We start from the raw sequence: 115,343 nt of genomic DNA, 5'->3' as shown, positions 1-115,343 counted from the left end.
GTGCAGGATGCCGCCGACGATGTCGCCGCCCGCGTGCGCCCCGAGATCCACCCCGGTGTGGGCCCCACCATCCCCGAACAACGAGGCATCCGCACCTGTGGTGGTATGCACGCCGCCCCCGAAGGCTTGCGAAACATCCACACCGGCCCAGGGATTCGCACCCGCACCGTGCAGTCCGGCATCGACCGCCGTCCCACCGTGCACCCCGGCATCCAGCCCGCTCCCCACTTGCACGCCCCCACCGGCCTGCGTGGCCCCGGAAACCCCGGCATCCAGCCCGCTGCCGACCCCCGCCACCGCGTTCCCGACACCGGTCAACCCGGTGTCCACACCGGCACCGACCCGAGTCCCCGCGTCCAGCGCCGAATGCACACCCGCATCCAGACCGCCTCCGGCCTGTGTCCCAAGGCCCGCACCGACATTCGCGGCACCGTTGAGCCCGGTCTCCAGTCCGGCCCCGACCTGAGTTCCCGCCCCGAGCGCGGAGTGCACGCCCGCATCCAGGCCACTGCCGACCTGTGCCCCCAGGCCCGCACCGACATTCGCGGCACCGTTGAGCCCGGTCTCCAGTCCGGCCCCAACCTGGGTCCCGGCCCCCACGGTCGTGTCGAGCCCGCTCTGCACGCCCGCGCCGAGGCCGACGGTCGCGTCACCAACGCCGGAAATGCCCGTTTCCAAACCACTTCCGACCTGTGCGCCCAGCCCGGTGCCCACATTCGCGGCACCGTTCAGCCCGGTCTGCAAACCCGCTTCGAGCTGGGTTCCGGCGCCGACCGCGGTATCGACGCCCGCGCCGAGCCCCCCGCCCAGCTGCGCACCCAGATCCGCGCCGGTGGTCAAGCCCGTGTGCAGGCCACCATCGAGGCCCGCGCCCAGCTGCGTGCCCCCGCCGATGAGCGTGTCGGCCGCACCTGACAATCCGGTCTCGATACCGCCTCCGACCTGTGTGCCGAGGCCCGCGCCGATATTCGCGGCACCGTTCAGCCCGGTCTGCAAACCCGCCCCGGCCTGGGTCCCGGTACCCGGCACGGTGCTGATTCCCGTGTCGAGACCCGTACCCACGCCCAGATTCGCGCCGGTGTTCAGGCCTGCGGAGAGCCCGGTGTCGAGTTCGCCGCCGAGCTGGCTGCCGACGCCGACCACGGTGTCGGCCGCGCCCGAAAGCCCGGTCTCCAGGCCGCTACCCAGCTGCGCGCCCGCGTTCGCCGCACCATTGAGACCGGTCTGCACGCCGAGCCCCGTAGCGAGTGCACTGTCGATTCCGGCGGAAAGTCCTGCGCCGAGGCCGGTTTCGAGCTGCCCGCCGAGATCGCCGGCCGTGTTCACCGCGCCGATGACGCCCGTCTGCACCCCGGCGCCCGCACCGAGGGCGGAATCCAGTGCGCCGACGACACCCGTCTGGAGGCCCGCGCCGACGCCCGTGGCCGAGTCGAGGGCGCCGGTCAGACCGGTCTGAAGGCCCGCGGTCGCGGAGTTGACGACGCCGGAGAGATTTGCGCCGAGGCCGGTTTCGAGGTCGCCGGCGGTGGTGACCGCGCCGGTCAGGCCCGCACCGACCTGGGTGACGGCGTCGAGAGCACCCTGGATGCCGGTCTGCAGGCCCGCGCCGGCAGCCAAGCCGCCGGTGAGGGCGGAGGTCAGGTCGGCGCCGGCCTGCGCGCCGACGACACCGCCCAGATCGGCTTCGACCCCGGTGGCGACTTCACCTGCCGCGCCGAGCGCGCCGCCGAGTCCGGCGGACAGGCCCGCCCCGATGTCGGTGGCCCCGCCGACGACCGCGCCGACGCCATCGGACAGTCCCAGTTCGAGACCGGTGCCGGCGTCGGCGCCCAGGACCACCTGGGTGGCGGTGGCGGTGCCGAGGTTCACGCCCGCGGTGTCGCCGATCGCGGCCGAGCCAGTGGTCCCCACCCCGCCGTTCGCCCCGGCGCCGACACCGAGGCCGGTGTCGGCGCTCAGGCCCGTGACCCCGCCCGCGGCAATGATGTCGGACAGCTGCGAACCTCCGGCAACCAGCGCGGATTCGGCCACCATGGGCGCCACGGCGGCAATGTCCTCCGGGGTGACAGTGGCGAGTCCGGCATCGGCCAGCGCCGCGCCCGGATTGTTGCAATAGCTGACCGCGGCCTCGTGGTCGCGCAGCAGATTGAGGATGAACTCGAGGATTGCGTTGGGGCTCATGGCGAATCGTCTCCCTGGATGGGCGGGCCCCACTGACCCGCGCTGCTCGAATTTCCTTTCACGTTAGGAACCCGTCCTGTTACGGGTAACGGGGTGAACTCCCCCAAGTTCCACATCCGTCGCCTACGGGGGTGGGCAAACATTAGGGGAATATCCCCATACGTTCCCGGGAATCGGTAACGGGTTCCCCTCAGCTGCCGACAGGCCGGGTGGGCCGCCCGGCCTAACCCGAGGTTTTCGTACATATCGGACCGAAGAACTTTCGGCACGCGATCCGCACGACGCGTGGTGGTAATGACAGGGGAACTCGAATGAGTCAGGGGCTGGCGCTCGGCATCACCGTCGGGTCGTCGAATACGGTTGCCGTGACGACTTCGGGGGGACAACAACGGCTGCATACCCGGCCCAGCATGCTGGGCACGGAGCCGGAAGTGCCGGACAGCTTCCTGTCCCGGGTCGGGGATCCCGTGGACATTCGCACCCGCGACGGCTCCGCTGTGCGTGCCGCTGACCTGGTGGCGGCGGCCATCGGCCGCGCACTGGACGATATGGGCCCGGCCGCCGCATCGGTCGCCTGCTACCCGGCTTGGTGGTCGCACCACAGCGTGGAGATGCAGCGGACCGCGCTGGACGCGGCCGGCCTGGACACGGTGGCCCTGGTCCCGGAGCCGACGGCGGCCATGCGCTGGCTGCAGGAGGTGCACGAGTCCAGCCATGACGGCGCGATGGTGGTGTACGACCTCGGGGCCACCGGCCTGACGGTTTCGGTGGTGCGCACCGGACCCATGTCGGGCCTGCTGGGCGAGCCGGTACGAACCACCGAGGTCGCGGGCTCGGAATTCGATCTGCTGACGATGCGCTTTGTGCTCGCACATGCGGTTGGCGGAAAGGATTTCGATCCTTTCGACCCTTTGGTGGAACAAGAATTGGCGGCACTCCGCGTTCGCTGCAAAATTGCGAAAGAAACTCTGTCCACAAATACCGCCACCATGGTGCCGGTGCGTTTGCCCGCCCTGGGTGGCATGGACGTACGACTGGTTCGCGACGATATCGAGGAACTGCTGCGGGGTCCGCTTCTCGATTCGACCGATCTGGTCCGTGAGGCCCTGCGCCGGGCCGGTCTCAGCGCGGCCGATCTGGATGGCTTCCTGCTCACCGGCGGCGGTGCCGGCATACCGCTGGTAACCGAGCTGCTGTCCACCGAATTCGGTATCCCGGTCGCGGCCGCCGCCGATCCGGCGCACCTGAGCGCGCACGGCGCGGCCCTGCTGGCCGCCGACCTGCTCGCCGACACCACCGAGACCGAGGCGCACCCGGCCATCGCGGTCGGCGGCGCGAGCCACGCCGGGGCCGACGACGACACCGCGCTCACCGCCTTGCGCACCGCCACCGGTCTCCCCCAGCGCATGCGGGCCGGCTTCATAGCCGAGCCCGCCGACGCCGAACCACCGGGTCGGGGCGGCGGCATCGAACAGCGGGCTGAATCCGCTGCGGCCAAGCGCCTTCCGCTGCTCCCCGACCTGCCGGAAGAGGAGCCCGCCGGCGGCTTCCGCCATTGGAAGCGGCTGGCGGTGATCGGCGCGGCCGCCGTCGCGGTGGCCGCGGTCGCCACCGGCACCCTGGCCATGGGCACCGGTTCCCAGCCGACGCCGGCGAATCCCGCCGGGACACAGTCCTCTTCGACCTCACCGGTCGCGCTGGACGCCCCCGCGCCCAGCGGTGCGGCCGCCTCCGGCACCCCGGCCCCCGTGGCGGGCAGCCCGGTCGGCTCCACCAAGCCCGCGCGGCAGCCGGGCGGCGCCAAGCCCGGCAGTCCCGCCACCACCGCGGCCGCGCCCCCGGCGCCGGGGACCGGCGATCCGAACACCCCGGCCGCGCAGGCGGATACCCCTTCCCCACAACAGAATCCGGCGAACACCCAGCCGCAGCAACAACAACCGGTCCAGGTGCCGCAGCTGCCGACATTCCAGCAGCCGACGGTGCAGGCGCCGAACATAACGCTCCCTACGGGCGCACTGAACAATACGGTCGATCAGCTCGGCAACGCCGTCCCACCGGTGCCGACGCAGATCATTCCGCATACCGGCGGCTGAGAGTTGGTTCTCCGTGACAGGCATTACCCCAGTCGCGCTGGATTCGCTTCCGTGCGCGCGAGAAATCTTCCGGGAACTGGATTCCGACGATTCAGCCTCGGTGCTGTACCTCATCCGGGGCCGCTCCGGCACCGGTAAATCCACCCTGCTGGGCGCGATCCGGGCGCGGCTGCGCGCCCGCGGCGTCCCGCATACCGACAATCCGGCGCATCTTCTGCGTCCGCCCGGCTCCGCGCGCACCGACCGCCACACCGGTCGCGTCGCCCTGATCGTCGACGACGCCCACGCGCTCGGCCCGGCCGAGTTCGACATGCTCTGCGCCGCCGCCGAATCCGGGGAGTACGCGGTGGTGATCGGGATGCGCCCGCGACCGCACGACGCGCGGCTGCGCGGGCTCGCCGATCTGGTGGCGCGCCGTGGCCGGGTGGTCGATCTGCGCGCCCTGGGCGCCACCGAGATCGCCCCGTTCGCCCGCGAACTGGGCATGATGGTGCCGCGCGGGCTGGCCCAGCACATCCACCGGCAGACCGGCGGCATCCACGGCGGTGTGGTGGCAGCCCTGACCGCCGCCTGCGCGACCCGACTGGACGCGGGCGTGGCCGCGGTCGATCAGGCGGTGACGGCGTGGGCGCGGGCCCGCCTCGACGACGCCGACCCGGACCTGCTGGACGCCCTGGTGGTAGCGGCCATCGGCGCGGGCCTGGACACCGATGAGCTCGCCGAGGTGCTCGATATCTCCCCGGCCGCCGCCCAGGATCTGGTGGACCGGTCCCGGGGCAGCGCCCTGGTCACCGATGCCGATCTGCTGCTCTCCCCGGCCGTCGCGCCGTTGCGGACCCTGGTCGGCGACCGACGCTTCCTGAGCGTCGCCCGCCGCCTGCTGCACGCGCGGCTGGACGCCGGGCTGCTGCGCGACCACACCGCGCTGCTGCTCGCCGAATCGGGTGTCCGCGACGAACGGCTGGCCGAATTCCTCTGTGCCGCGGCCGAGCGGGCCGGCGACGAGGCGGTCCGCCATTACGCGGCCGCGGCCGCCGCCGGCGCCGATCCGGAGGCGCTGGCCGTGCGTTGGGCCGACGCCGCCGCCCGGGCCGGGGACGGCGACACCGCCCTGCGCCTGGCCGAACCCACACTGGCCAATCCGTCGATTCCGCTGGCCGATCTGGCCGCCGCGGTCCGCATCTGCGCCGGCGTCTGGACCCGGCGCGGCCTCGCCACCCGGGCCGCCCAGCTCTACACCTGGCTGGGCGCCACCCGCGTGGGCCCGGACTGGGCGGTCGCCGCGACCGTGCTGTATCTGTCCGGCGATTCCCTGGGCGCACAGGCACTGTCGGTCAATGCCGCCCAGTGGCCGCCCACCGAGGCCACCTCGCGCGCGGCGTCGATCGCCAACGCCCTGTTCGACACCATCGGATCGACATGCGCCCCGGGCGATTTCGCCGTGGCGCGACGCGCCGATGGCGGCAACGGACACTCCGGGTCCCAATTCCCGTCACCGCCACAGACGTTCGGCGCGCCCGCCGCCCGGACCGGCGCGCCCCACGCGGCCGCGGCCAGACCCGCTCCCGCCGAACGACCGCGTGCCGAGTCGACCGGTTCACCGGTGAAATCGGCCGCGGGCGAACCGAATGCCTTCGGAGCCGTCTCGGCCCCGACCGGTTTCACCGCGGAGATGACGGCGATCGCGCCGACCACCCTCGCGGTGCAGCGCTTCACCAGCCCGGCACGGGCGCGGCGCGGCGCGGCCGTCGCGGCGGCGTCCGCGTTGATCCAGGCCGCGCACTCCGGACCGGCTCCCGCGGACGATGGCGGGGATCGCTTCCTGCCGTGTTCGGCGGTCTCCATCGCGGTGCTCCTATGCCTGAGCATGGGTGATCCGCGCCGGGCCGCGGACGCGCTGCGCGGGACGGGCCGCGATCCCCAGTGCCTGGTCCTGGGCGCGTGGGTGGCCATGCTGGGCGGCGACGAGCATTCGGCGGCCACCCTCGTGTCGGAAGTCCGGGTGGCGGAACTGGATCCGCGCGACCGCCTGCTCGCGCACGGCGTGATCGTCGGCCTGGCGCGGCGCAGCGGCGATCACGCGGCGCTGGCGCTGGCCTGGCAGCAGGCCTTCCCGCTCTTCGACGAGGTCAGCGCGGACCTGCTGGCGCTGCTGCCCATCGGCGAACTGTGGCTGGCGGGCATCCGCCTGCGGGACGAGACCCGGATGACCGCGCTGGTGACCGCCGCCGACGAACTGCTGCGCCAACTGGGCGAGCCGCCCGCCTGGTCGAATGCCTTCCACTGGTACGCGATTCAGGCCGCCATCGCCCAGGAGAGCCCGGAAGCCCTGCTGCCGCATGCCCATCGGCTGAAGACCTCCGCCGCGGCGGGCGACCCGCAGGCCGCCGCGCTGGCGGACGCGGGCCGCACCTGGGTGCTGGTGCTGCGTGGTCAGGTGGTACGCGACCAGGTGGAGGGCGCGGTGGCGCGTCTGGCCGGACTCGGCCTGCGCTGGGACGCGGCCCGCCTGGCCAGTGAGGCCGCGCTGGCGGCGGGCGACTCCGCCACTGCGACCGCGCTGCTCAAGCTGGCCCGCACGGTGCGCGCGCAGGCCCGGCCACCGGAGTCGCCGGTGCGCGCACCCGAGCCCACGGCCCCGCAGCCGCGTGCGGAACCGATCGCCGATACCGTGCTGAGCGAACGCGAGCGTGAGGTGGCCGAACTGGTACTGCTGGGCTTGACGTACCGGGAGATCGGGGCGCGGCTCTACATTTCGGCCAAAACCGTGGAACATCACGTGGCCAGGATGAGACGTCGAATCGGTGCCGGCTCGCGTTCGGAGCTATTGTCAATGCTTCGCGCCATGGGTCACGGTTCACTGCTCGTCTGACCTCCGCGCGAAGAGCACCCGGACGCACCGAGCGAGGTAACGAGGATGGCCACTGGGGTGGGCCTGCGTATCGCGGACGACGAATCCGTCGTTGCCGTGGTGACAGGCGATGACGCCACACTCCCGGTCCACTACACCGTGCGCGAGTCCGTACTGCACATGTCCGACGACGGCGACGCCGTGCTGGGCGGCGAGGCGCCGGAGGGCTATACCCATTCCATCCGCGGCTTCGTCGGCGCCGTCGGCGATCCGGCCGGGCTGCCGGTGGACGACGGCGAGGCGTATCGGGCCGAGGACCTGATGGCGACCGCGGTCTTCTGTCTCATCAGTCAGGCCGCCGAGCACCTCAACGGTCCGGCCGAGTTCTATTTGGCTCACCCGACCGGCTGGCCCGACGACCATGTGCGGTCCCTGCGCGAGGCTCTCGATTATCTGGGCCTGAAGTCGGTGGTGCTGGTCAGCGAGCGCGACCTGCCCCAGGCGGACGCGGAGACCGGGAAGACCCTCGCCTACCAGGCGGCCCGCGCCGCACTGGCGGCGGTGCTGTCCACCCCGGCGGGCCTCACCCCGCCCGATGCCACCACGGCGGCCGAGAACGCCGCCGACGTCACCGATGTGCTGCCTGCGCTCAAGTCGTCCGAGCCGCTGGCCCAGGCGTATTCGGCCGCGGTCCCGGCCGTCACGGCCGCCGAGCCGGCGGTCACCCGGGCGATAGCGGACGTTCGGGTCACGCACGCGCCGCGCGTCAATCGCGGCCCGTACATCATCGCGGCGGCGGCCGCGATGATCGGTTTGCTGCTCGGTGGCTTGGGGGTGGCGGCGGTGTTGCGCACCGACGACGATTCCACGCCCGGTCCGCCGCGCGGCGAGGTGCGCTCGGAGCCGGTCGCCACCGCGGGGGTGGCCCCGCCGCTGCTGCCACCCACCGGTTCGGACAATCCGACCGCGGCCGCGCCGCCCGCCGATGCCGCCGACGCCCCGGTGACCTCGGACCCGCCGACCACCACGCCGCCCCCGACCACCACGCCCGATCCGGCTACCACCACACCGAGCCCCACCCGCACGACGCCGTCCACCACGACACGCCCGTACCCGCCGATCTATCAGTACCCACCGGCGCCGACCTTCGAACTGCCGCAAGCTCCCGTGCTGCAGGACCCGTGGGGAATGAATCCGCGCTGATTTCGTAGAGACCTTCCGTGGTTTGTGCCCTAAAGTGGTGCGCTGACCGACCTTCCGGAAGGTAACCGGATCCTTGGTCTGCTGGTGCACTACGAAGGGACTCCATGCGCAAGTTCATGGCGCGCCGCGCCACGGTTCGAGCAGCCACCGTCGCTTTCGCCTCGACCGTCCTTATCGGCCCCTTGCTCAGCACCGCCACCGCGGACCCGGCATCCCCGGATCAGCTTGCCGCCGACAAGCTTCCGGCCGAGCTGGTGACCGCCATTCAGCGCGATCTGAAGATGACGCCCGCCGAATACCTGGACCGCGCGGCCAAGGCCCAGCAATTGCGGGACTACGCAACGGAATTCCGCAGCCAGCGGCCCGAGGACTTCGCCGGCGCCTGGCTGGGCACCGACGGCAAGCCGGTGCTGGCCGTCACCTCGCTGGACGCCGCCAAGGTCGCCGCCGCAGACGGCTACCAGACGCGGCTGGCCCCGATCAGCGCCGACAGCCTGGAGAATTCGGTCGATCAGCTCAACCAGTGGATCACCAGCCTGCCGCGCGAGATCTCCACCGCGATCAATTCGGTCGCCATCGACTTCCTCAACAGCCAGCTGGTGCTCAGCGTCGCGAACACCCCGGCCGGGCATTTGCTGAATCTGCCCACCCTGATCGCCAATATCAAGGTGATCCTGTCCCCGAACTCGGGCGGCCCGGTGGAACGGCGGCCGATGGGTGGCGACACCTACATCACCGCGCCGACCCCGCTGGCCGATTCGTCGCTGCACAGCGTGGATGTGTGCTCATTCGGATTCAACAGTGTCGATTCGTCCGGCAATGCGCTGAACATCAGTGCCGGGCATTGCAATCCGAATGTGGACAAGGGCACCTCCGCGGACGTGTACCTGCCGAATGTCAGAAACCTGTTGTCCAGCCCGAAGGTCGGCAGCTTCGTCTCCTCGAACCTGGGCGGGCGCAGCGCGCTGGACTATTCGGTCATCAAGCTCAATGACGACGCCGTGAAGTCGGGCATGGACCAGCCGTCGGTGCGCGGTGCCAACGGCACCACCCTGACCATCACCGGTGTGGCCGACCCGATCACCGGCGCGCCGGTCTGCAAGTCGGGTCAATCCTCCACGTTCACTTGTGGTTTCGTGGTGGCCGACCGGGTGGAGACCCAGCTGTTCACCGCGGAGGGCCAGTCGAAGACGGTGCGCGGCTTCGCCTCCAGCGCCTGCACCCTGGGCGGTGACAGCGGCGGCGCGATCGTGACCGGCACGCTGGCGCTGGGCATCACCAGTGGTTCGAATGCGGCCGACGCGCCGAACTGCAACGAGGCCAACACCGCGCTGGCGCAGTACGGTGGCACCGCGTCGCTGGGCATCCCGGTGCGCGCGATTCTGACCGATATCGACGCCAATTCCGGCGGCGGCATCGGCAGCGGAATTCAGGTCCGGACGCGTTCCAACGCCTGACCGATTCGCGCCGACCCGCGGCGTTTCGCGGTCCGTTACGGCGGACCGCGAAAATCGGACACCTTCTCACACGTGATTCCTGCGCGCCCGCTGTTTGCCGCGCGAATACCGAAAAGTCATCTCACAATAAGTAGGCATAACGAGCCCGACACCATATAGTCGGCTCATGCTCCTGCCACGTTTGCGCCTTTCCATGCCTGCCGTGGGCCGACGCCCACGCTCCCTTGTCCGTACTGCGGCGATCGCGGCCACCACTGTGCTCGTCGCTGGACCCCTGGCGGCGAGCGCGCACGCGGAGCCCGCGACACCCGCGACCCCGGATCTGCCCACCGAACTGGTGGCCGCCATCACCCGCGATCTCAAGATCTCCCCGCAGGACTACCTGCAGCGCGCCGACATCGCGCAGAAGGTGGCCACCTTCGCCACCACCGCGCAGCGGCAATTCCCGGGCGTCTTCGGTGGCGCCTGGCTGGATGAGACCGGGAAGGCCATCGTGGCGCTGGCCCCCGGCGACAATCTGGACCAGGCTCGCAAGGCGGTCCAGGACGCCGGCTTCACCGCCAAGGACGTCGCCAAGAGCGAGACCACGCTGCGCGGCGAGAAGAACGCCTTCCAGCAGTGGCTCAAGGATCAGCCGGAGTCGGTGTCCAAGGCCATCCGGGGCGTGGCCGTCGACACCCTGAACAACAGCATCGCGGTGCGGGTGGACAAGCCTGATCTGCCGCTGCCCGGTTTCGTGGACCCGGCCCGCGTCATCGTCATGACCGCACCGCCGGTCGGCGGCGAGGGCCAGGACGTGCCGAAGGCCGCCGAGATCGCCGGCGCCGGTCCGCGCACCATGGCCGCCGGTGAGGCCTACGCCTCGGTGGCCGGCCGCATGTCGCTGCGCTGCTCGCTCGGCTTCAACGGCACCGACGGCAACGGCAACGTGGTGAACATCACCGCGGGCCACTGCAACCCGAACATCTCGGCCACGCCCGGCGCCAACTCGCCCGGCGTCTACCAGCTGGTCGGCGACAGCCTGGGTCCGCAGGTGGGCGCCTTCCAGAAGTCGATCCTGGGGAACCAGGACTACTCGATCGTCGGCATCAACGACCAGTTCCGGGACAGCTTCTCCAACCCGGTGGTGAACGTCCCGGGCGCGGCCCCGGTCAACATCACCGGCGTGGCCGTGCCGGTGGTCGGCGCTCCGGTCTGCAAGTCGGGTGCGCGCACCGGCTTCAGCTGCGGCGTGGTGAACGCCGTCGACCAGACCGTCCAGGTCGGCGACCGCCTGCTCACCCAGTCCTTCTCCGCCAATATCTGCGCCCTGCCCGGTGATTCGGGCGGTCCGCTGGTGACCGGCACGCTGGCCCTGGGCATCTCCAGCGCCTCCTCGGTCGCCGACTACCCGGTCTGTGAGATCCCGAACCTGATCGGCCTCATCACCGGCAACACCCCGCAGCTGTTCGCGCAGCCGGTGAGCACCGTGCTCTCCGACAACCCGGGCCTGCGGGTCCGCACCATGTAATCTCGGCACCCTCGAAAAGGCCGGTAGCTCAACAGCTGCCGGCCTTTTCGGCGTTCGGCCAAGGGGCGGTACCCGCGAAGCCCTACCGATTGCGATGCGGCACTGGAAGTTCGCGTCCCGCCTCGGTCCGGACTGCGCTCCGACTCTCAGCGTTCGAAGCGGGCGAGCGAATGGCTCCATAGACCTGCGCCTCGACCGCGAACCCGCCGAAGCGAAGCGGAGGCAGACAATACAGTTATGTGTTTGGTGTTACTCGGATGGCGGGCACATCCGGAGTATCGATTGATCGTCGCAGCCAATCGGGACGAGTTCTTCACCCGCCCAACGGAATCGCTGCGGAACTGGGACGAGGTGCCCGGCCTGCTGGCGGGCCGGGATCTGGGTGCGGCGGGTCCGGTGCCGGGCACCTGGCTCGGCCTGCTGCCCGATCGGCGCCGTTTCGCGACGGTCACCAATGTGCGCCGGCCCGGCGACTTCCGTCCCGACGCCCGCTCCCGGGGCGCGCTGCTCATGGATTTCCTGCGCGGCGATCCGGCCCCGGAGAGATTCGTGCGCGGAGTCTCCGCCGCCCCTGACGATCACAACGGCTGCAACCTGGTGGTCTCGGATCTGGAAACGCTGTGGTGGCACAGCAATCGGAGCGATCGGACCCCGCGCGAACTGTCACCGGGCTTCCACGGCGTGTCCAACAGCGCGCTCATCGGCTCCCTGACGCTCGATGGCGATGTCGCGACGGGCACGGACGATCCGGCGTGGCCCAAGGTCCGCACGGGGGTGCGCGCCCTGGCCGCGGTGGTCGCGGCCGATCCGGGCGCTGTGGACGGCTATCTGGCGGTGCTCGCCGACCGCACCCCGGCCGCCGCCTCCGAGTTGCCGGACACCGGACTGGACCGACCCACCGAACGCGCCGCCTCGGCGCGCTTCGTCAACCATCCGGTCCACGGAACCCGATGCAGCACAGTCCTTCTGGTGCGCGAGGACGGCAGCTACGTGATGACCGAGCGCACCTTCGCGCGCTTCGGCCGCCACCGCGCCACGGTGTCGTTCGACGGCCGCCTCGACCTGCCGGCCTGACCATTTCCCGGAAAGCGTTCGGCCCGCCCCATGTACGGGGCGGGCCGAACGGTCCTGCGTACCGGGGCCGAAACCCCGGCGGTTACTCAGTTCTGCGTGACCGGAGCGGTCTTGGTGGTCTCGGCCCACTTGCTGGTGCCGTCCGGCGCCTGCAGGGTCTGCAGCAGCTCTATGCCCGCGCCGATCAGGGTCGGGCCACCCGCGGCGATGGTGCCGAGGATGCCGCCGATGCCGGCGCCCGCGACCAGGCCCGGGACACAGCCGGCGACGAAGGTCACCACGCAGCCGATAATCGCGCCGAGCGCGGTGCCCACGAAGCTGCCGATGCCGATGGCCAGACCGAACTGGGTGGAGAAGTTGCTCATCGCCTTCTGGTTCTCCGTCGCCGAGGCGATCGGCTTGGCGGCGAGCACGGTGGTGCCGGGCTGGAAGTCGGCCGGCTTCTCCGGGACGACCTCGAGCACCTTGCCGTCGTCCTTGACCTCCGACTTGACCGGGATGGTGGTCCCGTCGGCGTCGAACTTCAGCGGGAAGGAGATAGCGGTCGCGCCCTGCTGATCCTTGACGTTCACCACCGTGACCTTCGGGTCCTCGGGCGTGGCGCCGTCCTGCTGGGCGAGCTCGAAGGTGCCGTTCTTCAGGGTGGAAACGATGGTCTTGCCGTCGACCAGCTTGGTGGAGTAATTGATTCCAGCAGGCTGTGCGGGAGCGTCATCGGCGTGGGCGGTCGTCATCCCAATGGTCATTGCGCCGATGACCAGGGCAGCAGCCGCAGTGGTACTGCGAAGCTTCATTCGGTTGGTATCCAATCCGTCATCAGGTATATCCGCTGTGCGCCTCTTCGCCACGCGAGGCCCGGCTTCCCTCGGGCCATGCCAAGCGCTAGGACGAGTCCTCCCCGAGCATGTGAAGATGCGCACAGCTGTCGGACAGCGAGAGCCTAGTCGATCACCCTACGATTTGCGAGATTCGTTTCTTTCTGCTGGACACCGGGTTTCGAAGTAAGCCTGCCCTTGGTTACCGCATTGATTTGCCGGGATTTACGGTGTGGGAAACCCTGGACAGCTAAGTTACTGACGGGTAACTTACTGTCCATTAGGATACGGGCAACTCGAGGCTGAACCAGGCTGCCTCGCGAAACGCTCGTAGAACCGTAAGAGAGGTCGCGACATGAATGCCCTGACAGTGACTCTGGGCACGATTGGGGCGGTGTTCACAGTCTTCTGTTGGGCATCGTTCATCGGAGGCGTGCGGAACATCGCGCGCACCGTCATGGTCGGGCAGTCCGCGCCCGATCGGTGGCGGCCGTTCTTCCCACGCTTCAAGACCATGATCGTGGAATTCCTCGCGCACACGCGCATGAACAAATTCCGCACGGTCGGCTGGGCCCACTGGCTCGTCATGATCGGCTTCCTCGCCGGGTTCATCCTGTGGTTCGAGGCGTACGGTCAGATCTTCGACCCCGAATTCCACTGGCCCATCGTCGGATCCTGGGGCATCTACCACCTGGTGGACGAAATCCTGGGCATCGGAACGGTTGTCGGCATTCTGGTGCTGATCACCATCCGCCAGCTGAATCACCCGCGCGTGCCGGAGCGTGTATCCCGTTTCAGCGGTTCGAGGTTCGCGCCCGCGTACATCATCGAGGCCATCGTCCTCGTCGAGGGTCTGGGCATGACCTTCGTGAAGGCGGGCAAGATCGCCACCTACCACGAATCCCACACCTGGAGCGATTTCTTCACCGAGCAGGTGGCCAAGCTGCTGCCCGAGTCGGTGATCATGGTGTCGATCTTCGCGTTCATCAAGCTGATCTCCGGCGCTACCTTCCTGCTCCTGGTCGGTCGCAATGTCACCTGGGGTGTCGCGTGGCACCGCTTCGCCGCGTTCCCCAACATCTACTTCAAGCGTGAGGACGACGGCTCCGTCGCCCTCGGCGCGGCCAAGCCGATGATGTCGAACGGCAAGCCGATCGAGATGGAGACCGCGGACCCCGACAACGACACCTTCGGCGTCGGCAAGTTCGAGGACTTCTCCTGGAAGGACATCCTCGACGTCACGACCTGCACCGAGTGTGGCCGCTGCCAGTCGCAGTGCCCGGCCTGGAACACGGGTAAGCCGCTCTCGCCCAAGCTGCTGATCATGTCGCTGCGCGATCACGGTTACGCCAAGGCCCCATACCTGCTGGCCGGTGGCCGCAAGGACATGGGCGGTGACGAGATCGGCCTCGTGGACGCCGAGGGCAAGCCGAACGAGCGCGCGCTGGCGAAGATCTCGGAGGCCGCGCGGGCCGAGGCGGAGCGTCCGCTGGTCGGCGGCGAGGACGTGGGCGGCGTCATCGATCCCGAGGTGCTGTGGTCGTGCACCACCTGTGGCGCGTGCGTCGAGCAGTGCCCGGTGGACATCGAGCATGTCGACCACATCATCGACATGCGCCGCTACCAGGTCCTGATCGAGTCGGAGTTCCCCTCCGAGCTGGCCGGTCTGTTCAAGAACCTGGAGAACAAGGGCAACCCCTGGGGCCAGAACGCCAAGGACCGCCTCAACTGGATCTCCGAGCTGGACTTCGAGATTCCGGTGTTCGGCAAGGACGCCGACAGCTTCGACGGCTACGAGTATCTCTTCTGGGTCGGCTGCGCCGGCGCCTACGAGGACCGCGCCAAGAAGACCACCAAGGCCGTCGCCGAACTGCTCGCGACCGCGGGCGTGAAATTCATGGTGCTGGGCCAGGAGGAGACCTGCACCGGCGACTCGGCGCGCCGCGCGGGCAACGAATTCCTCTTCCAGCAGCTGGCCATGCAGAACATCGAGCTGCTGAACTCGGTGTTCGACGGTGTCGAGCAGTCGAAGAAGAAGATCGTCGTCACCTGTGCGCACTGCTTCAACGCGCTCAACAACGAGTACCCGCAGGTGGGCGGCACCTACGAGGTCGTGCACCACACCCAGTTGCTGAACCGCCTGGTGCGCGGCAAGCAGCTGATCCCGGTGTCACCGGTGGCGCAGAACGTGACCTACCACGACCCCTGCTACCTGGGCCGGCACAACAAGATCTACAACGCGCCGCGTGAGCTCATGGAGGCCTCGGGCTCGACCCTGGTCGAAATGCCGCGTCACGGCGAACGTTCCATGTGCTGTGGCGCCGGTGGCGCGCGCATGTGGATGGAAGAGCAGCTCGGCAAGCGCATCAATATCGACCGCGTGGACGAGGCGCTCGACACCTTGAAGGGCGGCAATGAGCCGTCCATGATCGCCACCGGCTGCCCGTTCTGCCGCGTCATGCTGACCGACGGCGTCACCGCCCGCAAGGACGGCGGCGAGGTCGGTCAGGGCGTCGAGGTGGTGGATGTCGCCCAGCTCATGCTGCAGGCCATCGACCGCGTCGAGCCGGCCCAGCTGACCAGGAACCTCGAGGTCATCCAGCAGCCCAAGCAGGCCGAGCCGGAACCGGCCGCGGCGAGCCGCGAATCGGATACCGCGAAGCCCGAGCCCGTCGAAGCCGCGGTCGCCGAGGCCGCGCCCAAGGCCGCTCCGGCCGGTGGCGGCCTGGGCATGAAGGGTACCGCCAAGGCGCCCGGCGGCAAGGGTCTGGCCATGAAGGGCGGGCTGAAGGCACCGGGCGCGAAAGCCGCCGCTCCGGCAGCTGAGGCGCCGGCGGCGTCCGAGGCCACGGAGACCTCGACTCCGGCCAAGGGTCTGGCCATGAAGGGCGCGGCCAAGGCGCCCGGCAAGGGTCTGCAGATGAAGGGCGGATCGAAGGCGCCGGGTGCGAAGGCCCCGGCCGCCGAATCCGCTTCCGCCGCTGCGGCTCCCGCCGAGGCTCCCGCGACGCCGGCCGCCAAGCCGGGCGGGCTCGCCATGAAGGGCGGCCTCCAGGCGCCCGGCGGCAAGGGTCTCCAGATGAAGGGCGCCGCCAAGGCTCCGGGCGCCAAGCCCGCCGCCGAGGCCGCTCCGGCGGAGACCGCCCAGGCTCCGGCCGCCGAGGCGTCGGCCGCATCGGCTCCGGCCGCCGAGGCCAAGCCGTCCATCCCGCCCAAGGGTCTGGCCATGAAGACCGGCCTGAAGCGCCCCGGTTCGAAGGCTCCGGGCGCCGCGGCCGCCGCTCCGGCTCCGGAAGCGCCTGCGGCTCCGGCCGATTCGGCTCCGGCAAAGGCCACTCCGGCCCCCGCCGCCGAACCCGCCCCGGCCGAACCGGCCGCGTCGGAGGCTCATGGCGCCTCCGAGGGCAATGGCGCTGCCAAGCCGCCGACCGCGAAGCCGGGTGGCCTCGGCTTCAAGTCGGGCATGAAGGCTCCGGGCCGAAAGAACTGACGCCCGAACCGAACTGACGAGGGCGGCGCCACCCACCGGGTGACGCCGCCCTCGCCGTTTCTCCATATTCGGCCCGACTGCCGATTTCATGCCCCCGACCAGGCGTTTCACTCCACGCTTCACCCGCCGTTCCAGCGTTATTGGCTAATCTCGGGCAACAAATCCGGCGCGGGTTCGCCATACTGCAAGGTATGACGGATGCGCGGGCGGTGCGGGTCGAGATCGGGGTCGAGTCTCTGAGCGGGGTCCGGATCGCCGAAAAGGCGGGGGTCGCACGGGTGGAGTTGTGTTCGGGGCTCACGGTCGGAGGACTCACGCCCGGGCCCGCGCTCATCGAGGCGGCCGTGGAGGCGGCCGGGCACACCCAAGTGCACGTGCTGATCCGGCCGCGCCCCGGAGATTTCCGCTATTCCGCCGACGAGGTGGCGCTCATGCGCGCCGATATCGAGCGGGTGCGCGATGCGGGAGCGCACGGGGTGGTGATCGGCGTCCTCGACGAGGACGGGCACGTCGATCCGGCCGCGAACACCGAACTGCTGGCCGCCGCGGACGAGCTGGAGGTCACCTTCCACCGCGCGTTCGACGTGTGCGCGGATCCCTACGCGGGCTTCGATCAATTGCTGGAGCTGGGCTTCACCCGGCTGCTCACCTCCGGCCGCCAGGTCTCGGTGCTGGACGGCGCGTCGCTGATCGCCCGACTGGTGACGCTGGCCGACGGCCGCATCGACGTGATGGCCTGCGGCGGCCTGCGCGCCGACAATGCCCGGCGGGTGATCGAGCTGACCGGGACCCGGGATCTGCATGCCGCCGTGCGCATTCCGGTGCCGGGCCGCCCACAACCCGATTCCGAGGTCTCCTTCGCCGAATTCGGGGCGCCCACCGGCTTCGACCATTTCGCCACGGATGCCGACGGCGTCGCGGCGCTCTGCGAGGCGGCTCGGTCGGCGCTCTGATCATCACCGCGAATATGGTTCCGCCGCTGGGATTTCCCGCTTCGTGGACCTCCCGAAGCGCGTTCGTGGTGAGGAAAGAGAGGCGTGCTTCCTCGGAAACACGCCCCTCGCGGTCTCTTTCGCTCAGGATCAGGGCCGGGAGTGCCGTCCGCCGCGCGGCGGCTCGGACGGCGGCCACCCTTGATCCTGCTGCCACCCCTGACCCGATGACCACCCCTGATCCCGCGGCTCCTGATCCGACCACGGCTCGCTCGGATTGAACCACGAGGAGGTCGTGTACTGCCTCTCCTCCGGCGGGTTGGGATTCGGCTGCACCACACCGGTTCTCGGCACCGTCGGCGGCTCGCCATCTCCTGGCGCGACCGGATGCGAGCCGGTGCGCGGCGCGACCCGCTGCTCACCGGTACGCGGCCCACTTCCCTGATCGACCGGCCCGCGCATCACCGGCTGCGATCCCGTGCGCGGGCCGTTCGGATCTCCGCCGTGACGCACCACCAGCTGCGGCCCCGTGCGTGGCGCCACGGATTGCTCTCCGGTGCGCGCCTGCCCGGCGCGGCGGGCCGCCGGTTGCGCACCGGGGCGCGGGGCGCCGGGCTGTCCGCCCGGACGGCGCTGCGGATTCCGTTGCGGTCCAGCGTTTCGCGGCCGTTTGCCGCGGGCACCGGCCGGTTCCGGTTTCGCGCCCAGCGGTCGGGCCAGCAGCACCGCGATGGCGGTGGTCAGCGGCACCGACAGGGCCAGCGCGATACCGCCGACCGCCGACCGCGCGATCTCGATGCCCACCGCATCGCCGGTCAGCACGTCACGCATGGGCCGTCCGGCGACGCTGAACAGCAGCAGCAAGGGCAGCGCGCCGCCGGCATAGGCGAGCACCAGGGTGTAGACGGTGCTGGCGATGTGATCGCGGCCGACCCGCATGGCGGCGGCGAAAATACTGCGGCGGTTGGCCTTTTCGTCCAGCGACGCCAACTCGAAGGCGGCCGAAGCCTGGGTGATGGTGACGTCGTTGAGCACACCCAACGAGCCGATGATGAATCCCGCCAGCAGCAATCCGGTAATGCTCACGTGCTGGATATAGGCGGCGACATTGGTGTTCTGCTCTTCGGACAGACCGGTCAGGTGGGTGACCTTCAGCGACGCCCAGGACAGCGCCGCCGCCAGCACCATCGAGGTCAGCGTGCCCAGCAGCGCCGAACTGGTGCGCAGATTCACCCCGTGCGCCAGATACAGCACGGAGTACAGGATCACCGCGCCCGCGACCAATGCCACCGGTATCGCGGGTTTTCCGTCCAGGAGCGCGGGCAGCAGGAACATCACCAGCACCCCGAACGCGATGACGAGTCCGATCAGCGCCCGCAGTCCCCGCCACCGCGCCACCGCGATGATGACCACCGCGAAGACGATCCCGATGATGCTCAATGGCAATCCGCGCGCGAAGTCGTCGAACGAGTAGATGGTGACGCCGTTCGGATCCTGCGGTGTTTTCGGCACCGTCTGCGGCACGATCCGAATCTTGTCGCCGACGTTCAAATTGGGCTGATCCGGAGTCGGCGAATTGACGAAGATCGTCCAGCTGCCCTTGTCCGCCCCGGAGTCGATCGCGACGACACTGCGCTCGCACTGCCGCTGTGCGGCGGGCAGCAGCTCCGGCTCAACGGTGAAGACCTTGCCGTTCGAGACGTCCCCGCACGGCCCGAGATCCTGTTTGACCACCGTCCCCGCCTCGGAGTGCACCGCACCCCCGCCGCCGTTCTGCATGGGGAGCGGAATGTCGATGTGCTGCGCACTCGGCCACAGCCAGATCATGCCCACGATCACCGCCACACCGATCACCGCCAACACTCCGACGACGACTCGGGCGGCATTCGCCCCGATGGCGATGGGTCCGGAGTGGTCGTGATGGTGGTGATGATGATGCTGGTGATCGCTCACGCGCCGAGCCTAAACGAAAACCATTTCTGACATCCTGAGAGGTTCTCGCACCCCGCCTCCCCGAGACTTCGGCGGACGACCCGAGATGCGTCGCGGGTTTCGTACCGGCGCCGACGTTTGGTTTCGAACCGATCCCGGGGGTACCCGGCGGCTTACCGAATCTCGCGAAATCAGTCGTCGCCCGCTCTATCGCTTCCGGATTCTGCGGCGAAAAGTGTGGGAGGGGCGGCGGAGAGCAGGGGGATGTCTCCGCCGCCCGGGGTCAGCGGCCCAGGGGGGGTAGGCCGGCTGAACCAGGGCCGGACGGCCCAGGGGGGGTAGGCGGTCCGGCCGGGCACTCTGAGTGCCGAGGACCACTGTACACAAAAGACGGTTCTTTGCGCTAGCTAAGTCTCTAAAAACCCAACTTTTTCGTACCAATGGTTTGTTTTAGCCAGGGCCTCACCCATGCCACGGCCCCCGAGAGTCCGTGTCCGCTACTGGACAAACGATATTGGCGCAGGTCAGCAGGGTTCACAGCAATCCCTATGAACCCTACCGCCAAATATTTCCGGCCGGAAGTTACTGCCGGTAACTTGCCAGGAAGTTGCCGAACCGTTCGATCGCGACCGCCAGATCACGCGCCCACGGCAGCGTGACGATGCGCAGATGGTCGTGATGCGGCCAGTTGAACCCGGTCCCCTGCACCATCAGGATCTTCTCCTGCAGCAGCAGATCCAGCACCAGCTTCGAATCATCGTGGATCTCGTGCACTTCCGGATCCAGCCGCGGGAACGCGTACAGCGCGCCGGTGGGCTTCACGCACGAGACGCCCGGAATCGTATTCAGCTTCTGCCAGGCCACATCCCGCTGCTCCAGCAGCCGCCCACCCGGCAGCACCAGATCCTCGATGCTCTGATGTCCGCCCAGCGCCACCTGAATCGCGTGCTGCGCGGGCACATTCGGGCACAGGCGAGTGGAGGCCAGCAGGTCGATGCCCTCGAGGAAGCCGCCCGCGTGGTCCTTGGGCCCGGTGATGACCACCCAGCCCGAGCGGTAGCCCGCCACCCGGTACGCCTTGGACAGGCCGTTGAAGGTGAGGCACAGCAGATCCGGCGCGAGCGTTGCCAGCGATACGTGCTTGGCGTCGTCGTAGAGGATCTTGTCGTAGATCTCGTCGGCCAGCAACAACAGCTGATGTTTGCGGGCGAGGTCCACCACCTGTTGCAGCACCTCGGCGGAGTACACCGCGCCGGTGGGGTTATTGGGGTTGATCACGACAATCGCCTTGGTCTTGTCGGTGATCTTGGATTCCATGTCGGCGATGTCCGGCTGCCAGCCGTTGGACTCGTCACACAGGTAGTGCACCGGGGTGCCGCCGGCCAGCGAGGTCATGGCCGTCCACAGCGGATAGTCCGGCGCGGGGATGAGCACCTCGTCGCCATTGTCGAGCAGCGCCTGCATGACGATGGTGATCAGCTCGGAGACGCCGTTGCCCAGGTAGACGTCGTCCACATCGAATTCCGGGAAGCCCGGCACTAGTTCGTACCGGGTGAAGATTGCCCGCCGCGCCGACAGGATGCCCTTCGATTCGCTGTAGCCCTGCGCGTACGGCAGCGCCGCGATCATGTCGCGCATGATGACGTCCGGCGCGTCGAATCCGAACGGCGCGGGATTGCCGATGTTCAGCTTCAGGATCCGATGCCCCTCGGCCTCCAACCGTGCCGCGTGTGCGTGTACCGGCCCCCGGATCTCGTAGAGAACGTTCTGGAGCTTGGTGGACTGTTCCAGAACGCGGGGGGACCGATGCGGTAGGTGACTCGAAGGGCTCACCCGAACAGTATCTAATCCGCCCTTCGCTTCGCGCCGGGCGGGTTCGCGGCCAAGGCGCAGGTCCATGGAGCCGGAGGTCTCGATTCTTCCCTCCCGCACTCCTGCGAGGCGCAGGTCCATGGAGGCGTTCGCTCCCCCGTGACAAGGCGGAGGTCTCTGCGAGCCGCAGTCCGGAATCGAGCGCTCCACCCTCGGGCTCGGCCGCGAACCTCAGCGCGGTGCATCGGGAGGTAACACGCTCCTCGCGGCGCTGGAGCCGCAGAAGTCCTCGATCCTTTCGTCCAGGTCATGCGCCTCGCCGGCGTCCCGGAACTCCGGGCTCGCCAGCCGTTGCCGGACGGCGCTGAGCCGTTCCTCGAGTTGCGCGATGCGCTTGTCCTCGGCAAGCTCCAGGACCGGTTCCAGCGCGGCGGCGGCGCCGTCGAGGCTGCCGTTGATCAGGTGCGCCGCGGCATTGTCGACGCGGGCCAGCGACTCCGCGCCGTAGGAGCGCTTGTCGGTGGGCCCGTTCACGTACAGGTCGATGGCCCGACTGGTGGCTTCCAGCGCGGGCTGGGCCTGGCCGAGGTGGATGTAGGTCGCGCCGGCGTAGTAGTGGCTCTTGGGCTGGTCGAACCCGAAGACCCCGCCGACGTCATCGTGCAGGGTGTCGCTGGATTCGCCGTCGCGGGCTTCGTCGGCGGCGCGGATGCAGCGCTCGGTCTCGGCGGTGCTGCCCAGCCGCGACCAGATGCGGGCCTCGATATTGAGCAGCCGCACCCGCGAGGTCGCGGATTCGGCGTAGCGCTGGCCCCCCTGGGCCAGCAGCACCGCGCGGCGCGGGCGCTCGGAACGGTATTCGATGAGCGCCTGCATGCCGCGGGTCCAGGCGCGCAACGGATCGTGCTCGCACAGTTCGGCGTAAGCCCAAGCGGCCCTTGCCTGTTCACCGGCCGCATCGAAATAGCCCAGATCCGTACTGGCATTCGCCAGCAGACCGGACAAAGCACCCGCCAAAAGGTAGAGATGCGCCGTATCCGACGGACGCTGATGTCCCTCCAGCAACCGGTACACCCGACGCCGCACCCGCAGCATCTCCACCATCATCGGCACCGGCGGCATGTGCACGTAATCGTTGGCGATGCGCGTGACATCGGCATCGAGCTGCTCCAGCAGGGTCGTACCCACATTGGTGCTCTCGGCCCTGCCGGCGTGCTCGCTTGCTTCGTGGGCAGCCGCCATGATCAGATCCCTCTCCGAAATCGCCGCTAACGCATCGCCTCTCATCGCACCCGTATCGACGAGTGCCAGCAGTTCCGCGTCGCTGGAATAACTGGCCTGCGCCGGCATCGCGTTCCACACCTCGGAACCGCCTTGGCGCACATCGAAACCGGGAACGGCGGGGCGGTCGATCAAGGGCTGGTCGATCAAGGCCGCGAACCGTGCCCGCACAACATCGTCGGACCTGGCAAGGGAAGTATCGAGGGCGGCCTGATTGATGGGCCGGGGATGCACCCGCTCACCCCCGGCCTCCCATTTCGAGACCAGTCGTTCGTGCACACCGAGATGCGCGGCGAATTCCCGGATACTCATGCGTTTGGCATCGCGCAGGGCCCGGGCCTCTTTGCCTGACCAGTGCCGGACCACGGTGCCATCCCTTCCGAACGAACTCCGAACTCCAGGGTACGAGCGGAAGGTGGTCGCGGCCACAGCCGAAACCTTCTCGGTACCAGGCGTTATACGTACCGGTAATAGTGGCGGTGGAAAGGCAGCGGAATGCGAGTGTGCGGGCGTTCTCACAGCGCCCCTCCACACGCGACCCTGGTGACAAGGGGAAGGAGGCGGGGATGTGAACGCGGACAGACTCACAACAGTCGGGGACTGGGTCTCCTACTACCGGCACGAGTTCGCGCTGCCGGTCACCGAACGAGGGGGATTCGTCATGCTTCCCGTCACCACGCAGATCGGGGTGGTGCACCTACCGGTCGGGACGGCCGAAAAGGTACGCGGCGCACTGCAACAGCAACGGCGCGGCGGACCCATACTGGCTCGGCATATCCGCTGGAGCTTTCTGGCCGAACCGGATTCACGGCCCGGCAAACAGATCATGGAGGCACTCAACCGGCTCGATATCGGCATTCCCGTCGTCGGCAGCGCTGTCATGCTTCCCACCGGCCTCGGGCGCTGGACGCGCGAGGGCTGCCACTGGGTGACGCCGCCCGCCCGCGACTCCAAACTCCCACCCCTGTCGGCAATCATCACGACAGCTCTGGCGGTGGGAACCGGAAGCGAGGACTGAACGCAGCCGATCCTCGCACCGGCGCCGCACGCGCCGGCCCCAGCCGAGTCCGCCCCCATCCTGGCAGTCGACGGGGCGGACTCGGTTCGACTCTCGAAACGGCCGGGGGCTGCGCCCCTTCGCGGAGGACTCGAGTCCGGCCGACCGCGCCCCGCTCGGGAGTGCCCGGCCTCGTTCGCGACCCGCTGCCGACTACTGTCGGGGCCACGCCCGCAACAACTTTCGGGCCATGGTCGGGTCAGCGAGCTTGCTGTGCCGGGGCGGGCGGGAAGAGCGGGGGCAGGGTGGGCACGACCACGGGCGGGAGGCCCGGGATGATCGTGATGGTGTTGGGGCCAGGGGTGGGCGCGGGGGCGGGAGTCTCGGTGGTGGTCGAATAGGCCTGCGGCGGGGGCGCGGCCAGGGATTCGTTGGTGGCGTCGGTGGTGGTCGGGGTCGCCGTCGCGGATTCGGCGGAAGCGCGGGTGGTGCTGACCGGAACCGAGCTGGTCACGGCGTCCTGCCGTTGCGAATCATGGGTCAGCACAAGGGGTCCCCAGCCCAGGGTGATGCCGATGGCGGCCACCACGACGAGCGCGCCGACCGCCACCCCGGCGAGGCTGACCTCGCGGCGGCGGCCGAACTTCTCCGCCGCGCTCGGAGTCGCCGGCCAGGACTGGGCGGGCTTCGGGGGTTGGGGTGCGGCGTCCTCGCGCGGGGCCGTGAGGAAGGGCGCGGGCGCGGGCCGGTGCATCACGGGGCGCGCCAGCATGGCCGCGCCCCGGGTGACCACGGTGTCCGGGGCGGCGGGCACGATCACCGGGACGCCGAGCCAGCGCCGCAAAACCCTTGCCACCAGCGGAATCTGGGCGCAGCCACCGAGCAGGGCGACCGCTTGCACGGGCTGCTCGGAACGCAGGATGACATCGCGGGTCATCCGCGCGGAGGATTCCACGGCCAGCATGATCAGCGCTTCGAAGTTCTCCTGCGACAGCAGCACCAGGCCCTCGGTCGAGGGCAGCGCCACCGCGCTGCTGCCCGACAGCTGCTCCTTGGCCTCGCGGCACAGTTTGTCGAGTGCGATGAGCCCGGTGTGGTCCGGCGGATGGGCGATTCGTCCGGATGCGATCTGCTGTTCACGGATCAGCGCGTCGAGGTAATCGCCGCTGATATCGCTGGTGCGTTCGCTGAAGCAGACCTGCCGGGTGCTGGTGTCGACCACGGTCACCGACAGTCCGGACGCACCCAGGTCATAGAGCGCGACCGTGCCGAAACCTTGCAGCTCACCGGAGTATTCGAGGAATTCCAGCGCCGCCACCACGTCGGGCACCAGCTCGTAATTGGTGAACTGCCGCCGCGCCAGCTCGGCCCGGATGGCCCGCGCGTGATTCTCGTCCCGGTAGGCGATGGCGGTGGCGCTGATCCGTGAGTCCGCGGCGAGCACCGCCCCGACGGCGTCGGCGACCAGTTCGTCGACCCGGCGCTCACCGACCGGCACCGCCTGCACGTCGAACGCGTCCGGCGAGCCGTCGAATCCGCTGCGTGCACGGCCGTATCGGGGCTGCGGCGGCACGCCGAAATTGCGGGCGCCCTGCTCGGCGGAATCACCGGTGAACGGGCGTGCGACGCGAACCGCACCCGTCCCCACCGAAACTCCCAGAACCGAACTCATTTGCAGCCCATCTCGTTCACACACACCGTCGCCGCCACCTTACGACGTACCGAGCCATCCGTACACCCGGCAGAACCGGCCAGCGGGCGGCGTATTCGCGCCACCGACCCGCGGTCAACTGTCCAGGCAGCGGCCGATTTCCGCCGGACGCACGATAGAAACCGCTACCCCGGAATACCACTCATTTGCGCACGGGAAAATTCAGATAGGCCCGCGATGGCGTCGGCCCGCGCTGACCCTGATATTTCGAGCCGGCGGCGGCACTCCCGTACGGGTGCTCCGCCGGACTGGTGAGCCGGAATAGGCACAGCTGCCCGATTTTCATGCCCGGCCACAGGGTGATCGGGAGATTCGCCACATTCGACAGTTCCAGCGTGATGTGCCCGCTGAATCCGGGATCGATGAAGCCCGCGGTGGAGTGCGTCAGCAGACCCAGCCGGCCCAGGCTGGACTTGCCCTCCAGACGTCCGGCCAGATCGTCGGGCAGCGAGCACACCTCGAGCGTGGAACCGAGCACGAATTCGCCCGGATGCAGCACGAACGGCTCCCCCTCCGCGGGCTCGACCAGCGTAGTCAGCTCGTCTTGCCGCTGCGCCGGGTCGATATGCGTGTAGCGGGTGTTGTTGAACACCCGGAACAGACTGTCCAGCCGCACATCGATACTCGACGGCTGCACCAGTTTCTCGTCGAACGGCTCGACCCCGAGACGACCATTGGCGATTTCCTTACGGATGTCGCGATCTGAAAGCAGCACGGTGACATTTTGCCCTCCGCTTCGCTCCGGGCGGTTCGCGGCCCCGAAGGTCTCGTTCTTCCCTCCCTCCGCTCAGACCAGAACGAGACGGGCCGCGAACTTTCGGTGCTGTTCGGTGCCTGCGCTTCGCTGCGGGTTTTCCGTGCTCTAGCTGGGGGTTTTATTCGCTGCCTCGGTGATCTGGTTGGGCTTGCGCAGTCCCCAGGTGACGTGGGCTTCGGCGCGCATGCGCGGCACCATGTGTGGGTAGTGCAGTTCGAAGGCCGGGCGCTCGGAACGGATGCGCGGCAGTTCGTAGAAGTTGTGCCGGGGCGGCGGGCAGCTGGTGGCCCATTCCAGGGAATTGCCGTAACCCCATGGGTCGTCGACGGTCACCACTTCGCCGTAGCGGTAGCTCTTGAAGACATTCCACACGAACGTGACCATCGAGAATCCGAGGATGAACGAGCCGATGGTGGAAACGGTGTTGAGCGTGGTGAATCCGTCGCTGGGCAGGTAATCCGCGTAGCGGCGCGGCATGCCCTGATCGCCCAGCCAGTGCTGCACCAGGAACGTGGTGTGAAAGCCGAGGAACGTGGTCCAGAAATGCAGTTTGCCGAGCCGTTCGTCCAGGAGTCGACCCGTCATCTTCGGGAACCAGAAGTAGATGCCGGCGAAGGTGGCGAACACGATGGTGCCGAACAACACGTAATGGAAGTGCGCCACAACGAAATACGTGTCCGACACATGGAAGTCCAGCGGCGGCGACGCCAGGATGACGCCCGAGAGTCCACCGAACAGGAAGGTCACCAAGAAGCCGATCGACCACAGCATCGGGGTTTCGAAAGTGAGCTGACCGCGCCACATGGTGCCGATCCAGTTGAAGAACTTCACCCCCGTGGGCACCGCGATGAGGAAGGTCATGAACGAGAAGAACGGCAGCAGAATGGCTCCCGTCGCATACATGTGGTGCGCCCACACCGCGACGGACAGCCCGGCTATGGCGAGCGTCGCGTACACCAGCGTGGTGTAGCCGAACAGCGGCTTGCGGCTGAACACCGGGAAGATCTCGGACACGATGCCGAAGAACGGCAGCGCGATGATGTACACCTCGGGATGGCCGAAATACCAGAACAGGTGCTGCCAGAGGATCGCGCCGCCGTTGGACGGGTCATAGATGTGCGCACCCAGGTGACGGTCGATCGCCAGCGCCATGAGCGCCGCGGTCAGAATCGGAAACACCAGCAGCACAAGGACGCTCGTCACCAGGATGTTCCAGGTGAAGATGGGCATCCGCCACATGGTCATACCCGGGCAGCGCAGGCAGACCACGGTGGTGACGAAATTGACGCCGCTGAGGATCGTGCCCACGCCGGAGACCGCCAGGCCCATGATCCACATGTCCGCACCCACACCTGGCGCGTGCGGCCCATCGGACAGCGGTACGTACGCGGTCCAGCCGAAGTCCGCCGCCCCGCCAGGGGTGATGAATCCGGCGGTAGCGATGCTCGCCCCGAACAGATACAGCCAGTAACTCAGCGCGTTCAAGCGGGGAAACGCCACATCCGGCGCGCCGATCTGCAAGGGCAGCACCGCATTCGCGAACCCGAACACGATCGGTGTCGCATAGAACAGCAGCATGATCGTGCCATGCATGGTGAACAGCTGATTGAACTGCTCGGGTGAGAGGAACTGCAGTCCGGGCCGCGCCAGCTCCGTCCGCATCAGCAGCGCCATCAGGCCGCCGACCAGGAAGAACGTAACGGCGGTGAACATGTACATGATCCCGAGCACCTTGGGATCGGTGGTCGTGAGCGCCTTCCACAGGAAGGAACCCTTGGGTCCCGTCCGCCGTGGATATGGCCGCACAGGCTCGAGCTCCGGGACTTCACGGGCGGGCACCGCGGTCATACGTCCTCCTCGACCGCCGAGCAGGAGCACCGAACCAGCGCCAGCAAAGATTCAGCGCATCCAAACTTCCTGTGGTGGACGGGTTTTCGACCCTGCGGGCCAGTCTACGACCACCCGTGGGCGGAACCAGCCGCTTCTGCGAAAGAGAGTCGCGGTCTTCGGCGCGTCGCCGCCGACACGTGTGGGGGCCAAGCCCCGCACCCCTCAGCCGCCGACACGACAACCTTGGGCGGCTACGCCCCCGGGCCCCCGAAGGAAATCAGGCTCGGGGACCCCGTCCCGAACATCCCGGGGATCTCACGGACCACGGCTCGGCCCTCGGCGGAAATCGTGGACCGCTATTCGGCCCCCGACTCGGCGACGCCACACGACGAGCGCGACCTGCGGGGAGATCAATGAAGTTGCACCGGAAGAGAAGGGGTCTGATAGAGTCGCGTGCACAAGCAGGACCGCGCCGGTGTGGTGTAGTGGCAACACGCTACCTTCCCAAGGTCGAATTGCGGGTTCGATTCCCGTCACCGGCTCCAGCCAGAAGCCCCGTCCGATAGACGGGGCTTTTCGCATGTCAGCGCGCTATTTCACGCATTCGGCGGCACTGCGCTCGATTGCCTTGCCGGCCTTGACCAGATCCTCGGCGCCGTGACCGACCTCGGCGGGGTCGGCGCCGTCCTCCCCGATGCCGGGCCGATCCCGGTCGATTCAGAGAATGCGCACCGGCACCTGGGAGTTGAGAAGTGCGGACCGAAAACCGCGGGCCGCCAAGGCCCGCTGGCCGCCACGACGCCGTCGCGGCGCAGCGGTCACTCCTGCTTGAGGCAGTCGGTCACGATCTTGTTGGTGGCCGCACGCGCCTTGTCGGCGTCGTCCTTGCTCATACCCAGCGACTCCGGATCGGTTGCGGCGGCGGTCTTGGCGTCGTTCTTGATCATGAGACGCAGTCCGGACTGCGAAATACCCTGGTCCACATAGATCTTGGCGGCGCAGTCGGCCAGCTTGGCGTCCTTGAGGCCACCGTCCTGCAGCGCCTTGGACACGTCCGCCTGGCTGATATCGGCGGGCTTGTCGCTGCTGCTGCCACACGCGGCGAGCAGGGGTAGCGCGACGAGCGCGGCGGCCAACAGGGAAATACGCACTGGTGCCTCGACTCTCATGATTCGACGGGAGATATGCCGCAGGCACCCTCTCACAGATCCATGGCGGCGCGCAGCGCTGTGTCGATTCGCTCGGCGGTCTCGCTGTCGACGGCGGCGACGCGCTCATCCAGCCAGCCGCGATAGATGCGGCCCAGATTGCCGGCGTGTACCCAGCCGTGGCCGGGAATGGGCACGGCCAGGATGTCCTGGGGATCCTCGGCCTCGACCTCGGCGGCGATCAGCCAGGGACGCGGCGACTCGTTGATGCCGTCGCTCGAGATGAGGATGATGGTGCGGGTTCGGGTGTTGCCGTGCGGGTGGTAGACCCAGAGTTCACCCCTGCGCACGCAGCTCCTTCTCGGCGGCCAGCATTTCCGCCTCGTCGGCCATGGCGAGTTCGACCGGATCCCGCACCGGGCGGCAACCGAGCCGCACGGCTTCGCGACGCGCGGCGCGAGATATCCACGCCGACGGCGACATGCCCGCGCGGGCAGCGGCGTCCTGCGCGTAGGACCAGGCCGCCTCGTCCAGCGAGAGTGTCACTTTTCGGGTTGCCATACCTTTTATCGTACCTCCGCAGCAGCATTTTCCATCCTGTTGGCGATACGTCAACGACTGTAGGGTGAGACGCGCAGAACCAGGCCAGGGGAGTCGAAGCATGACGAAGTTGAACCACCACCGGACCGGCGACGGCGATCCGCTCGTGCTCGTGCACGGCGTCGGCAGCCGCTGGCAGGTGTGGGAGCCGATCATCGGCCTCCTGGCCGAGTCCTTCGATGTGATCGCGGTGGACCTGCCCGGATTCGGCGACAGCGCGCCGCTCGCGCACACCACGGTCTCCACCCTCGCGGACGCACTCGTCGATTTCCTCGCCGCCGAGGGCATCGAGAATCCGCATCTGGCAGGCAATTCCATGGGCGGCGGCATCGTCCTGGACCTGGCGGCGCGCGGCCTCGCCCGGTCGGTCACCGCTTACTCCCCCATCGCGTTCTGGGACACCCCGGGCCGCGTCTGGTGCCAGCAGGCGCTGGGCCGCGCCAAACAGCTCACCACGGCGCTGCGCCCGGCCGTGCCCGCCCTGTTCGGCAATACCGTGGGCCGTTCCACCTTCCTCGGCCTGGTATTCGGCAAGCCGTGGGCGCTCGACGCCCAGGTGGCCGTGGACACCGTCGAGGGCCTGCTCGGCGCGCCGGGTTTCGACGCCGCGCTGGCCTCCTTCACCGACTTCCGGCTCCCCGACCGCACGGCCTACGGCGACATCCCGATAACCATCGCCTGGGGCAATCGTGACATTCTGCTCACGTACGCCACCCAGTCTCGCCGCGCCCGCGCGGCGGTGCCCGGCGCGCGGCACGTCACCCTGCGTGGAAGCGGCCATACCCCCTTCTACGACGATCCGGCCGGCTGCGCGCGCCTGCTCCTGGACCAGCTCGAATAAGGAAAGACCTTGAGCCACAACGTTTCCCTCACCTTCGACGGCGACCGGGCGTACGTGGCCCTGGACCGGCCGGACAAGCACAACGGCCTGACCATCGACATGCTGAACGAGCTGGTGCGGGTCGCGCGCGTCCTCGGGAGGCGCTCCGACATCCGCGCGGTCATCCTGTCCGGCAACGGGCCCAGCTTCAGCTCCGGACTGGATGTCGCCAAGGCCATGGGCAATCCGCTGGACGTGGTCCGCAATTTCGTCCCACTGCCGTGGCGCGGCACCAATACCTTCCAGGAGGCGTGCTGGGCGTGGCGGCGGCTGCCGCAGCCCGTGATCGCCGTGGTGCACGGCCGCTGCTACGGCGGCGGCCTGCAGATCGCGCTGGCCGCCGATTTCCGGTTCGTCACGCCGGATTCGGAGTTCTCGGTCATGGAGGCCAAGCACGGGCTGATCCCGGATATGACCGGCGCGGCCACTTTGTCCCGGCTCATCGGCATCGATCAGGCGCTGCTGCTGACGATGACCGCCGACCCGGTGGACGCGGCCTACGCCGAGCGCATCGGACTGGTCACCGAGGTGACCGCGGACCCGCGCGCGGCCGCCGAGAAACTGGCCGACCGGATCGCGACGCGCTCCCCGCACGCGGTGGCGAGCGCCAAGAGATTGTTCGACCGGACCTGGCAATCCTCGGTCCGCAGGACCCTGGCCGCGGAACGCGCCACCCAGCTGCCGCTCATTCTGAGGCAGGCGCTGGGCCATGGCAGGAATGGAAAGTAAGCCAATTCACGGCGAACAACCCGGTTCGCAAGCCGCATTTCGCGGATAACGCTGTTAGCATTTTCACACTTTGCCATCGAGTCGAACGCATTGTGCGACCCGTCACATACCGTGTGGGCGCGCATTATTCGGCGAGACCCGGAGGACGCACCGCATTGACCAAGACCGCCCCCCTCCTGCTGTCCGCGATAGCAGGCGCCACGGCCTTGCTCCTTACCGTGACCACGCCGGCTGCAGCCAACCCCAACGCGATCAACCCGATTCCGGTGCTCAACGGCACCAATGGTCTGCCGCAGCTGCCGGGCCGCACCCAGGCGGTCTTCCAGGTCACGGGCATGGCCAGCCCCAACAACACGCAGAACTACAACGTGCTGGGCACCGACCTCGGCATCATGTGGGACAACGGAAACGGTGAGATGCTCACCGCGTTCGGTGACACCGCCGGGTTGGGCCTGCCGAATCTGCTGGTCGGCAGCACCTGGGCGTGGCGATCGAACATCCTGCTGCGCTCACACACGCAGAACCCCGCCAACGGCATCTATTTCGACTCCGTGGTGCGGGACATCTTCGGCCAGGCGCGCGATCTGATCCCCAGCCCCAAGATTCCCTTCATCGAGATCAGCCGCATCCCCACCGCGGCCGTCTCGGTGGGCGGCACCCAGTTCATGAGCCTGATGTCGGTGAAGAGCTGGGACGACGTGGGCCAGTGGACCACCAACTACTCCAGCCTCGCGGTCTCCAACGACAACGGTGAGAACTGGGCCGAACTGCCCGCCACCCGCCGCCCCCACGACGGCGGCAACTCGAACTTCCAGATGAACGCCTTCGTCAAGCGCGACGGGTTCCTCTACGAGTTCGGCACCGACTCCGGCCGTAACCACCCGGCGTACATCGCGCGCGTCCCCGAGGCGAGCGTCACCGATATGGGCGCGTACGAGTACTGGGACGGCGACAGGTGGCAGAAGGATGTCAATGCCGCCAAGCCGGTGATCGGCGGTGGCGTGGCGGAGATGTCGGTCCAGTGGAACGACTATCTGGGCCAATACATCATGCTCACCACGGACCCCTGGAACTCAGTGGTCATGTACACCTCGCCGAGCCCCGAGGGGCCGTGGAGCGCACCGACGGTGCTCATCGACACGCGGGAACTGCCGACGGCCTACGCGCCGTACATCTTCCCGTACCAGACCGGTCGTGACCTGTACTTCCTCACCACGGTCCACAGCCAGTACAACGTGCTGCTGATGCACACCACGCTCTGATCGACCCAACTCTCGGCGGCTCTCGGGCCGACGTTCCTGAAACCCCAGCCGCCCGGTACCCACCTCGGCACCTCGCAGTCACTCGGCCGCGAACTCGCTTCGAGTTCGCGGTCGATCTGTCTCGCGGGACGGGCTCATAGACTCGTCCCCATGGATGCCGCCGCATGGGACGAGCACTACGCCAACACCGAATTGGTGTGGGGAGCACCTCCGAACGCCACGGTTGTCGAGCAGGTCTTCGGGCTGGAGCGGCGGATTCCGGTCGGCGGGCCGGGGATCGCGCCGCGCCCGGAGCTGCCGCGGGTGCTGGATCTGGGCTGCGGGGAGGGCCGGAACGCGCTGTGGCTCGCCACGCACGGCTGGCAGGTGGACGCGGTCGACTTCTCCCAGACCGGCATCGACAAGGGCCGGACCGTCGCCTCGCGGCTGTCCCGATCGGTGCGCGGGCGCATCCGATGGATCCACGCGGATGTCACCAGGCTGGACGCCGCCGGTATCACCGGCCCGTACGAGCTCGTGCTCATGGCCTTCCTGCACCTGCCCGTCGAGGACCGCCGCGCCCTGCTGCTGCACGCGGCCGAGATGCTCTCCCCCGAGGGCACGCTGCTGGTGATCGGCAATGACACCCTCAATCTCGTGGAAGGCTATGGCGGCGAACAGGATCCAGCCCTGACCTTCACCCCGGCCGACATCATCGCCGATCTCGCACCCGCCGAACCCGATATCCGCATCCGCATCGCCGACCGCGTACACCGCCCCACCGAGGACCGCGACGCCATCGACGCCCTGGTGGTGGCCACCAGATCCGCACCCGAGCACGAGCCGCGTGCCCTCGAGGCTCTGCAACCGCCGGTCGCGGACATCTCCTAGCGACATCGCCCGGTCGTTGCGGCGCTTTTGGCCGGAATCCAGAATGAACTGGATGGGTTCTCCCGGATTACCTGGGCCAGGCCCGCTGAACCCGCTCCAGGATGCGGCTCAACTCGCGGACCACCGGCGCAGCCACGGGGTGATCGCGGCGACTATCTCCTCGAAACCCGCCCGGTACGAATGCGCCTGGCCGGCGATGACATGCACCTCTGCGGCGTCGGCGGCCTCCGGGACACCGAACGGGTCGCGCGCGCCGTTCACCACGACGACCTCGATATCGCCCGGCGCGAGCAGTTCCTCGCGCCGCGACTTCTCCGGCTTTCCCGGCGGATGCAGCGGGAACGACAGCGCGACCACGCCCCGCGCACCGGCCGCCCGCGCGGTGCGGCAGGCCACCCGCGCGCCATTGCTGCGCCCGCCCTGGATCACGGGCACCCCGCGCACCTTCTTCCGCAGGGCCGCAATGATTTCCAGCCATGCCGCGTCCTGCACGTCGGCCTTGCCCGGGGCGCGCCGCCCCGCCACCCGGTACGGCTGCGTCACCAGCGCGACCGCGCCACCCATCTCCACGGCCGAATCACGCAGGGCCAGCACATCTTTCGCGTCGACGCCACCGCCGGAGCCATGGGTGAGCACCAGCAGGAACCGGGGCTTGTTCCGGCCCGCCCGGTGGATCTCCACCTCCGCCGGCCCGGCACTCGTCTCGATGCGCATGCAGGCACCGTAATCAGCCGCGCGGACCGGCCTCACGCGGCACACCGCGGACCTCAGCGCCTTCGCCGGAAATCGACCGGTCGGGCCGCCATCAGCCCGGCGAAGCCCGCGATCACGCCGAGAATCGGCAGGTCCGGGGTGATATGCCCGGTGTGCGCGGCGGTTGCCCGAACTGCCGCCGCACGCTGCGCCGAAGGACTCGCGGCCGGTCCACCCTGATCTCCCCCGCACGGGCTCTAGCTGCGACGACGGGAGCCGCACGGCGCCGATGCGACCCCGACTCCCGGCAACTCGCGTGCTTTCAGTCACATTCGGCGGCGATGACCTTGGCTCCCCCCTTACCGGCCGGTAACATGGCGCATAAGTTACCCGCCAGTAGCGCTGCTTTACGGTGTCTACCCGGTGGAGACCTAACGGGCGGGAACGGCACACACCGAACCGCACCCATCTCAATGGAGAGTGAGTACGACCATGGGTCACTACAAGAGCAACGTTCGCGACCTCGAGTTCAACCTCTTCGAGTTCCTGGGCATCCAGAAGCTGCTCGACGCGGGCGCCTACGGCGACCTCGACGCCGACACCGTCAAGGAGATGCTGAGCGAGGTCCGTCGCCTGGCCGAGGGCCCGCTGGCCGAGTCCTTCGCCGACGCCGACCGCAACCCGCCGGTCTTCGACCCGCAGACCCACACGGTCACTCTCCCCGAGTCCTTCAAGAAGTCCTACCGCGCCCTCGAGGACGGCGGCTGGTCCAAGGTGCCCGTCCGCGAGGAGCTGGGCGGCCTGGGCGCCCCCTCCGTCGTCGGCTGGGCCCTGGGCGAGATGATCCTCGGCGCCAACCCGCCGGCCCAGATGTACGCCGCCGGCGCGGGTTTCGCGCAGGTCTTCTACAACAACGGCACCGATGAGCAGAAGAAGTGGGCTCAGATCATCGCCGACCGCAACTGGGGCGCCACCATGGTGCTGACCGAGCCCGACGCGGGCTCCGACGTCGGCGCCGGCCGCACCAAGGCGATCAAGCAGGAAGACGGCTCCTGGCACATCGAGGGCGTCAAGCGCTTCATCACCTCGGGCGACTCCGACGACCTCTTCGAGAACATCATGCACCTGGTGCTGGCCCGCCCCGAGGGCGCCGGCCCGGGCACCAAGGGCCTGTCGCTGTTCTACGTGCCGAAGTTCCACTTCGACTTCGACACCCAGACCATGGGTGAGCGCAACGGCGTGTTCGTCACCAATGTCGAGCACAAGATGGGCATCAAGGTCTCGGCCACCTGTGAGGTCACCTTCGGCGGCCACGGCGTTCCCGCCAAGGGCTGGCTGGTCGGCGAGGTCCACAACGGCATCGCGCAGATGTTCGACGTCATCGAGAACGCGCGAATGATGGTGGGCACCAAGGCCATCGCCACCCTGTCGACCGGTTACCTGAACGCGCTGGAGTACGCCAAGACCCGCGTGCAGGGCGCCGACCTGACCCAGATGGCCGACAAGTCGGCTCCGCGCGTCACCATCACCCACCACCCGGACGTGCGTCGTTCGCTGGCCATGCAGAAGGCGTACGCCGAGGGCCTGCGCGCCGTCTACCTGTACACCGCCGCGCACCAGAACGAGGACATCGCCGAGCTGGTCTCGGGCGCCGACTCCGACACCGCGTTCCGCGTCAACGACCTGCTGCTGCCGATCGTCAAGGGTGTCGGTTCCGAGCGGGCCTACCAGTACCTGACCGAATCGCTGCAGACCTTCGGCGGCTCCGGCTTCCTGCAGGACTACCCGATCGAGCAGTACATCCGCGACGCCAAGATCGACTCCCTGTACGAGGGCACCACCGCCATCCAGGCGCAGGACTTCTTCTTCCGCAAGATCGCCCGCGACCGTGGCGTGGCGCTGGCCCACGTGGCCGGCCAGATCCAGAAGTTCATCGAGCGTGAGGGCGGCAACGGCCGCCTCAAGGCCGAGCGCAAGCTGCTGGCCACCGCCCTCGAGGACGTCCAGGGCATGGCCGCCACCCTGACCGGGCACCTGATGGCCGCCCAGCAGGACCCGAAGGAGCTCTACAAGGTCGGCCTGGGTTCGGTCCGCTTCCTGCTGGCCGTCGGCGACCTGCTCATCGGCTGGCTGCTGCTGGCCCAGGCCGAGGTCGCCATCAACGCCCTCGACAACGGCTCCACCGAGGCGTTCTACCAGGGCAAGGTCGCCACCGCGCAGTTCTTCGCCCGCAACGTCCTGCCGGAACTGACCTCGGTCCGCACGGTGCTGTCCAACCTGGACAACGACATCATGGAGCTGGACGAAGCCGCCTTCTGATACGACAGCGCGGGGGCTCGCACCCCGTGACAGCCGAACAGCACTGTGGCCCGGGACCCCCGGGCCACAGTGCTGTTCATGCTCCGGAACGCGGGTCAGCAATTGGCGTGCGTCGGCCTTCACCGGCTTCGAACCGCCCTACCCAGCCGTCAGCAAATCTTCTGCGACGATAATCGGAGGGCAAAGGAAAGCCCCGTGCGGTTGCCGGGTCGGGGGTCTGGCAACAGCACGGAGCCACCCCTTTTATCGACACCTACTCCAGGGCGTTACACGCCCTTCCATCCGATCGGAAAAAAATTCGACGGCCCTCGGCTGGGACAATCGGGACGGACCGGGGACCGTACGACTCGAGGAGATGAGCCCATGCAGCTCGGAATGATCGGACTCGGCCGGATGGGCGCCAATATCGTGCGCCGGATCGTGCGTGACGGACATACCGCGGTCGGCTATGAACGGCGCCCCGAGCACATCGACCAACTGTCCGCCGAGCTCGGCGACAGTTTCCAGGGCAGCACCGAACTCCCGAAATTCGTGGCCATGCTCACCTCACCGCGGGTGGTGTGGGTCATGATTCCCGCGGGCGCCACCGGCGCGGTGATCGAGAATCTGGCCGAGCTGCTGGAACCCGGCGACATCATCGTCGACGGCGGCAACAGCCGCTATCACGAGGACATCGAACGCGCGAAGGCGCTGCGGCCCAAGGGCATTCACTACGTGGACATCGGCACCTCGGGCGGCGTGTTCGGGCTCGATCGCGGCTTCTGCCTGATGATCGGCGGCGAGACCGATACCGTCGCCCACCTGGACCCGCTGCTGAAATCGATCGCGCCCGGCGTGGACGCCGCGCCACGCACTCCTGGTCGCACCGGTGAGCCCTCCACCGCCGAGCAGGGCTATCTACACTGCGGCCCCGCCGGCGCGGGGCATTTCGTGAAGATGGTGCACAACGGGATCGAATACGGCGCGATGGCCGCCTACGCGGAGGGCCTCAACATCCTGCACAGGGCCGATATCGGCAATCAGGCGGCCGACGAGCACTCGGCCGAGGTGACCCCGCTCGAGCATCCCGACTACTACCGATACGACATCGACGTCCCCGAGGTGACCGAGGTGTGGCGGCGCGGATCGGTCGTGGCCTCCTGGCTGCTCGACCTCACCGCCGCCGAGCTGTACGCCGATCCCACCCTCGACTCCTTCGGCGGCCGCGTCTCCGACTCCGGGGAGGGCCGCTGGACCCTCGACGCCGCGATCGACGAGGGCGTTCCCGCCCCCGTGCTGTCGGCGGCCCTGTTCCAGCGCTTCGCCTCCCGCGGCGAATCCCTCTACGCCGACAAGGTGCTCTCGGCCATGCGGCAGGCCTTCGGCGGGCATCACGAATTGCCGAACCAATGAGTGGGATATGAAGGGCGGCAACTGGTCTCGCGAGTTCGGGGTAACTCGCCGGGTGCGCCCGAAATCGGTGCGGAACCCAACCGCCGGCACAGGTGTGAAGGCGGCAACGGCTGTCAGCGGGCCGCTCGAGGCTCGGGGAGGCCGGGGAGCTACCGTCGGAGGCATGCGCCTTGTACCGGGGATCGTCATCGCGGTGACCGCCCTCGTGCTCTCCGGCTGTTCCAGCGGCCAGCACTCGTCCACCGAATCCGCGCCGCCGAGCAGCGGATCCCCGAGCAGCAGCACCGCCGCCGCGCCGTCGACAACGACTCCGGCGCAACAGGATTGCGCGGCCGGCTACCTCGCGCAGTTCACCCTGCGGCAGAAGCTGGCGCAGCTGCTCACCGTCGGGGTCACCGGCGAGGCCGACGCCGAGAACGTGGTGAACGCCGAGCAGATCGGCGGCATCTTCATCGGCAGCTGGACCGACAAGGCCATGCTGACCCAGCACCAGGTGGACGCGGTCCGGAAGGCATCGCGGATACCGCTCATGGTGACCATCGACGAGGAGGGCGGGCGGGTCTCGCGGGCCAAGGATCTGATCGGGGTCGCGCCCTCGGCTCGGGTGATCGCGCAGACCATGAGCCCGGACGAGTTCTACACGTTCAGCCTGGACCGCGCGCAGAAGCTGAAGGCGCTGGGCGTGACCGTGGATTTCGCGCCGGATGTGGACGTCAGCAGCCAGCCCGACGACTCGGTGATCGGCGACCGCTCCTTCTCCGACGACCCGGACGTGGTGGTGCAGTACGCGGACGCGTTCATCCGGGCCTTCAAGGACGCCGGGTTGGGCAGCGTCATGAAGCACTTTCCGGGCCACGGCTCCGGCTCCGGCGACTCGCACACCGGCGCGGTGCACACGCCGCCGCTGGATCAGATGCAGGACAAGGACCTGGTGCCGTTTCGGAAGCTGGTCGATTCGGGCGCGGCAGTCATGGTCGGGCACCTGGATGTACCCGGTCTCACCACTTCGAATGTGCCGGCCAGTATCAGTCCGCAGGCCATGGCACTGCTGCGGCAGGGTACCGGCTACGGCGCAGCACCCTTCGACGGCGTCATCTTCACCGACGATCTGGGCGGCATGGCGGCCATCACCAATCGCATGAGCATCGAGGACGCGGTGGAAGCGGCCCTGGTCGCGGGGGCCGACAACGCCCTGTGGATCACCACGGACGCGGTGCCGAAGGTGCTCGATCGGCTCGTCGCGGCGGTCAACAGTGGCCGCTTACCGGGAGCCCAGGTGGATGCCTCGGTATTGCGCATGGCAAGGTTCAAGGGCTCCGCGCCACGTTGCTAGCCCTCGGTCATCACGCTGCTGAGCAGTGGCGAATGACCGGCAATTCGCGCTCGCGGAACTTACCATAGAGTAAGATAAGGACGTCGGCACTCGTCGAGGGTGACGGCCGTCCGGTCTTAGGAGAGTGAATGGCAGGCGGAACGAAACGGCTTCCTCGCGCGGTGCGCGAGCAGCAGATGCTCGACGCCGCCGTGGAGGTCTTCTCGCGCAAGGGTTACCACGACACCTCCATGGACGCCATCGCCGCCGAGGCGAAGATCTCCAAGCCGATGCTGTACCTCTACTACGGATCCAAGGACGAGCTCTTCCGGGCCTGCATCCACCGCGAGAGCATGCGGTTCATCGAGGCGGTCGCGGTCGCCGGCAACCCCAAGCTCACCCCGCATGAGCAGCTGCGCGCGGGCCTCGAGGCCTTCCTGTCCTATGTGGATCAGAACCGGCTGTCCTGGCAGGTCCTCTACCGGCAGGCGCTGGGCCAGCAGCCCTTCGCCTCCGAGATCGCCAACAGCCGCGAACGGATCATCGAGCTCACCGCCAAGCTGCTCGAATCCAGCGCCAAGTACGCCGAACCGGGCACCAACTTCGAGGTGGTGTCGGTGGCCGTGATCGGCGCGGGCGAGGCCATCGCCGACCGGGTCGCCAGCGGGCAGATCGACCTGGCCGAGGCCGTCGACCTGCTCGACGATCTGGCCTGGCGTGGTCTGTCCGGCAACAAGAAGAAGGCCGAACAGGTCTGACTTGCCGCGACCGCGATCGCCTGCCACAGTTCGCTGCGATCGTGTTGCAGGACGGCCGGCATGGCCGGGGATGGGGACGAGAGTTGTTCGGCTTGCTGAAGCCGTGCGCGCACAGTGCGGCACGGCACGGTATCGACCCGTCGGCCTGGCAGACCCACCTGTGTGGTCTCTGCCTGGGTTTGCGTGACGGCCACGGCCAGCTCGCCCGCGCAGCGACCAATACCGATGCCATCGTCCTCGAAATACTCACCGAGGCACAGCAATCCGAGCCGTCCGCCCGCACCGGCGCGGGCCCCTGCCCGTTGCGCGGCATGCGCCGCGCCGAGGTGGTCGCCGCCGGCGCGCCCGGCGTGCGCCTCGCCGCGACCGCCTCACTGCTGCTGGGCGCGGCCAAGATTCGCGACCATGTCGACGACGGCGATGCCCACCACCTGGCGCGCCGCCCGCTCACCCGCGTCTCCACGCGGTGGCATACCCGGGCGCGCGCCGCCGCCGAGCCCCTCGGCCTCGACGTCGAACCGCTGATCGCCGCGATCGAATCGCAGCTGCGGCTGGAGAATTCACCTGAGAGCACCCTCACCGAGCTGACCGCGCCGACCCAGCTCTGCGCGGCGGAATTGTTCGCGCACACCGCGATTCTCGCGAACCGGCCCGAGAACGCCGACGCCCTGCGTGAGGTGGGATGGCATCTCGGCCGTATCGCGCATCTGGCCGACGCGATCGAAGACCTCGACGCGGACAACGCCCAGGGTCACTTCAACCCGCTGTCGGCCACCGGAACCACCCTGGAACAGGCACACGCCCTTGTCGCCGAATCGAATTCACTCCTGCGCGCGGCCCTCGCCCGCGTCGCCCTGGACCGCGCCGCCACGGTCCGCTGGATCCTGCTCGACCCGCTGGGAGGCGTGGTCCGCAAGCTGGGCCGGGCCGCGGGCATCGCGCACACCTGCACCATCCGCACCTGCCGCACCCACTCCGCGGCGGCGTCCGAGGTGGCACCGCGCGGCGAGCAGCCCTGGCAGCCGGGCGCGCCGTTCACGCCGCAGCCGGGACTCGTACCGCCCGGGCCGGGAGGACCGCCGATGCAGCGGCCGAACCTGCTCGAGGGGCTGGGGATCATCGGCACCCAGTACTGCACCGGCTACGCGTGTTTCAAGTGGCACACCCGTCCGTGCAGCGGGGATCGCAAGGCGCCGTGGATCGATCGCTGCGACTGCGACTGCTGCGATTGCTGTAGCAACTGCAACTGCGGCGGCGGCCATCACCACGCCGCGGGCGGCGGTGGCGGCTGCTGCGACGGCCACGGCTGCTGCGACTGCAATTGCGGTGGGTGTGATTGCGATTGCTGCGACGGCGACTGCTGCGACTGTGACTGCTGCGGATGCGATTGCAGTTGCTGAACGTCGCGAGCCGAGACCGGCACGGCCGCCCCTGTTGCGTCGTGTGATCGCCGTGCAAGGGGCGTGCAAGCGGTCGTGCCCACGCTGGGAGCATGACAACGGCACATGTTCCGGTCCTGGTGGCCGGCGGCGGTCTGGTTGGATTGTCCGCCGCACTGTTCCTCGAATACCACGGCGTCCCTTATGTTCTGGTGGAGCGATGGGCGACCGCCTCACCGCTGCCGCGTTCCCGGGGGCTGCACACCCGCACCGGTGAGATGTACCGGCAGGCCGGGGTCGAGGCGCAGATCCTGGCGGCGGCGAGCGCGTTGCGGGCGGGGAAGTTCGGCGGGGCGTGGACCGGCGAGTCGGTGCGGACCGCGGAGTCGCTGGATCTGTCAGGCCGGGACGTGGCGCACGGCCGCCGCACAGGCGCGGCGCGCCACCGGTATCGACCTGGCCGTGCACGCCCTGCCGGCGGCCGACTGCGCGACGCATGCCGGGCTGGCCGCCGGCGAGGCCCTGCTGGTCCGGCCGGATCACCACATCGCGGCCGGTCCCGATTCCGGGCTGACGCCGGACTGGCTCGGTGACGTGCTGACGCTGCTGGTGGACGGCAGCAGTGCGCCGATGCGCTCGCCCATCGCCTGACCCGCTCCGGAAATACAAGAGCCGCACACTGTTTCGGGCCGGATGTAGAAACCCCTGCGTGGCGACATCCGAATTCGAAACAGTGTGCGGCTCTTCACCCCCGTCGGGCGGACCGCCGGATGGCGGCCGCGCCCGAATCTTCGGGTGTCAGGCTCGACACTCCCTCGCACTGCGGGTTTTCGACCCTACCCGCGCGGCGAGGTTTCAGCGCAGCGTAGCGGTCAGGTGCGGATAGCCCTTCTTCGGGTGTTTCAAGGACAGGTCCCACCCACCGGACACCCGGTCCGCGTACAGGTTCACCGTGGACGGCAGGAAGATCGGCTTGCCGAACTTCACCGCGTAGGTGACCTGGTCGGGAATCCGGCCCTCGAGTGCGCCGAGCACGGTCGCCGCCGACCACATGCCGTGCGCGATCGGCTTCGGGAAGCCGAAGGCCTTGGCGCCCAGCGCCGAGGTGTGGATCGGATTGTGGTCGCCGGAGGCGGCGGCGTAGCGGTTGATCATCTTCTGATCGACCCGCAGCGCGCGCAGCGGCGGGGGCGGAACCTCTTCCGGCTTGGGCTCCGGCTTGGGCCCGCCCGACAGCGAGGTGCGCTGCTGGTGCAGGAAGGTGGTGACCTGGCGCCACACCAGCTCGCGGCCCACACTGACCTCGGTGACGGCGTCCACCAGCAGACCCTTGGGGTGCTCGCGCAGGTTCTCGATGTGGGTCTCGAAGTCCAGCGGCTCGGACACCGAGATCTCGCGCGTGCGCTGGATGACGTTCTCCGCGTGCACCGCGCCCACAGCCACGAACGGGAAGTCGCGGGCGACGACCAGCTGCATGGCCAGCGGGAAGCTGAGCACGAACGGGTAGGTCAACGGCAGCGCGTCACCGAAACGCAGGCCGGTGGCCCGGCAGTAGGCGGCGAGGTGCTCCGGATCGACCTTGAAGCCCTCGAGACGGACGCTGCGGTCCGGCAGGGTGGGCTTGCGGGCCGACAGACCCGGCACCGGCAGCGCGCCCAGTGCGGCCTTGACGAACAGGCCGCTGTTCTTGGGCACCTCGGTGAGGTTGACGGTCTGCCTCATCACGCTCCGATCAGGGCCTGGCCGCAGACGCGGATGATGTTGCCGGACACCGCGTTCGAGGCCGGGGAGGCGAAGTAGGCGATGGTCTCGGCGACGTCCACGGTCTGACCGCCCTGCAGCAGCGAGGACAGCAGCCGGCCGGCCTCGCGGGTGCCCAGCGGGATGGCGGCCGTCATGGCGGTCTCGATGAAGCCGGGGGCCACCGCGTTGATGGTGATGCCCTTCTCGGCCAGCTTCGGGGCCTCGGCGTTCACCATGCCGATGACGCCGGCCTTGGAGGCGCCGTAGTTGGTCTGCCCGCGGTTACCGGCGATACCGGCGATGGAGGACACGTCGATGACGCGGCCACCGGACTTCAGCGCACCCGCGGCGACCAAACCCTCCGTAATGCGGTGCGGCGCGGCCAGGTTCACGTTGATGACCGAGTTCCAGCGGCCCTCGTCCATATTGGCGAGCAGCTTGTCACGGGTGATGCCGGCGTTGTGGACGACGATGTCGATGCCGCCGAAGCGTTCGGTGGCGAAGGCGGCCAGCTTCTCGGCGGCGTCGGGGGCGGTGACGTCGAGGGCGAGGGCGGTGGCGCCGACCTTGTTGGCGGTCGCCGACAGGGCCTCACCGGCGGCCGGGATGTCGGCCACGATCACGGTGGCGCCGTCGCGGGCGAAGACCTCGGCGATGGTCGCGCCGATGCCGCGGGCGGCGCCGGTGACCACGGCGACCTTGCCGTCCAGCGGCTTGTCCCAGGAGGTCGGCGCGGTCGAGTCGTCCTTGCCGACCCGGAAGACCTGGCCGTCGACGAACGCCGACTTGCCGGACAGGATGAAGCGCAGGGTGGACTCCAGACCCGTTGCGGCAGCGGCGGCTTCGGGGTGCAGGTACACCAGGTTGCAGGTCGCGCCGCGCCGCAGCTCCTTGCCGACCGAGCGGGTGAAGCCCTCCAGCGCGCGCTGCGCGATCTGGGCGTCGACCGAATCGGTGAGCTCGGGGGTGGTGCCGACGACCAGCACGCGGCCCGAGGCGGCGATGCTGCGCATGGCGGGCTGGAAGAACTCGAACAGCTGCTGCAGCTCCTCGATGGTGCGGATGCCGGTGGCATCGAACACCAGCGCGCCGAACTTCACGCCCGGGGTGGCCGAATCCACGAAGGTGTAGTCGCCCAGCAGGTTTCGCACGGCGTCGGCGACGCGGCCCTTGCCGCCCAGCAGCACCGGACCGGGGAGCGCGGGCTCGCCCGCGCGGTAGCGACGCAGGTTCTCCGGCTGCGGCAGACCGAGCTTGCTGGCCAGGAACGCGCCGGGAGCGGAGTGAATGAAAGATCCGTAAAGGTTGGGAGCGCCCTTGCTCTTGCTGGCAGCCACGTTTCCTACCTTCTCCTTGTCTCGGCCCGCTGGAAGCGTTGTTGCGCACATATGCGGGGTACGGTGTCGACAAATGAACTTACTCCAGAGTAAGTTTAATGTAAACCGACTGACGTGCACCCCGCGGGGATGCGCGTGCCGGAATCCACCGACGAGACACTGGAGACTCGAGTGACCACCAAAGCCCGTTCGGCGAAGGCCGCGGCCAAGACCACCAAGCAGGCCCGCCCGGTTGCCATCCTCGGCGGTAACCGCATCCCGTTCGCTCGTTCCGACGGCAAGTACGCCCACGCCTCCAATCAGGACATGTTCACCGCGGCCCTGAACGGCCTGGTCGCCCGTTTCGGCCTGCAGGGCGAGCGCCTGGGCATGGTCGTCGGCGGCGCGGTCCTCAAGCGCGTCGGTGAGCACGGCATGATCCGCGAGAGCGTGCTCGGCTCCACCCTCTCGCCCTACACCCCGGCACACGACCTGCAGCTGGCCTGCGGCACCGGCCTGCAGTCCATCGTCACCGTGGCCGACGGCATCGCCCTGGGCCGCCTCGAGAACGGCATCGGCGGCGGCAGCGACACCACCTCCGACGCCCCGATCGGCGTGAGCGAGAGCATGCGCGAGTGGATGCTCGACGCCAACCGCGCCAAGAAGAACTCCGACTACGTGAAGCTGGTCGGCCGCCTGCGTCCCTCCATGGTCGGCATCGAGATCCCGCGCAATGCCGAACCTCGGACCGGTCTTTCGATGGGCGAACACGCCGCCATGACCGCCAAGGAGTTCGGCGTCTCCCGCGAGGCGCAGGACGAGCTGGCCTACCTGTCGCACAAGAACATGGCCGCCGCCTACGACCGCGGCTTCATGGACGACCTCGTCACCCCGTTCCTCGGCCTGACCCGTGACGACAATCTGCGTCCGGGCTCCACCATCGAGAAGCTGGCCACCCTGAAGCCGGTCTTCGGCACCAAGCTCGGCGACGCCACCATGACCGCCGGCAACTCCACCCCGCTCACCGACGGCGCGTCCGCGGTGCTGCTGGGCTCCGAGGAGTGGGCGGCCTCGCGCAACCTGTCGCCGCTGGCCTACCTGGTGGACTCCGAAGTCGCCGCGGTGGACTACATCCACGGCCCGGACGGCCTGCTCATGGCCCCGACCTACGCGGTGCCGCGGATGCTGGCCCGCAATGGCCTGACCCTGCAGGACTTCGACTACTACGAGATCCACGAGGCCTTCGCCTCCGTGGTGCTCGCCACCCTGCAGGCGTGGGAGTCGGACCAGTACTGCAAGGAGCGTCTGGGCCTGGACGGCGCGCTCGGCTCCATCGACCGCGCCAAGCTGAACGTGAACGGCTCCTCGCTGGCGGCGGGTCATCCGTTCGCCGCCACCGGCGGCCGCATCATCGCCCAGACCGCCAAGCAGCTGGCCGAGAAGGGCGGCGGCCGCGCGCTGGTCTCCATCTGCGCCGCGGGCGGCCAGGGCGTCGTCGCCATCGTCGAGCGGTAGTTCACAGGGGCCACGCCCCTGAAAACCGTTTACAGGATGTAACCCGAAAGCCCCATTTCTGTTCGAGGGCGGTGCCCGGTCCAGGACGACGGACCGGGCACCGCCTTCGTCGTACGGCACCACTGAAAGCACTGTGCGGGTGCTTTGATCCCGCCGGGACCCTGCCCGGTGGCCGCGAGTGGATCCGGTGCTGGATCACCTGGCGACGAGTAGCGGGTCGGGTTCGATTCCTCGCGGCCCTACACAAGGAGCCTCAGAGTGCGGCGGGCCAGGTCGGAGATGCGGGTGCGGTCATAGCCGGCGACGGAGCTGTGGACGGTGTCGTGGAACGGGGCGGTCCAGTGGGCGGGGACGGCGGCGGCTCCGGTGAGGATGCCCACGACGGAACCGGCCGTCGCGCCATTGGAGTCGGTGTCCCAGCCGCCCTGCACCGTGAGGGCGAGGGTGCGGGTGAAATCGGCGTCGCCCCAGAGTAATCCGGCCGCGATGAGACAGGCGTTACCGACGGCGTGGACCCAGTTGTAGTGGGCGTGGCGGGTGTGGATGGCGGTCACGGCCTGCTCCCAGGACAGTCCGCCGCGGTGGTCGTCCAGGACCTCCGACAGGGCCACGGCGAGGCGGGAGCGGGCGGGGAGCACCGACTGGGCGACGGTCAGCGCGGCGGCGGGGCCGGGGGCGGTGAAGGCGGCGGCGATCAGCGCGCCCGCCCACATGGCGGCCCATAAACCGTTGCCCACGTGGGAGATCGAGGCGTCGCGGGCGGCCGCGGCGGCCGCGCGGCGGGGTTGGCCGGGGTGGGTGTAGCCGTGGATATCGGCGCGGATCAGAGCGCCTATCCACTCGCGGTAGGGATTTCGGAAGATGGCCGTGTCGGGCGGGACGAAGCCGTCGATGAGGTTGCGGTAGGCGACGCGTTCAGCGGTATAGGTCTGCAGGAACGGCAGCCGTTCGAGCCAGAGCGCCGCGACGTCATCGGGGGCGAACGCCGCGCCGTGCTGTTCGAGCAGGTGCAGGCCGAGAATCGGGTAGTCGACGTCGTCATCGCGGGGACAGCCGTCGATGCGGCCGAGAGTAGCTGTGCCCCAGGCTCTTCGGCCGTTCGCCTCGGGCGGGAGCGGATCGTCGACGGGGACGTAGTCGCGCAGCGGATAGACCCCGTTCGATTCCAGATACTCGCGGATGCGCGCGGGCGTCCAGATGAAGCCGTTCTCCAGGGGTTTACCGAGCGTGCAGCCGACGCAGCGGCCGATCCAGCCGCCGTGAATGCGGTCCAGCAGCTCGAGCTCCGCCAGGCCGGGTACCGAATCCTGCTCGATGTCCGCCGGATTCACACTCCACGGCGCGTCCACCCATTCGGTGTAGGGCCAGTCCGGCAGCCGCGGCGCCTGTTCGACCCGATCCAACAGCCGCCAGCACGCCGCGGGGATCGTCCGGTCGGTGTGCGTCAGATCGCGCACCTCTTCCGCGAAATCCTCTACCGCGTACCCGGATTCGGCGCGCTGACACCATTCGTAGTACAGCAGGGCACGCGGATCGGCCTCATGATGGCCGAAGAAGGCCGACTCTATGGTCACAACACCGCCTGGGTGGCCGCGACCACCTCGGAGAGCAGGGGCAGGGATTCGTCGCGCCGAGGCGCGCGCGCCCACCATCGGCCCTCATGGGTGCGACGGCCGAATCCGGTGGGCAGGATGACATTACTGCGATGCGGGCCGATGTCGACGCTGTTGCGCTCCAGCAATTCCAGGCAGTCGTCGGATGGATAGCCGTCGAAGACCGCGAGGAAGGTGCGGCGCGGCGGCTTGTCGCGCACCAGCACCGGGCCGGGTACGTCGCGACCGACCAGTTCATCAAGAATCAAGGCCCCCAACGGTTCCGGGGTGTTCACAGCGGCGATGGTGTCGACCAGTGGTAGCACCACGAATCCCGGCGTGGTCACGTGCACGTGGGGAAGACCGAACAGCGAGCGGTACATACGTGCCCACTCCTGCGGGGTCGTCAGCTCGTCCAACCGCACACTCCACCCCTCGTTCGGCCTGCTCCAACGACGGCGATGTCGATCGTCGGCGAGAGCCGACAATTTCAGTGAAAACCCGTACCCCGCATCGCACCACCGGTTTGGGTGAATCGTTCGCAAACTGTGGAGAACGTGCGCTGTGTTCAATTTGCCCTCCGCTTCGCTCCGGGCGGGTTCGCGGCCCTGGAGGTCTCGTTCTTCCCTCCCTCCGCTCCTCCGCTACGCTCCCCCGCTCCACTCAGTCCAGAACGAGACGCGCCGCGAACCAACGGTGTCCAATCTGCCCTCCGCTCCGCTCCGGGCGGGCTCGCGGCCCTGGAGGTCTCGTTCTTCCCTCCCTCCGCTCCTCCCCTACGCTCCCCCGCTCCACACAGTCCAGAACGAGACGCGCCGCGAACCAACGGTGTCCAATCTGCCCTCCGCTCCGCTCCGGACGGGCTCACGGCCCTGGAGGTCTCGTTCTTCCCTCCCTCCACACAGTCCAGAACGAGACGCGCCGCGAACCACTGGGCTTGTGATACTGCGACGGCACTCGCCTTCGCCATATGGCGTGTTTTTGGCCCGGGATCCACCTCGAGCGATGGGGATTCCGGACAAAGGCGCGCCGGAACGACGTGGGTGCCGTTGCGGGGTCAAGGCTTGGCGGAAGGTACTCGGGGTAGCCTCTTGGATGGAGAAAGGACGTTCCTACCAGGAGGTTCGTCATGCCCTGCGATTTGATGCTGATCGCCTACGACGGTTCCGAGAACGCCCGGCGGGCCGTCGAATACGCGGGACGGTTCCTGGCCGCGAACAGAGCCGTGGTGCTGACGGCGTGGGAGCCGATGGTGCGCCAGGCCGCGCGGTTGTCGGGGCTGTCCGGGGTGGTGCAGCCGGAGTGGATGACCGACGACGAGATAGAGGACGTCGCACTCGTGGACGCCCGGAATATCAATGCCGAAGGCGTGCGGCTGGCCAAACTGGCCGGCCTGAACGCCGAGCCGCGCACCGCCGAGTGCACGACCACCATCTGGAACGCGATCGTCGAGGTCGCGGACGAGCTGAATGTGGACATCATCGTGGCGGGGACACGCGGGGCGACCGGCATCCGGGCCCTGCTGCATTCGAGCGTGGCCGACGCGGTGCTCAAGCACTGCCACCGGCCGGTGCTCATGGTCCCGCCGGGGCGCGAACCCGCCGCGAAACAGGCCTGACCCCTCGGCGGCGCACCCCGCCGGGGGAGCAGTGCGAACCGGCCGGCCCTCGATATTGCGGGAAAGATGCTGGGCCACACCGCGATACCGCGCACCGCCCGACCGTCCGGGTGAGATGCGTCGCTCCCTGAGCCTGCCCGCCCGGGTGCGGGGCTATGGTCGAACCATCATGGACGGATTTCTGCTGGCGACACCGGACGGCGTCGTACGCACCTCGGGAACCCGCGCCGCCCACGAGTCGGCGGCCGCCGCGAGCGCGGCGCTGCGGTCCGGAGCGGCCGAGCTGATCGTGGGCGCGCTGCCGTTCGATCCGCGCCGTCCCGCCGCGCTCGCGACCCCCGAGCAGGCCGTACACACCGCCGGACCGTGGCGTCCGGCGGCGCTTCCGGAGCTGCCCGAGGTCCGGGTTGTCTGCGAAATGCCCAGTGCCGCAGAGCATGTCGCACGCGTGACGAAGCTGGTGGAACAGCTGGGCGATCCGGCGCAACCGCTGCGCAAGGTGGTGGCGGCCCGCTCGCTGCTGGCCGAGGCGCAGGCTCCGCTGGAGGCGGAGGTGATCGCCGCGCACCTGGTGAGCCGGCATCCGCGGGCCGCCGTCTACGCCGTCGACCTGTCCCCCGCCGGTCGGCCGGGCGACACGCTGCTCGGCGCCACGCCCGAGATGCTGATCTCCCGGCACGGCCGCACCGTCACCCTTCGCCCGCTGGCCGGCACCCTGCCCCGGCTCGCCGATCCGGACGACGACGCCGCCCAGGCCCGGGATTTGCTGGCCAGTACCAAGAATCGCGAGGAGCACGCCTACGTCATCGACTGGATCCGTGAGCTGCTGGCCCCCGTCTGCGCCGAACTGTCCATCCCTGATAGCCCCGAACTGCTCTCCACCCCCGAGGTCTGGCACCTGGCCACCCCCATCCGCGGCATGCTCCGCGACTCGGCCACCACCGCCCTCGACCTGGCCGTCCTGCTGCACCCCACGCCCGCCGTCTGCGGCACCCCCACCGACCTGGCCCTGGAGGCGATCACCGACCTCGAGGGCGAGCGCGGCTTCTACGGCGGCGCGGTCGGCTGGTGCGACGCCGCCGGGGACGGCGACTGGTACGTCGCCATCCGCTGCGCCGAACTCGCCGCCGATACCCGTACCCTGCGCGCCTTCGGCGGCGGCGGCATCGTCGCCGCCTCCGACCCCCGCACCGAACTCCACGAAACGACCGCCAAGCTCCGCACCTTCCTCGGCGGATTGCACTGCGCGATTCCCGATTAGCGCGGTGTCGTCGTATGCCGAAGCGACGACCGTTTTCGCGACGGTCGGGATGACTCGCCGGGGATGTCCGCAATCGGTTCGGCTCCCAACCGCCGACACGAGTGCCCAACGCCAACGGCTCTCAGCCGCGCGCTGACGGCTCGGGATGGCGGGGGACCGCAGCCCCCATGCCAAAACCTGCTAGGTTGGCTCCCGTTACGCATGCGTCCGATGTTGGGAGACCGCGATGAAGTTTGCCGTTCCTGGTGCAGCGAGTGCTGTCGGTGGAGCCCTGGTCGGGCTGGCGGCGGTCCTGGTCATCACAATGGCGGCTTCGCAGGACAAGCGGCCCGAGATCGACCGCAGCGGCGAGGCGTCCTCGTCACTATTGAACAACGTTGAGTACGGCTCGCGCTGACCGGACGACCTCCGAACCAGGCCAACCCGAAGACTCACAGTCCGATGTGACCGGTCCGGGCGCGGACCGGTCGCCGAACACCGCGCCGCTGGGGCGCCGCTGGCTGCTCGGCAGCGTCATCGCCGCATTCCTGCTGACCTTTCTGCAGGTGCCCGGTCAGACCGTCGCGGACACCAAATACGATCTCACGCAGAATCCGCTCGGCTTCCTCACCCGCGCCTCCCATCTGTGGAGCAGTCAGGCCCCGATGGGCCAGGTGCAGAACCAGGCCTACGGCTATTTCTTCCCGCACGGCGCGTTCTTCTCGCTCGGGCACATTCTCGGCCTGCCGGGCTGGGTGACCCAGCGAATCTGGTGGGCCCTGCTGCTGTTCGCGGGGTTTTGGGGCATCATCCGGCTCTGCGAGACCCTCGGCATCGGCAGCCGCGGCTCACGGGTGATCGCGGCGGTCGCGTTCGCGCTGTCGCCGCGCGTGCTCACGACTCTCGGCTCGATCTCCTCGGAGACGCTGCCGATGATGCTCGCCCCCTGGGTGCTGCTGGCTCCCGCCGCCCTGGGCGTGGCGATGAAACACCCGACCGCGAATTCCACAACCGTCGACACGCATTCCGCCGTCGCCGAGAAGCCCGCGCGGCGCGGGATGGCGACACCCGCGGGCAGCGCTCTCGCGCTCGCGTTGATGGGTTCGGTGAACGCCGTGGCGACGGCCGCGGCTTTCCTGCCCGCTGCGCTGTGGTGGTTGTCGTACAAACCGAATCGGGCGTGGTGGCGATTCACCCGCGCCTGGATTCCGCTGCTGGTGCTGGGCACCTTCTGGTGGGTGGTACCACTGTTGCTGCTGGGGAAGGTGAGTCCACCGTTCCTGGATTACATCGAGTCCTCGGGCGTGACGACGCAGTGGGCCTCGCTCGGCGAGGTACTGCGGGGCACCGACAGCTGGACCCCGTTCGTCTCCCCGGAACGCATCGCGGGCACGGTGCTGGTGACCCAGCCCGCCGCGGTGCTGGCCACCGGCCTGCTGGCCGCGGCGGGGATGGCCGGTCTGGCCATGCGATCCATACCGAATCGCGGACGGCTCGTGTTGATCCTGATCGTCGGATTGGTCGGCATCTGCGCGGGTTACGCCGGTGAGCTGGGCGGCCCGTTCGCCGAGCAGGTGCGGGTGTTCCTGGACTCCGGCGGCGCGCCGCTGCGGAACGTGCACAAGCTGGAACCGCTCATCCGGCTGCCGCTGGCGCTCGGGCTCGCGCATCTGCTGAGCCGGGTGCCACTGCCGGGTTCGGTGCCGATGCCGGTGTGGCGCAGGGCCTTCGCGCATCCGGAACGCGACCGCATGGTGGCGGTGGGCGCGCTCATCCTGACGGCCTTGGCGCTGTCCACCTCGCTGGCCTGGACCGGTAAGCTCGCGCCGCGCGGCAGCTACGACCGGGTGCCGGCGTACTGGCAGCAGACCGCGGATTGGCTGGCGCACAACGCATCCGACACCCGTGCGCTGGTGGTGCCCGGCGCGCCGTTCGGCAGTCAGCTGTGGGGCCTGACCCGCGACGAACCCCTGCAGGCCCTGGCGAGCACCCCGTGGGCGGTGCGGGACGCGGTGCCGCTCAACCCGCCCGGCGCCATCCGTGCCATGGATTCGGTGCAGCGGCTCATCGCCGACGGACGGCCGTCGGCGGGACTGGCGGCGACGCTGGCCGGACAGGGCATCGGAATCCTGGTGCTGCGCAACGATCTCGACCCGGACACCTCGCGGTCCACGCGGCCGATGCTGGCGCATCGCGCGATCGAGGGTTCGCCCGGTCTGAGGAAAGTCGCCGAATTCGGCGAGCCGGCCGAGAGCGGCAAGGTGAAGGGCCTGGTAGCGGACGGGGATCTACGCCCCCGATACCCGGCCGTCGAGATCTATCGCGTCGAGACGACCGTGCCCGGCACACCCGCTCAGGTGCGCAGCGGCGTCGGCGCGCCCGGGTCGTTTCCGGGTGCCTACACGGTTCCCCTCGACAGTGTCCCGGTCGTTCAAGGCGGCCCGGAGGTCGTGGAACGGTTGCGACGCAACCCGGCAATGCCCGCGGGCCCGACCATGCTGGCCACCGACGCCGCTAGCGCCGGGCTGCCGATGGACGGGGTCACCGTCACCGATACCCCGATGGATCGCGAGGCCGATTTCGGGCGCGTCGACAACCACAATTCGGCGCTGCGCGCGCCCGGCGACGCCCGCCGCACCCACAATCTGGTGCCCGACTATCCGGTGCCCGGCGCCCCGCTGGTGGAAGGCGAATGGTCCGGCGCGACCCTCACCGCCTCCAGCTCCGCCGGTGATGCCACCCAGCTGGGCGGGGCCGCGCCCGGAAGCTCCACCGCGGCCGTGGTGGACGGCGATCCGACCACCGCCTGGATCAGCAATGGCGCCGAACCCGCTGTCGGCCAATGGCTTCGGCTGGAGCTGGACAAGCCGGTCAGCTCGGCGGTGCTGCGGCTGACCACCAGCGCGGCCGCCATCGGCAGCCCGGTGAAGTGGGTGGAGGTGGAGACCGCCAAGGGCACGGTGGCGGGCCGCATCACCGAACCCGGTACGCCGGTGTCGATATCGCTGCCGCCGGGCCGCACCGACTGGATCAAGATCACCGCGGTGCACACCGAGGACGGCAGCGCCGGTGGGCAGTTCGGCATCAGCGAACTGAGCCTGGACGACTACGCCGACCGCGAGAACCCGGTCACCGTGGACATCCGGCACCGCACGGTGCTGCCGCCCGTCCCGGCGGGCGCACCGGTGCGGGGCTGGGACCTCGGGCAGGAATTCCCGGGCCGCAGCGCCTGTTTCGACTCCCCCGACCGCATCCGGTGCGGCAAGGGCCTGGCCCTCGCCGCCGAGGAGCCGGGTCCGTTCGAACGCACCCTGCGGGTGCCGCAGCCGATCACGGTGACCCCGGATCTGATCGTCCACACTCGCCCCGGCCCCGCGCTGGAAGCGCTGCTCACCGACCCGGACCGGCCCATCGCCCGCGGCCGCGCCGATGTCGCCGACCCGCGCGGCTCCGCCCTGGCCGCCACCGACGGCGACCCGCGCACCAGCTGGATCGCGCCGGAGACCACCGTGCGCGACCCCGCCGGCCCCAAACCCACACTCACCATCGAACTTCCGGCCCCGACCCTGGTGACCGGCCTGGAGGTGACGCCGGCGCGCGGCGACCTGCCCGCGCACCCCACCTCGGTCTCGGTGAATCTCGGTGACGGGCCGCAGGTGCGCGAGGTGAATCCGGATGCCGGCGTCACCAGCCGCGTGGACCTGCATCCGTTTGTCACCGACCGCATCGAGGTCAGCATCCAGACCTGGGACGGCGTACTCGACCGCACCGCACTGGGTTTCGCACAGGAGCAGCCGCCGGGCCTGGCCGAGGTGAACGTGCTGGGCCCCGACTACCCGGTCCCCGCCGACCCGGATCGGCTCATCACCATCGACTGCGCGCATGGGCCCACCATCACCGCCGCGGGCCGCACCCTGCACACCACGGTGACCGGCACCGCCGCCGAATTGCGTTCCGGCGCACCGCTGCCCGCCACCGTATGCGCCGTCGACGACAACGCCCCCGAGATGGCCACACCGGAGAGCGCGGATACCGGCTTCGAACTCCCCTCGGGGCGCGTGGATGTCGCGGTCGCTCCCACGGAGCTGTTCACCGTCGACGAACTGCGCCTGGATCGCACCCCGCCACTGGCCCCCGTCGCCGATCCGGACGGCGCCGCGGGCACCCGGGTGCTGGTGCTGCCGCTCAGTACCAACGTCGGATGGAAGGCGCGGTCGGCCGAGGGCGGCGCATTGAAGCCGGTGGTGATCAACGGCTGGCAGCAGGCGTGGCTGGTGCCGCCGGGGACCGAGGGCCCGATCACGGTCGAATTCCCCACCGACCGCTGGTACCGCCTGGCCATCTTCGGGGGGCTCCTGCTGCTGATTCCCCTGGTCGCGCTGGCCTTCCGGGGTGCCCGCGCACCGGTGCGCGACGACGGCCCGCCACCGCGCGCCTGGCAGGGGCGCACCGTCGCCGGGCTGGGCCTGGCCGCCGCAGCCGGTCTCATCGCGGGTCCGATCGCCCTTGTGATCACCCTGTTCGGCCTGGTCGCAGACCACTTTCGGCCGCACGGGCGGTCGCGCGCGCTGGTGGCGATCGCGGGCTGCGGCACCGCCGTATGCGCCGCCGCACTGTCGACCGGGCCCTGGCGTTCGCTGGACGGTTATGTCGGCGGGTCGCTGTGGGTGCAGTTCCCGGCCGTGGTCGCCGTGATCGCGGTAGGGATCGCGGCCCTGCCGCCGCGCCGCTGAATCGTGCTGCCGCTCAGCCGAAGCGGCGGCGCGTCCACTGTCGGACGGGTTCCTCGACGAGGGCGTAACTGGCGGCCGCCAGCGGCAGCGCGAAGGCGACCGTCAGCAGGTAGACCACGACGAAGTGCCCCTGGAAGGGCACGATGCCGAACACCGGGAAGATGATCGACAGCACGGCCAGATGCCAGATGAAGATGCCGTAGGACCAGCGTCCGAGGGTCGCGGCCACCCGGCCCTGCAGGAACCGGCGCCGCCGATCGGGCCGCAGGACCAGCGGGGCCAGCAGGCCGAAGCCGATGATCGCGCCGAGCGCCATCTTGGTGGCGTACTGCCATGGCTGCCCGTGCACGAGACCGGCCGGACCGGCCAGGTCGGTGGACGCCAGCAGCATGGCCGCCAGCGCGAGCGGCCACATGAGCCATTGGTTTCCGGCCACCCGCCGCCAACGCGGGGCGGGCAGGTCGGCGAGTTCGGCCAGCAGCATGCCCGCGGCGAACCAGGGCAGATATCCGGGCACCCAGTTGTCGGCGTGAATGCCCTCGGGCGTGGGCACGGGCAGGAAGTTCCAGCCCAGGCAGAGCAGTCCGAGACCGAGCACGACCGGCACCCGCAGCCGTGCCCACTGCCCGCGCAGCCGGACCAGGGCGAAGGCGAGCAACGGCAGCACAAGGTAGAAGGCCACTTCCACCGAGAGGCTCCACATCTGGGTGAGGCCGTCGGTGAGGGTGAAGGGCACGAACACCTGCAGCAGACCGAGATTCGACAGCCATACCCGCAGTCCGGCGGTGCGCGCGGCACTGGGCAGCAGGATCAGCGCCGCGCACACGACCACCCAGTAGGCGGGCAGGATGCGGGCCGCGCGATGCAGCAGATAGCGTCCGGCGCTCGGCGACTCATCCGATCCGCGGGCCGCGGCGGCGTGCGGCCGCCACAGCAGGAACCCGGACAGCGCGAAGAACACCGCGACCGCCATGTCGAAGCGCTCCCACACCCGGCCCAGGAGAGGCTGCCCGGTCGCGCCCGTCTGGAAGGCCACGTGGGTGAGCACCACCCCCAGCGCCGCGAGCGCGCGCATGCCCTCGAGTGCCGGGACGAAGCGACCCAGACGGACGGGCGCCTCGTCCGGAACGGGAGTCGCCGCAGCGGTGAAGGTCGTGGTCGTCATCGGATCCCAGTCTGCCTTGTCGCCGTTCCCGCGGGCGTCCGCCGCCCGACTCCGGGATGTTTCGGGGTGTTTTCCTGCCTCGGCCGCACTCTGGGACCGCTCGGACTGTTAGTGTCTGGGCTCACGAGTGCTGCGCGGCGACCGCAGTGCTGGAGCAAAGACGTGTTCGACGACGAGGAGAACCTGCATGGCACTCAGTGCCGGTACCAGAAGGACGGTGGCCTGCGTACTCGTGGGGCTCGGTGCGATGCTGCTCGTCGCCGCGATCATGATCCCCACCTATACGGTGAGCCGGCTCGCGAAAACCCCGCTGGACCTGGAGATCACGACCGTCGCGACCAATCCGCAGGCCGGCGCCCCCAGTGAGGTTCTGGACGCCAAGTCGCTGACCTCGGGCACGGGGCCGGCCAAGGTCGACCAGAACGTCCCGCTGGTCTCGCAGCGCTTCCTCACCGTCGAAGACCCGTCGGACGCTTCGCGAATGACCATCCAGGCCGGTCAGACCCTGCGCCGCACCGACAAGCAAGGCGACACGGGCCTGCTGACGGCGACCATCGACCGCGTCACCATCGACCGCAAGACCGGACAACCGGTGGACTCGGTCGACGGCGGCCCCAATGGCGCCATCGCGGTGACGGTCGACAAGAAGGGCGAGAGTGTGATGGACCCGGTGCAGCACACCGGCCTCCAGTACCGCTTCCCGATCGGCACCGAGAAGAAGACCTACCCGTACTTCGACCTGAACGTGCGCAAGACCTTCGATGCCAACTATCTCGAAGAGACCGAGATCAACGATCTGAAGGTCTATCACTTCCAGATGACGGCGCCGGTCACCGACCTGTCCACCGTCGCCAACTCGCCGACCAACAAGCTGACCCTGCCCGCCGAAAAGTGGGGCGTGGAGGGTGACGGCGACGTCACCATGGCGCGCTACTACACCAACGTCCGCGACCTGTGGGTCGAGCCGCAGACCGGCACGATCATCAAGGGCCAGGAGCAGATTCACCTGTTCTACGCTCGCAGCGGTGACAAGCCCGAGGTGACCGCCCTGAAGTCGACCGTGGTGTTCGACGAGAACACCATCGAGTCGCAGATCTCGGTGGCCAAGGACAATATGGACAAGCTGTCGCTGTACGGCCGCATCCTGCCGATCATCTTCGGCGTCTTCGGCCTGATGTTCGTGATCGCGGGCCTGCTGCTCGGCTTCCTCGGCAAGAACGGCAAGGGCGGCACCCCGGTCCGCCGGGTCCCCTCCGCCCCCTCGGGCGGTGCGGGCGTGCGCGACTTCGACGCCCCGACCCAGCAGATCGACATGAACAAGAAGCCGTAGCGGCTCCAGGTTCGACAGCGGCCCAGCACCTTCCGACGGTGCTGGGCCGCTGTCGTTTTCCCGCCCGCACTCCCGGGCCGGTGGATCGTCGGCCGCCGACCGGAGCGGCATCCGGCGGCACGGAGGTTCGGCAGCGGGGCCGAGGGGCGCGCGGACCGGCGGAGATGGCGGATGGGAGCATTGCGGGCGTGTCTGCCGTACGCCGTCTGCCTGTGGTCAAGGACCTGACCTTGGTGACGGTGGGGGCGATGACCGCGAATGTGGCCGGATATCTGCTGCAATTGCTCGCCAGCCGGTGGCTGGGCGTGGCGGGGTACAGCTCGTTCGCGAGCCTGCTGGCGGTGCAGATGCTGTGCGCGGTGCCCGCGCTGGCACTGCAGAACGTGGTGGCACGGGAGGTCGTGCGGGCGGCGTCCGTGGCCGCCGCGCGAGCGCTCGCGCTGCGTTGCGCCGGCCTGGTCGCCGGGCTGTCGTTGGCACTGGTACCGGTCATCGCCGCAGGGCTGAAAGTGGAGGTCGCGGCGGCGGCCGGAGCACTGTGCTCGGCGCCGGTACTGGTGTTGCTGGCGGGGGAACAGGGAATTCTGCAGGGCGGCAGCCGATTCCGGGAGCTGGCCGTGGTGCTGGGCGGCGCGGCGATCGTCCGGGTGGCCCCCGCGTTGATCGTTCTGGCCGTCGGTGGCGGGCCCGCGGCCGCCCTGTGGGCGGGCGCTGCCGGGGTTACCTGCGCGACCTTGGCCGCCCGGCATCTGGCAGACGAGGAGGCCGATCAGGCGCGCAGGCCCTCGCCGTCGGCTTCCGAGACCGGGGCGCAGCCGATGTCGAGCGTCTCGGCGGGAATCGGCGGGGTATCCGCCATGTCGGCGCCGGAGCGCGCCGTCGACCGCACGCTCGGGGTGCTTCCGGTCTTCCGGGCCACCCAGGTGCAGGCGGCGTTGATGGCATTGTCGTCGGCGGATCTGCTGATCTCGCGGATCGTGCTGGACGAGAACGATGCCGGGCGGTACGCGTTGGGGGCGATTGCCGCCAAGATCGCATTCTGGCTGCCGCAGGCGGTCGGGGTGGTGCTGTATCCCCGGATGGCGCAGCCGCAGCACTCGGCGCGCGCCATGCGGTCGGCGCTGGCCGTGCTGGTGGGGATCGGGGCGGTCACGGTGGCCGGAGCAGCTGTCGCCGCGCCGCTGGCGCCGTTGTTCGCCGGAAAGGACTACGCGCCGATCGAAGGATCGCTGTGGCTGTTCGCGCTCCAGGGGGCGCTGCTGGCCGTGCTCCAGGCGGCGCTGCTGTCGGCGATCGCGACGGATCGGACGGCGCCGGCGGCGATCACGTGGATCGGGCTGGGCGCCGGGATCGCGGTCATGCTGACGTGCGCGCATTCGATGCTGTCGCTGATCATCACCGCCACGGTCACGGCCGCGGTGACCACCCTGGTCATCACGGGCGTGGCCCTGCGCGCCGCGAACGACGGGGCCGAGAGCCCAACGCGGGTCCCCGATCTCGGGGCGAGCGGAACGTAGGGTGCCGGTGTGAGCGCGCAGGGTCGGGAGCGGCGGTGGGCTGAGCTGGCGCCCGCGGGATACAGCCTGGTGCAGGCGGTGATCGTGCTCGGTCCGCTGCTCGGGCCGGGGTATCTGCTGTTGCGGGACGCCGTCAGCACGCCGCGGTCGTATCTGACCGATTCCGCCCTCGGGCTGGGCGATGCGGCGCCGCGGGCGGTACCGCAGGACGCGCTGATCGCCGTCGCGTCGGTCGTTGTCGACGGCGGGCTCTTCGTCAAAGTGATTCTGCTGGCGGCGCTCTGGCTGGCGGGCTGGGGCGCGGCCGTCCTGGTGCGCGATCTGCTGGACGTGTCACTGGGGCCGCAGCTGGTGGCGGCCACCGTGGCCATTTGGAATCCCTATGTGGCCGAGCGTCTTCTGCAGGGGCATTGGAGCTTGCTCACCGGCTATGCCGCACTGCCCTGGATCGCAGTGCTCGCCACACGATTGCGCATACACATCGGCACCGGGCATCGTCGACGCGCGGTGACCGGCGCCGACGCCACTGCACGGCCCGCCACCACCTCACCACCTGGCTCGTTGGGCGGGTGGGCGGGACTTGCCGGCTGCTTCGCGGCGGCCGGGCTCACCCCGACCGGTTCACTGCTGGCGGGAGTCATGGCAGTGCTGCTGGTCGGCAGGCGGAATCTGCCTGCGGCGGCGGCACTCTGGCTGCTGTCGGCGGCGCCCTGGCTGACCGCGACCGCCCTGTCGGGCGCGGGTGCCGAACCCTCCGATCCGGCGGGCATCGCGGCCTTCGCGGCCCGCGCGGAACCGTGGCTCGGTACCCTCGGCAGCCTGGCCGGTCTGGGCGGCATCTGGAACGGCACCGCTGTACCCGGTTCGCGCACGACATTCCTCGCGCTGGCCGGAACGGTACTCCTGCTCGTCCTCGTGGCGACCGGGATCCGCACGGTCCTCGGCGCCGGCGCGGCCGCCGAATCCTGTTCGGGCGCAGCCACTCACGCCCGGGACCGCCGCGACGCGCGACCGGACGACACGTCCGGAGCGGACAACGCGCCGGACGGTGAATCCGATCGGGATCCAGGTCACGGCCAGGGGCGTGTGGTTCGCCGACGATTGGTCGCGCTGGCGGCGGCGGCGATCGTCCTGCCCGCGCTGGGGGCGACCGGCTGGGGGCTGTCGGTGGGCGAGTTCCTGGTGACCAGGGTGCCGGGCGCCGGGCTGTTCCGCGACACCCAGAAGTACGTGGCCCTGGCCGTTCCCGCATACGCGTTGTGCGCGGCGGCCGGATGCCGGACGGTCGGACGCCGGATTTCCACCATGGTGGATGGTGCGAGCGTGGAGTCGCCGCGGGCTCGAACGGGCGCGACCGCGGTGCTTTTCCTGGCCGTCCTGTTCCTCACGCTGCCGGATATGGCATGGGGAGTCGGAGGCGCGCTGCGGCCGGTGCACTATCCGGCCGGCTGGCAGCGAGTGGCGGCTACGGTCGACGCGCCCGGGGATGTCGCGGTGCTGCCCGCGGGGATGTTCCGGAGGTTCAGGTATTCGGGCAGTGCGCCGGTCCTGGATCCGGCCCCGCGCATGCTGCGGCGAGATGTCCTGCAGACCGGGGAGCTTCCCGTGCGTGGCGGCGTGGTCGCCGGTGAGGGCGAGCGCGCACGGAAGGTGGAGAAACTGCTGTTGCGCGGCGGATCGGCGAACGAACTGGCCGAACTCGGGGTCGGCTGGGTGCTGGTCGAGGACGGCACTCCCGGACCGCTGGGCGAATCGAAAGCCACTCTGGCCCAGTTGAATCCCGTCTACGCCGACCGGGATGTGCAGCTGTACCGGGTGCCGGGCGATATCGCCGCCCATGACGCGTCGGCCCCCAACCGCCGCCTGTCCGGCGCCGCGCATCTGCTGTGGGCGGCGCTGCTTGTCAGCGGATTCCTCACCGCCGCAATCTATTCGGCGACGCGGCGTTCGGTCCCGCGGGAAGCCGGGTGCGAACCCCACCCCGATCACGACAATGCCGACTAGTGCGATGACCAGGACGATCCACATGCCTCGATGCCAGGAATCGTCGCGGATCCGCGTCGAGAGTCGCCGAATCGCGATGCGCGCCGGTCACACTCGCGCGGGCGCGATCAGACCGCTCACCCGCCCGCCGCGGGTCACCGCGGACAGCACCTCGTAGACGCCGTTTCCGGTCTGCTCCCAGGAGAACTCGCGAGCCCGCGCTCGCGCCTTCTCCCCGAGCACGGTACGCGCCTCGCGATTGCCGAGCAGTTCGCCGACGGCCTCGGTCAGCTGCGCCGAGTCGTCGACCAGCAGTCCGGTCACGCCGTCCACGATGGAATCGGTGAGCCCGCGCGAACTGCGGTACCCGACCGTGGGCACCCCGTGCTGGGCCGCCTCGATGACCGCCAGCCCCCAGCCCTCCTTGCGCGAGGGCAGTACGTGCACCCACGCGCGGGCCAGCAGCCGATGCTTCTCGTCCTCGTCCACGTGCCCGTGGAAGGTGACCGCGTCGGCGATGCCGAGCTCGTGGGCGTGGGCGCGCAGGTTGTCGGCCCACCAGCCGTCGCCGATCACGTCGAGGTGCAGGCCGGGAATCCGCCCGCGCAGCCCGGCCACCACGGCCATGGCGTCCTCGATCTGCTTGTGCGGCACCAGCCGTGAGAGCACCACGATACTGGGGTGCCCGGTGCGGGTGGCGTGGTCGCCGGCGGGGACCTGCGCGGGAATGGGCTCCGCGCCATTGCGCACCACCGCGATTCGCGTCTTGGCCACCCCGAGCGCGGTCAGCTCCTCGGCCGACGGCAGCGAGACCGTCAGATACTGATTGCGCCGGTGCACGCGCGGCGACAACCGCGATTCGATCCACCAGCCGATCCGCCCGATCAGCCGTCCGGCCACCGGCCACTGCTCCCGATGCCCGTGATGCACCAGCACCACGGTCGGCGCGGCCGTCGCGGCGCAGGCGAAGAAGGGGATGCCGTTCTGGGTGTCGATGACCGCGTCGGGGCGCAAGCCCTTCAGCGGCCCGATCCCGAGCCTGCCCAGCGCAATGGCCGCCAGCGCCCGCGGATACACGGTGAACCGGCCGCCACCGCGGCTGATCTCGATGCCGTCCACCATTTCCCGCCTGGCCGCCCCCGGATACCCGGCGGTCCGCAGCGTGACCTTGACGCCGCGCGCCGCCAGCTGCGCACCGACCTGCTCCAGATAACGCTCGCTCCCGCCACCCTGCGGATGTCCGGTGTCGCGCCAGCACAGCAGCAGCACTTCACGCACAGGCGGGTCTCCAGGTCGCAGTCGGGGACGGACGGACAATGGGCTCCACCATATAGCCCGCCGGCCACTCACGGACCACCAGTGGGTCATCCGACCTGCCACGATCGATCAGATTTCGCCCGCGGCCGCGTTCTCGGCACGACCGATTTCGCGAGGAGGGGTAATCCCTGGGGGCACCCCCGGAAATCGGGTCGGCGCCGAAATCCCGGTATGGGTGCTCATCGGTGAGCGGCTCGGGGACCGCCCGCCGCAGTCCCGGGGAGGCGCACTGCCGGCGGACCCCGCTGTGCGAGACTGGCCGCCGTGCTTCGAGCTGAGCAGACCACGCCGCGCCGCCCGCGATTCGCCCGCCGGGCGACGCTGCGTCGGTCGCTACGACTGCTGGGCAGTTTCCGGTTCGAGCAGAGCGATCCGGCGGTCTTCTACGGCGGGGTGGCCGCCGATACCGCCGATCTGGTGTCCGACTTCTATCGGGATCTGACCGGAGACTCGCTGCGGGGCGCCATCGTGCTGGATGTGGGCGGCGGCCCGGGATATTTCGCGGATGAGTTCGGCCGCGCCGGAGCACGCTACCTGCCGGTCGAGCCCGATCCGTCGGAGATGCACGCGGCGGGGTTGCGGGTCGCGGGCGCGGTGCGCGGGTCCGGGATGGCGCTGCCGTTCCGCGATGACGCGGTGGAGGTCTGTATCTCCTCGAATGTGGCCGAGCACGTGCCGCATCCGTGGGTGATGGCCGGGGAAATGCTGCGGGTCACCAAACCCGGTGGCCTCATGGTCTTTTCATACACCGTCTGGCACGGGCCCTTCGGCGGGCATGAGACCGGGCCGTGGCACTACCTGGGCGGGGAGTACGCGGCACGGCGATATCGGCGCAAGCACGGACGCGAGCCGAAGAACCGCTTCGGGCGGTCACTGTTCGCGGTGCGGGCCGCGGAGGGTTTGCGCTGGGCCCGCGAAACTCCGGACGACATCAGGATTCTCGCGGTGTTCCCGCGCTATCACCCGCACTGGGCCTGGTGGGTGGTGCATGTCCCGGTGCTGCGGGAGCTGCTGGTCAGCAACCTCGTGGTGGTGGCCACCAAGCGGCCGCGATCAGCGTATGGAGAATCCACGCCGCCAGATGCGACCCAGCGCGGTGCACGGTTCGGGTTCGCCCCATGGTGACTCCTGGGTAGCCAACCCGACGGTCTCCATGGCGGTCAGGCCGACCTGACCGGCCAGGGCATTCACGGCGGCAACCGCCTCGGCCGCCTGCAATGCCGCGGCGGCTTGCTCCGTGGTCAGCGTCCGGCCCGGCAGGAAAGACACCACCCAACCGCCTGCGCCAACGCTTTTCGCCTGATGCGGCGTGAGATCACTGGTCATCAACGATCTGCCGACCACTTGCACCGCCATGACTCGGACTCCCCTGTGCGGTAACGGTTCATGTTTCGAGCGAGCTATCCACGGTAGCTATAAAGCATGCTCGCTATGGCTGCCGAATGCAATAGTGCGTTCGGCGAAAAGCGAACCGACAGGTCGGAATTGGAATCCGGCGGGCGCTGCGTGTTTGCCACAAGTATGCAAAACCCTTGCACCGCCGGACATCCGGAGGGCTCAACCCTCCGGCAGCATGAGCCGCAGGACCGGCTGCCCCTTCCGGACCGTCGGATACGTCGCTTCCAGGACCTCGACGCGCCACCCCGGCGGCAACACCCGCTGCAACTGGATCGCGGCCCGCTGCATGGGAGTGCTGACACCCGGTGAATCGACATCGGACAACTCGCCGAGCAGGAAGTCGTCGAGATGCGCATCGGCCATCAGGGGATCTACCTTTCGAAGAGCTAATAGATAGCAACCGACCGGATTGGTGGAGAAAGGCGTACCGGGCAGAGCATAGGCCACGGCCTGGCAACCTGGAATCCGAATCAGGTTTCGGCGCGCCGGGGACACGACGACTTGGAAACCGAGAAGTCGAATTTCAAAGAAGATCCCGGTCAGCGGGACATTCGCCCCGCATGCCCGGGACAGCGCGGAGCACAAAACTGTAACGTGTTCTCATGGAGTACCAGAGTCTGTTCATCGGTGGCCGCTGGACCGCGCCGGCCGGCCCGGACACCCTTCCCGTCGTCTCGCCCGCAACCCTGGAAACTGTCGGCAGCGTGCCCGTCGTCACCCGCGCCGACGTCGACGCCGCGGTCGCGGCGGCCCGTCGGGCCTTCGACAGCGGACCCTGGCCCGCCACCCCGCCGGAGGAGCGCGCCGCCCTGCTGAGCCGCGTCGTCGCGCTGCTCGACCAGAAGGCCGCCGATCTCGCCGCCGCCCTGTCCGCCGAAATGGGCGCGCCCGCCATGGCCGCGAGCACCCTCAACTATGTCCCCGCCCGCGCCACCCTCGACTTCTACGCCGGACTCGGAAAGTCGTTCCCCTGGACCGAATCCCGCACCGGCCTGTTCGGCACCACGCGCGTATCCCGCGAACCGGTCGGTGTGGTCGCCGCCGTGATCGCGTGGAATGTCCCGCTCTTCCTCGCGGTCAACAAACTCGCGCCCGCCCTGCTGGCCGGGTGCAGCGTGGTGCTCAAACCCGCGCCGCTCACCCCGCTGGCCGCCAACCTGCTGGCCGACATCTTCGCCGAGGCCGGACTGCCCGAGGGCGTGCTGTCGGTGCTGCCCGCCGAGGCAGACGCGGCCGAATACCTGGTCTCCCACCCGGGCGTCGACAAGGTCACCTTCACCGGCAGCACCGCGGTCGGGCGCAAGATCGCCGCCATCGCGGGCAGCGGGCTCAAGCGCTGCTCGCTGGAACTGGGCGGCAAGTCCGCCGCGATCCTCTTGCCCGACATGGACATCGCCGACATGCCGAAGCTCGCCTTCGCCGGTTTGATGAACAGCGGCCAGGCCTGCGTGGCTCAGACCCGCATCCTCGCCCCGCGCGGCCGCTACGACGAAATCCTCGACGCCCTCACCAGTTCCGTGGGCCTGTTCCCGGTCGGCCTGCCCGACGACCCGAATGCCCAACTCGGCCCGCTCATCTCGGAGAAGCAGCGCGAACGCGTCGAGGGCTATATCGCCAAGGGCCAAGAGGAGGGCGCCCGGCTCATCCTCGGCGGCGACCGCCCCGCCGACCTCCCCGGCTGGTACGTCCTACCCACCGTCTTCGCCGACGTCACCAACGCCATGACCATCGCCCGCGAGGAGATCTTCGGCCCCGTCCTCTCGGTTCTCCCCTACGACAGCGAGGACGAGGCCGTCGCCATCGCCAACGACAGCGACTACGGCCTCGCCGGCTCCGTCTGGACCACCGACATCGAACACGGCGCGGCCATCGCGGCCAAGGTCCGCACCGGCACCTACGCCATCAACTGGTACGCCTTCGACCCCTGCGCTCCCTTCGGGGGCTACAAGACCTCCGGCATCGGCCGCGAAAACGGCCCCGAGGGCCTCGACGCCTACTGCGAGCAGAAGTCCCTGCTCATGCCGCCCGGCTCCCCGAACTCCCCCGCCACCCCGAGCCTTTAGCGGGCGGCTCGGGTGCCGTTTCCGGACGCGCACCCGTGCCGGCGGTGGAGAGCCGAAACGACTTCGGGGGTACCCGACGAGTTACCCTCGCCGCCCGAAATCGGTCGCCCCGTCCCAGTCGGGGCCTGCGGGTCGGCGGGCCTGGCGGTCGGCAGGCCGTACTGGGAACGCATAACGGCCCGCCCACTTTCATTGTGGGCGGGCCGTTTCGTCGGTGCATACGGCTGGCTGGCCGTCGACACCCGTGTGTGCGGGGCTGGGCCCCGCCCTATTTCGTTTCGTTGGGGGTGTGGGGGCGAAGCCCCCACGACCAGGATGTCAGGCCAACCGCTGCTTGAGGGCCTCGAACTCGTCGCGGATGCCGGAGGGCAGCTTGTCGCCGATGAACTCGAACCACTCCTCGATCAGCGGAATCTCCCGCTTCCATTCCTCGATGTCGACCGCGAGCGCCTCGTCGACGTCGGCGGCGTTCACGTCCAGGCCCTCGAGATCGAGGTTGGCCGCGACCGGGACATTGCCGATCGGGGTGACGGCCGCCTCGGAGCGGCCCTCGATGCGGCCGATGACCCACTCCAGCACGCGGGAGTTCTCACCGAAACCGGGCCACAGGAAGCGGCCATCGTCGCCGCGGCGGAACCAGTTGACGTAGAAGATCTTCGGGAGCTGCTGGTCGTCGGCGTTCTTGCCGAGGTTGATCCAGTGGCCCAGGTAGTCGCCGACGTGGTAGCCCATGAACGGCAGCATGGCCATCGGGTCGCGGCGCACGGCGCCGACCTTGCCCTCGGCGGCGGCGGTCTGCTCCGACGCCATGGTCGCGCCCATGAACACGCCGTGCTGCCAGCCGAAGGACTCGGTCACCAGCGGGACGGTGGTCTTGCGGCGGGCGCCGAAGAGGATGGCCGAGATCGGCACGCCCTGCGGGTCGTCCCATTCGGGGGCGAGGATCGGGCACTGCGACATCGGGGTGCAGTAGCGCGAGTTCGGGTGCGCGGCCAGGGTTTCCGACTCGCGCTCGACCCAGTCGTTGCCCTTCCAGTCGATCAGGTGGTCCGGAGTGCCCTCCAGGCCCTCCCACCACACGTCGTTGTCGTCGGTGAGGGCGACATTGGTGTAGACGGTGTTGCCGGCCTCCATGGTGGCCATGGCGTTCGGGTTCGACTTGTGGTTGGTTCCGGGCGCGACACCGAAGAAGCCGAATTCCGGGTTGACCGCGTACAGTCGGCCGTCCTTGCCGAAACGCATCCACGCGATGTCGTCACCGAGGGTCTCGGCGCGCCAGCCCGGTATGGTCGGCTGGATCATGGCGAGGTTGGTCTTGCCGCAGGCCGAGGGGAACGCGGCGGCGATGTAGTACGCCTTGTTCTCCGGCGAGATGAGCTTGAGGATGAGCATGTGCTCGGCCAGCCAGCCCTCGTCGTGCGCCATGGCGGAGGCGATGCGCAGCGAGTAGCACTTCTTGCCCAGCAGGGCGTTGCCGCCGTAACCCGAACCGTAGGACCAGATTTCGCGGTCCTCGGGGAAGTGGGTGATGTACTTGGTGTCGTTGCACGGCCACGGCACGTCGGCCTGGCCCTCGGCCAGCGGGGCGCCCACGGAGTGCAGGGCCTTCACGAACGGGCGGTCGGCGCCCAGCTTCTCCAGCGCGGCCGCGCCCATGCGGGTCATCACGCGCATGGAGACCACGACGTACTCGGAGTCGGTGATCTCGACGCCCAGCTTGGGGTCCTCGGCGCCGAGCGGGCCCATGCAGAAGGGCACCACGTACATGGTGCGGCCGTTCATGCAGCCGCGGTACAGCTCGGTCATGGTGGCGCGCATCTCGGTCGGGTCGACCCAGTTGTTGGTCGGACCGGCGTCGGCCTCGGTCTTCGAGCAGATGTAGGTGCGGGATTCGACGCGGGCGACGTCAGAGGGGTCGGAGAGCGCGAGGAACGAGTTGGGCTTCTTGTGCTCGTTCAGCTTCTTGAATGTGCCGGCCTCGACCAGCTTGGCGGTGAGGACGTCCCACTCCTCATCGGAACCGTCCGACCACACCACGCGGTCCGGCTGGGTGAGTTCTGCGACCTCCTGTACCCAGGCAAGCAGTTCCTTGTGCTCGGTGGGCGCGGTGCCATCGTGAAGACCAGGAATGGTCGCTGAGGTCATGAAAACTCTCCTGAGATGGGCGGCCCCGAGGTCCTCGAGCCGAGGACCACGGCTCGCGACACCGAGTGCCACCAATTGCGGCAGGGCCCCCGCTGGTCTCGGCCGCTTGCCCGTACCGGCTGGACGCGCGTACAAGAACGCAGCGGATGCCCTGGTTCCTGCCATAGAGGTTAACGCCATATATCGCGGTGTACGGAATCGGGTTGTCCAGTCGGTACCCGGTCGAAACCTCCGACCAGCCGTTATGCGAATTCGAGTGCGGCCAGGTCACGTTCGCATGCCAGCAGTAGAGCGGGGCGGCGCTGGGCCGCCTCCCGCAATTGCGCCTCCAATTCTCCGACCCGCAGATCGGTGTGCACCATGCGCGCGGTGGCGCGGCGGAGCACTTCGTCGGTGAGCCGCTCCTCGGCGTCGACCAGGGCCGTGGCGACCCGCTGTTCGAGGTGCGCGCGGGCGTCGACCAGCGTGTCGGCGACCCATTGCCGCAGGTGAGCGCCATCGGCAAGCTGTTTGCGGGCGCGCACCACCCAGCCCGCGGCGGCGGCACCGAGGAGCAGACTGACCGGTACGATCGCATAGTCGAAGGCCTGCAGCAGGGCCAGCGGAGCCACGACCAGCCGCCCCAGTCCGAAGCCCGCCGAAGCGCCGAGCGCGATCACCAGGTGGTCCTCCACGCCCCGCAGGCGTGGGCCGGGCGTCGGAACCGCCCTCGACACCCGTTCCGCGGGGGGCGGAAAAGATATATGCCATTCCTCCGCGACGGATTCTTCGACCTGACGGCATAATTCGCCGATCCGGGCGCGAATCGCGCGGTCCATCTCCTGTGTGAGCTTTTCCACAGAATCGCTCACATGTCGCGGAAATTCAGCGTGCGCGCCACGCGGCAGGCGTTCGATTTCGGCCCGCAACTCCCCGTGCAGTGCCCGGATTCGGCCCCCGACCTCATGCGATAGATCCACCCGCGCCAACTGCAGCCGATTCCGCACGATTGTCATGGCCGATCCCCGCCCACCGTCGCTGACCGCCAGCAGCCGCGCCCGCTCCTCCCGCAAACCCGCAACATCCCCGCCGCCCCGCAGCTTCCCCAGCTGCGCCCGAATTCGCCGCCGCGTCTCCCCCACCACCCGCTCCCGCACGATCCCCACCTGATCCCCCGCCGCTCCCGCCCCGGCCGCCGCCACCAACCTGGCATGCAGCAACCCCACCCCCGACCGATCCAGTAACGCCGCATCCCCCTGCGACCTGGCCACCGCCGCCATCCGCGCCGACACCGGCACGATCTCCTCCCGACCCCCGCCACCCGCCTCGGCCAGCAGCTCGATATCCAGCTTCCGCACCTCCCGCCAGTCCCGATGCGCGTGAATCCCGTCGAGCGCGAACACGATCCGAGTCCGATCCGCCCGCAAACCCCGCACCCGCTCCAGCAGCTCGCCTCCGATCAGGGCCCCGGCCTCGAGCACAACGAGTGCCACCGGGTTCGGACGCGCCTGCAACCCGAACCGTGCATCGTTCTCCGCCGCCTCGTCAATGCCGGCTCCACCCGTGGCCGCGACGACGCCGAGGTCGATGCGTGGCTGGAATCGGGCCAGCTCGACCCGCAATGCCGCCGAGCGTGAATCGTCGCCACCGATGAGCCCGATCGACGCGGCCTCCGGTTCCGGGCCCGCCATCGCGCGGAGCAAAGCCAAACCGTGCGGATTCCAGCGCATGACAACGGCTTCCACGGCCGCAGGCAGCGCGGCCGACTCGTCCGCCCGTGCCGCGGTGGCCGCGGCTGCCGCCCCGTCCGACCACGACGCACCCCGGGATGAATCCGCCGCGACAGGCGGTGGCAGCTCCGACCGGATGGGAACTCCCACGGGTGACACCGACACCGCCGACTCCACACCGTGGACGCCGCCCGGAACGGACCACCCGACCGTCCCGGCCGAGGTCGCTCGGCTCAACGGCGGGAGTTGGAGCCCACGGCCCGGCCCCTGGTGCGGGCGGTCGTCCGGAAGGGACGGGAGCTGAGCGTCAACGGATTCCGGAAGGGGGCGGGTCCGGGTCTCCTCGGCGCCCGAACCGCGCTCCGCACCGGAGGACAGCTCGCCCACCGCGGCGGGATCTCGCGACGGCGGGTCGGCGGGGCGGGGTTCGGGAATCAACACCGCTGATTCGTATCCAGCGGTGTATTCGGCTTGGCGAGAGGCGAATCAATCGCCGAGAGCGGCGACGGCCTCGTAGCGGCGGTGGAGTTCGCGGTGGAGGGGGTCGATTCCGCTGGCGCAGTGGAGGATGTGGAGTAGGAGCTGTGGGGTGAGGGTGGGGTGGCGGCGGAGGGCCGCGAGAGCGCAGGAGACGCCGAAGAGGTCCCAGCGGTCAAGGAGTGCTCGGCGGGCTTCGGGATCGGGGGCGAGGCCCGGGGCGGTGAAGAGGTCGTGGGAGAGGGTCAGGGGCGGGTCGGGGCGATCGCGATGGTCGTGCAGGGTGCGCAGATCGGTGTCGGTGAGCGTGCCAGAGCGGGTCCGGCCCGCCAGGGCCGCCACCACCGGGAAGGTGGGGAGACCGAGGTCGGCGGTGAGTTTTTCGGCCATGGTGGCGGCGTCGGACCAGCGGGCGCCGATGGAGTCGGCCTTGTTGAGGACCACAAGGGTGCGGTCCGGGGCGAGGGTGGCGAGGAGGCGGTGGTCGGCCGGATCTGCCAGGCCGGGAAGAACATAGAGGACGAGGTCGGCGTCGAGGGCGGGGTTCGGTTGCCCGGGCCGGTCGACCGCTCGGGTTTCTTCGGCGGTGAGCAGCGACAGCGCATGTCGCAGGGTGGTTTTGCCCGCGCGGGCCCGCCCCGTCACCTGGATGCGCGGAGATCGCCCGACCGACACGCGGGCAGCCTAGCCGGAAGGCGCTGGGCGCGTGCGGGTTTCGCATCACAAACGCGCAGGTCACGACGTGAGGAACCCGGTCGATCCGAGTCCTTCTGTGCGACGGCACAATTCGGTGCGACCGCTCTTCACGGATACCTGCGAGTGCCCTACTCTGGCGATTCGGTCGGCATCAGGGCCGATGCACGGCTGCGGTGCCCCTTCTCGGTCCACGGCCGGCGCGAGGAGGGGAGGTAGTGATGGCCGTCAACGCCGACGTCATCGAAGCAGCCGATTCGGCATGGCCCGCGGCCGAGCAGCCGAGTGGCCGTCCGCTGCCGCCCAGCCTGGATCCCTTCTTCCATCCGCCGCGCGGCTTCGCCCGGCACGCGGCCGGCACGATCCTGCGCAGCCGCGCGGTCGAGATCGCGCTCTTCGGCCTGGTGCCCCAGCAGGTGACGGCCTGGCAGCTGCTCTACCGCAGCCAGGATCTGCACGGCAAGCCCGAGATCGCGATCACCACGGTGCTGCTGCCGAGAGGCGCCGAACTGGATTCCGAGCGCCCGCTGCTGGCCTTCCAAACCGCCATGGACGCCGTCACCGACCGCTGCGCGCCGTCCTACGCGCTGCGCCGCGGGGCCCTGTCCCCCGGCTCCATCACCCAGCTCGAATGGATGCTGGTCGCGAACGCGCTGCGCCGCGGCTGGGCGGTCAGCATCGCGGATCACGAAGGGCTGCAAGGGAATTTCGGGGTGGCCCGGGAGCCCGGCTATCGCGGACTGGACGGCGTCCGCGCCGCACTGCGTTTCGCTCCGCTGGGCCTGCACGCGGGCACCAGGGTGGCGGTGTGGGGCTATTCGGGTGGCGGCATGGCCAGTTCGTGGCTGGTGGAGATGGCCCCGGAGTACGCGCCTGAGGTGGATATCGTCGGAGCGGTGCTGGGCGCGCCGGTGGGAGATCCCCGCCATGTGTTCCTGAACCTGAACGGCGGCCTGTTCGCGGGCTTTCCGGCGATCGTGATCGCCGCTCTGCAGCAGGTCTATCCCGCGCTGACCGAGGTGGTGCGCCGCGACTTCACCCCCGAGGGCCGGCGTCTGCTGGACCGCGCCCGATCCCTGGGCCCGATCGCGGTGCTGCCGCTGCTGGTGGGCCGCCGCCTGGACGACTATCTGAAGCGCCCGCTGATGGAGATACTCCCGGACCTCGAGGACATGTTCGACGAGCTGCGGCTCGGCAACCGCGCGCCCAAGTGCCCGGTGCTGGTGGTGCACCCGGTCCGCGATCAGGTCATCGATGCCGCGGGCGTCGACGGTCAGGTCGAGCGCTACCGGGCGGGCGGCGCGTCGGTCTGGCACGTCCGCGATCGCCTCAGCGAGCATTTCTCGCTGTTCCCGCTGGCGACTCCGATGAGTCTGAACTGGCTGGCCGATCGGCTGGCCGGCAAAACTCTTACCGAACCCACAACCAAGACCGTCTGGTCGGTAGCCGCGTCCCCGACGCACTGGCGCAGCATGGTGGAAATGGCAACCACCGCAATGCGAGTCACGCTCGGACTGCCCCTGCGCCCGGCCGCCGCCGCGTCCTCCGACGAGGTGTCGGGCCTGGCAGCCTGAGTCTTCGCGGCCGCGGCAATTCGTGGTCGATTGCCGCGCTGATGAACCAATACTGGACAATGGACGCCGTGAACGACGCCGCGAACCATACTGCCGAGCCAGTTCCCGGGCCGCGGTCCGCCGCCACCGCCGGTGACGCCGATCACTCGGAAGCCGCCAACGGCCAGCCGGATCGGCCCGCGGGCAACCGCCTCTATCCCCGGGTCACCAGTTTCCGCGCCCGCCGCGGCGCGGTGTCGCCCGCCCGCCAGGACGCCTGGGATCGGGTGTGGCCGCGGATCGGCAAGGATGTCTCCGACGAGAAGCTGGACGCGGACGCCTGGTTCGGGCGCTCGGCCCCGGTGATCATCGAGATCGGCTGCGGCACCGGCACGGCCACCGCGGCCATGGCGCAGGCGGAGCCGCAGTTCAATCTGATCGGCATCGAGGTCTACAAGCCGGGTCTGGCCCAGCTGGTGCAGCGGGTGGAGCGCGAAGGCATCGAGAACATCCGACTGCTGCGCGGCGATGCCGTAGATGTCCTGGAAAATATGATTGCTCCCGAATCGCTGACCGGTGTGCGCGTATTCTTCCCGGACCCCTGGCCGAAGGCGCGGCACCACAAGCGGCGGCTGCTGCAGCCGGAGACATTCGCACTCATAGCGAGTCGGCTGATTCCGGGCGGCGTGTTGCATGTCGCGACCGACCATGCGGACTATGCCGAGTGGATCGGTCTGTACGGAAATGCGGAACCCCAGCTCATCGGCATGAACGAGCCCACCGGAGGGGATCCCGAGGCCTACCGGACCAAGGCACCGATTGGTTTCGAACGCCCGATTACCAAGTTCGAAAGCAAAGGACTCCGCGCGGGTAGCGCCATCACCGAGTTCATCTGGGGGAAGATCGAATCATGAGCGTCAGTGAGATGGCCCACGGGGTGTCGGAAGTTGCCGGAATAATGCACGGCGCCGACTCGACCGAATTATCTGGCACCACAGGGCTCCATGGCAACGCCGCGGTCGCCCTGGGCGGCACCGCCACCGACGTGCGCCGCGTCCTGTTGGTCTGGGATGCACCGAACCTCGATATGGGCCTCGGCGCCATCCTCGGCGGCCGTCCGACCGCCGCCTACCGCCCGCGCTTCGACGCGCTGGGCCGCTGGCTGCTGGCCCGCACCGCGGAACTGTCGGTGGGCAGCACGACCCGGGTCGAACCCGAGGCCACCGTCTTCACCAATATCGCCCCCGGCACCGCCGATGTGGTGCGGCCGTGGGTCGAGGCACTACGCAATGTCGGCTACGCCGTCTTCGCCAAACCCAAGATCGACGAAGACTCCGATGTGGACAGCGACATGCTCGCCCACATCGAGCTACGCCGCCGCGGCGCGGGTTTGGCCGGGATCATGGTGGCCTCCGCCGACGGGCAGGCGTTCCGCGGGCCCCTCGAGGAGATCGCCGCCTCCGGCGTGCCTGTTCAGGTGCTGGGTTTCCGCGAGCACGCGAGTTGGGCGGTCACGTCGGATATTCTCGAGTTCATCGACCTCGAGGACATCCCGGGCGTGTTCCGTGAACCGCTGCCCCGGGTCAGCCTCGACTCGCTGCCCGACGAGGGTGCGTGGCTGCAGCCGTTCCGGCCGCTGTCGGCCCTGCTCACCTCCCGCCCCGCTCAAGGAGTCGCTTAGTGTTCACCCGCTGGGGCGACCTGGTCTACAAGCTGCGCTACACCGTCCTGGGTGTTGTCGTGGCCGCAATGCTCTCGCTCGGAGCTTTCGGATTCGGGCTGGAGGACCATCTCAGCTCCAGCGGATGGTTCGACCCGACCGCGCAGTCGTCCCAGGCCGCCGTCCTGAAGGACCAGGTGTACGGCCGCGATCACAACAGTGACGTGGTCGTGCTGTACACCGCCCCCGACGGTGGCACGGTCGATGATCCGACGTGGAATCAGAAGGTCATCGACAGCCTCAACAACCTGCCGAAGAAGTACCCGGAGATCAGCCAGGTCAACGGCTCTCCCTGGAAGACCGAGACCGGCCAGCAGCTGGCCCAGGCCGCCAGCCAGGACCGCAAGCACGCCTTCGCGTCCATCGCCATCAAGGGCGACAACGACACCGATATGGTGCGGAACTATCGAAAGGTGAAGGACGCCTTCTATATTCCGGGCGTCAAGGTCGAGGTCGCGGGTCTGCAGCCGGTCGCCGGCACCCTGCAGGACACCATGGCCAGCGACCAGCGGCGCATGGAGGTGCTGGCCCTTCCGGCCGTCGCGATCCTGCTGTTCTTCATCTTCGGTGGGGTGGTCGCCGCCGCCCTGCCGCTGATCATCGGCGGTCTGACCATTGTCGCCGCCAATGGCGTGATCATGGCGCTGACGAAGTTCACCGAGGTGAATTCCTTTGTCGGCGGGGTGGTCACGATGATCGGCCTCGGTCTGGCCATCGACTATGGCCTGTTCATCGTCAGTCGTTTCCGCGAGGAAATGGCCGAGGGCTATGACACCAAGGCGGCGGTCCGGCGCTCCATCATGACCGCGGGCCGCACCGTCACCTTCTCCGCGACCATGATCATCGGCGCGGCCGCGGGCATGCTGCTGTTCCCGCAGGGCTTCCTGAAATCGGTGGCCTACGGCACCATCGCGGCCGTGGCGCTGGCCGCGATGTCGGCGCTCACCGTGCTGCCCGCGCTGCTCAGCATCCTGGGCCCGCGCGTGGACGCCCTGGGGCTCAAGCGGTTCCGCAAGACCAAGACCGCCGAGGAGATCGAGAACGGCTACTGGGGACGGCTCACCGCGTGGGTCATGAAGCACCCGCTGAAGGTGGCGATTCCGCTCACCATCGGGCTGCTGCTGCTCATCATCCCGGTGAAGAACCTGCAGTTCGGCGGGATCAGCGAAACCTATCTGCCGCCGGACAATCCGACCCGGCTGGCGCAGGAGCACTTCGACGAGACCTTCCCGCTGCGCAAGGCCGATCCCGTCCAGTTGATCATCGTCACCGACAATCCGAAGAACATCGGCACGATCCTCAACGAGGCCAATCAGGCCCGAGGGCTGCAGCCCAAGACCACCTTCTCGATTCCGCAGACGCCGCCGAACGGCGCCAATGTGTGGACCACGTCGCGGCCGGTGGAGAAGAGCGCCGACATCAAGGAGACCATCGACGATCTGCGCTCGATGGATGTCCCCGACGATGCCGAGGTCATGATCACCGGCACGCCGGTCATGATGCAGGACAGCATCGACACGCTGGTCGATCGCATGCCGCTGATGATCGTCCTCGTGGTGTTCGTGACCGGCCTGCTGATGTTCCTCACCTTCGGCTCGGTGGTGTTGCCGATCAAGGCCGCGCTCATGAGCGCGCTCGGGCTCGGGTCCACGCTGGGCATTCTGACCTGGATCTTCATCGACGGCCACGGCTCGGGTCTGCTGAACTTCACACCGCAGCCGATCATGTCGCCGGTCCTGGTGCTGATCATCTCGGTGATCTACGGCCTATCCGTGGACTACGAGGTATTCCTGTTGTCCCGCATGGTCGAAGCCCGCGCCCAGGGCGCCAGCACCACCGAGGCCGTACGCGCGGGAACCGCCCAGACGGGCCGCCTCATCACCGCCGCCGCGCTCATCCTGCTGGTGGTCACCGGCGCGTTCGCGTTCTCCGACCTGGTGATGATGCAGTACATCGCCTACGGCATGGTGGCGGCGTTGTTCATCGACGCGACTGTGCTGCGCATGCTGCTGGTGCCGGCCACCATGAAGCTGCTCGGCGACGACTGCTGGTGGGCGCCCAAGTGGATGAAGAAGATCCAGCAGAAGATCGGCCTGGGCGAGCCCATCCTCGACGATGAGCGGCCCGGCGGCGGCGAGGTGGTCGACCTGGTGAAGACCACCCCGATCACCGACCCGGTCACCATGCAGATTCCGGTCCTGCCCGACGGGTCCGCCGCCCCCGCGCGCCCGCGCAAGCCGCGCCCGGCCCGCACCGTCGACGTCGACAGCGAGGCCCCGACCCAGCGCATCGAGACCGTCGAGCGCACCGAGACCACACCGCCCGCGGACACCGCCGAGGCCGCCCCGGCCCCGGAGTCCGACCGCCCCGCGTCCGAAGTCCCGTCCGCCGCAATGCGTCCCGGCCACGGCGTCACCCCGTCGACCACCGCGGTCCCGGCGTTCGTCAAGCCCAGCGGTATCTCGGTCCCCGAATCCGGTTCCGCGAGCAGCACACCCGTCGAACCCGCCCCGGCGTCCCCGGCGCCCGCGGAGGCCACTCCGCCGGTCGCGCCGCGGCGCGTGCTCAGCACGGCCTCGGCGGACGCCCCGACCACCGATCTCGGTTCCGGCCCCACCGGTCTCGGCTCCGCCCGCGGCCCGGTGGCCCCGCACCCGATCAGCGACTTCGCTTCCCCCGCACAGGGTTCCACGAATCCCGGTGGCGGCCTGCCGCAGCGTGTGCCCGAGAGCGAAGCCGCGCCCGAGAGCGTGTCGCACGCTCAGGGCGGGGCCTTCGAGGCTTCGGCCCCGCCGCCCGCGGCGGTCCCGCCGGTCGCTCCGGCGACCCCGGTCCCGTCCGTCTCACAGCCCGCGCCTCCAGCCCCGCAGGCCGCATCGCCCAAACCGCCTGCGGGACCGGCGGATTCACAGCCGCCCGCGCCGGTGGTCGGTTCGGGGCGGGTGCTGCCGCCGCCGATGCCGAGGATCGCTCCGCATCCGGCGACCCGGGCGCAGCTGGCCCAGCGGCACTCGCCGGAACCGGAGCAGCCGGTGGAATCCGCTGCCGGGGAAGAGGATCCGACGCACCGTGCCGTCGAGGATCAGCCGCAGGAGGGCGGCGGCCGCAGCAGCATCGAGCAGTGGATGTCCGACCTGCGCTCCTCCCGGCGTCGCCCCCCCGCTCCCCATGCGGACGAGGATGCCAAGCATCGCGGTGGCGAGGGAGGCCAGGTGAGCGTCAACGAACTCCTCCGTCGCCAGAACAGCGATTGACCTGGCGACGGCGGGGCCCGGCCGAATCCTCGGCCGGGCCCTGCCGTTTCAGCGGTTTATGTGGACCGGGCGCCGGAATCCGTGTCTGTGAAGGCCACCGTGTACCGGTTGCCGACCACCAGGAGCGCCACAGCCCGGACCGGACCATCGAGGTCGGCCAGGTGAATTCGGTCGACAGCCGCGCGATCAGCGGGATCGTCGGCGGGATTCATGTCCGTCATGCTCTCGACCTGGGCGTTTGCCCATATGGGGGAAACACGCGGGTGCCGGGCAATACCGCCTCCCGATTCGGCGGATACGGTCCCCGGGCCGGATCAGGCGGGGCGCGCGGGGGCGGCGGCGCGGGCGATGGTGGCGCGGATCTCGGCGGTGATCAGGTCCGGAGCCTCGAGCATGGGGACGTGGCCGAGGCCGGGCAGGGAGCGCACCTCGACGGCCGCGGTGGGGGTCAGCGCGGCGTAGACGTGGGGTGGGAGCACCCGGTCGCGGTCGGGCAGCAGGACGGTCGTGGGGATATCCAGCTCGGCCAGTCCCGTGAAACCCGTTGAGAGATCCGGATCTTCGGATAGGTCATCGACGATGGCGCATTCGGTGATGGCCGCGGTCATGGCCTTGGCCAGCGGATTCGGCACATCGGCCGGACGATCGGCCAGCAGCGGCAGCAGCAGGCTGCGCAGCAGCGAGGGCATGGTCGGCTGTCGATCCGGGCCCAGCCCGATGAGCGGGGCGAAGGCGCGGAACCTGCGGAGCAGCGAATCCGCGGCGGCGGGTGTGCGCCACAGACCTGCGGGGGCGATGACGGTGCACGAGCGGGCGCGGCCGCGGGCGGCGAGCTCCAGGGCGATCCAGCCGCCCAGCGAATTGCCCGCGATATGGGCGGTGTCCCAACCGGATTCGTCGAGCAGCCGCTCGCAGTGATCGACCAGGGCGGCCACGGTGGCGGGCCGCGCCGCCTCGGGACCACCCCAGTGGCCGGGCAGGGTGGGGGCCAGCACGGCGTGGTCGGTGGCCAGCTCGTCCAGTACCGCGCCCCAGGACTGCCAGGTCAGCAGGACGCCGTGCAACAGGAGCAGCGGCTCACCGCTGCCGGATCGATGCACTGCCTCCGGGGTCGGGACGCCATCCACCATGTGCGTGACCATACCGTCCGGATAAGCACCCCGCCGCGCCCGATTCGGCGGCCCCTCGGGCCCGGCGGCGGTCACGCACCGTTGAGGAACCGTTTCCAGTTGGTTCCGAACGGGTGCTTGGCGGTGACGGAGCTGAACCGCAGCGTGCCGTGCACGATGATGTGCAGCGGCCCGATGGGCGGACCGGTGCGGACCTTGGTATTGGCGCTGGAGCCGATCAGGTCGATGGCATTGAGGTCCACGGTGGCCTCGGCGGGCACGATCAGCTCGACCGAGCTGCAGGTGTCGTCGACGTGGATCTCGACCACCTGGGTGGACATGACGGCCTGTGTGAAGTCCAGGCGCACGCTGCCCATCAGGCTGTTGATCATCAGCGCGGGCGGCACGTGCCAGGCGCCCTTGCGCTCCACGCTCGACAGGCGGGCGCGAATCACAGTGCCCGGCGCGGCCTGCGGGATGCGGTGCGCGGCCACGTACCGCGGCTGCGGCGGCGCGTAGCGCTGTGCTGCGGGGGCGGGTTGCCCGACCAGCCGGACCCCCGGCAGATCGACCAGCACCGCATTGAGTTCGCCGCGGGTCTTGGCCGCGAGCGCGGTGTCCATGCGCTCGGTGAATTCCCCCAGCGACAGCATGCCCAGCCCGACAGCGCGCTGCAGCAGCCGACCGACATGTTCGCGTTCGACATCGGATACCCGTAGATCCCGGTCGCCGATCACGGCGTTGCCGGTCACGATCGCGGAAACCGCTTCAGGACCTCCCATGCTTCGAGGCTAACCAGCGCGGGGCCGCCGCCGCATCAGGGCAATCCCTGAACCGTCCCCCTACTCGAGGCCCTGTTCGATGGCGTAGCGGGTCAATTCGACGCGATTGCCGAGCTGCAGTTTGCGCAGGGTGGACTGCACGTGGTTCTCCACCGTGCGGTGGCTGAGGCCGAGCCGGGTGGCGATCTGCTTGGCGGACAAGCCCTTCGCCACCATGCGCAATACCTCGGTCTCCCGGTCGGTGAGGGCGGGGCGATGGGGTTCGTCGCGATCGGCGGGTGTGTTGGCGATGCGCCGGAACTCACCGAGGACCAGTCCGGCCAAGCCGGGCGAGAAAACGGCCTGCCCCGCGGCGGTGGCGCGGACGGCATCCAGGAGTTCGGTGGCCGAGGCGCTCTTGACCAGGTAGCCGGTGGCCCCGGCCTTGATGGCGTCGAGCACGTCGGCGCGTTCGGCCGACGCCGACAGCACCAGCACCCGGGTGCGCGGGGAGACCCGCAGCACCTCGGCGGTGGCGTCCGCGCCGTTGCCGTCGGGGAGTCGCATGTCCATCAGGACGACGGCCGGTCGCACGGCGCTCGCGCGGGCCCCGGCGGCGCGCACGCCGTCGGCGGTGGCGACCACGTCGAATCCGGCCTCGGCGAGGTCGCGGGCGACGCCGTCGCGCCAGATCGGGTGGTCGTCGACCACCATCACCGTGATCGGGGCATCCGATTCGGCCATATCCGCCTCCGGTCTCATCGTCGCCGTGCGAGGGGCACGCGGAACTCCCATTCCGCGCCCGCGCCATCCTCATTGTCCCCGGGCGTCGCCTCGAACAGCAGCCGCGCGTTGCCGCCCAGCGCCGCGATGCGTCCCACGATGGACCGTGAAATACCCATGCGCCCTTGGCCTTCGGCCTCGGCGAGGCGGCCGGGTGGTATGCCGGGACCGTCGTCGCGCACGCTCACGATGAGCTCATCGCCGGTATCCTCCAGCAGCACATACGCTTTCGCACCGGGCCCGGCGTGCTGGACCACATTCGCGAGGGCGGCGGCCACGGCGGCGGCGATCTCGCGGGCCGCCCAGTGGCCCAGCCGCACCGGATCGCCAGGGGTGGAGACGAAGACGGATGGGGTGGCCTGGGCGGTGAGCAGCGGGCGCAGGTCCTCCTCGGTTCCCCCGGCCTCGGCGCGGTCGCCCTGCTCGGAAACGAGCACGCGCAACGCCACCTCCTGCTCGCCCGCCCGCTGCGCGAGCTCGGCTGTCGGGCCGCCGATTTCGTTGCCGCGACGCTTGATGTAGCTGAGCACCTGCAGGACTCCGTCGTGCACCTCCCGGGCCAGGCGTTCGCGTTCCTGGGCGGCGACGGTGAGCCGGACGGCGCGTTGCAGCTGCGCATGCGCGCGGCGGGCGGTATCGGAGGCCAAGCCCAGGGCGAGGCCCACCGAGACCAGGACGGGCAGCGTCGCGTCGCGCCACACGTCGAAGTCCCACTGAGCCCGCGCGGTGATGACGGCAGCGGAGATGACCAGCCCCGAGCAGACGCCGCCGAGCGGCCCCCACAGAATCGCCGCGGAGACAACGGCGTTGGCGGCCCAGAGCGTGGTGGGCAGGGTCTGATGGTGGTGATACCAGTCGTAGGGCGCGACCAGCCGGGTGGCGAAGATCAGCGCGATGACCACGATGTTGTCACCGACGACCACCGCTGTGCGCACCCGGGGCTCGTGCCGGATCCGCCACTGCGACAACAGGACCGCCGAGATGCCCGACCACACCGCCATGACGGCGATCAGCGCCCAGCTCAGCCGTTGACCGGTGTAGTACGACACCGAGGCGATCTGCTGGCCCACCGCGTACAACAGGGTGACCAGCCGGAACGCCTGCACGGCCCGCCACAGCGGCGCGGTGGCGGCCCAGGCGGGATCGGGTTCGTCAGTCTCCGGCTTCACCGCTGCCGCCGACGGGCTTCGGTGGCGGCTGGTGCGCGTCCTCGGTCACCGGCACGGACACCCGGTAGCGGTCCTCGTCGGGAATGTCGGGTTCGGCGCTGTACATGGGCTTGCTCGGATCGCCGGTGTGCAGGTCCTGATAGAGCTCGTCGGGTGAGCCGGCCAACAGCGAGCGCACGGCGGTGTTGAGCACCGCCACGAACGGCACCGCGAGCAGAGCGCCCGCGAGACCGGCCAGCACCGCACCCGCCGCGATGGCGAGCACCACGGCCAGCGGATGGATGCGCACCGCGCGACCCATCAGCAGTGGTTGCAGCACATGGCCTTCCAGCTGCATGACCGCCACGGTGATGCCCAGCACGATCAGCGCGGTGACGATTCCCTTGGTCATGAGCGCGATGAATACCGCCACCGACCCGGCGATGAAGGAGCCCACGATGGGAATGAACGCGCCGATGAAGACCAGCGAGGCCAGCGGAAGCGCCAGCGGCACATTGAGAATGGCCAAGCCCGCGCCGATGCCGATGGCGTCCACCGCCGCCACCATGACGGTGGCTCGCACGAAGCCGGTCAGGGTGCCGAAACCCAGCCGCCCGGCCTGCCGCACCTTTTCCCGGTGTGCGGTCGGGACGACGCGGGTGATGAACTCCCAGATCTGGTCGCCGCCGTAGAGGAAGAAGATGAGGATGAACAGGGTCAGGAAGGCGCCGGTGAAGAACTCGCCGATGACGGTGGCGGTGGTGAGGGCCCCGTTGGTCAGCGCGTCCTTGTTCGACTCGACGGTCTTGACGATGGTGTCGCCGGCATTGCGGATCTGATCGTTGCTCAGCTGCAACGGCCCGTTGATCAGCCAGTCCTGCACCTGGTGCACGGAGGTCTTGAACTCGTCCGACAGCTGCGGCACGCCCGAGACGAACTGCTCGACGACGAAGGTCACGATCCCGGCGAGCAGACCGAGCGCCCCGACCAGCGCCACGAACACGCCGATCGCGCGCGGCACTCCGAACCGCTGCATCCAGTTGACCAGCGGCGCCATCAGCGCCGCGCCCAGCAACGCGATGGAAATCGGAATGGTGACCGTCGACAGCCGCCGCGCCAGATACGCCACCGCGAGCACGGCCGCGAAGATGATGAGCAGCCGCCAGCACCACTCCGCGGTCTGCCGCACGATCGGGTGCACGGCCTCCACGTCGCGACGGCGCACCCCACCGGACTCGCCGGATCCGCTGGACACTGCCTGCACCTCACTCACGTTGGCGAGCCTACTGTGCCCGAGCGGCTCTCCGCTCCAGGCGCGTACCGCGATGACGCCTGCTCGATCATCTCTTCCCCGCCGACGACCTGGTGGTTCGCGGCGCAAGCGCGGGGAGGCGGAGCGCTCGTTCCCGACCGACGGAACGAGCGAGCGAAGCCGAGCAGGGACGAACGAGACCTTCGGCGCCGCGAACCCGCCCGCGGCGAAGCGGAGGCCGATCGGGCACAGCTAGATTGGTGATCGTGTCAGCGCCCTTGGAAGCGGTCAAACAGACCATGCATACCCGCTGGCCGCTGTACTTGGCGTCAATGCTCGCGGCCAACGCGTTCGGCGCTGTCCTGGTGTGGGCTTTCATTCAGTACGGACTGCCGGTTCCGGAGGGCGGGACCAGCGCGACCCGGCAGACCGGGCTGCTGATTCCGGGCCTGGTGTTCGTGATCGGCGGACTCCTGAGCGTCACCGCGTCGGCGCTCATGCTGCGGCCGGTCATGCGGTGGCAGATGCGGGGCGGGCCGCCGTCGCGGCAGGAGCAGATGGCTGCGTTGCACGCACCGTTGCGGCAGGCCATCGTGCATCTGGTGCTGTGGCTGATCGGCGGTGGCGTGCTGGCATCGGTCATCATCGTGCGGACCCCGGAACTGGCGGCGGCGGTGATCGTCACCGAATGTATGGCCGCCACCATCGTTTTCGGCTTCACCTACATGCTGGGAGAACGAATTCTGCGTCCGGTCGCGGCCGAGGCCCTCACCACGGGGGCCTTCGACCACACCCTGACGCCGGGCGTCGGCACCCGGATGGCCATGACCTGGGGCATGGGCACATTCGCGCCGACCATCGCCATCGTGCTCCTGTGCGTCACCCAGATTTCTTCTCGCGTCCAATTTTCCGCGCAGTCGCTCGCGGTCTCGATTCTGTTGTTGTGCGGCGTGGTGATCATGCAGGCGCTGGCGCTTTCCATGCTCACCGGCTCCTCCATTTCCGATCCGATCCGTCAGCTCAGCCAGGCCATCGACCGGGTGCAGGAGGGCGCGCGGGACGTGCAGGTGGAAGTTTTCGACGGTTCGGAAATCGGGCTGCTGCAGGTCGGCTTCAACCGAATGATGGGTGAGGCCGCCAAACGCCGGGAACTGCAGGAATTGTTCGGCCAGCACGTCGGGGAGGACGTGGCGCGGCGCGCGCTCGAGTACGGCACCGAACTCGGTGGTGAAACCCGGTTCGTGGCCGTGCTGTTCGTGGATATGGTCGGTTCGACCGCCACCGCCGCCGAACGCCCGCCGACCGAAGTGGTCAGCCTGCTCAACGAGTTCTTCCGGGTTGTCGTGGATGTCATCGACCGTCACCACGGACTGATCAACAAATTCATGGGCGATGCCGCGCTGGCCATCTTCGGCGCACCGCTGGACCGTCCGGACGCGCCCACGGCGGCCCTCGCCGCCGCACGTGAGCTGCGCGAAGCCCTGCGCGAGGTGGCCGGGCTGGATATCGGCATCGGCGTCTCGGCCGGACTGGCGGTCGCCGGAAACATCGGTGGGGCAAATCGATTCGAATACACCGTGATCGGCGATCCGGTGAACGAGGCGTCACGCCTCACCGAACTCGCCAAGGACCGCCCGGAACGGGTCCTGACCTCGTCGAGCGCGCTGTTTTTCGCCGACGACAACGAACAGCGGCATTGGCAGACCGGCGAAGAGGTGCAACTGCGCGGACGCCGCCGGAAAACCCGGCTGGCGTGGCCGCGGGAAAGCACCGAACCGGCTGCCGCAGACGAGGCGGCGGCGAGTTCGTTAGGCTGACGGCGTGACGGCCCATGGTGAGCTGGCCGGCGAACCTGCGCCGCCCGCGGATAACTCGCACCGTGGCAGGTTCTGGTGGGCCAAATGGGTTCTCGGCGCCGCACTGGCGGGACTGTTGATTTCCGAAGGCGTATATCTGTATCCACGCCTGCACGAATCCTGGAAGAACCTCACCGAAATCCATTGGGGATGGGTAGCCGCCTGCGTCGTGATGGCGGCGTTCTCCATGAGCGGCTTCGGTCGCATCCAGAAGCAGCTGCTGCACGCCGGCGGTGTCGAGGTGAGCCAGCGCAAATCCGTGTCGGTGGTGTACGGCTCCACCGGCATGTCGCTGACCCTGCCCGCGGGCCAGGTGTTCTCGGCCGCCTTCACCTACCGCCAGACCCGGCGCTGGGGCGCGAGCCCGATCGTGGCGTCCTGGCAGCTGGTCATGTCGGGCGTGGTGGCCGCGGCCGGGCTGACGCTGACGGGCCTGTTCGGAGCGGTGCTGGCCGGGGACAAGGTCGGCCCCGGCAAGGTGATCATGACGCTGGGCACCATCGCCCTGCTGATCTGGACCTTCAACTACGTCTCCCGCCACCCCGGTGGGGTGCAGGCGCTGGCACAGCGAATCCTGCACCTGGTCAACCGGATTCGGCACAAGCCCGCCGACGCCGGCATGGACAAGGTCGCCGAGATCCTGACCCAGCTGGAATCGGTGGACCTGGGCAAACGTGATGGCGCGTGGGTGGTCGCGTGGGCGCTCGTGCACCGGCTCGCCGATGTCGCCTGCCTGGGCTTCGCCTGCTACGCGGTGGGCGCGGATCCGCACTGGGCCGGGCTCATGCTGGCCTTCGCGGCAGGAAAGGCCGTGGGCACCATTCCTCTGGCGCCGGGCGGCATCGTCTACGTGGACGCGACCCTCATCTACTCGCTGACCGCGGCGGCCGGACTGCCCGCCGCGCAGGCCGTGGCGGCGGCATTCCTCTACCGCCTGATCAGCTTCATCCTGGTGGCGATCGTCGGCTGGATCGTCTTCCTGTTCCTGTACCGCAAGCCGCAGGCCGACGACGCCGAGCTGGAGAAGGAGTTCGAGGAGCGCGGCAACTCGTTGGTCACCGACCGGCGCCGTCCGAATCCCCCGGCCGATCCGGACTCCCCTTCCGCCTGACTCGCCGCGACCGCCCGGCCACACCGTGACCGACCAGGGTGGAGTGTCCCTGCACAGGTGGTCTCCGACCGCCCGATACCCTGTGCCGCGTGAAGAAATTCGTGCCCTTCGTCGTAGATGTCGCGTTAGTGGTGGTCTTCTGTGCGATCGGGCGGCGCAGCCACGACGAGTCGATCGGCGCGGGCCTGCTGCGCACCTTCTGGCCGTTCGGCGCCGGACTGCTGCTGGGTTGGGTGATCTCGCTGGCGGTGGCGGCCGGCCGGGAAGGGGCGAGCGCGGCACAGCGTTTCGACGGCCGCGCGGTGTGGCCGACCGGCGTGATCGTGTGGCTGAGCACACTGGTCGGCGGCATGCTGCTGCGCGTGGTGTCGGGCCAGGGCATCGCCTTCAGCTTCGTGCTGGTGGCGGCGAGCTTCCTGGCTCTGTTCGTGGTGGGCTGGCGCGCGGCCGTGCAGGTGCTGCGCTGACCGCTAGTCGGGTGAGGCCAGCGACTGGAGCAGCCGCGCCGCCACCCGCGCGGTGAGGTCGCCGCTGTCCGGATCGTCGATGTGGATGGCGAAGGCCAGATCACCCATGGTGGCGACGAGCCAGCCGTTGTTGCCGGTGGTGGCGCCGAAAGCCTGCACGTCGCGATACCTGTTGAGGCTGGCCATCTCCGGCGCTCCCACCCCGTCGTGGAGCATGGCCCGCAGCCGATCGGTGGCCTCGCCGGGCAGCGCGGCCAGGTCGGCCTCGGTGGTGGCCGGCTGGCCGATGGTGATCATGGGCTTGGGTACCCGGCCGTTGGCGATGGCGGCCGCCGCGATGGCCATGCCCCAGGGGCTGGCCAGCAGCGAATCGGCGGCATTGCCGCGGCCCACGTTCTCCGCGGCGTTCTTGCCGGTGGGCAGCCGGCCGGTGGTCTCGTCCAGGCCGGGCACCTTGAAGTCGATGCCGATGCCGAGCAGGCTCGCCGCGTCCGCGGCATCGCCCACCGAGACATCCTGCGGCGCTTTGTGTTTGGTCACTGCGGCGACATTCTTGAACAGCTCGATCATGCCGCCGACCGGGTACAGACCGGTGAAGGCGATATTGCCGAGCTCGCTGGCCTGAGTGTTCTGCGCCGCCGCGACCAGAGCCCCGCTGGAGGGCTGGATGGCCACGATGGAGGTGGGCGAGCCGGTGCTCACCACGGCGTCCTCGGCGGCGCGCTGCAGATGCTGGTCCATGGTCGCCGGAATGTCGGGTCCGGGCGGGCCCTGTTCCCCGGCCAGCTGGGTGACGAAAGCGCCGTCGGGCTCGAACAATTGCACGCCCCAGCCGGAGTGGGCGTCGCGATTGTCCTGCCACACCTTGGTGAGCGCGTCGAGCATGGGCGACCAGACCCGCCGGTCCGCGGAGATGAGTTTGGGCTGCTTCTCCAGCACTACGCCGGGGATGGGCGCCATGCGCGGCTCGAGGATGCTGAAGTCGCCGTCGCGCAGGTTGACAGCCACGATGGGTTTGCCCTGCGATGCCGAGAGCTGTTGCATGAGTGCCGGTCCGTCGATGAGCGGGGCCACCGGCGCGATGGCGGCGGCCAGCGCGTTGGTGGAGGCGACCGGGTCGGCGATCTTGGCCGGGTCCAGCTTGACCACATTGATGGTCTGCTCGGTCATGAGCGGCTGGCCGACGATGTCGTTCACCTTGGGCGAGGGGGTGGCGAAGGTGCGGACCAGCTTGGCGCTGCGCTTGGCGTCCAGCTGCGGCATGACCAGCGCCGGATCCCACGAGATGCGCCAGCCCACACTGAGTTTGCGCACGGTGCCCTGCAGGTCGTACTTCCAGTTCCGCTTGTCGCCGAAGTTCCAGGCACCGGTCATGGAGAAGAGTCCGGTCGTACCGTCCAGTCCGATGTACTGGGTCACGTGGTAATCGGGCTTGCCCGGATCGAGCCCCTCGAAAACTTGCTTCAGCGTTGCCGAAGCACCCGCCGGGTAGGAGGTCAGCCGCGACGCCCCGTCATAGTCCTTCTTGTCGATCAGCGTGGTGAACCGTTCGACCACCGCCTCCGCACCCGTCGATCGCTCCCGAAAACCACACGACCCCATCGCGATCGCGATGGCTGCCACACCCGCGAGTGCGATCGCACCCCGTACCCGGAAGCGGCGGGATCCCCACACATCCATATCGCCCACTCTTCACTCTGGCCACATCAGCAACAGGTCCACGGTACCGCGCGCCGAATGCCCGCAGTTCCACCATCCCGCCAGGCGTGCTTGTACTGAGCATCACCATAGTGCCGAAATCGGTCAGCAGTGACCACTTACATGATCACTGGTCGGTTACAGCCCCTGGCGTACTCGAGACTCGGCAGACCGGTCGGTTCTCACTGGTGACAGGCCTGCGGGACTCCCGCGGCGACGCTCGCCGACTTCGTTCTCCCAAAGCGGAATCCATCCACCTGGAAAAGACGTAACGTTGTAATCAGTATTACAACCCCATGCAGTGAGTGAGCGTGAGCAACATGAGACACGGACATCGTGGACACGGTTTCGGGCGCACCGGCGGCTGGCAGCAGGCCGACCTCCCCGACGCCTCGGACGCTCCCGACTGGTTCGCTGGAAGATTGCCAGCTGACTGGTTCACCGGTCCCGCGACCCTCGAGGTCGATCGCGACGAGATCGTCGTCCTCGGCGAACTCCCCCTGCCCCCAGCCGAACCCGCCGCCGCGGCCGACTCCTCCGACGAGGACGCGGCTCCCGCCGGCGTCCCACAGGCCACGCGCGAGGGCCTCATCGCCCGCTTCCGGGAGACCACCCGCCCCGCCCGCATGCAGATCGCCCAGGAGGCCCAGGCCCGCTACGGCCGCAATGTGGCCTGGGGTGTGCTCGTCGACGGCGAGCGAATCATGTTCACCCACCTGGCCGTTCCGGTCATGACCCGGCTGCGCCAGCCCGAGCGCAAGGTGCTCGACACCCTGGTCGACGCCGGTGTCGCCCGCTCCCGCTCGGACGCGCTCGCCTGGACGGTCAAGCTGGCCGGCAAGCACGCCGAGGAGTGGCTCGAGGAATTGCGTTCGGCCATGCGCAAAGTCGACGACCTGCGTTCCGAGGGGCCGCGCGGGCTGTAGACCCGCGCCGGCTCGGGTCCGCGGAGGGGCTGGAACCCGAGCCATCCGGATCGCGCCGGCGTCGTCCCATGCGGCGGGCACAATCCAATACAGTGGGCGCATGGCTGCTTCCGGTCCGATCCTGGTGCTCAACGGCCCGAACCTGAATATGCTGGGCACCCGCCAGCCCGAGGTGTACGGCGCCGACACCCTCGACGATGTGGTGGAGCTGTGCCGCAAGACGGCGGCGCGCTTCGATCGGGAGATCACGGCGTTCCAGTCCAATCACGAAGGGGCGCTGATCGACCGGATCCACGCCGCGCGCGGGACGGAGTCCGGCATCGTGATCAATCCGGGCGGGCTCACCCACACCTCGGTGGCGCTGCGCGACGCGCTGGTGATTCCGGAGGTGCCGATCGTGGAGGTGCACATCAGCAATGTGCACGCCCGCGAGGAGTTCCGGCACCACTCCTTCGTCTCGCCCATCGCCACCGCGGTGATCGCGGGCATGGGGATCCAGGGGTACGCGGCCGCCGTCGAATTCCTCTGCACCCGCTGAGGGGCCGCTTCACGGCGCTTGCTCCGGCCCCGGCCTTCACTCCGAAGTCCGCAGAAGGGCCCGGCTCATCGAGAGCCGGGCCCTTTTTCGTGCCTCGAGAAATAGCTTGTCCGCGCCAAAATGTAGTAGATATGCTACATCCAATCCGGCTTCTACTACGGAGGGATGACATGTCGGTCGGTGAGGGCGTCGTACTCGACGTCGAAAACCTGCGGATGCGCTACGGCACCCGCGATGTCCTGCACGACGTCAGCTTCCAAGCCCACCGCGGCGAGGTGCTCGCGCTGCTCGGCCCGAACGGCGCGGGCAAGACCACCACCATCGAGATCCTCGAGGGCTTCCGTATGCGCTCGGCGGGCCGGGTGGAGGTGCTCGGCGTGGACCCGGCGCACGGGGACGAGGCGTGGCGGGCGCGGCTGGGCGTGGTGCTGCAGTCCTGGCGCGATCACGGCAAGTGGCGGGTGCGGGAGCTACTGGACTACCTGGGCATGTTCTACGCGCCCTACTCCACCTCGGCCATCCAACGGCCTTGGAACACAGATGAACTCATCGCCGCCGTGGGCCTCACCGAGCACACCGACGCCAAGGCGATGACGCTCTCCGGCGGTCAGCGCCGCCGCCTGGACGTTGCCATCGGCATTGTCGGCCGCCCGGAGCTGCTGTTCCTGGACGAGCCGACCGCGGGCTTCGATCCGCAGGCCCGCCGCGAATTCCACGATCTGGTGCACCGACTCGCCGACGACGACCACACCACCATCCTGCTCACCACCCATGACCTGGACGAGGCCGAGAAGCTGGCCGACCGCATCCTCATCCTGGCCGGCGGGCGCATCATCGCCGATGGCTCCGCCGATCAGCTCTCCCGCCGCATCGCCGGTGAGGCCGAGGTGAAGTGGACCCATGACGGGCAACGCTTCGTGCACACCACCACCGAGTCCACCAAGTTCGTCTACGAGTTGTTCCAGCAGTTCGGCGAGTCCGTCGAGGAGCTGGAGGTACGCCGCGCCTCGCTCGAGGACACCTATATGACCCTGGTGCAGCGCTTCGAATCCGGCCAGGGCGACACCGAACTGCGCAGCCTGGAAGAGGTAGTCCGATGAATCCGACGACCGTCGCCGTCCGGGCCGGTTTCCGGCGCGGACGCATCGAGCTGGTCCAGACCCTCACCAATGGGATGGACATCTTCTCCCAGTTCTTCTGGCCGGTGGCCACCATGGTCGCGGTGTACTTCATGCGCCACGGCAGCTTCCAGGGCACCGGCGTCGGCCTGGGAGCCCTGGCCCTGCCCAGCGTGCTCGGCATGCTGGTGGCGTTCACCGGCATGTTCGGCGTGGCCCAGGGCCTGGCCATGGACCGCGAGGACGGAACCCTGTTGCGCGCCAAGGCGACTCCCCACGGCATGCTGGGCTACCTGATCGGCAAGATCTCCGCGGTCTCCGGGGTGACCGTGGTGCAGGTGACGCTGATCCTCGGGTTCGGGCTGATCGCCATCGGCGGGGTGAGCCTGGACAGCGTCGGCGCCTGGGCCACCCTGATCGGCGTTCTGATGCTGGGCCTGCTGGCTTGCCTGCCGCTGGGCGCGATCATCGGGTCGGCGTTCGACAGCCCGCGCAGCATCGGCTTCGTATCGTTCCCCATCATGGGTCTGGTGGCGATATCCGGAATCTTCTACCCCATCACCGGCCTGCCGGGCTGGCTGCAGGCGGTCGCGCAGGTATTCCCCATCTACTGGATGGGCCTGGGGATGCGTTCGGCCATGCTACCCGACAGCGCGGCGGTGGTGGAGCTGACGCACTCGTGGCGGCACCTGGAGACCATGGCGGTGCTGGGCACCTGGGCGGTGGCCGGCCTGCTGATCGCGCCGATGGTGTTGCGCCGCATGGCCCGCCGCGAATCCGGGGCCGCGGTGGCGGCCCGCCGCGAGAGGGCCATGGCGCGTGCCTACTAGCGAGGTCATCTACAACCGGATCGCCATGCTGCGCGCCGAGCGCGGCATCTCGCGACGGGAGCTGGCCGAAGCGCTGGGCGTGCACTACCAGACCGTCGGATACCTGGAGCGCGGCGAATACAGCCCGAGCCTGCATCTGGCGCTACGGCTGGCCCAGTATTTCGAGGTGCCGGTGGAGGTCATCTTCTCCACCAAGCCCTTTCCGCGCATCGGTTCCGAAACCGCGTGAACGGCAACCCGTTCAGGCAGATGGCTCACACCACGTCACCGCGCAGGACCCGATGGATCGGCACCGGGTGCCCGGCGGCTACCGAGGCGTCGATGGCCTTGCGCCACAACGCCTGTGCGGCATGAATCAGCGTGGCGTCCACCCCGGCGTCCTCGCTGGCCTCGATGACGTGCCGGGCTCCGGCGTCCATCATGCGAAGGTTGGCCAGGTCTCCCCAGCCGCCCGTCTTCGCCGTCGCGGCGAAGCCCGTCATGAAGTCCGCATAGGGAGCCTGTGCGCGCAGCGCGTACGGCAGGAAGTGGTCTATCTCGTTGCCGGAGTTGGCGATCAGCGCGAACGCCTGGTCCACGGCGAGCATCCACGGATGGAAGACGGTGAGCAGGGCCTGATAGTAGACCTGGGCCAGCCCGTCGTCCGCGCCCAGGTACTCCTGCGGGCTGAGCGGACGCAGTAGCTCGGCGCAGGCGTCGAAGGTCGGGCGGGGCCCGCTGTAGAAGATGTACGAGGCCGGGTGCTCGATATCGTCGGAAACGGTCATGCAGCCGCCCGAAAGGAACTGTGCGCCATGGGATCGCACCCAGCTCGCACCCGCGCGGGTGCGCTGCGGGGAGTCGGACGACAGATTGGCGATGATCTTGCCCGGCAGATGGTCGGTGACCGGCTCGAGCACGTCGTACATGGCGGCGTAGTGGGTGAGGCTCACGACGATCACCTCATTGGCGTCGACGGCCTCGGCGACCGTGGCGGCCTTCTTCGCGCCGAGCTCGGCCATGGCGGCGGCCTTCTCGGGGCTGCGGTTCCACACGGTCACCTCGACCCCGGCGGTCAGGAACGCCTTGACCATGGCGCGCCCCATCGGGCCGAGGCCGATGACCGAGACGGATCGGAGGTGCGGGGAGGCGGAGCGTATTTCAGACATGGTGTGTGCCCTTCGATTCCAGGTGGCTGGGAGCGGCGCGCCGGAATCGATGGTGGCCGGGATCGGTAGCCTCGGGAAGACCGCACCTGCGCGTGCGGTTGCTTACCTGAAGGTTCGAAATCTGGTCAGGAGGCCGCGATGGCAATCGGCGGTGACGCGGATCACGAGGTGTGCGGCATGACCGTGGCCATCGAGGCGGTCGGCGGCAAATGGAAGATGCACCTGATGTGGGTGCTGGCGGGGGGACCGCAGCGCTTCGGGCAGATCCGACGGCTGCTGACCGGCGTGAGCGAGAAGGTGCTCGCCGAGAACCTGCGGCAGATGGTGGCCAGCGGCATCGTGCACCGCGAGATCTTCCCGGAAGTGCCGCCGCGCGTGGAGTATTCGCTCACCGACCTGGGCTGGGAGCTCAGTGCGGCGCTGCGGCCCCTGGAGGAGTGGGGTGACCGCAACCGGAACCGGATTGCCGGCCGCGCGCTCACCCCGACGACCTGAGCATGGATCCCGGCCGAAAGCCCGCCGGGATGACGGCGAAACTCCGCCCGGCCGCTCAGGACTCGATGATCCGCTCACCGATCCTTTCCAGCAGCGCGGCGGCGGTCGCCATGCTGCGAACAGGGTCGGGCTCCAATTCGGACAGGGCATGGGCGCCGGCGAATCCGGCGGCCCGCACCTGGTCCGGGGTGAGCAGGACGCGGCCCGCGACCGCGAGCACCGGTACGCCCGCCGCCCGCGCCGCCTGACAGACGCCGATCGGGGCCTTGCCGGACAGGCTCTGCTCGTCGAGCGAGCCCTCGCCGGTGATGACCAGGTCCGCGTCCGCCAGCTGGGCGCGGAAGTCGATCAGGTCGAGAACGAGGTCGATGCCCGAGCGCATCTGCGCTCCCAGCGCCGCGAGCGCCCCGAATCCGGTGCCGCCCGCCGCGCCCGCACCCGGCTTGTCCGCAAATTCCGGGCCGAGCACCGCGGCCCAATTCTTCAGTGCCGCTTCGAGAGTGGCCACCTGGTCGGGGTCCGCGCCCTTCTGCGGCGCGTAGATGGCCGCCGCGCCCGTGGATCCGAGCAGCGGGTTGTCCACATCGCTGGCGAGCGTCACGGTCGCGTCGGCCAGTCCGGGATGCAGATCCTCGCGGTCCACCCGCACCGCCCGAGCGAGTGCCGCACCGCCGCAGGGCAATTCGTTCCCGTCCGCATCGAGAATGCGCAGCCCGAGCGCCTGCAGCAGGCCCGCCCCGCCATCGGTGGAGGCGCTCCCGCCCAGCCCGAGCACGATTTCGCGGGCCCCGCGGTCGAGCGCGTCACCGATCACGTCACCCACTCCGTAGGTGCTGGCGTGCAGTGGATCGGGCTGCCCGCCCGGCAGTTTCGCGATCCCGCTGACCGCCGCCAGCTCGACCACGGCCACCCGCCCGCGCACCGCGTATGAGGCGGTCACCGGTGCGAGGGTGGGCCCGTAGCTGTCCACCTCGACGCGCTCCCAGCCCGCCGCCACGAAGGCGTCGACAGTGCCGTCCCCGCCGTCCGCCACGGGCGTGCACCGTATCGCGGTCCCGGGCGCGGCCCGGGAGATCCCCGCCGCGAGCGCGGCTGCCACCTGGGCGGCGCTCAGTGAGCCCTTGAACTTGTCCGGGGCCAGCAAAACCCGGCGCGGCCGTGGGTTCGTCATCCATACAGTGTGATCGCCGATGTGGGAAGCGCCACGTCCGGCGCCACCGTTGCGCCAAACGGATAAATAGCCGTCACAGGGCAACTAACGTCGGAGCCATGTCGAGTGAGTCGATCGAGGTCCGCAAGAACGCCGCACTGGATCGGTTCGAGTTGTACGTCGACGGATATCTCGCCGGGGTCGCGGCCTATCAGGACACCGCCCAGGAGCGGGCCTTCGTGCACACCGAGATCTACCCGCAGTTCGAGGGCCAGGGGTTCGGGCGCAAGATCGTGCAGGGCGCGCTGGACCAGACCCACGACGAGGGCTTCGGCATCCTGCCGCTGTGCCCGATGGTGCACCACTTCGTCGAATCCCGGCCCGACTACCTGGCTTTGGTGCCGCAATGGTCCAGGCAGAGACTCGGCCTGCCCCAGCAGTGATCGCGGCGCGGTACGCCTCGACCGCTCAGTACGCCTTGACCGCACCGTCCAGCGCGACCTGCAGTTCATCGCGCACCACCCGCGTGATCTCGGCGGGTTTGGTGGGCAGCGCCGCCACCGGCACGCCGAAGTGGAAGCTGGCCGAGCGCGCTTCCTCCTTGGTCGGTTCCACCGCCGGATCCAGACGCGGGCCGTAGCTCAGTCCGAGACTCACCAGCACCGGTTCCGCCCCGAGCTTCTTGGCGCGGAAGGCGATGTGCCCGATACCGGTTCCGATCGTCTGCACCTGGGTGGGGTCCACGTCATTGCAGGTGCCCTCCGGGAAGACCGCCACCCCGTCACCGCGCGCCATGCGCTCGGCACAGATGTCGATCATGCGCTGCCCGGCCGCGTTCACCGCGCGCATGCCGTGGTCCTTGCCTCGGAAGACCGGGATCCCGCCCATCATGTCGATGCGTTCGCGCAGCGCGGTCTCGATGAACAGTTCGTCCTTGGCCAGCACCCGGGTGCGCCCGATGACCGGCCGCAGCGCGCTGCGCCAGGCCGCGGCGGCGACGGTGTACGGGTCCAGCTGGGAGAGGTGGTTCACCGCGATGAGCAGCGGCCGCCGTTGGGAGATGAGCTCCCGCAACTTCTCCCGCGCCCCGTCCGCATAGGTCACGCGGGGCCGGTAGCGACGCCCCAGCAGCCAGTAGGCCGCACGCGCCTTCCACAGGTTCTGCTGGTGGTCACGGTAAAAGTCGTAGACGGTGTCTGCGTTCTCGAGGACAACCTCGGGGCGTTCCATACCGATCACCCTAATCACGCGCCCGATTTCCGTAATCACGCGCCCGATAGGACAGCCGCCCGAAGGTTCGCGGCCGAGCGCGGGCAGGCGGAGCGCGCGATTCCGGACGGCGGCTCGATAGACCCGCGCCTCGGAGCGGAGAGCGAACGGCTCCATGGAACTGCGCCCCGAAGAACCGGAGCGGAGAATCGATGCCTCGGGCCGCGAACCCGCCCGGAGCGATGCGGAGGGCAATTTAGCGCAGCAATTACTCTGTCGCAGTGCGATGATGGCTGAGTGGCACGCGCAGAGGAACACGGTGACCGTTCTCGACGCGAATTCCGGCATGAGGACCAGGTAGTTCGACCAGGGACCCTGCTGGTGTCCGCGGCCGATCTCGTCGAGCCGTCCTTCCGGCGCTCGGTGGTCTACATTCTCGAACACAATGACGGCGGCACCTGGGGCGTCGTGCTCAACAGGCCCAGCGACACCGCCCTGCACGACGTGCTCCCCAACTGGTCCGAACTCGCCGCGGGCCCGCGCGCCCTCTACATCGGTGGCCCCGTGAAACGCGATGCGGCGCTGTGCCTGGCCACCGTCAAGGTGGGCGCGTCCATTGCCGGTCTGTCCGGCGTGCGCCGGGTGGACGGCCGCGTGGCCCTGGTGGACCTGGATTCCGACCCGGACCGCATCGAGGGTCTGGTGGAAGGCATCCGGGTCTTCGCGGGCTACGCCGGCTGGACCTTCGGGCAACTGGAAGGCGAACTGGACCGCGGCGATTGGATCGTGCTGTCGGCCCTGCCCACCGATCTGCTGGCGGGCCGCGTCGACCTCTGGGCCCACGTCCTACGCCGCCAGCCTCTACCGCTGTCCCTGCTGGCCACACACCCGATCGAACTAGAACGCAACTAGGATCGTGGATGCGGTATGGCACACACGCTAGCCCGCCGCCCCGCCCCTCTTGCCGACAGCGGAATGCCACACCGGTCGCGCACCGGACCAACGGTATGGAGCCGGTCGACTTCCGGACGTACCCGGTGAGTTGCCCATAGCTCACCAGATCAGTTGTCGCGTACCGGAGGTGTGGCGATGCCCGAGGACCAAACCGCCTTGCTCCGCGCACTCTATGAGGAGCACGCGGCGGCACTGTGGCGCTACACCTACGGGTTGGTCGGGGATCCGGGCCGGGCCGAGGACATCGTGCAGGAGACCCTCCTGCGCGCGTGGCAGCGACCCAACGTGCTGGACCAGTCCACCAGCTCGGCGCGGGCCTGGCTGTTCACGGTGGCCCGTAATCTGGCCGTGGACGAACACCGCAGCGCGCGCAGCCGGCGCGAGTTCCGCACCGATCACCCGCCGGAGGTACCCGAACCGGACAAGACGGATCGGGCGCTGGACGGGTGGCTGGTGGCGGACGCGCTGGCGCGGCTGAGCATCGACCACCGCGACGTGATCGTCCGTGCCTACTACCGGGGGCTGTCCACGCACCAGATCGCGGAAGAACTGGAGATCCCGGAAGGCACGGTCAAGTCCCGGATGCACTACGGCATGCGGGCATTGCGATTGGTGCTGCAGGAAATGGGGGTGACGAGATGACCGAGAGCCATGAGCCGTGCGATGGCTACGCCACATGGGACGGCGCGTACGTGCTCGGCGCTCTCGCCCGCGACGACCGCCGCGAGTACGAGGAGCATCTGACCGGATGCGAATCCTGCCGCACGGCCGTGTCGAAACTGGCCGGGCTGCCCGGCCTGCTGGCCCTGGTGGACCCTGACACCGCGGTTTCGGTTGCGGCGCAGGAGGATCCGCCCTCCACCGTGCCGCCGCCGCCCGAGCGGCTGCTGCCCGCCCTGATGGCGCAAGCCGCCGCATCGCGGCGCCGGAGGCGATGGTGGTCGATCGGCGGACCCGTGCTGGCGGCGGCCGCGGCGGTGATGATCGCCGTACCGGTGACCATGTCGCTCGCCCGGGACGAGGGTCCGGCCCTGGTGCAGCAGGTGGTGGCGCAGGGACCGTTGAAGCCGCAGACCGACACCCCGATCCAGGCCACCTTCAAGGTGATGTCGATCAACGGCCAGACCCGTGTCGACATGTGGTGCGAGTACCCGCCGTCCGATGAGAAGGACGAGGTGTACCTGTGGACACTGGCCCTGTGGGTGACCCGTGACGATGGCGTGCAGTCCAAACTCGCCGAGTGGACGGTCAAGTCCGGGCAGACGCTGACCCTGGACGGCACCGCCTCGGCCCGGCCGGAGCAGTTGAAGACCGTCGAGATCCGCAATATGTCAGGGAAAGTGCTGCTGGCAGCGGGACTCTGAGGACGCGAGGGCGGCGCACCGGTGATGCAGTGCGCCGCCTCGTGCTGATGGTGATGACCGCTACCCGGTCTTACGGTGGAAGGTCGTTGTGGACCAGAAGTCAGATGTCGAGATCCTCGACGTTCGGATGCTCGGTGGCGTCGATGACGCGGGCGTAGAGGCGATCCGGGATCTTGCCCTCCAGATCACCGACGCTGTCGAAGACCTCGAGGGTGAAATCACCCCAATTCTGTTCGCCCACACCGAGGAAACGACGCCACTGCCGCCAGTCCTTCAGGATGTTGGTGTCGGTCGGAAACTCCGACCAGTTGGAGAAGTGGCTGTGCACCGCGTACGCGCCCTTGCGCGTGCGGAACACCCGGATGTCCTCGATGCGCTCGTTGGTCACCTGGTGCCACTCGGCCAGCAGGGTCGCGGAGAACCGGACCTGCCGGATTCCGTCCTTGCCGACCTTCAGGACCACCTCCTCGTAGCCCTCTTGACGGCCTTCCTCGAGCTCGATGAAACGCCGTAACGCGGTCACGATCGCGCCCGACAGATTGCCGCCCACCAGTTCCTGCGCGCGCTGAAACAGCTTCAGATCGTCATCGGATACGTAGATCGTCTTGTTCGGCATGATCCAACTATACGTAGATGTATACGTACATCGCAAGCGGCGGCCGAACTCTCGAATTGAACCGCCGGCCACTCGCGCTTCGTATCTCGGTTGAGAGCACTCGGGCACGGGTGGCTGCCACCGAAAGGAAGCGCCCATGCATAGCGGCACACGGGTCGCGGACCATCTCGTCAGGGCGGTTTCGGCGCTGGGCGCCGGGCATATCTTCGGTGTGGACGGAGCGAATATCGAGGACCTCTACGACGCGGCCTTCGACCACCGGGATCTGGTCACGGCCGTGGTGGCCAAGCATGAGTTCGGCGCGGCCACCATGGCCGACGGGTACGCGCGCTCGACCTCCGGCCTCGGGGTCGTGTGCGCGACCTCCGGGGGCGGGGCCGTGAACCTGGTCGCGGGGCTGGCCGAATCCTTCGCCTCCCGGGTGCCGGTGCTGGCACTGGTCGGGCAGCCGCCGACGTTCTTGGAGGGCAAGGGCGCGTTCCAGGACTCGAGCGGGCGGGCCGGCGCCTTCGACGCGGTCGCGCTGTACACGCCGATCTCGCACTATTGCGCGCGCGTCGAGGCTCCCGCCGACCTGCCCGCTCACCTCGCCCGCGCCGTCACCGCCGCACACCGCGGCGGACCCGCGGTCCTGTTGCTGCCCAAGGACATTCAGCAGGCCGACCTGGTGGCCCCGGATTTCGTGCCGCCCTCGCGCGCCTACAGCTGCGAGATCGAAAGCCTGTGGCGGGTGCGCGATGTCGTGCGCGGCGCCCGCGCGGTCGGCAAGATCGTGATCATCGCCGGCGACCAGGTGGCCCGCGACGACGCTCGCGGCGAGCTGGCGCGCTTCGCCGCCGCCCTGGACGCCGCCATCGGGGTCGCGCCCGACGCCAAGGACGTCTACCACCACGCCGACCCCGGTTTCTGCGGCGTCTCCGGCAGCATGGGCAATCCGGAACTGCCGGCCGCGTTGCGCGGCGCGGCCCTGTGCCTGCTGATCGGCACCCGCATGCCGGTCACCGCGCGCGCCGGGATGGAGGACGCGCTCACGGCGGTCCCGCTGGCCAGCATCGGCGCGCTGCCGCCGTTCCTGCCCGCCGGGCACGCGCACAGCAACGACCTGGCCAAGACCCTCGCCGAGCTGGTCGGCGACGTGGATTCCGGCTCGGCCGACAGCGAGGCTCGGATCATTCCGCTGCGGCCGCGCCCACACGGCGATCACCTGGTGACGCCGCTGCCGGTGCCGCCCTCCGACGGTCCCGGGCTGCGCTACCGCGAGGTGGTGGAGACCATCAACGACGCGCTGCCCGCGGGCGCCGACGTCTTCGCCGACGCGGGCAACACCGGTGCGGCCGTGGTCCATCACCTGCGCTTGCCGCGCAACGGGCGCTTTACGGTGGCGCTGGGCATGGGCGGCATGGGCTACGCGTTCGGGGCGGGGATCGGGTCCGCCTTCGCCCGGCGGCGCCGCCCGGACGGCAGCATCCGGCGCACCTTCGTCATCGCCGGCGACGGAGCCTTCTTCATGCACGGCATGGAGATTCACACCGCCGTCGAACACCGGCTGCCGATCACGTTCATCGTCTTCAACAACAACGCGCACGCCATGTGCATCACCCGCGAACAGCTGTACTACGGGGATCGCTACAGCTTCAACCGATTTCGTCCCGCGCATCCGGGCGCGGGTATGGCCGCCATGTTCCCCGACCTGTGCACCCACGCACCGCAGAACCGGGCCGAACTCGCCACGGCACTGCGGCATTGCGCGGACCGCCCGGGACCGTCGTTCGTCTCGATCGACTGCGATCCCGACGAAATCCCGCCGTTCACACCGTTCCTGACGCCACCCAGGAGGTAGAAACCGTGACCAACAGCGCCCTGCCCGCCCTCAGTGATATTCCGGATGCCGCCGTGCCCGGTTTGCTGCGCATCGAGAACTCCGATCGCGAGGCCACCACCCCGATCATCCTGGACATGCTGCGGTCGGTGTATCCGCACGACCAGATCTTCGGCGACTTCTGCCCGGTCCAGGGGTTCATCGATGCGCCGCCGCGGGAGCTGTACGAGTACCTCGCCGACACCCGATGCCTGGAGGAGTGGACCTACAGCCTGCGCGGATTCACCGAGACCGAGGAGCCCGGGCTGTGGGTATCCCACGATCGGCTGGGCGACAGCACCAGGATCTACACGCGCACCGTCGCCAATCCCGACGCCATGACCGTGGACTACCACTGTGCCTGGGATCAGAGCGACCACCTGTGGATGATCTATCTGATGCGGGTGGTCGACGCCCAGGTGGTGTTCGACAAACCGGGTTCGGTGGTGCTGTGGACGAATTGCCACCACCCGTTCTACGACAGGAACCCTTACCAGGACACCGCGCCGGACAAGCGCAAGGTCTGGGTGGGCGACTTCTGGGAGATGTTCTCCGCCGGGCACCAATTGGAGCTCGACAACCTCAAGGCCATCGCGGAGTACCGCGCCGCGCACGGCCTCCCCATCAAGCCCGACTGGATGAAGTGAGTGATGAGTCATGGATTTCACCGACCCCGCCCTGCGGACGCCGCCTGTCAGCTTGGTCGACGTGGCCAGTTATCTGCCCGGTGAGCCGGTCGGCACCGAGTACTTCACCCAGTTCTCGCGTTCGGACCGGATGGCCAAGAACGTCATGTTCCGGGCGCCCAAGAGCCGCCATCACGTCGGCCGCGAGGAGACCGCCGTCGACATGGTCGAGCGGGCCGTCGCTCCGCTCATCGAACGCCATGGGGCACAGGAGATCTCGACTGTCGACGTGCTGCTCACCCACACCCAGCTGCCCGACAATCCGGTGCTGGGCGCCGGTCCTGAAGTGGCGCGACGACTGGACATGAAGCCGCGCTGGGTCTTCGACATCCACAACGGCGGCTGTGCGGCCTTCGTCCACATGATGTGGATGGCCCGCATGATCCTGCAGACCACGGACGCGCACACCGCGCTCATCGCCTGCACCCAGAACTGCGCGGGCCCGGTCTTCACCCAGCCCGACATCCGCGGGCTCGCGCAGGCCCCGGTCCCCGGCGACGGCTGCGGGGTCGGGCTGATCGTGAAGAACAGCTCCGCGCCCATCCTCGACATCGAATGCCGCACCTATCCGGAATTCGCGGGGGACATGGAATTCAGCACCAACGGCGACCGCAAGTACTGGGAGCCCGGCGAGGGCCAGGGGTGCGTGACCTTCACCGAATCCAAGGTGGCCAAGGTGATGACGCGCGGCAATCGGCTGGTGCCGGAGGTGGCACAGGCGGTGTGCAAGCGCATCGGGGTGAAACCGCGCGATGTCGACACCTTCGTCACCAATCAGCCCAACCGGCTGTTCCTTCGCAACTGGAACGAGGCGATGGAGCTGCCGCCCGAGCGGCATCCGGACACCTTCGACAGCTGCGGAAACCTGTTCGCCGCCGGCATTCCCGTGACCCTGGACACCGAGAACCGGGCGGGCCGGCTGCGCAACGGCTCGGTGGTGCTGATGGCGGCGTTCGCGCACGCCGGGGACTTCGCGGGGGCGGCGGCCGTACGCTGGGGAGCGGCGCGGTGACCAGTCGGCCCGGACCGCGGATCGTGTCGCCGGTGCACTGGCCGACGGGATTGCGCGGTTCGGAGGTGGAGGGACACCCCGCGACCGTCGATCCGCACGGCGCGGACACCATTCGCTACGACCTCAGCCTCAGCGAAAACCCCTTTCCGCCATTGCCTTCCGTCGTCGCCGCGCTCGACGACTGTCTCGGCAAGGCCAACCGGTACCCGGAATTCCTGCCCAGGCGGCTGCCACGACTGATCGCCGATCACATCGGCGTCTCGGCGGAGCAGGTGGTGGTGGGCTCGGGCGCCACCGGGGTCGCCATGCAGATCATGCAGACCCTGCCTCGATCCGGAGCCGGATTCATCTATGCCACACCGACCTTCGACGGCTACCCGATCATGGCGACCATGACCGGGCTGCGGCCGGTGCCGGTGCCCCTGGGCACCCACGGCCACCAGGACCTGTGGGGCATGGCCCGCGCGGTGGACGAGCGCACCGGGTTGATCGCGGTGTGCCGTCCGCACAATCCGACCGGCACCGTGACCCCGGCCAGCGAATTGAAGGCGTTCCTCTACTCGGTCCCGCCCCGGGTGCCGGTGCTGCTCGACGAGGCGTATGCCGAATTCCTCGGGGCGAGCGACACGCTCGACGCCGTCGAACTGGTCCAACGGCATCCCAATGTGCTGGTGCTGCGCACCTTCTCCAAGGCATACGGCCTGGCCGGGCTGCGCATCGGCTACGCCTTCGGCGCGCCGGAACTGGTGCACCGGGTGCACCGGCTGCAACTGCCCTTCGGGATGCCCGCCACGGCGCTGGCCGCCGTGCGCGCCTCCTATGCCGCGGAAGCCGAACTGGGCGAACGGATTCTGCGCATCACCACCGAACGCGAACTGCTCCGCACCGAGCTGCGCCGCGTCGGCATCCGGGTGCCGCGCAGCAGCGCCAACTTCCTGTACCTGCCCGGCCGCGACATCGCGCCCGCGCTGGCCCGCGCCGGAATCGTGGCCAAGCGCTACCCGGACGGCAGCGCCCGCATCGCGGTGGGCGATCCGGGCGCGCATCGCGCCGTGCTGCGCGCGCTGGCCGCGCGTCCCTCGGCGGGCACGCGCACGCTGCGGCGCGAGGACAGCCGGCTGCTCTCGCTCACGGCGCGCTACGAGCCCAGCGCTGTGCGAGGGCGGCACACGTGATCAGCTGAATCTGGTGGAACATCATCAGCGGCAGCACGACCAGGCCCACCGAGTGCCCGGCGAACAGGACCGTCGCCATGGGCAGGCCGGTGGCCAGGCTCTTCTTGGATCCGCAGAACACCACCACGATTCGGTCGCCCCGATCGAATTTCACCGCCTCGCCGATGAATCCGGTCGCCACCAGCACGATCGCGAGGATGGCGCAGCACACCAGGGCCAGCAGCAGAATCCGCCACGGCGACATGGCATGCCAGATGCCCTCGACCATGCCCGCGCTGAAGGCGCTGTAGACCACCAGCAGGATGGAACCGCGGTCCACCAGCTTGGTGGGCTCCGCGTAACGGGACAGGAAACCCTTGACCTTCGGCCGGATCAGCTGGCCCAGGAAGAACGGCGCCAGCAGCTGCAACGCGATGTCGACCACCGCGGACGGATCGACGCTCGCCTGGCCGGTGGTGTTCATGAGCAGGATCACCAGCGCCGGAGTCAGGAAGACGCCCAGCAGGTTCGACACCGTGGCGCTCACGATCGCGCCCGCCACATTTCCTTTGGCGATGGAGGTGAAGGCGATCGAGGACTGCACCGTGGACGGCACCAGGCACAGGAACAGCACACCGGTGTAGAGATCACCGGTGAGCACGTGCGGCACCAGCACTCGCGCCGCCAGGCCGATCACCGGGAACAAGACGAAGGTGCAGGCCAGCACGGTCACGTGCAGCCGCCAGTGCTTCAGGCCCGCGATCGCCTCCTGCGGTGACAGGCGGGCGCCATAGAGCAGGAACAGCAAGGCGATGGCGATCTTCGTCAGCAGGCTCACGACCTCGGCCGCATCGCCCCGGGCCGGGAAGATACTGGCCAGGACGACCATCGCAAGGATCGACAGGATGAACCCGTCTATGTAGAACTTGCTGAGAAATCGCACCGAGACAGGCTAATCATCCGGGTTTGTCGAGATAACACAACACCCGCTCTGCGGCGATACTGGTGTTGATCGACAGTCACGACGACTCCCGAGGTGGAATCGCCATGGTCCTTCGGACCGACGCGGCCGCGGCCGCGACCGATACGTGGGGGATATCGGGCCCAGCCTTCCTCCAGTTCTATGCGATCGCCGCCTTGGTGGCGGTGATTTTCGGTTTCGCGCGCCGGACGAGCGTGCTGCGCACGATCGATCCGGCGTGGCTACCCGCCGGCCCGCTGCGGCCCAGCGAGACCGCCATGCTGGTCGACGACAAGCGGCCGGTGCTGGCCGGACTCGCGCAATTGCGCGGACATCAGATCATCGACTCCACCGCGACACCGGTGCGGACACCCAGCGACACCGAGCAGCGGAACCTGGATCCGATCTCCGGCACGCTGTACGCGCATCTGCTCGGCTCTCCGCGACGGCGCATCCCCGATATGGTGGCGGCCACCGGCTCCGCGGTCTCCAACCTGCGGGAGAAGCTCACCGGTGAGGGCTATCTACTCGGCGAGAAGCAGCGAAAAGCCCTGTGGACGGCCAGGATTCCACTGCTGGGACTGCTGCTGCTGGGTCTGGTCCGGGTGTTCGCGGGCCTGTCCGCCCATCACCCGGTCGGGTTTCTGATCGTCGCCATGATCGTGCTGGCCGTGCTCAGCTGGGCGGTGGGCCGGCCGTCGCGCCTGACCCGGCGCGGCCGCGACGCCCTCGCCGCCGCCCACGCCGGCAACCGCCATCTGCGCCCGGCGAATTCGCCCGCGTACGCCGCGTATGGACCCGACAGCGCCGCCCTCGCCGTCGCGCTCTTCGGCGGCCTGGTGTTGTGGACCCTCGACCCGGCGCTGGCCGGGGCCGCCAATGTGGTGGCCGGAGGCGGCGGCAGCGACAGCAGCTCGTGCGGCAGCGGCTCCAGCTGCGGCAGCAGTGACAGCGGAAGCAGTTGCAGCAGTAGTAGTAGTTGCGGCAGCAGCTGTGGCGGTGGCTGCGGAGGAGGCTGCGGCGGATGAGCGGTCCACCGCTTCCGGAGAGGTCGCTGGGCATCGGCTGGCGCCGCGAGATCTGCGGTCTGGTGGCGGCCCTGGAGGGCATCGGATTCTGCGAAGTGATCGCGGAAACGCTGGCGCCGAACGACTCCGGTCGCCGCCCGGGTCCAGCCGGATGGCGCGGACGCCGCCCCCGGCCCGGCGTCGCCGTGCCCGAGGAACTGGCCGTGCTGGTGGCGCAGGGCGTTCCTGTGGTGCCGCACGGTATTTCGCTGTCGCTCGGCAGCGCGGAGGCGGTGGACGACCACCGGGTCGCCCATCTCGCCGAGTGCGCGCGGGCCCTCGGTTCGCCGCTGGTGAGCGAGCACATCGCCTTCGTGCGGGCGGGCGGCCTGGAGGCCGGGCACCTGCTGCCGGTGCCGCGCACCCGGGAGGCGCTCGATGCTCTGGAGCGCAATATCTTCCGCGTGAGCGACCAGGTGAATGTGCCGCTGGCGGTGGAGAACATCGCGGCGCTGTTCGAGTGGCCGGACGCCGAGTACACCGAGGCGGAATTCCTGCAGGAGCTGGTCGAGCGCACGGGCGCGTACCTGCTGCTCGATATCGCGAATGTCTATGCCAATGCCCGCAATACGTCACGTGACCCGCTCACCGAACTGTTGCGCCTGCCCGCCGAGCGCGTGGCCTACTGCCATGTCGCGGGCGGACATGAGTCCGGCGGCCGCTATATCGACACCCACGTCCACGCCGTCCCCGCGGAGGTGCTGGCCCTGGTCGCCGAGTTCACCGCGGACCGGCCCGTCCCCCTCATGCTGGAACGCGACGGAAACTACCCGCCCGCAACCGAACTCGCCGCCGAACTGAACGCCATCGCCGCCGCCTCCGGCCGCCCGTCCATCACCCTGCGCCAATCGGCGGTCCCGGCATGACCACCGAATCCCCCGCAAGGGCAGGCACACTCGCCGAGCAGCAGGCCGCCGTGGTGCGGGCACTGGTCGCGGGTGCACAGCCACCGCCCGGCTTCGACGCGGACGATCTCGCCGCCACCGCCCGGGGGCTGCTGCACAAGCGGGCCGACGAGGTGAAGCGGAGGTTCCCGCGGTTGGCCCACGCCGCCGGACCGGATTTCAGCGCCCGATATATGGAGTGGGCCAGGACCCGACCGAAGACGACGACCGCCGAGGACGCGGTCGCCTTCGCAGACGATCTCGGCCTGCCCAGCCCACGCTCGAAAGCAGCCTGGTTGCACAGGTGGGGAATGCGTCGCAGTGATCGATCGGCGCGGCCGGCCACACGATGAAGCCGCGTCCACACCGAGTGGCACGCTTGCGCCATGATGCGGACGTGACGTTCTCCTACCACGGCCGCAGATACGGCTTCCGTCCCAATCCGGCCCCGGCGACCCGGACGGCCAGCAGGATTTTGCTGCGATTCGGCCTGGCGCGCTGGGAATTCGTGCTGCGGCAGACGGTCGTCGCTCCCGGTGGGCAATCCGGGTGGCATTACCACGACGGGACCTTGTTCGTGCTGGTCACCGGGGGTGCGCTCGATCATCCGAAGGCCGATTGCACGCCTGTCACCATTCGGCCGTGGCGGATCTTCCGAGAGCCGAGCGGTCCCGGCCACGCGCATCTGGCGCGGAACAGCGGCGCGCGGCCGCTGACCCTGACCGTCGTCTACGTGAATCCGAAGGGGAGCCCGCTGTCGCGCAGCATCCCGCCTCCGGCCTGCGCGGGCGAACCCTCGGCACGTGATCCGGGACACTGAGGCAGGCTGGGACCATGATCGAAGTCGTCACCGTCGGCACCGCGCAGGAACTGGCGGAGGCGTTCGCCGTGCGCATGCAGGTGTTCGTGGACGAGCAGGGCGTGCCCGCGGAGATGGAGATCGATGAGTTCGACGCGACCGCCGATCACTTCCTGGCCCGGCTGGACGGCCAACCCGCCGGAGCCGGACGATTGATCGTGCGGGACGGCGTGGGTGTACTCGGACGGTTGGCCGTGCTGGCGCAGACGCGCGGCGTCGGGCTCGGGGTGGCCCTGGTACGCGCCATCGAGGAGCGGGTGCGCCAGCGCGGATTGGACGCGGTCGAACTGCATTCGCAGACGCGGGCCCGCGGCTTCTACGAGAAGCTCGGGTACCGGGCATACGGCGAGATCGGCATCGACGCGGGCATCCCGCACATCTGGATGCGCCGGACCCTGGTGAACTGACCTAGGCGGGCTCGCAGGCGTCGCGCAGTGAGCACGCGCCGCAGGCGCTGCCGCAGCCGCCGATCTTCTCCTCCGGGAACGCTGTGGCCAGCGCCTTCTCGGCGGCAGCCGCGCCGGCGCCGAGGGTGAACACCGCGATCACCACGGCCGCCACCGCCACGACGAGGGCCGCGATGCCACCGGCGACCAGCGCGACCGCACCGGCGGCCGCGAGCAGCAGCCCCGCCACGATGGAGGTCGGCGCGGCCACTTTATTGGCCAGCTTGAAGGATTCCTCGGTCTTCACCGCGGCCTCGGAGTGCACCCCGAAGTACCGGTTGCCCGGCAGGGTCCCGGTGAGCCCGAGCACGCCGGTGACCACGGCCACAGCCGCGAGGACGAACAGGATCAGCGCCACGACGAACACCCCGATCACGCTACACCGCGCCGAATTCACCGAGGCCGAGCATCGCGGGTGCCACCGCGCAGGGTCGCGGCGCACGCCCGGCGAGGCGGAGCGCTCGTTCTGGACTGTCCTCCGTCCTCCCCGCGCTCGCAGCGGGGGAAGAACGAGACCACCCGCGCCGCGAATCCACCCGGAGCGAAGCGGAGGGCAGATTGGGCGCAGCGTGGGCCACGTTTTACCCTGGTGAGCGACCTCATCGGGGATTGGCAGGACAACGAAGGCAGGATCGTGCAGGACACCCGTGCATCCGAAACACCCACCGCGACCACGGGTGGTGGCGGCGACGTTCCCGCACACCGCTACAACGCCGATCTCGCCGGCCGCATCGAACAGAAGTGGCAGGGCAACTGGCAGGAGCGCGGCACCTTCTACGCGCCCAACCCGGTCGGCCCGCTGCAGGGTGCCACCCCGACCGACAAGCTGTTCATCCAGGACATGTTCCCGTACCCGTCGGGCGCGGGCCTGCACGTCGGACATCCGCTGGGCTACATCGCCACCGACGTCTTCGCCCGCTACCACCGCATGCACGGCCGGAATGTGTTGCACGCCCTGGGCTATGACGCCTTCGGCCTGCCCGCCGAGCAGTACGCCGTGCAGACCGGCGCGCACCCGCGCGACACCACCATGGCGAATATCGCCACCATGCAGCGGCAGCTGGACCGGCTGGGTCTGGGCCACGACCGCCGCCGTTCCTTCGCCACCACCGATCCCGAGTACTACCGGTGGACGCAGTGGATCTTCCTGCGCATCTACAACGCCTGGTACGACGAGAGCCTGGACAAGGCCCGCCCGATCTCCGAGCTGATCACCGAATTCGCCGACGGCAAGCGGGAAGCCGTCGAGGGCCGCGCCTGGAGCGAGCTGTCCCCGTCCGAGCGCAATGCCGCCATCGACTCCTATCGCCTGGTCTACCAGACGGATTCGATGGTCAACTGGTGCCCGGGCCTGGGCACCGTGCTGTCCAACGAGGAGGTCACCGCGGACGGCCGCTCCGAGCGCGGCAACTTCCCGGTGTTCCGCAAGCGCCTGTGGCAGTGGATGATGCGCATCACCGCCTACTCCGATCGCCTGGTCGACGACCTGGACGAACTGGACTGGCCGGAGAACGTGAAGGCCATGCAACGCAACTGGATCGGCCGCTCACGGGGCGCGCAGGTCAAGTTCGAGGCCACCGGCGCGAGCGCCGAATCGGATGCAGCGGATCTGATCGAGGTCTTCACCACCCGTCCGGACACTCTGTTCGGCGCGACCTACGTGGTGCTGGCCCCCGAGCACGAGCTGGTCGACAAGCTGACCGCCGCCACCTGGCCCACCGGCACCGACACCCGCTGGGCCTTCGGCGGCGCCGACACCCCCGCCGAAGCCGTTGCGGCCTACCGCCGCTCGATTGCCGCCAAGTCGGATCTGGAGCGGCAGGAGAACAAGGAGAAGACCGGCGTCTTCCTGGGCTCCTACGCCACCAACCCGGTCAACGGCGCGCGCGTGCCGATCTTCATCGCCGACTACGTGCTGAGCGGCTACGGCACGGGCGCGATCATGGCCGTCCCCGGCCACGACCCGCGCGACTGGGACTTCGCCTCCGCCTTCGGCCTGCCCATCGTCGAGGTCGTCACGGGCGGCGACGTCTCGGAGGCGGCCTACACCGGTGACGGCGTCATGGTGAACTCCGACTACATCGACGGCATGGACATCGAGTCCGCCAAGGCCAAGGTGATCGCCGAGCTGGAGGCCAACGGCCACGGCAAAGGCACCGTCCAGTACAAGCTGCGCGACTGGCTGTTCGCCCGCCAGCGCTACTGGGGCGAGCCGTTCCCCATCGTCTACGACGAGGACGGCGCGCCGCACGCGCTGCCGGAATCCATGCTGCCGGTGCGTCTTCCGGAGATCGACGACTTCGCCCCGGTCACCTTCGACCCCGACGACGCCGACTCCGAGCCGTCCCCGCCGCTGGCCAAGGCCACCGAATGGGTGAACGTCGAACTGGACCTGGGCGACGGCCCCAGGAAGTACCGCCGCGACACCAATGTCATGCCCAACTGGGCGGGCAGCTCCTGGTATCAGCTGCGCTACGCGGATCCGACCAATACCGAAACCTTCTGCGCCCCCGAGAACGAGCGGTACTGGCTGGGCCCGCGCACGGCCGAGCACGGCCCCAAGGATCCGGGCGGCGTGGATCTGTACGTCGGCGGCGTGGAGCACGCGGTGCTGCACCTGCTGTACGCGCGCTTCTGGCAGAAGGTGCTGTTCGACCTGGGTGACGTGTCCGGCTCGGAGCCGTACCGCCGCCTGTTCAACCAGGGCTACATCCAGGCTTTCGCCTACACCGACGCGCGCGGCGCCTACGTGCCGGCCGCCGAGATCGTCGAGCGGGACGGAAAGTTCTTCTGGACCAATGCCTCCGGCGTGGAGGAGGAGGTCTTCCAGGAGTACGGCAAGATCGGCAAGTCGCTGAAGAACGCCATCTCCCCCGACGAGATGTGCGATCTGTACGGCGCGGACACCTTCCGCTTCTACGAGATGTCGATGGGGCCGCTGGACACCTCGCGGCCCTGGGCCACCAAGGATGTCGTGGGCGCGCACCGCTTCCTGCAGCGCGTGTGGCGTCTGGCGGTGGACGAGGAGACCGGCGCGCTCAAGGTCACCGATGCCGAGCCGTCGGCCGAGGCACTGCGCCTGTTGCACAAGACCATCGCCGGTGTCGACGACGACTACGCCCACCTGCGCGACAACACCGCGGGCGCCAAGCTCATCGAGCTGACCAATTTCCTGACCAAGAACTACGGCGACGGCGCGCCCCGCGCGCTGGTGGAGCCGCTGGTCCTGATGCTCGCCCCGATGTCCCCGCACGTGGCCGAGGAACTGTGGGAGCGCCTGGGCCACACCACCTCCCTGGCCCACGGCCCCTTTCCGGTCGCGGATCCCGCACTGCTGGTGGCGGATTCGGTCGAGTACCCGATCCAGGTCAACGGCAAGGTCCGCAGCCGCGTCAGCGTCGCCGCCGACGCCGATCAGGCCGCGGTGGAGGCGGCTGCCCTGGCGGACGAGAAGATCGCGGAACTGCTGGGCGGCAAGCCGCCTCGCAAGATCATCGTGGTGCCGGGCCGCCTGGTGAACATCGTCGCCTGACGCCGGCTCCGAGGCACGCGGGCCCGCGTGCGCAGTGCGCACGCGGGCCCTCTGTCGTAGGGGTGGGAACGAAGCCCCCTGCGGTCGTGGGGGTTCGGGGCCGAAGCTGCTGAAGCCTCCGGGAGTCGGAGCGGCCTTATCGCGGTGGGATCAGGACGTCGTTGAGGGTGACCAGCTGCAGGCTGCGTTCGTGGATGATGTCGGCGAGCTGGTCGTAGATGTGGGTGACGGTCGGTCGGTTGGCGTGGCCGATGACGATGGACTGAGCCCGGAACCACTGGCGCGCGGCGTCGAGCAGCATGTCCTCGTTGATCACCGTGTTGGTGTCGTTCAGGCTGCCGTACCACATGGTCGGAACCGTGTAGCCGCAGTCGGCGGCGACGGCGTCGACACCGCCATTGTGCCGGCCGTAGGGCGGGCGGTAGTAGGGCGTGCCGTCGGTGCCGTACTGGTTCCAGAGGAAGTCCTTGCACCGGTTGAGCTGGTCGGCGACGGCGCCGCCGGACAGTCTGGTCAGGTCCGGGTGGTCCCAGGTGTGATTGCCGAGCTGGACCTGGCCGGAATCCACCAGGGGGCGCAGCACATCCCGGTGATCGAGCCAGCCGGGATAGTAGGCGGTCACGAAGAAGGTGAGCCGGGCCCCGGTATCGCGCGCGAAATCGATGAAGCCGCGGATGGTTTCGGAGCTGGCGCCGTCATCGATGGTGAGCGCCATATGGTTTCCGTCGCCGGGCAGCGCGCTGACCGTGCCCGGCCCGATCGGCGTCTTGGGCCCGAAGTCCGGCGTCACCTGCGGGACGCCGGGCAGTTGGGGAACGATCCCGCCGGCGGATCCGGTGTCGAAGGGAAAGTCGGCGCGCGATTCCCCCGTGCCCAGCAGGGTGGCGGCCGTGCCCGCCGCCAGCATCGTCAGCAGCCGTCGTCTATCCATGTCGACCCTCATTCACATCACTTCGAAAGAAACCTCGGCTGCCCCGGCGAAACCGGCTACATCGGCGAGACCAGCACGTCATTGAGCGTCACCATCGACAGGTTGCGCTCACGGATGATCTCGACCAGACGGTCGTAGCAGTGCGTCACGGCGGGATGATTGGCGTGCCCGATGACAATGGTCTGCGCGTTGAAATACTGTCGCGCGCACTCGATCAGATAGTCCTCGGTAATGACGCCGGAGTCGGACAGCGAGCCGTACCACATGGTGGGGACGGTGTATCCCAGATCCGCTGCCACCTTGTCGACCGTAGCATTGTGGCGGCCGTAGGGGGGACGGAAATACGGCGTACCGTCCACGCCGAAGTTGTTGTGCAGGAAGGTCTTCGCTCGGGTGAGCTGCGAGGCCACCTCGGTGCCGGACAGTGTGGTGAGATCCGGATGGTCCCAGGTGTGATTGCCCAGCTGAATCTGCCCGGATTCCACCAGCGGCCGCAGCGCGGCGCGGTGGGTGGTCCAGGAGTCGTAATTCGCGGTGACGAAGAAGGTGAACCGCGCTCCGGTGTCCTTGGCGAATTTGATGTACGCGCCGACCACATCGGGACTCGCCCCGTCGTCGACGGTGAGCGCCAAGTTGTTGCCGGTCCCGGGCAGCGCGGTAATCGTCCCGGCGGGAATGCGGGATTTCTGCGCTGCCGGTGGTGCGGCGATCGCCTTCGGAACCGCTGACGGTGTGGGCGTTCCGACGGGTCCGCTGATTCGCGGGGTCACCTTGTGGGAGGCGTCGGACTCCGATGAGCAGCCGGTCAGCGCCGCCGCAGTTCCCGCGACGAGAAATGCGAGCAGCTGTCTTCGATCCATCTTTCGCGCACTCCGAATTTCACGTGTATTCCCGGGGTCCGGGGGGCATAAGCCCCTGGGAGTTGGTCCTGCCTCCCCCGCAGGGCCAGTCAGTTATATCCACGGGTCGTGAACTGGACACCAAATCTGTGCGAAATGATTCGAATTCAGCGGAGAAATTAAGGCTGCTCTCAGTGTGGGATCGGGCGCAGCACGATTTCGGTGGGATGTGCGTCACGCGGCGTCTGCACAGCATGCCGGACGGCCTGGGCAACCGTTTCGGCCCTGAGGAATTCGCCCGGCTCGTACGCGCGCCCCTCCCCCGCGATGATCTCGCGCTGCATGTCGGTGTCGATGCGACCCGGAAACACCGAGGTCACCCGCAGTGCGGGTTCCTCCAGTCGGAGCGCGTCACCGAGGGCGCGCAACCCGAACTTGCTCGCCGCGTACACACCCCAGCCCGGATTGGCGCGCAGCCCCGCCCCCGAATTGATCAGCACCACATGGCCATTGGCGGCCCGAAGCGCGGGCAGCAACACCCTGGTCAATTCCGCGACCGCGATCAGGTTGGCTTCCAACGTATTCCGCCACTGCGCCACCGAGGAATCAGCTATCGTTCCCAAGTCGGCGATTCCGGCATTGTGCACCAGTACATCCAGCCGTTCGATGCCCGCTACAGCGCGCGCCACGGCGGCGTAGTCGGTGAGATCCACCGGCCACCCGGCGCTGCCCGGCAGTTCACGCAGTATCGGTTCCAGAGCCCGAGGCGTGCGCGCGCCCAGCAACAGCCGATGCGTGGGCGCCAGTTCACGGGCGATGGCCGCGCCGAGTCCACGGCTGGCGCCGGTGATCAGCGCGGCCGGCTGGTCGGTGCTGGTTTTCGCGGAATTCGCCATGCGCTAACCGTAACCGCGTGAACTCGACCCGCGATGCTCCGGTCGGGCACACCACCGCTAGCTGATTCCGAGAAGGCGAACGAAGTGCAATCTGGCGATCAGGAGTCGTCCTCCGGCGATCCGGCGCAGTCCGTTGTCCGGGCCCTGCCATGCAGCCATCCCCCGGGTCCGCCGGTCCATCGCGCGTATCTGCGGGTCGCGGCGCAGAATAGGGCGATGACGCACCCGGGATTCACGCCCACCCAGCTCGCGGCCCGCGCCGCCTATCTGCTGCGCGGCAATGACCTGGGCACCATGACCAGCGCCGCGCCCAAACTCTATCCGCACATGTGGAGCTGGGATGCGGCATTCGTAGCGGTCGGTTTGGCACCGCTCAGCGTAGAACGCGCCGCCCTCGAACTCGACACCCTGCTGTCGGCGCAGTGGCGCAACGGCATGATCCCGCACATAGTCTTCGCCAATGGCGTGGACGGCTACTTTCCCGGCCCCGCCCGCTGGGAATGCCGCCGCTTGGCCGCCGACGCCCCCGACGGTCCCGACACCTCCGGCATCACTCAGCCGCCCGTGCATGCCATTGCGGTGCAACGGATTCTGGACCACTCGCGCCGGCACGGCCGCAGCACCCGCGCGGTCGCCGAGGACTTCCTGAACCGCCGATGGCCCGATCTCATGCGCTGGCACCGCTGGCTGGCCTACGCCCGCGACCCCAAACAGCACGGCCGAATCACGCTCTACCACGGCTGGGAGTCCGGCATGGACAACTCGCCGCGCTGGGATCGCGCCTACGACAACGTGATTCCCGGCCCGGACCTGCCGCCGTACGAGCGCGCGGACACCCAGGTGGTCGGCGACCCCACGCAGCGGCCCTCGGACCGCGAGTACGACCGCTACCTGTGGCTGGTCGAGCAGATGCGCCGGGCCGGCTACGACGACTACCAACTCGCCTCGACCATGAGCTTCGCGGTCGAGGACGTCTTCGTGACCGCCATCTTCGCGCTGGCCTGCGATGTGCTCGCCAATATCGGCGAGGACTACAAGCAGCCGCATGCGGATGTGCGCGAGCTCTACGAATGGGCGGACTACTTCCGTGCGGGCGTGGTCGCCACCACAGACGCGCGCACCGGCGTGGCCCGGGATTTCGATGTGCGCGCGGACAAGTGGATCGAGACCGAGACCCTCGCGGTCTTCGCGCCCCTGCTCAGCGGCGGACTGCCGCGCGATGCCGAGCGGCGGCTGCTGCGCCTGTTCGAGGGCCCGCGCTGGTGCGGACACCCGGACCTGTGTTACGCGCTGCCGCCCTCGACCTCACCGGTCGCCAGGGACTTTCGCTCGCGCGAGTACTGGCGCGGCCCGGTGTGGCCGGTGATCAGCTGGCTGTTCTCCTGGGTCTTCGCCCGCCGCGGCTGGGCGGAACGCTCGTTCATGCTGCGCGCCGAGGGCTTGCGGCAGGCCAGTGACGGCAGTTTCGCCGAGTACTACGAGCCCTTCACCGGCGAGCCGCTGGGCAGCATGCAGCAGTCCTGGACCGCCGCTTCAGTTCTGGACTGGCTGGGCTGACCGCACCCAAGCTAACGATTGGCGAACAGTACCGCCTCGCCTTCCTGGCTATAGCGACCAGTCGGCCTAGCCTTTTGGCGCATGACCGGACGCATCTTGATGAAAGTGCTTACCGCCGCGGCTACGGGCATCCTTGTGGCTACCTCCATGGGGGTGGCCGCCGCCGATGTCGACGGCCCGGACGTGGCCTCCTGGCAACACCCGGGCGGCGGGGGTATCAACTGGTTCGCGGTGCGCGCGGCCGGCTACGAGTTCTCCATGCTCAAGGCCACCGAGGGCCTCAACTACGTGAACCCGTTCTTCGTACAGGACAGCCTGGCCATGCGGGTGGCCGGAGTCGCCCGCGGCACATACCATTTCGCGCGCCCCAACCTGCCGCCGGAACTCCAGGCCGCCTTCTACTCGGCCGTGGCGATGGGCCAGAACGGGCCGCTGGACCTGCCGCCGGTGCTGGATCTCGAGGACTCCGGCGGCCTGCCACCCGCCGCGCTCATCGACTGGACCCACCGCTATCTCACGACCGTCCGGGCCATGACCGGCCGCATGCCGATCATCTACACCTATCCCCGGTTCTGGCAGACGGCCATGGCCGATACCAACCAGTTCACCGACTACCCACTGTGGATCGCCGACTACAGAGGCAACGATCAGCCCGAGGTGCCGGGCGGCTGGCCCTCGTGGACGTTCTGGCAGACCACCAGCTCCGGGCGCATCCCCGGAATCGGCGGAGCGGTCGATCTCAATGTCTACAGCGGAGCCCAGGGCGATTTCGCCCGCTT

96 protein-coding genes, 1 tRNA gene and 2 pseudogenes (2 of these 99 cut by a window edge) are annotated in these 115,343 nt (G+C 69.0%); 60 read left to right on the top strand and 39 right to left on the bottom strand.

All coding sequences use genetic code 11. From position 1 onward, the window contains the following. Positions 1–2,181 carry the 5' portion of an IniB N-terminal domain-containing protein gene (locus tag GLP40_RS18785; RefSeq protein WP_154789225.1) on the bottom strand. Its footprint begins 6 nt before the window's first position, so the window shows 2,181 of its 2,187 coding nt (coding positions 1–2,181); it begins with the start codon at positions 2,179–2,181; the stop codon falls past the left edge of the window. A gap of 311 nt (positions 2,182–2,492) precedes the next feature. On the opposite strand from GLP40_RS18785, the gene GLP40_RS18780 reads away from it, so the two are divergent. The 6 genes from GLP40_RS18780 to GLP40_RS18755 all read left to right on the top strand — a co-directional run bounded on the left by GLP40_RS18780 (position 2,493) and on the right by GLP40_RS18755 (position 12,369). Continuing rightward, the gene (locus GLP40_RS18780; RefSeq protein ID WP_154789224.1) at positions 2,493–4,274 is read left to right on the top strand and encodes an Hsp70 family protein; all 1,782 of its coding nucleotides are present in this window, start codon (positions 2,493–2,495) and stop codon (positions 4,272–4,274) included. A 22-nt stretch (positions 4,275–4,296) separates the two neighbouring features. Then, positions 4,297–7,146: a LuxR C-terminal-related transcriptional regulator gene (locus GLP40_RS18775; RefSeq protein WP_407671628.1), complete on the top strand. Its 2,850-nt coding sequence runs from the start codon at positions 4,297–4,299 to the stop codon at positions 7,144–7,146. A gap of 45 nt (positions 7,147–7,191) precedes the next feature. Then, a complete protein-coding gene (locus tag GLP40_RS18770; protein ID WP_154789223.1) occupies positions 7,192–8,328 on the top strand; it encodes a hypothetical protein in 1,137 nt (378 codons plus the stop codon). Between the two features lie 104 nt (positions 8,329–8,432). Further along, the gene (locus GLP40_RS18765) at positions 8,433–9,785 is read left to right on the top strand and encodes a S1 family peptidase (protein ID WP_154789222.1); all 1,353 of its coding nucleotides are present in this window, start codon (positions 8,433–8,435) and stop codon (positions 9,783–9,785) included. A 166-nt stretch (positions 9,786–9,951) separates the two neighbouring features. After that, a complete protein-coding gene (locus GLP40_RS18760) occupies positions 9,952–11,295 on the top strand; it encodes a S1 family peptidase (RefSeq protein WP_230329694.1) in 1,344 nt (447 codons plus the stop codon). A gap of 237 nt (positions 11,296–11,532) precedes the next feature. Beyond that, positions 11,533–12,369 (top strand): NRDE family protein, encoded by an 837-nt coding sequence (locus tag GLP40_RS18755; protein ID WP_154789221.1) that lies wholly within the window; start codon positions 11,533–11,535, stop codon positions 12,367–12,369. 86 nt (positions 12,370–12,455) lie between these two features. On the opposite strand, the gene GLP40_RS18750 is transcribed toward GLP40_RS18755, so the two are convergent. Beyond that, entirely contained in the window at positions 12,456–13,163 is a 708-nt protein-coding gene (locus tag GLP40_RS18750) for a hypothetical protein (RefSeq protein ID WP_154789220.1), read from the bottom strand. 376 nt (positions 13,164–13,539) lie between these two features. On the opposite strand from GLP40_RS18750, the gene GLP40_RS18745 reads away from it, so the two are divergent. Beyond that, positions 13,540–16,674 carry a (Fe-S)-binding protein gene (locus GLP40_RS18745; RefSeq protein WP_154789219.1) on the top strand — a complete coding sequence of 1,045 codons (3,135 nt, stop codon included), beginning with the start codon at positions 13,540–13,542 and terminating at the stop codon, positions 16,672–16,674. Positions 16,675–16,865: 191 nt separating this feature from the next. Further along, a complete protein-coding gene (locus GLP40_RS18740; RefSeq protein ID WP_154789218.1) occupies positions 16,866–17,627 on the top strand; it encodes a copper homeostasis protein CutC in 762 nt (253 codons plus the stop codon). A 639-nt stretch (positions 17,628–18,266) separates the two neighbouring features. On the opposite strand, the pseudogene GLP40_RS18735 reads toward GLP40_RS18740, so the two are convergent. From GLP40_RS18735 to GLP40_RS18725, 3 genes and pseudogenes are all read right to left on the bottom strand, one after another. After that, a pseudogene (locus GLP40_RS18735) lies at positions 18,267–19,559 on the bottom strand (YibE/F family protein); the annotation flags it as partial. A 561-nt stretch (positions 19,560–20,120) separates the two neighbouring features. Further along, positions 20,121–21,371, bottom strand: a complete 1,251-nt coding sequence (locus tag GLP40_RS18730) for a pyridoxal phosphate-dependent aminotransferase (protein ID WP_328290352.1) — start codon at positions 21,369–21,371, stop codon at positions 20,121–20,123. Between the two features lie 210 nt (positions 21,372–21,581). Then, a complete protein-coding gene (locus tag GLP40_RS18725) occupies positions 21,582–23,150 on the bottom strand; it encodes an XRE family transcriptional regulator (RefSeq protein ID WP_328290351.1) in 1,569 nt (522 codons plus the stop codon). A 49-nt stretch (positions 23,151–23,199) separates the two neighbouring features. On the opposite strand from GLP40_RS18725, the gene GLP40_RS18720 reads away from it, so the two are divergent. After that, entirely contained in the window at positions 23,200–23,649 is a 450-nt protein-coding gene (locus GLP40_RS18720) for a hypothetical protein (RefSeq protein WP_230329693.1), read from the top strand. A 238-nt stretch (positions 23,650–23,887) separates the two neighbouring features. On the opposite strand, the gene GLP40_RS18715 is transcribed toward GLP40_RS18720, so the two are convergent. From GLP40_RS18715 to ctaD, 3 genes are all read right to left on the bottom strand, one after another. Continuing rightward, complete coding sequence (locus tag GLP40_RS18715; RefSeq protein ID WP_154789217.1) at positions 23,888–25,300, bottom strand: Hsp70 family protein; 1,413 nt, start codon at positions 25,298–25,300, stop codon at positions 23,888–23,890. A gap of 181 nt (positions 25,301–25,481) precedes the next feature. Continuing rightward, complete coding sequence (dcd, locus tag GLP40_RS18710; protein ID WP_328290350.1) at positions 25,482–26,054, bottom strand: dCTP deaminase; 573 nt, start codon at positions 26,052–26,054, stop codon at positions 25,482–25,484. 147 nt (positions 26,055–26,201) lie between these two features. After that, positions 26,202–27,944 carry an aa3-type cytochrome oxidase subunit I gene (gene ctaD, locus GLP40_RS18705; RefSeq protein ID WP_154789216.1) on the bottom strand — a complete coding sequence of 581 codons (1,743 nt, stop codon included), beginning with the start codon at positions 27,942–27,944 and terminating at the stop codon, positions 26,202–26,204. A 453-nt stretch (positions 27,945–28,397) separates the two neighbouring features. Between ctaD and GLP40_RS18700 the strand changes: the two genes are divergently transcribed. Next, a tRNA-Gly gene (locus GLP40_RS18700) sits at positions 28,398–28,471 on the top strand. Positions 28,472–28,744: 273 nt separating this feature from the next. On the opposite strand, the gene GLP40_RS18695 is transcribed toward GLP40_RS18700, so the two are convergent. Genes GLP40_RS18695 through GLP40_RS18685 form a run of 3 tightly spaced genes read right to left on the bottom strand, consistent with a single transcriptional unit; the run spans position 28,745 to position 29,635 of the window. After that, positions 28,745–29,095 carry a hypothetical protein gene (locus tag GLP40_RS18695; protein WP_154789215.1) on the bottom strand — a complete coding sequence of 117 codons (351 nt, stop codon included), beginning with the start codon at positions 29,093–29,095 and terminating at the stop codon, positions 28,745–28,747. Between the two features lie 32 nt (positions 29,096–29,127). Continuing rightward, on the bottom strand, positions 29,128–29,424 hold the full coding sequence (locus GLP40_RS33915) for a hypothetical protein (protein ID WP_230329692.1): 297 nt from the start codon (positions 29,422–29,424) through the stop codon (positions 29,128–29,130). Continuing rightward, positions 29,411–29,635: a hypothetical protein gene (locus GLP40_RS18685; RefSeq protein ID WP_154789214.1), complete on the bottom strand. Its 225-nt coding sequence runs from the start codon at positions 29,633–29,635 to the stop codon at positions 29,411–29,413. The genes GLP40_RS33915 and GLP40_RS18685 overlap by 14 nt, the downstream gene beginning before the upstream one ends. A gap of 100 nt (positions 29,636–29,735) precedes the next feature. On the opposite strand from GLP40_RS18685, the gene GLP40_RS18680 reads away from it, so the two are divergent. The 4 genes from GLP40_RS18680 (at position 29,736) to GLP40_RS18665 (ending at position 33,415) form a co-directional block, all read left to right on the top strand. Continuing rightward, positions 29,736–30,515, top strand: coding sequence for an alpha/beta fold hydrolase (locus tag GLP40_RS18680; RefSeq protein ID WP_154789213.1), 780 nt, complete (start codon positions 29,736–29,738; stop codon positions 30,513–30,515). Positions 30,516–30,524: 9 nt separating this feature from the next. Then, positions 30,525–31,283 (top strand): crotonase/enoyl-CoA hydratase family protein, encoded by a 759-nt coding sequence (locus tag GLP40_RS18675; protein WP_154789212.1) that lies wholly within the window; start codon positions 30,525–30,527, stop codon positions 31,281–31,283. Positions 31,284–31,471: 188 nt separating this feature from the next. Further along, positions 31,472–32,545: a DUF4185 domain-containing protein gene (locus tag GLP40_RS18670; protein ID WP_328290388.1), complete on the top strand. Its 1,074-nt coding sequence runs from the start codon at positions 31,472–31,474 to the stop codon at positions 32,543–32,545. A gap of 150 nt (positions 32,546–32,695) precedes the next feature. Continuing rightward, positions 32,696–33,415: a class I SAM-dependent methyltransferase gene (locus tag GLP40_RS18665; protein ID WP_154789210.1), complete on the top strand. Its 720-nt coding sequence runs from the start codon at positions 32,696–32,698 to the stop codon at positions 33,413–33,415. Positions 33,416–33,523: 108 nt separating this feature from the next. Here the strand turns inward: GLP40_RS18665 and GLP40_RS18660 are convergent, their stop codons facing one another. Continuing rightward, positions 33,524–34,129 (bottom strand): alpha/beta hydrolase family protein, encoded by a 606-nt coding sequence (locus tag GLP40_RS18660; RefSeq protein WP_154789209.1) that lies wholly within the window; start codon positions 34,127–34,129, stop codon positions 33,524–33,526. 471 nt (positions 34,130–34,600) lie between these two features. Between GLP40_RS18660 and GLP40_RS18655 the strand changes: the two genes are divergently transcribed. The 7 genes and pseudogenes from GLP40_RS18655 to GLP40_RS33905 all read left to right on the top strand — a co-directional run bounded on the left by GLP40_RS18655 (position 34,601) and on the right by GLP40_RS33905 (position 41,919). Then, the gene (locus GLP40_RS18655) at positions 34,601–36,427 is read left to right on the top strand and encodes an acyl-CoA dehydrogenase (RefSeq protein ID WP_154789380.1); all 1,827 of its coding nucleotides are present in this window, start codon (positions 34,601–34,603) and stop codon (positions 36,425–36,427) included. A 363-nt stretch (positions 36,428–36,790) separates the two neighbouring features. Beyond that, positions 36,791–37,819 (top strand): phosphogluconate dehydrogenase (NAD(+)-dependent, decarboxylating), encoded by a 1,029-nt coding sequence (gene gnd, locus GLP40_RS18650; protein ID WP_154789208.1) that lies wholly within the window; start codon positions 36,791–36,793, stop codon positions 37,817–37,819. Between the two features lie 163 nt (positions 37,820–37,982). After that, a complete protein-coding gene (locus tag GLP40_RS18645; RefSeq protein WP_154789207.1) occupies positions 37,983–39,152 on the top strand; it encodes a glycoside hydrolase family 3 N-terminal domain-containing protein in 1,170 nt (389 codons plus the stop codon). Between the two features lie 128 nt (positions 39,153–39,280). After that, complete coding sequence (locus GLP40_RS18640) at positions 39,281–39,889, top strand: TetR/AcrR family transcriptional regulator (RefSeq protein ID WP_154789206.1); 609 nt, start codon at positions 39,281–39,283, stop codon at positions 39,887–39,889. A gap of 83 nt (positions 39,890–39,972) precedes the next feature. Continuing rightward, positions 39,973–41,289 (top strand): DUF5685 family protein, encoded by a 1,317-nt coding sequence (locus GLP40_RS18635; protein WP_154789205.1) that lies wholly within the window; start codon positions 39,973–39,975, stop codon positions 41,287–41,289. 92 nt (positions 41,290–41,381) lie between these two features. Then, positions 41,382–41,591 (top strand): annotated as a pseudogene (locus GLP40_RS33910) (FAD-dependent monooxygenase); the annotation flags it as partial. A gap of 139 nt (positions 41,592–41,730) precedes the next feature. Further along, the gene (locus tag GLP40_RS33905; protein WP_230329739.1) at positions 41,731–41,919 is read left to right on the top strand and encodes a hypothetical protein; all 189 of its coding nucleotides are present in this window, start codon (positions 41,731–41,733) and stop codon (positions 41,917–41,919) included. Between the two features lie 204 nt (positions 41,920–42,123). Here the strand turns inward: GLP40_RS33905 and GLP40_RS18625 are convergent, their stop codons facing one another. Next, entirely contained in the window at positions 42,124–42,990 is an 867-nt protein-coding gene (locus GLP40_RS18625) for a MaoC family dehydratase (protein ID WP_154789203.1), read from the bottom strand. Further along, a complete protein-coding gene (locus GLP40_RS18620) occupies positions 42,990–44,399 on the bottom strand; it encodes a 3-oxoacyl-ACP reductase (RefSeq protein WP_154789202.1) in 1,410 nt (469 codons plus the stop codon). Before GLP40_RS18620 ends, GLP40_RS18625 begins: the two co-directional genes overlap by 1 nt. Positions 44,400–44,519: 120 nt before the next feature. Here GLP40_RS18620 and GLP40_RS18615 point away from each other — a divergent pair, with 120 nt between their 5' ends. After that, positions 44,520–45,842, top strand: coding sequence for an acetyl-CoA C-acetyltransferase (locus GLP40_RS18615; RefSeq protein WP_328290349.1), 1,323 nt, complete (start codon positions 44,520–44,522; stop codon positions 45,840–45,842). Between the two features lie 239 nt (positions 45,843–46,081). On the opposite strand, the gene GLP40_RS18610 is transcribed toward GLP40_RS18615, so the two are convergent. Beyond that, positions 46,082–47,416, bottom strand: a complete 1,335-nt coding sequence (locus GLP40_RS18610) for an ADP-ribosylglycohydrolase family protein (protein WP_328290348.1) — start codon at positions 47,414–47,416, stop codon at positions 46,082–46,084. Beyond that, positions 47,413–47,853: a hypothetical protein gene (locus GLP40_RS18605; protein WP_154789199.1), complete on the bottom strand. Its 441-nt coding sequence runs from the start codon at positions 47,851–47,853 to the stop codon at positions 47,413–47,415. Before GLP40_RS18605 ends, GLP40_RS18610 begins: the two co-directional genes overlap by 4 nt. A gap of 710 nt (positions 47,854–48,563) precedes the next feature. Between GLP40_RS18605 and GLP40_RS18600 the strand changes: the two genes are divergently transcribed. The 4 genes from GLP40_RS18600 (at position 48,564) to GLP40_RS18585 (ending at position 55,025) form a co-directional block, all read left to right on the top strand. Beyond that, the gene (locus tag GLP40_RS18600; RefSeq protein ID WP_154789198.1) at positions 48,564–49,052 is read left to right on the top strand and encodes a universal stress protein; all 489 of its coding nucleotides are present in this window, start codon (positions 48,564–48,566) and stop codon (positions 49,050–49,052) included. A gap of 169 nt (positions 49,053–49,221) precedes the next feature. After that, on the top strand, positions 49,222–50,313 hold the full coding sequence (locus GLP40_RS18595) for an isochorismate synthase (protein ID WP_154789379.1): 1,092 nt from the start codon (positions 49,222–49,224) through the stop codon (positions 50,311–50,313). 226 nt (positions 50,314–50,539) lie between these two features. Next, positions 50,540–50,710, top strand: a complete 171-nt coding sequence (locus tag GLP40_RS18590; protein WP_154789197.1) for a DUF2613 domain-containing protein — start codon at positions 50,540–50,542, stop codon at positions 50,708–50,710. Between the two features lie 46 nt (positions 50,711–50,756). Then, positions 50,757–55,025, top strand: coding sequence for an alpha-(1->3)-arabinofuranosyltransferase (locus tag GLP40_RS18585; RefSeq protein ID WP_328290347.1), 4,269 nt, complete (start codon positions 50,757–50,759; stop codon positions 55,023–55,025). 13 nt (positions 55,026–55,038) lie between these two features. Here the strand turns inward: GLP40_RS18585 and GLP40_RS18580 are convergent, their stop codons facing one another. Next, on the bottom strand, positions 55,039–56,190 hold the full coding sequence (locus GLP40_RS18580) for an acyltransferase family protein (protein ID WP_154789196.1): 1,152 nt from the start codon (positions 56,188–56,190) through the stop codon (positions 55,039–55,041). 187 nt (positions 56,191–56,377) lie between these two features. On the opposite strand from GLP40_RS18580, the gene GLP40_RS18575 reads away from it, so the two are divergent. From GLP40_RS18575 to GLP40_RS18565, 3 genes are all read left to right on the top strand, one after another. Beyond that, complete coding sequence (locus tag GLP40_RS18575) at positions 56,378–57,520, top strand: DUF3068 domain-containing protein (RefSeq protein ID WP_154789195.1); 1,143 nt, start codon at positions 56,378–56,380, stop codon at positions 57,518–57,520. A gap of 248 nt (positions 57,521–57,768) precedes the next feature. Further along, positions 57,769–59,037: a polysaccharide biosynthesis protein gene (locus GLP40_RS18570; protein WP_154789377.1), complete on the top strand. Its 1,269-nt coding sequence runs from the start codon at positions 57,769–57,771 to the stop codon at positions 59,035–59,037. A 69-nt stretch (positions 59,038–59,106) separates the two neighbouring features. Further along, on the top strand, positions 59,107–61,041 hold the full coding sequence (locus GLP40_RS18565) for a hypothetical protein (protein ID WP_407671627.1): 1,935 nt from the start codon (positions 59,107–59,109) through the stop codon (positions 61,039–61,041). An 87-nt stretch (positions 61,042–61,128) separates the two neighbouring features. On the opposite strand, the gene GLP40_RS18560 is transcribed toward GLP40_RS18565, so the two are convergent. Beyond that, on the bottom strand, positions 61,129–62,298 hold the full coding sequence (locus tag GLP40_RS18560; protein WP_328290346.1) for a glycosyltransferase family 4 protein: 1,170 nt from the start codon (positions 62,296–62,298) through the stop codon (positions 61,129–61,131). 303 nt (positions 62,299–62,601) lie between these two features. On the opposite strand from GLP40_RS18560, the gene GLP40_RS18555 reads away from it, so the two are divergent. Beyond that, the gene (locus GLP40_RS18555; protein ID WP_328290345.1) at positions 62,602–63,462 is read left to right on the top strand and encodes a class I SAM-dependent methyltransferase; all 861 of its coding nucleotides are present in this window, start codon (positions 62,602–62,604) and stop codon (positions 63,460–63,462) included. Here GLP40_RS18555 and GLP40_RS18550 read toward each other — a convergent pair. Together GLP40_RS18550 and GLP40_RS18545 are read right to left on the bottom strand one after the other, a co-directional pair. Next, positions 63,391–63,693 carry a hypothetical protein gene (locus GLP40_RS18550; protein ID WP_154789192.1) on the bottom strand — a complete coding sequence of 101 codons (303 nt, stop codon included), beginning with the start codon at positions 63,691–63,693 and terminating at the stop codon, positions 63,391–63,393. The two genes, GLP40_RS18555 and GLP40_RS18550, sit on opposite strands and share 72 nt — an antisense overlap. Before the next feature lie 201 nt (positions 63,694–63,894). Next, a complete protein-coding gene (locus tag GLP40_RS18545) occupies positions 63,895–64,098 on the bottom strand; it encodes a hypothetical protein (protein WP_154789191.1) in 204 nt (67 codons plus the stop codon). A gap of 239 nt (positions 64,099–64,337) precedes the next feature. Here GLP40_RS18545 and GLP40_RS18540 point away from each other — a divergent pair, with 239 nt between their 5' ends. Next, positions 64,338–65,798 carry an aldehyde dehydrogenase gene (locus GLP40_RS18540; protein ID WP_154789190.1) on the top strand — a complete coding sequence of 487 codons (1,461 nt, stop codon included), beginning with the start codon at positions 64,338–64,340 and terminating at the stop codon, positions 65,796–65,798. A gap of 318 nt (positions 65,799–66,116) precedes the next feature. Here GLP40_RS18540 and GLP40_RS18535 read toward each other — a convergent pair whose 3' ends face one another. The 3 genes from GLP40_RS18535 to GLP40_RS18525 all read right to left on the bottom strand — a co-directional run bounded on the left by GLP40_RS18535 (position 66,117) and on the right by GLP40_RS18525 (position 70,804). Next, positions 66,117–67,943, bottom strand: a complete 1,827-nt coding sequence (locus tag GLP40_RS18535; RefSeq protein WP_154789189.1) for a phosphoenolpyruvate carboxykinase (GTP) — start codon at positions 67,941–67,943, stop codon at positions 66,117–66,119. A 242-nt stretch (positions 67,944–68,185) separates the two neighbouring features. Then, a complete protein-coding gene (locus GLP40_RS18530) occupies positions 68,186–70,093 on the bottom strand; it encodes a hypothetical protein (RefSeq protein ID WP_230329691.1) in 1,908 nt (635 codons plus the stop codon). 45 nt (positions 70,094–70,138) lie between these two features. After that, a complete protein-coding gene (locus tag GLP40_RS18525; RefSeq protein ID WP_154789188.1) occupies positions 70,139–70,804 on the bottom strand; it encodes a P-loop NTPase family protein in 666 nt (221 codons plus the stop codon). A 239-nt stretch (positions 70,805–71,043) separates the two neighbouring features. Here GLP40_RS18525 and GLP40_RS18520 point away from each other — a divergent pair, with 239 nt between their 5' ends. Genes GLP40_RS18520 through GLP40_RS18505 form a run of 4 tightly spaced genes read left to right on the top strand, consistent with a single transcriptional unit; the run spans position 71,044 to position 77,349 of the window. Next, positions 71,044–72,396 (top strand): lipase family protein, encoded by a 1,353-nt coding sequence (locus GLP40_RS18520; protein ID WP_154789187.1) that lies wholly within the window; start codon positions 71,044–71,046, stop codon positions 72,394–72,396. Between the two features lie 59 nt (positions 72,397–72,455). Next, entirely contained in the window at positions 72,456–73,289 is an 834-nt protein-coding gene (gene trmB / locus GLP40_RS18515; RefSeq protein ID WP_154789186.1) for a tRNA (guanosine(46)-N7)-methyltransferase TrmB, read from the top strand. Then, positions 73,286–74,056 (top strand): NYN domain-containing protein, encoded by a 771-nt coding sequence (locus GLP40_RS18510; protein ID WP_230329690.1) that lies wholly within the window; start codon positions 73,286–73,288, stop codon positions 74,054–74,056. Before trmB ends, GLP40_RS18510 begins: the two co-directional genes overlap by 4 nt. Further along, positions 74,056–77,349: an MMPL family transporter gene (locus GLP40_RS18505; RefSeq protein ID WP_328290344.1), complete on the top strand. Its 3,294-nt coding sequence runs from the start codon at positions 74,056–74,058 to the stop codon at positions 77,347–77,349. The genes GLP40_RS18510 and GLP40_RS18505 overlap by 1 nt, the downstream gene beginning before the upstream one ends. 56 nt (positions 77,350–77,405) lie before the next feature. Here the strand turns inward: GLP40_RS18505 and GLP40_RS18500 are convergent, their stop codons facing one another. From GLP40_RS18500 to GLP40_RS18475, 6 genes are all read right to left on the bottom strand, one after another. Beyond that, the gene (locus tag GLP40_RS18500; protein ID WP_154789185.1) at positions 77,406–77,570 is read right to left on the bottom strand and encodes a hypothetical protein; all 165 of its coding nucleotides are present in this window, start codon (positions 77,568–77,570) and stop codon (positions 77,406–77,408) included. 93 nt (positions 77,571–77,663) lie between these two features. Beyond that, on the bottom strand, positions 77,664–78,479 hold the full coding sequence (locus GLP40_RS18495) for an alpha/beta fold hydrolase (protein WP_196054722.1): 816 nt from the start codon (positions 78,477–78,479) through the stop codon (positions 77,664–77,666). 71 nt (positions 78,480–78,550) lie between these two features. Then, on the bottom strand, positions 78,551–79,192 hold the full coding sequence (locus tag GLP40_RS18490; RefSeq protein ID WP_328290387.1) for a DUF1707 SHOCT-like domain-containing protein: 642 nt from the start codon (positions 79,190–79,192) through the stop codon (positions 78,551–78,553). A 108-nt stretch (positions 79,193–79,300) separates the two neighbouring features. Continuing rightward, the gene (locus GLP40_RS18485) at positions 79,301–79,963 is read right to left on the bottom strand and encodes a response regulator (protein WP_154789182.1); all 663 of its coding nucleotides are present in this window, start codon (positions 79,961–79,963) and stop codon (positions 79,301–79,303) included. A 14-nt stretch (positions 79,964–79,977) separates the two neighbouring features. Then, positions 79,978–81,171, bottom strand: coding sequence for a MacS family sensor histidine kinase (macS, locus tag GLP40_RS18480; RefSeq protein ID WP_328290343.1), 1,194 nt, complete (start codon positions 81,169–81,171; stop codon positions 79,978–79,980). Continuing rightward, a complete protein-coding gene (locus GLP40_RS18475) occupies positions 81,155–82,423 on the bottom strand; it encodes an AI-2E family transporter (RefSeq protein WP_407671621.1) in 1,269 nt (422 codons plus the stop codon). Before GLP40_RS18475 ends, macS begins: the two co-directional genes overlap by 17 nt. 278 nt (positions 82,424–82,701) lie before the next feature. Here GLP40_RS18475 and GLP40_RS18470 point away from each other — a divergent pair, with 278 nt between their 5' ends. The 3 genes from GLP40_RS18470 (at position 82,702) to GLP40_RS18460 (ending at position 85,836) form a co-directional block, all read left to right on the top strand. Continuing rightward, positions 82,702–84,219: an adenylate/guanylate cyclase domain-containing protein gene (locus GLP40_RS18470; RefSeq protein ID WP_196054728.1), complete on the top strand. Its 1,518-nt coding sequence runs from the start codon at positions 82,702–82,704 to the stop codon at positions 84,217–84,219. Between the two features lie 4 nt (positions 84,220–84,223). Beyond that, on the top strand, positions 84,224–85,369 hold the full coding sequence (locus GLP40_RS18465) for a lysylphosphatidylglycerol synthase transmembrane domain-containing protein (RefSeq protein WP_328290342.1): 1,146 nt from the start codon (positions 84,224–84,226) through the stop codon (positions 85,367–85,369). Positions 85,370–85,458: 89 nt separating this feature from the next. Then, positions 85,459–85,836 carry a DUF3054 domain-containing protein gene (locus GLP40_RS18460; RefSeq protein ID WP_328290341.1) on the top strand — a complete coding sequence of 126 codons (378 nt, stop codon included), beginning with the start codon at positions 85,459–85,461 and terminating at the stop codon, positions 85,834–85,836. Between the two features lie 3 nt (positions 85,837–85,839). On the opposite strand, the gene GLP40_RS18455 is transcribed toward GLP40_RS18460, so the two are convergent. Beyond that, on the bottom strand, positions 85,840–87,516 hold the full coding sequence (locus GLP40_RS18455) for an NTF2-like N-terminal transpeptidase domain-containing protein (RefSeq protein ID WP_230329689.1): 1,677 nt from the start codon (positions 87,514–87,516) through the stop codon (positions 85,840–85,842). A 338-nt stretch (positions 87,517–87,854) separates the two neighbouring features. Between GLP40_RS18455 and GLP40_RS18450 the strand changes: the two genes are divergently transcribed. The 5 genes from GLP40_RS18450 to GLP40_RS18430 all read left to right on the top strand — a co-directional run bounded on the left by GLP40_RS18450 (position 87,855) and on the right by GLP40_RS18430 (position 91,175). Further along, on the top strand, positions 87,855–88,460 hold the full coding sequence (locus tag GLP40_RS18450; protein ID WP_154789367.1) for a hypothetical protein: 606 nt from the start codon (positions 87,855–87,857) through the stop codon (positions 88,458–88,460). A 100-nt stretch (positions 88,461–88,560) separates the two neighbouring features. Beyond that, the gene (gene aroQ / locus GLP40_RS18445; protein ID WP_154789180.1) at positions 88,561–88,998 is read left to right on the top strand and encodes a type II 3-dehydroquinate dehydratase; all 438 of its coding nucleotides are present in this window, start codon (positions 88,561–88,563) and stop codon (positions 88,996–88,998) included. Positions 88,999–89,168: 170 nt separating this feature from the next. Next, positions 89,169–90,098: an ABC transporter ATP-binding protein gene (locus GLP40_RS18440; RefSeq protein ID WP_154789179.1), complete on the top strand. Its 930-nt coding sequence runs from the start codon at positions 89,169–89,171 to the stop codon at positions 90,096–90,098. Next, entirely contained in the window at positions 90,095–90,946 is an 852-nt protein-coding gene (locus GLP40_RS18435; protein WP_154789178.1) for an ABC transporter permease, read from the top strand. Before GLP40_RS18440 ends, GLP40_RS18435 begins: the two co-directional genes overlap by 4 nt. Continuing rightward, positions 90,936–91,175: a helix-turn-helix transcriptional regulator gene (locus tag GLP40_RS18430; RefSeq protein WP_456094001.1), complete on the top strand. Its 240-nt coding sequence runs from the start codon at positions 90,936–90,938 to the stop codon at positions 91,173–91,175. Before GLP40_RS18435 ends, GLP40_RS18430 begins: the two co-directional genes overlap by 11 nt. A gap of 25 nt (positions 91,176–91,200) precedes the next feature. Here the strand turns inward: GLP40_RS18430 and GLP40_RS18425 are convergent, their stop codons facing one another. Beyond that, positions 91,201–92,094: an NAD(P)-dependent oxidoreductase gene (locus GLP40_RS18425; RefSeq protein WP_154789177.1), complete on the bottom strand. Its 894-nt coding sequence runs from the start codon at positions 92,092–92,094 to the stop codon at positions 91,201–91,203. A gap of 138 nt (positions 92,095–92,232) precedes the next feature. Between GLP40_RS18425 and GLP40_RS18420 the strand changes: the two genes are divergently transcribed. Further along, positions 92,233–92,589, top strand: coding sequence for a winged helix-turn-helix transcriptional regulator (locus GLP40_RS18420; protein ID WP_230329688.1), 357 nt, complete (start codon positions 92,233–92,235; stop codon positions 92,587–92,589). 55 nt (positions 92,590–92,644) lie between these two features. Here the strand turns inward: GLP40_RS18420 and GLP40_RS18415 are convergent, their stop codons facing one another. Continuing rightward, complete coding sequence (locus GLP40_RS18415) at positions 92,645–93,760, bottom strand: glycerate kinase (protein ID WP_154789176.1); 1,116 nt, start codon at positions 93,758–93,760, stop codon at positions 92,645–92,647. A 98-nt stretch (positions 93,761–93,858) separates the two neighbouring features. Between GLP40_RS18415 and GLP40_RS18410 the strand changes: the two genes are divergently transcribed. Continuing rightward, positions 93,859–94,182 (top strand): GNAT family N-acetyltransferase, encoded by a 324-nt coding sequence (locus GLP40_RS18410; protein WP_154789175.1) that lies wholly within the window; start codon positions 93,859–93,861, stop codon positions 94,180–94,182. A gap of 25 nt (positions 94,183–94,207) precedes the next feature. Here GLP40_RS18410 and GLP40_RS18405 read toward each other — a convergent pair whose 3' ends face one another. Further along, positions 94,208–94,969 (bottom strand): lysophospholipid acyltransferase family protein, encoded by a 762-nt coding sequence (locus GLP40_RS18405; protein ID WP_154789174.1) that lies wholly within the window; start codon positions 94,967–94,969, stop codon positions 94,208–94,210. A gap of 276 nt (positions 94,970–95,245) precedes the next feature. Between GLP40_RS18405 and GLP40_RS18400 the strand changes: the two genes are divergently transcribed. The 3 genes from GLP40_RS18400 to GLP40_RS18390 all read left to right on the top strand — a co-directional run bounded on the left by GLP40_RS18400 (position 95,246) and on the right by GLP40_RS18390 (position 97,266). Beyond that, positions 95,246–95,860 (top strand): YqgE/AlgH family protein, encoded by a 615-nt coding sequence (locus GLP40_RS18400; RefSeq protein ID WP_328290340.1) that lies wholly within the window; start codon positions 95,246–95,248, stop codon positions 95,858–95,860. Positions 95,861–96,037: 177 nt separating this feature from the next. Beyond that, positions 96,038–96,544 (top strand): sigma-70 family RNA polymerase sigma factor, encoded by a 507-nt coding sequence (locus GLP40_RS18395; RefSeq protein ID WP_154789173.1) that lies wholly within the window; start codon positions 96,038–96,040, stop codon positions 96,542–96,544. Then, positions 96,541–97,266 carry a zf-HC2 domain-containing protein gene (locus GLP40_RS18390; protein ID WP_154789172.1) on the top strand — a complete coding sequence of 242 codons (726 nt, stop codon included), beginning with the start codon at positions 96,541–96,543 and terminating at the stop codon, positions 97,264–97,266. The genes GLP40_RS18395 and GLP40_RS18390 overlap by 4 nt, the downstream gene beginning before the upstream one ends. A gap of 100 nt (positions 97,267–97,366) precedes the next feature. Here the strand turns inward: GLP40_RS18390 and GLP40_RS18385 are convergent, their stop codons facing one another. Further along, entirely contained in the window at positions 97,367–97,882 is a 516-nt protein-coding gene (locus tag GLP40_RS18385) for an EXLDI protein (RefSeq protein ID WP_154789171.1), read from the bottom strand. A 136-nt stretch (positions 97,883–98,018) separates the two neighbouring features. Here GLP40_RS18385 and GLP40_RS18380 point away from each other — a divergent pair, with 136 nt between their 5' ends. The 4 genes from GLP40_RS18380 to GLP40_RS18365 all read left to right on the top strand — a co-directional run bounded on the left by GLP40_RS18380 (position 98,019) and on the right by GLP40_RS18365 (position 102,613). After that, entirely contained in the window at positions 98,019–99,722 is a 1,704-nt protein-coding gene (locus GLP40_RS18380; protein ID WP_154789170.1) for a thiamine pyrophosphate-binding protein, read from the top strand. Between the two features lie 5 nt (positions 99,723–99,727). Then, a complete protein-coding gene (locus GLP40_RS18375; protein ID WP_328290339.1) occupies positions 99,728–100,387 on the top strand; it encodes an SRPBCC family protein in 660 nt (219 codons plus the stop codon). 10 nt (positions 100,388–100,397) lie between these two features. Further along, positions 100,398–101,438, top strand: a complete 1,041-nt coding sequence (locus GLP40_RS18370; protein ID WP_154789169.1) for a 3-oxoacyl-ACP synthase III family protein — start codon at positions 100,398–100,400, stop codon at positions 101,436–101,438. A 65-nt stretch (positions 101,439–101,503) separates the two neighbouring features. Then, positions 101,504–102,613 (top strand): aminotransferase class I/II-fold pyridoxal phosphate-dependent enzyme, encoded by a 1,110-nt coding sequence (locus tag GLP40_RS18365; protein ID WP_407671626.1) that lies wholly within the window; start codon positions 101,504–101,506, stop codon positions 102,611–102,613. Here GLP40_RS18365 and GLP40_RS18360 read toward each other — a convergent pair. After that, the gene (locus GLP40_RS18360; RefSeq protein ID WP_328290337.1) at positions 102,567–103,535 is read right to left on the bottom strand and encodes a bile acid:sodium symporter family protein; all 969 of its coding nucleotides are present in this window, start codon (positions 103,533–103,535) and stop codon (positions 102,567–102,569) included. The two genes, GLP40_RS18365 and GLP40_RS18360, sit on opposite strands and share 47 nt — an antisense overlap. A 104-nt stretch (positions 103,536–103,639) precedes the next feature. Here GLP40_RS18360 and GLP40_RS18355 point away from each other — a divergent pair, with 104 nt between their 5' ends. From GLP40_RS18355 to GLP40_RS18335, 5 genes are read left to right on the top strand one after another with little or no spacing between them, the layout of a single operon-like run. Then, positions 103,640–104,581 carry a TIGR04222 domain-containing membrane protein gene (locus GLP40_RS18355; protein WP_154789168.1) on the top strand — a complete coding sequence of 314 codons (942 nt, stop codon included), beginning with the start codon at positions 103,640–103,642 and terminating at the stop codon, positions 104,579–104,581. Further along, positions 104,578–105,486 (top strand): DUF692 domain-containing protein, encoded by a 909-nt coding sequence (locus tag GLP40_RS18350; protein WP_154789167.1) that lies wholly within the window; start codon positions 104,578–104,580, stop codon positions 105,484–105,486. Before GLP40_RS18355 ends, GLP40_RS18350 begins: the two co-directional genes overlap by 4 nt. Beyond that, positions 105,483–105,857 (top strand): hypothetical protein, encoded by a 375-nt coding sequence (locus tag GLP40_RS18345; RefSeq protein WP_154789166.1) that lies wholly within the window; start codon positions 105,483–105,485, stop codon positions 105,855–105,857. Before GLP40_RS18350 ends, GLP40_RS18345 begins: the two co-directional genes overlap by 4 nt. A 44-nt stretch (positions 105,858–105,901) precedes the next feature. Next, a complete protein-coding gene (locus GLP40_RS18340) occupies positions 105,902–106,324 on the top strand; it encodes a cupin domain-containing protein (protein ID WP_230329687.1) in 423 nt (140 codons plus the stop codon). A 14-nt stretch (positions 106,325–106,338) separates the two neighbouring features. After that, positions 106,339–106,770: a GNAT family N-acetyltransferase gene (locus tag GLP40_RS18335; protein ID WP_154789164.1), complete on the top strand. Its 432-nt coding sequence runs from the start codon at positions 106,339–106,341 to the stop codon at positions 106,768–106,770. Position 106,771: 1 nt separating this feature from the next. On the opposite strand, the gene GLP40_RS18330 is transcribed toward GLP40_RS18335, so the two are convergent. Next, positions 106,772–107,176 (bottom strand): SdpI family protein, encoded by a 405-nt coding sequence (locus GLP40_RS18330; protein WP_328290336.1) that lies wholly within the window; start codon positions 107,174–107,176, stop codon positions 106,772–106,774. A 267-nt stretch (positions 107,177–107,443) separates the two neighbouring features. Between GLP40_RS18330 and leuS the strand changes: the two genes are divergently transcribed. Next, positions 107,444–110,341 (top strand): leucine--tRNA ligase, encoded by a 2,898-nt coding sequence (leuS, locus tag GLP40_RS18325; protein WP_328290385.1) that lies wholly within the window; start codon positions 107,444–107,446, stop codon positions 110,339–110,341. A gap of 136 nt (positions 110,342–110,477) precedes the next feature. Here the strand turns inward: leuS and GLP40_RS18320 are convergent, their stop codons facing one another. The 3 genes from GLP40_RS18320 to GLP40_RS18310 form a co-directional block, all read right to left on the bottom strand. Further along, entirely contained in the window at positions 110,478–111,272 is a 795-nt protein-coding gene (locus GLP40_RS18320; protein WP_154789163.1) for a polysaccharide deacetylase family protein, read from the bottom strand. Positions 111,273–111,328: 56 nt separating this feature from the next. Beyond that, positions 111,329–112,132: a polysaccharide deacetylase family protein gene (locus GLP40_RS18315; protein ID WP_154789162.1), complete on the bottom strand. Its 804-nt coding sequence runs from the start codon at positions 112,130–112,132 to the stop codon at positions 111,329–111,331. A 170-nt stretch (positions 112,133–112,302) separates the two neighbouring features. Next, positions 112,303–113,007, bottom strand: a complete 705-nt coding sequence (locus GLP40_RS18310) for an SDR family oxidoreductase (RefSeq protein WP_154789161.1) — start codon at positions 113,005–113,007, stop codon at positions 112,303–112,305. A 216-nt stretch (positions 113,008–113,223) separates the two neighbouring features. Between GLP40_RS18310 and ggh the strand changes: the two genes are divergently transcribed. Both ggh and GLP40_RS18300 read left to right on the top strand, forming a co-directional pair. Then, positions 113,224–114,564 carry a glucosylglycerate hydrolase gene (ggh, locus tag GLP40_RS18305; RefSeq protein WP_154789160.1) on the top strand — a complete coding sequence of 447 codons (1,341 nt, stop codon included), beginning with the start codon at positions 113,224–113,226 and terminating at the stop codon, positions 114,562–114,564. Between the two features lie 81 nt (positions 114,565–114,645). Then, a protein-coding gene (locus GLP40_RS18300; protein WP_154789159.1) for a glycoside hydrolase family 25 protein crosses the window boundary here: on the top strand, positions 114,646–115,343 show its 5' portion. 40 nt of this gene lie beyond the right edge of the window; only the first 698 of its 738 coding nucleotides appear in the window; its start codon is at positions 114,646–114,648; its stop codon lies off the right edge, out of view.

It is taken from the genome of Nocardia aurantiaca, from assembly GCF_009708175.1.
GTDB lineage: Bacteria > Actinomycetota > Actinomycetes > Mycobacteriales > Mycobacteriaceae > Nocardia > Nocardia aurantiaca.
Note: the sequence above shows the minus strand (reverse complement) of the source record. Positions and strands in the feature narration are given on the sequence as shown.

What these genes read in the sequence shown, in the direction of transcription:
- GLP40_RS18765 (WP_154789222.1), top strand. Translation starts at nt 8,433, where the DNA reads ATGCGCAAGTTCATGGCGCGCCGCGCCACGGTTCGAGCAGCCACCGTC.
- GLP40_RS18640 (WP_154789206.1), top strand. Translation starts at nt 39,281, where the DNA reads ATGGCAGGCGGAACGAAACGGCTTCCTCGCGCGGTGCGCGAGCAGCAG.
- GLP40_RS18455 (WP_230329689.1), bottom strand. Translation starts at nt 87,516, where the DNA reads ATGGATGTGTGGGGATCCCGCCGCTTCCGGGTACGGGGTGCGATCGCA.
- GLP40_RS18510 (WP_230329690.1), top strand. Translation starts at nt 73,286, where the DNA reads ATGAGCGTCAGTGAGATGGCCCACGGGGTGTCGGAAGTTGCCGGAATA.
- GLP40_RS18715 (WP_154789217.1), bottom strand. Translation starts at nt 25,300, where the DNA reads ATGAGTTCGGTTCTGGGAGTTTCGGTGGGGACGGGTGCGGTTCGCGTC.
- ctaD (WP_154789216.1), bottom strand. Translation starts at nt 27,944, where the DNA reads ATGACCGCGGTGCCCGCCCGTGAAGTCCCGGAGCTCGAGCCTGTGCGG.
- GLP40_RS18350 (WP_154789167.1), top strand. Translation starts at nt 104,578, where the DNA reads ATGAGCGGTCCACCGCTTCCGGAGAGGTCGCTGGGCATCGGCTGGCGC.
- GLP40_RS18620 (WP_154789202.1), bottom strand. Translation starts at nt 44,399, where the DNA reads ATGTGCGCAACAACGCTTCCAGCGGGCCGAGACAAGGAGAAGGTAGGA.
- GLP40_RS18645 (WP_154789207.1), top strand. Translation starts at nt 37,983, where the DNA reads ATGCGCCTTGTACCGGGGATCGTCATCGCGGTGACCGCCCTCGTGCTC.
- GLP40_RS18405 (WP_154789174.1), bottom strand. Translation starts at nt 94,969, where the DNA reads ATGGAACGCCCCGAGGTTGTCCTCGAGAACGCAGACACCGTCTACGAC.
- GLP40_RS18440 (WP_154789179.1), top strand. Translation starts at nt 89,169, where the DNA reads ATGTCGGTCGGTGAGGGCGTCGTACTCGACGTCGAAAACCTGCGGATG.
- GLP40_RS18655 (WP_154789380.1), top strand. Translation starts at nt 34,601, where the DNA reads ATGGGTCACTACAAGAGCAACGTTCGCGACCTCGAGTTCAACCTCTTC.
- GLP40_RS18520 (WP_154789187.1), top strand. Translation starts at nt 71,044, where the DNA reads ATGGCCGTCAACGCCGACGTCATCGAAGCAGCCGATTCGGCATGGCCC.
- GLP40_RS18595 (WP_154789379.1), top strand. Translation starts at nt 49,222, where the DNA reads ATGGACGGATTTCTGCTGGCGACACCGGACGGCGTCGTACGCACCTCG.
- GLP40_RS18740 (WP_154789218.1), top strand. Translation starts at nt 16,866, where the DNA reads ATGACGGATGCGCGGGCGGTGCGGGTCGAGATCGGGGTCGAGTCTCTG.
- GLP40_RS18550 (WP_154789192.1), bottom strand. Translation starts at nt 63,693, where the DNA reads ATGGCGGTGCAAGTGGTCGGCAGATCGTTGATGACCAGTGATCTCACG.
- GLP40_RS18345 (WP_154789166.1), top strand. Translation starts at nt 105,483, where the DNA reads ATGACCACCGAATCCCCCGCAAGGGCAGGCACACTCGCCGAGCAGCAG.
- GLP40_RS18410 (WP_154789175.1), top strand. Translation starts at nt 93,859, where the DNA reads ATGTCGAGTGAGTCGATCGAGGTCCGCAAGAACGCCGCACTGGATCGG.
- GLP40_RS18420 (WP_230329688.1), top strand. Translation starts at nt 92,233, where the DNA reads ATGGCAATCGGCGGTGACGCGGATCACGAGGTGTGCGGCATGACCGTG.
- GLP40_RS18780 (WP_154789224.1), top strand. Translation starts at nt 2,493, where the DNA reads ATGAGTCAGGGGCTGGCGCTCGGCATCACCGTCGGGTCGTCGAATACG.
- GLP40_RS18770 (WP_154789223.1), top strand. Translation starts at nt 7,192, where the DNA reads ATGGCCACTGGGGTGGGCCTGCGTATCGCGGACGACGAATCCGTCGTT.
- GLP40_RS18470 (WP_196054728.1), top strand. Translation starts at nt 82,702, where the DNA reads ATGCATACCCGCTGGCCGCTGTACTTGGCGTCAATGCTCGCGGCCAAC.
- aroQ (WP_154789180.1), top strand. Translation starts at nt 88,561, where the DNA reads ATGGCTGCTTCCGGTCCGATCCTGGTGCTCAACGGCCCGAACCTGAAT.
- GLP40_RS18500 (WP_154789185.1), bottom strand. Translation starts at nt 77,570, where the DNA reads ATGACGGACATGAATCCCGCCGACGATCCCGCTGATCGCGCGGCTGTC.
- GLP40_RS18575 (WP_154789195.1), top strand. Translation starts at nt 56,378, where the DNA reads ATGGCACTCAGTGCCGGTACCAGAAGGACGGTGGCCTGCGTACTCGTG.
- GLP40_RS18370 (WP_154789169.1), top strand. Translation starts at nt 100,398, where the DNA reads ATGGATTTCACCGACCCCGCCCTGCGGACGCCGCCTGTCAGCTTGGTC.
- GLP40_RS18760 (WP_230329694.1), top strand. Translation starts at nt 9,952, where the DNA reads ATGCTCCTGCCACGTTTGCGCCTTTCCATGCCTGCCGTGGGCCGACGC.
- GLP40_RS18755 (WP_154789221.1), top strand. Translation starts at nt 11,533, where the DNA reads ATGTGTTTGGTGTTACTCGGATGGCGGGCACATCCGGAGTATCGATTG.
- GLP40_RS18390 (WP_154789172.1), top strand. Translation starts at nt 96,541, where the DNA reads ATGACCGAGAGCCATGAGCCGTGCGATGGCTACGCCACATGGGACGGC.
- gnd (WP_154789208.1), top strand. Translation starts at nt 36,791, where the DNA reads ATGCAGCTCGGAATGATCGGACTCGGCCGGATGGGCGCCAATATCGTG.
- GLP40_RS18570 (WP_154789377.1), top strand. Translation starts at nt 57,769, where the DNA reads ATGACCGCGAATGTGGCCGGATATCTGCTGCAATTGCTCGCCAGCCGG.
- trmB (WP_154789186.1), top strand. Translation starts at nt 72,456, where the DNA reads ATGGACGCCGTGAACGACGCCGCGAACCATACTGCCGAGCCAGTTCCC.
- GLP40_RS18685 (WP_154789214.1), bottom strand. Translation starts at nt 29,635, where the DNA reads ATGGCAACCCGAAAAGTGACACTCTCGCTGGACGAGGCGGCCTGGTCC.
- GLP40_RS18415 (WP_154789176.1), bottom strand. Translation starts at nt 93,760, where the DNA reads ATGACGAACCCACGGCCGCGCCGGGTTTTGCTGGCCCCGGACAAGTTC.
- GLP40_RS18310 (WP_154789161.1), bottom strand. Translation starts at nt 113,007, where the DNA reads ATGGCGAATTCCGCGAAAACCAGCACCGACCAGCCGGCCGCGCTGATC.
- GLP40_RS18320 (WP_154789163.1), bottom strand. Translation starts at nt 111,272, where the DNA reads ATGGATAGACGACGGCTGCTGACGATGCTGGCGGCGGGCACGGCCGCC.
- GLP40_RS18495 (WP_196054722.1), bottom strand. Translation starts at nt 78,479, where the DNA reads ATGGTGGATGGCGTCCCGACCCCGGAGGCAGTGCATCGATCCGGCAGC.
- GLP40_RS18695 (WP_154789215.1), bottom strand. Translation starts at nt 29,095, where the DNA reads ATGAGAGTCGAGGCACCAGTGCGTATTTCCCTGTTGGCCGCCGCGCTC.
- GLP40_RS18545 (WP_154789191.1), bottom strand. Translation starts at nt 64,098, where the DNA reads ATGGCCGATGCGCATCTCGACGACTTCCTGCTCGGCGAGTTGTCCGAT.
- GLP40_RS18535 (WP_154789189.1), bottom strand. Translation starts at nt 67,943, where the DNA reads ATGACCTCAGCGACCATTCCTGGTCTTCACGATGGCACCGCGCCCACC.
- ggh (WP_154789160.1), top strand. Translation starts at nt 113,224, where the DNA reads ATGACGCACCCGGGATTCACGCCCACCCAGCTCGCGGCCCGCGCCGCC.
- GLP40_RS18315 (WP_154789162.1), bottom strand. Translation starts at nt 112,132, where the DNA reads ATGGATCGAAGACAGCTGCTCGCATTTCTCGTCGCGGGAACTGCGGCG.
- GLP40_RS18485 (WP_154789182.1), bottom strand. Translation starts at nt 79,963, where the DNA reads ATGGCCGAATCGGATGCCCCGATCACGGTGATGGTGGTCGACGACCAC.
- GLP40_RS18750 (WP_154789220.1), bottom strand. Translation starts at nt 13,163, where the DNA reads ATGAAGCTTCGCAGTACCACTGCGGCTGCTGCCCTGGTCATCGGCGCA.
- GLP40_RS18395 (WP_154789173.1), top strand. Translation starts at nt 96,038, where the DNA reads ATGCCCGAGGACCAAACCGCCTTGCTCCGCGCACTCTATGAGGAGCAC.
- GLP40_RS18745 (WP_154789219.1), top strand. Translation starts at nt 13,540, where the DNA reads ATGAATGCCCTGACAGTGACTCTGGGCACGATTGGGGCGGTGTTCACA.
- GLP40_RS18660 (WP_154789209.1), bottom strand. Translation starts at nt 34,129, where the DNA reads ATGCGCATCGAGACGAGTGCCGGGCCGGCGGAGGTGGAGATCCACCGG.
- GLP40_RS18590 (WP_154789197.1), top strand. Translation starts at nt 50,540, where the DNA reads ATGAAGTTTGCCGTTCCTGGTGCAGCGAGTGCTGTCGGTGGAGCCCTG.
- GLP40_RS18425 (WP_154789177.1), bottom strand. Translation starts at nt 92,094, where the DNA reads ATGTCTGAAATACGCTCCGCCTCCCCGCACCTCCGATCCGTCTCGGTC.
- GLP40_RS18580 (WP_154789196.1), bottom strand. Translation starts at nt 56,190, where the DNA reads ATGACGACCACGACCTTCACCGCTGCGGCGACTCCCGTTCCGGACGAG.
- GLP40_RS18625 (WP_154789203.1), bottom strand. Translation starts at nt 42,990, where the DNA reads ATGAGGCAGACCGTCAACCTCACCGAGGTGCCCAAGAACAGCGGCCTG.
- GLP40_RS18680 (WP_154789213.1), top strand. Translation starts at nt 29,736, where the DNA reads ATGACGAAGTTGAACCACCACCGGACCGGCGACGGCGATCCGCTCGTG.
- GLP40_RS18450 (WP_154789367.1), top strand. Translation starts at nt 87,855, where the DNA reads ATGAGACACGGACATCGTGGACACGGTTTCGGGCGCACCGGCGGCTGG.
- GLP40_RS18600 (WP_154789198.1), top strand. Translation starts at nt 48,564, where the DNA reads ATGCCCTGCGATTTGATGCTGATCGCCTACGACGGTTCCGAGAACGCC.
- GLP40_RS18540 (WP_154789190.1), top strand. Translation starts at nt 64,338, where the DNA reads ATGGAGTACCAGAGTCTGTTCATCGGTGGCCGCTGGACCGCGCCGGCC.
- GLP40_RS18335 (WP_154789164.1), top strand. Translation starts at nt 106,339, where the DNA reads ATGATCGAAGTCGTCACCGTCGGCACCGCGCAGGAACTGGCGGAGGCG.
- GLP40_RS18665 (WP_154789210.1), top strand. Translation starts at nt 32,696, where the DNA reads ATGGATGCCGCCGCATGGGACGAGCACTACGCCAACACCGAATTGGTG.
- GLP40_RS18435 (WP_154789178.1), top strand. Translation starts at nt 90,095, where the DNA reads ATGAATCCGACGACCGTCGCCGTCCGGGCCGGTTTCCGGCGCGGACGC.
- GLP40_RS18380 (WP_154789170.1), top strand. Translation starts at nt 98,019, where the DNA reads ATGCATAGCGGCACACGGGTCGCGGACCATCTCGTCAGGGCGGTTTCG.
- GLP40_RS18355 (WP_154789168.1), top strand. Translation starts at nt 103,640, where the DNA reads ATGGTCCTTCGGACCGACGCGGCCGCGGCCGCGACCGATACGTGGGGG.
- GLP40_RS18385 (WP_154789171.1), bottom strand. Translation starts at nt 97,882, where the DNA reads ATGCCGAACAAGACGATCTACGTATCCGATGACGATCTGAAGCTGTTT.